The following is a 115,343-nucleotide window of genomic DNA, read 5'->3' as shown; positions in this document are numbered from 1 at the left end:
CTACTATGAAGACTTTAAGCAATATATCGCTCCGTAACTCACTCTTCTTAAAGCACATACAGCAGATTTCAATGCCGATTTATCAATTATAGTCAGTGCACAGATTTCTCACCTTCTTCATGACGCCATGTCGATTCCCTGCTAATTTCAAATTCTAATTTCAGACTATTGAAAGGATGCTCATGTTTGAACAAGTGATTCGGATACTTTTCCCAGTGATGGCTCTGGTTGTTGTGGGATATTTTATCGGGCGTTGGCTAAAACCGGATTTTCAACCGATTAACCGAATCAACATGGAAGCGTTCGTTCCTGCCCTTGTTTTTTCATCCCTTTCTACAATGCCATTAAGTGCAAACGAGTTACCTCTGATCAGTGCATCACTGGTATCTGTGCTTGTTCCTGGCTTATTAATGATCCCAATCTGTAAGATCGGTGGTTGGAATTACAAAGCTTGGGCTCCACTTCATATGTTCAGAAACAGTGGGAATTTAGCTATCCCACTATTTACTTATACCTTCGGTGAGGCTGCTCTCTCGTCTGCAGTATTGCTCTTTGTGGTTTCTGCTTGCCTACACATCAGTATCGGACTTGCTGTGTTAAGTAAAGGCGGCTCATTGAAACAGATCTTCACGGCGCCTGTCTTTATCGCTGCTGCTGTAGCTATGTGTCTTAACTTATCGGGCACTTCGGTTTGGGGACCACTGTATGAAGCAACGAAACTACTAGGGCAAGCCGCGGTGCCAGTTATGTTGCTGTCCCTAGGCTCACAAATGACTAATATGAAAATGGCGGGGTTAAAAGTAGGGTTAATCTCTACTGCGCAATCACTCCTAACTGGAGCTATCGCATTTAGTTGTATTTACTACTTCATCCCGCTCCCACCCATGCAGTTAAAGATGATGGTGTTGTTTACTATGCTGCCTCCTGCGGTGATGAATTATCTCTTCGCTGAACGCTATAAGATAGAATCGACTAACGTGGCGTCTATGGTGCTGTTTGGCAATTTCTTAGGTATTTTTACGCTTCCTTTACTGCTTGTTTTCGCATTTTCGCTTTAGGGAATGCAATACGTAAACCAAAGTCAATAAGAGTAAAACAACATAAAGTCGATTTCTTAGCCAAGACGGCAGACTTACAATTAAGCCATAGGAAACCTGTGGAATAATTGTCATGAAAAGAATCACCTCCCTCATCATATTAATGTGGCTGCCAAGTGTGCTGCTTACATGGTCATCTGACGCCAACTATTTTTACTGGCGTCACCAGCTCACGATTCTCACAGGTGCTCTTGGTTTTGCATACATGGCCGTCGCTATGCTGCTCGCCATGCGTATTCCTAGAGTTGAAGAATATGTCCACGGTTTAGACAAAGGCTATGCCATCCATAAACAGATGGGCATTGGTGCACTCGTTACAATGGTGATGCACTGGGTGTTAATCGAATCACCAAAATGGCTAGTGAGCCTAGGATTAATGGAAGGCCAACAAAGACGCCAACGCTTAGGCGCTGTGGTAGAAGGGATTAACTGGACTCATTGGGCAAAAGCGGTTGGGGAATACACTTTCTATATCTTCATTGCGTTTGTCGCGATTAGCCTAATTCAAGCGATTAGTTATCGAAAATTCCGTCTAACACACAAAATCGCTGGCGCAATATTCCTTGCAGGTTCATTCCACGGATTATTACTGCTGGATTATCAATGGAGTGCAATTGGTTTGAACTCTGTTATCTGGATTGCCGCAATTGTTGGTTCAATCAGTGCTGTGATCTCGTTGACAGGTTTGATTGGCAGAGCTCGAATTGTGAATGGTGAAGTTACTGATATTGAACGCGTTCATGACGACGTCAGTCAATCTCGCGTGCTGCACGTAAAAATGAAACTGGAAGGTTCAATGAAATACACTGCAGGCCAATTTGCCTATGTGAATTTCCTTGATGGCGAAGCCCCTCACCCTTTTTCAGTATTGAGCTACGACACTCATAATCAACAGTTAGAATTCGCCATTAAAGATCTAGGTGACTATACCCATGAACTCTACGACAACCTTTCAGTTGGTAGAAAAGTCGCTGTGGAAGGTGGTTATGGTCGATTCCATATACCAAAAGCGTCAAACCAAGTTTGGATTGGTGCAGGTATCGGTATTGTTCCGTTCATTGCATGGCTAAATCAACTGGTTCGCTTGCCTCACTCTACCAGTAGACGCATTGAACTCTTCTATTGCAGAGACAACGATGATCAAACCTACTTTGTAAAAATGCTGGAAAAGTTAGTCAGTAAACTGCCGTTTGTTAACTTGCATATTTATACCGCTAGCCACAATGAGTTCTTGTGTGCAGACAGAGTGGCTCAAACTGTCGACCTTTCCGATGCGAGTGTCAGTTTCTGCGGTCCAATTAATTTCGGCAACATATTGAAAGATAAGCTTTTAGGATTAGGATTAAACAAACAAAACTTCCACTCTGAACGCTTTGTAATGCGATAAAACCAAAGACAGAGAAGACTTGCGCAAACGATTGCTTTTCTAAGATATTCCAGTATCATGGCGGCAGTTTTTAGCTACTACCACATAATTAAAAAAGGAATATCTATGTTTGGGACTGCTACACGTGAGAACGCGACCCGTGTGCTTTTACTTGGCTCTGGAGAACTTGGCAAAGAAGTGGCGATTGAGTGTCAACGTCTGGGTCTTGAAGTTATCGCTTGTGACCGCTATGCAGATGCACCAGCGATGCAAGTAGCTCACCGCAGCCATGTTCTCAATATGTTAGATGGTGAAGCACTTCAGAAGATTATCGAACTAGAAAAACCTGATTACGTCGTTCCAGAAATTGAAGCTATCGCTACACAAAAGTTAGTAGAACTCGAAGCACAAGGGCTGAACGTCGTTCCAACGGCAAGAGCAGCGCGTTTAACGATGAACCGCGAAGGTATTCGTCGTTTAGCAGCGGAAGAACTCTCTCTGCCTACGTCACCGTTTAAGTTTGCAGATAGCTATGACGATTTCGTTGCTGCGGTAGAGCACGTTGGTATCCCATGTGTTTGTAAGCCAGTAATGAGCTCTTCTGGTAAAGGTCAAAGCGTCATCAAAACTGAAGCGGACATCGAGAAAGCGTGGAAATACGCGCAAGAAGGTGGTCGCACTGGTGCCGGTCGTGTGATTGTTGAAGGCTTCATCGACTTCGACTACGAAATTACTCTATTGACCGTACGCGCGGTTGACGGTGTGCACTTCTGTGCGCCAATTGGGCATCGTCAAGAAGACGGTGACTATCGTGAATCATGGCAGCCACAAGTAATGTCTGAAAATGCGCTAAAGGCGGCAGAATACGTTGCAGAGCAAATCGTTAATGCACTTGGTGGATATGGCATCTTCGGTGTTGAACTGTTTGTTAAAGGTGACCACGTGATCTTTAACGAAGTCTCTCCTCGCCCACATGATACCGGTCTGGTGACTTTGGTATCCCAAGACGTCTCTGAGTTCGCATTGCATGTGCGCGCGTTTACAGGCATGCCTATTGGTCAAATTACTCAATATGGACCTTCAGCATCCGTTGCAATTCTAGGCCAAGGCACTTCAACCAACATTCGTTTTGACGGCATTGGTGAAGCATTATCTATTCCTCAATCTCAAATTCGTCTGTTTGCGAAACCAGAGATCGACGGTCGCCGCCGTTTAGGCGTGGCTCTTGCTCGTGGTAAAGATACCACTGAAGCCGTAGATAAAGCGCTGGACTGTGCGCAAGCAGTGAAGATTATTTACTAAGCTCAATACTTAAAAAAGAACCCAGCAAATGCTGGGTTCTTTGTTTTCTAGAGCTAGCTTTTAATCAGCCAGACCTCTTCTGAAAATCTTGATAGACCTTTTTTCGCTCTCTTAGGATGCTGAGCATTTGCCGTATCTTGATAAAGTCTTTCTACACGAAACTCAGCAAACAGCTCTTCAACTTCAACTTGAGGAACACTAAATGGAGGGCCTGCCATTTCATGCTGCTCATAGTCTAATGTCACCAGCAAAATTCGCCCGCCCGGATTCAATAGCGATTTAAGGCGTTCGACATACTCTTTACGCATATCTTCAGGCAGCGCTATAAGTGCCGCTCTGTCATAAACAATGTCGTAAGTACCGACAGGAGCAGTAAAATAATCGCCAGTGTAAATGGAAAGCTCGTCAAACTGATATAGCTCGTGATGACCATTTACCTGAATCACTAACGGAGTATAAAAATGCTCAGCGAAGAATGAACGAACCGCAATAGTACTGAGTTCAACGCCGTGCACTTCATCATGCTTCGTCGCGAGCCAAATTAGATCTTCGCTCTTGCCACACAAAGGAACAAACACCTTTTCTTCTCTTTTAGGCTCTGTTTTGTGCCAGTGGTCCATTAACAGCGGATTAACATCATCTAAGTGGAAACCAATCTGGTTGGATGCCCATTTGCTATGCCAGAATTCGGGATCTTTCATCAATACTCTCAAATTGTGTCTACGATTATTGGCTCGTAAGAGTACCCATTTCTTATTCGCAGAGATAGTCAAATCTCATTCCACATAATGCGTTACATTCTTTTACAACATCTATGGGAACTCTAACTCCCTGTTAAAGCTCTTATTTACACAAGCGAAAAGTGTGAGCCTTTAGACAATAACAATATTGAACTCGGAAAAGAGATTGAATTGGGCTGTTGTAGCTCCATATCACTAGTACGGCTTCTTAGCTTTGTAATCTGAAAAATGCGCCTTTAAATGCCACTTTTGATTTTTCAGCACAAACCAAGGAGAGTGAATGAGCCAGTTCCTACGTACCACGGCCCTAATGCTTCTAGTATTGAGCCGAGCACCGGCGTTCGCAGCTGTACCACCGACAATGCCATCAAAAGCACAAGGTGGAGAATTTGAAAATCAACTTACATCCCAGCGCTTCAAACATAGCTTAAGCGGTTTGTATGCCATCTCAACGACCGAAGAAACCGTATATCAACCATACGATGACTTCGATGTTCTATATAGCAAATCACACTATGCCCAAGCAGAGCTGGAAACGCTATGCAAAAGCACTGCTCTACTAACATCAACCGAAGCGTATTTTGCAGGTGTTAAATCTGCTCACAGAGCAAAGGAAAAAGTGAACACTGAGCTGGATGGAGATACTGCACGTATCACAGACTTAGCTCGAGCAACAATCGTAGCAAATGATATTTCTAGTCTGATGGATGCCTATGAAACCCTCAGTAAAGAAGCAACGATTGTAAAAGTGAAGAATCGATTCAAAACCCCTGCTGCGTCAGGGTATCGGGACTTAAACATTCTGGTTGAGTTACCTAAAACTGGCATCATCGCGGAAGTGCAGTTTCACTTAAAAGCAATTGCAGACGTGAAAAATGGTGCTGAACATAAACTTTATGAACAAATCCAGCACATTGAACGACTTGCAAAACGAGAGCAACGGTCTTACACGTCACTAGAAACAGCTAAGATTAACCGCATTCGTAGCGAATCAAAAAACCTTTACCAACAGGCTTGGCAGCCATACATCACCACGCATATCCAAGCCGCTTAAAACAATTCAACCACCTGTTACTAGATAAGTAACGGGTGGTTGATTCATTTTTCAGGACTGATAACAAAAGACCACGCAACTTGGCGTGGTCTAATACTGGCTACTATTTCGCGACTTTAATGTTCTCTACGCGGGCTTTTAATTTCTGCCCCGGACGGAACGTAACAACTCGTCGAGCGGTAATCGGAATGTCTTCACCCGTTTTTGGATTTCGACCAGGACGTTCATTCTTGTCACGTAAATCAAAATTACCAAAACCGGAGAGTTTTACCTGTTCGCCACCTTCTAGTGCTTTACGAATTTCTTCGAAAAACACTTCAACCGTTTCCTTGGCATCCCGTTTACTAAACCCTAGTTTTTCGAACAGGTTTTCAGCCAATTCGGCCTTTGTGAGCGCCATAAAACTTCCCTCAAAGCTATGTTTAACCTTGCTGTCCAACGACAGCGCCAGAGCAATTTTGTTTAGCCAATCAACGACATATCAGCTTTACGAGAAAAGTGTATGCCAAGCTTATGATTTTCGCCAACTTTTTTATTTGGCCCAAGCCTCAACCTCTGTTAAATCAAACGCATATAATATCGATAAAAAGCACATTAAAAACTAATAACACAGTAAATTATCACCAACGCTCAACCAATAACTTCAATAAACATACAATATTTAGATTTTTATTCTTATTGATAGGCAATGAAAATTCTCTGTTATTTTTATCAATAATTTGGCTATTTATCAATAAATTAGCGTATTTCCTAATTTGAAGACAATTTCTTTAATTCTTTTTCTTTTCTTCACTTCACATTTAACAGACAAAAAAAGAGCAGGTTTTACAACCTGCTCTTTTGCTCATTAATAGTCTTATCACTTTAAGACTAAATTAGTCTCGTAGGCTAGCGCCAAACTGTTCAGATACTGCTTTAACAATCGCTTCTACTGCCGCTGCAATATCAGCTTCTTCTAGCGTACGCTCAACTGATTGTAGAGTCAGTGCGATAGCAAGGCTCTTCTTACCTTCTTCAACACCTTTGCCTACATATACGTCGAATAGATTTGCATCTTTAAGTAGTTCGCCACCAGACGCATAACATGCTGCTACGATATCGCCAGAAGCAATGTTTTCGTCAACAACAACAGCAATGTCACGACGGTTTGAAGGGAACTTCGATACCGAAGCCGCTTCAGGGATAACACGTGAGTTAATTGCATTCCACTCGATTTCAAACACAACTGTGCGACCGTTCAGGCCAAACTTACGCTCTAGTTCTGGGTGAACAGTACCAATCACACCAACTTGCTTGCCATCTACGATAATTGCAGCAGATTGACCTGGGTGTAGAGCAGGATGACGAGTTGCAACGAAGCTGTACGCTTTCTCATTCGCGGATAGCTCAAGAATAGCTTCTAGATCGCCTTTCAAATCGAAGAAATCTACCGTTGCTGTTTCCATCCCCCAGTGTTCTTCACCGCGAGTACCTGCAATAACACCTGCAAGCATCGGCTCTTGACGCATACCGTTTTCAGCCGTTTCACAAGGGATGAAACGTAGACCGTATTCAAACAGACGAACACGTGGCTGCTGACGTTTTTGGTTATGAACAACGGTGTTTAGCAGACCTTGAATTAAACCTAAACGCATTGCTGACATGTCCGCAGAAATTGGGAATGGCAGAATCAATGGTTCAACATCGTTAACGATCAGTTTTTGTTGCTCAGGCTCAACGAAGCTGTATGTAATTGCTTCATGGTAACCACGGTCAACAAGAAGGTCACGAACACGCTTAAGCGGCAAATTCGCTTCGTTTTGAGCGTTCATGTTTAGTGCTGCAATCGGTGCTTGATTTGGGATCTTGTTGTAACCGTAGATACGACCAACTTCTTCAATCAAATCTTGCTCAACAGCAATATCAAAACGCCATGTTGGTGCTGTCGCAGTCCAACCTGCATCTGTTGTTTCAACAGACATACCAAGGCGTTCAAGGATCTCAACCACTTCTGCATCAGCAATGTGGTGGCCCAATAGGCTATCAAGTTTAGTACGACGCAGTGATACTGTATTTGGCTTAGGTAAGTCAGCTTCTGACTCAACCGCTACTACAGGTGCTACTTCGCCACCACAGATTTCAACAAGAAGCTGTGTTGCGCGTTCCATTGCATTCACTTGCAGTGCGAAATCCACACCACGCTCAAAACGCATTGAAGAATCAGTGTGTAGACCGTAGCTACGAGCACGACCACGGATATGATCAGGTGCAAAGAATGCACACTCTAGTAGTACGTCTTTCGTTTCAGTACTAACGCCTGAGCTTTCACCACCGAAGATACCCGCAATAGCTAGGGCTTGTTTGTGGTCAGCAACAACAAGTGTGTTAGCGTTCAGTTCAGCTTCAGTACCGTCTAGCAGAGTTAGTTTCTCGCCTTGTTCAGCAAGACGAACAACGATACCACCTTCAATTTTCGCTAGGTCAAATGCGTGCATTGGCTGACCTTGCTCCAAAAGAATGAAGTTTGTGATATCAACGACTGGATCGATCGAACGAATACCACAACGACGTAGTTTCTCTTGCATCCAAAGTGGCGTTTCAGCTTGTACATTTACGTTCTTGATAATACGACCAAGGTAACGTGGACATGCTGCTGGTGCTTTCACTTCGATTGAAACCACATCATCAATTGAAGGAGCAACTGGAGCAACTGAAGGCTCAGTCACGTCTGCACGGTTTAAAACACCCACTTCACGAGCCATACCACGAATGCTGAAACAGTCTGCACGGTTTGCAGTCAGGTCAACATCAACAGTCACGTCGTCTAGACTTAGGAACTGACGGAAATCAGTACCGATAACCGCATCTTCTGCCAATTCCATGATGCCTTCTGCATCGATATCAATACCTAGCTCAGAGAATGAACAAAGCATACCGTGTGAAGGTTGGCCACGCAGTTTCGCTTTCTTAATAGTGAAGTCGCCTGGAAGGACTGCGCCCACAGTTGCAACAGCAACTTTTAGACCTTGACGGCAGTTTGGTGCACCACAAACGATGTCCAATAGCTCTGCCTCACCCACGTCCACTTTCGTTACACGTAGTTTGTCTGCGTCTGGGTGCTGACCACATTCAACAACGTGACCCACTTTTACGCCAGTGAATTTGCCAGCAACTGGAAGTACGTCATCGACTTCTAGACCAGCCATAGTGATTTGGTGCGTTAGTTCGTCAGTAGTAACCGCTGGGTTTACCCACTCACGAAGCCATGATTCGCTGAATTTCATTGTGTCTCTACCCTTGAATTACTTGAACTGTTTAAGGAAACGAAGATCGTTTTCGAAGAACGCTCGTAGGTCGTTTACGCCGTAACGAAGCATAGTTAAACGCTCTACGCCCATACCGAATGCGAAACCAGAGTATTTTTCAGGGTCGATACCAACACTGCGCAGTACGTTCGGGTGAACCATGCCACAACCTAGTACTTCTAGCCATTTGCCGTTTTTACCTTTCACGTCAACTTCCGCTGAAGGTTCAGTGAATGGGAAGTAAGAAGGACGGAAACGTACTTCAACTTCTTCTTCGAAGAAGTTGCAAAGGAAATCATTCAAGATACCTTTTAACTGTGCAAAGTTTACGTTCTCATCCACTAACATACCCTCTACTTGGTGGAACATTGGGGTATGTGTTTGGTCGTAGTCATTACGGTATACGCGGCCTGGTGCGATGAAACGGAATGGTGGCTTACCATTTTCCATCGTACGAATTTGTACACCTGAAGTGTGAGTACGCAACATCAAATCTGGGTTGAAGAAGAATGTATCGTGGTCAGTACGAGCTGGGTGATCTTCCGCAATGTTTAGCGCATCGAAGTTGTGGAATGCGTCTTCGATTTCAGGACCAGACTCAGTGCTAAAGCCTAGTTCACCAAAGAACTTCTCGATACGCTCGACAGTGCGAGTCACTGGGTGAAGACCACCATTTTCAATGCGACGACCAGGTAGTGTCACATCAATGGTTTCTGCCGCTAGCTTAACTTCAAGCTCTGCACTTTGCAGAGCGTCTTTACGCAGTGCAATCACTTTTTGAACTTCAGCTTTAGCCACGTTGATTTCTTGGCCAGCTGTACGACGTTCTTCCGGTGGTAGCTTACCTAGGCTTTGAAGTTGAACAGTTAGTTCGCCTTTCTTACCCAGATACTGAACACGCACTTCATCAAGTGCAACTAACGACGACGCAGCTTCAACCGCCGCTGTCGCATTAGCAATAATCTCTTGTAGATGTTGCATCGTTTCCTCGTCTGCTGATTAGCAGTTTCCATAAGGAGCCCAAAAGGGTTCCTTCGACTCTAAAAAAGGGAGTCATAAAGAGTGACCGTATGGGTTTCTTGGGATATCTCAAATAGCTGTACATAGTAACGAAAGCTGGCGTCAAAGCCAAATTGAAATACGCTTCACGCGCACTTTCGTTTAAATAATAAGCAAGAAATTTGAGGAGAAGATAGTCAGAAAAGCGGAATGCTCAAATCATTAGATATGAAGTAGTTTTAAACCCAAAAAATTGGGGCTTTTGCCCCTCTTTAAACACCTTAGAATTTCGCCGAACGCACCTGATTACGTCCAAGCTGCTTGGCTTTATACAGAGCTTTATCCGCAAGACTCATCAGTGCAGTGTACTCTTTCATCTCAGGATGAAACTGAGCCACACCGACGCTCATGCTACCAGACCAAACGTCATCGCCAAATTCCACATTCAACTGGTTAATTTCTTTGAGAACTTGCTCCGCGATATGGACGCCCCCTTCTAAATCGGTGTTTGGGCAGATAACAAAGAACTCGTCACCGCCTAAACGGCATACGATGTCATCGTTGCGAAACCTCTGTTTGAGACAGCGTGAGAACTCTATCAGCACAGCATCTCCAGCCTCATGTCCACAAGTATCGTTCACTTGTTTAAAATGGTCTGCATCTATCATCATGCAAGTAAGATCCGAACCTAACTCGACAGAACGATGCCAATAATCATGTAACTGTTGCATCGCTTGACGTCGATTAGGTAGTGAGGTCAGGCTGTCTGTCAATGACAACTTTTCTAATTGCTTGTTAGCTCGATGTAGCTGGCGGGTACGTTCTTCTACTTTGTCTTCTAATGATTGGTTCAAACGCACCAGTTCTTTGTTACGAGCAGAAACTTGCTGGAACAGGCCATTTAATGCGTTAAGTAGCGGCTCGATAGCGGCATCTCTCTCTCGTTGCTCACGCTTATAAGCTTCGAAAGGATCTTCTCCCGCTTCTATCGCTCTAACCTGTCTCGCCATACTCTGATCGATACCCAAAATATGATAAGCCAGCCAATGAATGAGAAACTCAAGCAGAAGTACCGCAGGTCGATGATCGTCGTCGGCAATAAAAGCCTGCATACTATTAATCTCGAGCATAAAGGAACGATGTACTTGGATATGTTCACTGAGATGCTCATCAGCAATACCGACATCGCGCATTAACTGTTCTTCTTCTTTGAAATGAAACTCAGCATAGCGTGCTAACTCAAACAGCGCCTTACGCACGTCTTCAGTAGACACATTATTCTCTGATAACAGTCCTCCGTACTGATTAACGAACCCCACCAAATACAGGTGCTGTTCATCGACCTCGTTAAGACCTGTTTCAAAATGCTTATCCCATTCAAACGATTTCATCTAGCTCTTTGTTCTCCAATTCAGTGCGAATAATTCACACTTAGATACCCATAAATTTTGTAATGTTAACACTTAATATTTAAGCACTATACGTTATAGCTTGTAGGAAAATTTGTATTTGAAGCACAATTTGATTCAATTTCATTTGCTTATTGAAATACTTGTTCACAAATCACCCTCCTGCTTTTCAAGCATTACTGAGTGTTCCTAGCTATGCTTCCTGTAGTAATTATCAAAGCTAAGTATGCACAATGAAGAAAACGTTACTGTTTATATGTCTATCCTTGCTATCTATTCCTACGCTTGCTCAATATCGAGCAGAAAAAGTGATGGAGGGTTTACTGGTTCCTTGGAGTATGAGTTTTATCAATGAAACCCAAGCACTAGTCACCGAACGTAATGGCAAAATTCTAATTGTCGACTTAAAAGCGAATACAAAGAAGCAGTTACTTGAAGTTACCGATGTTGCTGCACAAGGACAAGGTGGCTTACTCGATATCGCCATTTCCCCTTATGACAACCAAACGTTTTATTTCACCTACAGTAAGAAAACCAGCTCTGGTGCTGATACTACATTAGCAATAGCGAAATTTAGTGGAAGTAAGGTGACACAATGGAATGACCTACTGATCACCACTTCAAATTCTGACACTTCTCGCCACTTTGGCAGCAGAATAGTTTTCATCAATGAACATGTTCTTTTCACTGTAGGAGACCGAGGAATAAGACCTAATGGACAAGATCTCTCAACACATGCAGGCAGTATTCTCAGACTCAACCTTGATGGTAGTGTTCCAAAAGATAATCCGTTTGTAGCAGTTAAAAACGCTCGCCCAGAGATTTGGAGTTTTGGACACCGAAATCCCCAAGGCTTGTATTTTGATCAGCAGAGCCAAGATTTATGGGAAATTGAGCATGGTCCGAGAGGCGGAGACGAGATTAATCTCATTAAGAAAGGCGCAAATTATGGTTGGGCGAAAACTTCGTATGGCAAAGAATATTGGGGTCCACTAGATGTGGGTGAAAGCAAGGAAGCAAAAGGTATTGAATCACCTTCGAAAGTTTACATTCCGTCTATCGCTCCAAGCGGTTTATTGCTTTATAGAGGCAACCGTTATCCCAACCTCAATGGCAAACTGCTAACTGGCGCTTTGAAACTCACACATATCAATGTGATTACTATGGATGACAATCACTCAGCGGTTAAAGAAGATAGATTATTGGAAGATCTACAAGAGAGAATACGCGATATAAAACTCTCTCCTAGCGGGTGGATCTATTTCACCACTGACAGCGGCAACATATATCGCTTACTATCTGAAAGCTAAATTTCAGATATAAAAAACCTCGACATAATCGAGGCTTCTTTATTTGGAGCGACACGCGAGGTTCCCATTCTTTTGAACGAAAAGGCGTGACCTCAACCTTGGCAAAGTATGCGCTCTAACAGATGAGATTGTGTGCTCTGAATTTCAGAGCATAAAAAAACCTCGAATTAATCGAGGCTTCTTTATTTTGGAGCGACACACGAGGTTCGAACTCGTGACCTCAACCTTGGCAAGGTTGCGCTCTACCAACTGAGCTAGTGTCGCAATTTGTATGGTGCCCCGGGCCGGACTTGAACCGGCACGACTCGAAAGTCGAGGGATTTTAAATCCCTTGTGTCTACCAATTTCACCACCAGGGCACACAATTCTTTTTGATGACTTTTTGTCATCTTGATACCGCATTACGCCATATCAATTTAATTTGGAGCGACACACGAGGTTCGAACTCGTGACCTCAACCTTGGCAAGGTTGCGCTCTACCAACTGAGCTAGTGTCGCAATGGAGGCGCGTACCGGAATCGAACCGATGTACACGGATTTGCAATCCGGTGCATAACCACTCTGCTAACGCGCCTTCGACTTCAAGAAACTCGCTTTGTCGCGTTCCTCTTGAGTACGGGATGCATTCTACGGATTCGAAAGAATGAGTCAACACAATTTTTTTGATTTTAAATCGTTTGTCTATTTTGCATTCAAAAAGCACCAAATTGGTCATTTTGTTAGCAAAAAAGCTTATGTTTTCCATGAGATAACTGAAACTGAGAACCACTAAACTAGCGTTTACATCTTCTGATATAACGAAATCGAAAACACTAAGCATAAAAAAACGGGCTTACGCCCGTTTCTATCGATTTAGTGGTTTTCTTCATTGAGAAGGTCATCTTTGGCAGCCATCAAATATTGCGCCATCGACCAGTAAGTTAGGAATGTTGCGATGTATAGTGCGCCATAACCTAACCAGATCATCCAATCGTCATAGCGCCAAATAAGAACCCAAAGTGCAAACATCTGAGTTAATGTTTTTACTTTGCCAATCCAAGAAACCGCAACACTTGCACGCTTGCCAATTTCCGCCATCCATTCGCGCAGAGCTGAAATAATGATTTCACGAGCAATCATGGTAACAGCAGGAATAGTAATCCAGATGTTGTGGTAGTACTCGGTGATTAGAATTAGTGCGGTAGCAACTAGAACTTTATCAGCCACTGGGTCGATAAACGCGCCAAAGCGGGAAGTTTGACCAAGTTTACGTGCCAACATCCCATCTAACCAGTCGGTGAAACCCGCGACCCAGAACACCATTGCAGCAGCAAAAGGAGCCCATTGATAGGGAAGATAGAACACGACAATAAATACTGGAATCAGAAAAAGTCGTAGTAAAGACAGAATGTTGGGAATGTTAAAACGCATATTATTAGGCTCTTATCAACTGCAGTTTAATGGTGATGTATTTTTGTTATTGTTTCAATGCCTGATAAATATTTTCTGCTAAAGAATTACTGATTCCCGGCACTTTGGCAATTTCTTCGACAGTCGCCCTCTTCAACTCCTGTAGACCACCCATATATTTGAGCAGCGCTTGACGACGTTTTGGTCCTACTCCTTCAATACCCTCTAATGCACTCGTGCGTCGAGTTTTACCTCGTTTAGCTCGATGCCCAGCAATTGCGTGGTTATGGCTTTCGTCGCGAATATGTTGAATTAAATGCAACGCAGGCGCGTCGCTTGGCATGTTAAACTCATCGCCATCAACGGTAATTAATGTCTCTAAACCCGGTTTACGAGTCACACCTTTCGCAATACCAATCAGTCTTGGGCGCTTTGGCCAATCTTCCCAACATTTAGCGATCACTTCATGGGCGCGATTAAGCTGCCCTTTACCACCATCAATGAAGATAATGTCAGGGATTTTTTCTACGTCTAATTGCTTAGAATAACGACGCTCTAACACCTGCCCCATCGCAGCATAATCGTCACCACCAGTAATACCAGTAATGTTATAACGACGATATTCTTGTTTAACTGGACCTTCCTGATTAAACACAACACACGACGCAATGGTACTCTCGCCCATGGTGTGAGAAATATCGAAACACTCCATGCGACTGATGTTATCCATGTCTAACTCATCTTGTAGCGCTTTAAAACGCTGATTAATGGTCATTTTGTGGTTAATCTTGGTTGTAATCGCCGTTAACGCGTTGGTATTCGACAGCTTCAAGTAACGAGCTCGCGTTCCTGTAGGATTAACATGGAACGTAATCTTCCTACCCGCAACTTGTTGTAATGCTTCGCGCAGAGGAACAGAGTCTTCAAGCAAACCTTCGTTAAGAATGATTCGAGTCGGTATTGTCCGCGCTTCGTTGTGATTCAAGTAGTACTGACTGAGAAAACTCTCAAACACTTCCTCTTGAGAAGTATTGTTTGGAATTTTGGGGAAATGACTACGACTACCAAGGATTTTACCCTGACGGATCATCAAAATATGAATACAAGCAATGCCGTTTTCCTGCGCAAAGCCAAGCACATCCATATCATCCATACTGTCTTCAGAAACAAATTGTTGTTCTTGAACACGACGGATAGCCTGAATCTGATCGCGATATTTTGCTGCGTGTTCAAATCTTAACTGCTGACTGGCGTTTTCCATCTTTTCAATAAGAATTTCGAGTACTTGCTTATCCTTCCCTTGCAGGAAGAAGCGCACATAGTCCACCAGCTCAGCGTACTCTTCATCGGAAATAATGCTCTTTACGCAAGGCCCTGCACAGCGGCCAATTTGATACATCAAGCACGGACGCGTCCGGTTACTGTAAACCGTATCTTCACACTGGCGTACTGGGAAAATTTTCTGAATCAGGTGCAATGTTTCACGAACCGCACCAGCATCGGGATAAGGACCGAAGTACTCACCTTTGCGCTTTTTAGCACCACGATGTAATGATAATCGTGGATGTTTGTGCCCACTAATGAAGATAAAAGGATATGACTTATCATCACGCAGCAACACGTTGTATTTAGGCAAATACTGCTTGATGTAGTTATGTTCGAGGATCAACGCTTCCGTTTCGGTATGGGTTACCGTCACATCGATTTTGGCGATATTACCTACCAATGCACGCGTTTTTTCACTGTCGATTTTTTTACGAAAATAACTCGAAAGGCGTTTTTTAAGGTCTTTAGCTTTGCCGACGTAAATGACATCAGCATCGGCGTTATACATACGATAAACGCCGGGCTGATCTGTCACAGTCTTTAGAAATGAGACCGAGTCGAACACTTCAGACACTAGAGTTTCTCTGTGTCTAGCATTCCATGTCGAATAGCTAAGTGCGTTAACTCAACATCACCACCAATATCTAGCTTGGCAAACAAGCGGTAGCGATAACTGTTAACGGTTTTAGGACTCAGATTCAACTGCTCAGAAATATCGGTAACTTTTTGTCCTTTAGTAATCATCATCATGATTTGAAGTTCACGTTCAGACAAATCGGCAAATGGGTTTTCAGAAGCAGGTGAAAATTGACTTAAAGCCATTTGCTGCGCTATTTCTGGAGAGATATAACGTTGGCCACTGTTCACAACACGAATGGCATTAACCATTTCGTCAGGAGCGGCACCTTTTGTTAAATAGCCCGCAGCCCCAGCCTGCATGACTTTAGTTGGGAACGGGTTTTCGGTATGTACTGTTAATACGATGATTTTTACGTCTGGATTCACGCGTAAAATTTTCTTGGTAGCCTCTAACCCACCAATGCCAGGCATGTTCATATCCATTAACACGACATCTGCATGGTTGTTACGACACCATTTTACCGCTTCTTCACCGCTATCAGCTTCCCCTGCTATGTTCATTCCACGGACGTCTTCAATAATACGTCGTATCCCTGTGCGAACCAGCTCGTGATCATCTACAAGGAAAACACTAATCACTCTTGTATCTCCACACTTATCTATTTGGCTCTGCACCCACCGCAGTAGTGGATAACAGCTTGGCTGCCTAGTCTAACTTAAAATCGGATTTTTTTCTCGCACTGAATATGTGCTCAAACCCAAACTTTAGCAAGCACTTATTTCTAGGCATTGCCACAAATTGAGAATCTATAAAAATATCAATTTGTTGAGCAACCAGACAAACATATCAGGGTATTCTTACATTAAAAGTGACTTTTTTAGGAACTTTGAACAAGCTCTTGTTCTGCTACAGATATCGTTACCTAATTGCATACGCTTTAAGCGAAAAACATAGATTCTGATATTTAATCAAGATTTTGTTATTATCGCCGCCAAGATAAATCGCATGCTTACTCTTTCGTTCGGAATCACTTTTTGACTATTCAGCAAGGCTTTCTGCTCACCAGACAATCACGAGACGTTCAAGGTCAAACGCATATTGAGCTTTGGCTTGCGACTGAGTCGGGTCCAACACAATTAATCATCAAAGAAGAAAAACCAGTATTTTTCCTTGAACAATCAGCGGTAGCCCAAGCAAACGAACTATTAACGTCAAACCAATTGACTGCAAGTATCCGTACTCTCGAAATGATGTCTTTTGATCAGCAACCTCTAGCGGCTTGCTACTGCGACACCATACAACAAGCTAACGCCCTAAAATCGCTCTTTGAACAAGCTGACATTCTGATTCTGGAATCTGACATTAAGCTGGCAGATCGTTTTCTTATGGAGCGATTTATCCAAGGTGGGATCACCTTTACTGGCGATTTCACACGTTATTCGAGCTATCAAAAAGTTCTAAATGCGAAGTGTAAAAGTGGTGACTACACGCCTAAGTTAAAAGTGGTTTCACTAGATTTGGAGTGCTCGGAGAAAGGCATTTTATATTCGATCGGTCTCGATAGCCCGATGGATAGCCGTGTCATCATGATTGGTGAACCTGAAGACGCCGAAACCAACATTCAATGGGTTTCCAATGAGTATGATTTGTTACAAGCATTGTGTGCTTGGTTTGAACAGTTCGACCCAGATGTAATTGTTGGTTGGAACGTGATCGATTTTGACTTCCGACTACTACATAAACGTGCAGAGTGGCACAAAATTAAGTTGATGCTCGGCAGAGGCAATCAGCCAAGCTTTTTCCGTAGTGCCAGTCAAACTCAGCAAGGTTTCATCACTATACCCGGACGAGTGGTTTTAGATGGTATCGATACACTAAAAACTGCCACCTATCAGTTCCGTTCTTGGTCACTTGAATCGGTTTCACAAGAATTGCTCGGTGAAGGTAAAGATATCCACAATGTGCATGATCGTATGGATGAAATTAACCGTATGTATCGCCAAGACAAGCCATCATTAGCAAAATACAACTTACAAGACTGTGTGTTGGTGAATAAGATTTTCCAGCACACCCACCTACTCGATTTCGCCATTGAACGTTCTAAACTGACTGGGGTGGAACTTGACCGCGTTGGCGGTTCGGTTGCGGCTTTTACCAACCTATATTTGCCTCAGCTACACCGTGCAGGCTATGTTGCACCGAATCTACATTCGGAAAACTGGCTAGCCAGCCCCGGCGGGTATGTTATGGACTCTATTCCGGGATTGTATGACTCAGTATTGGTGCTGGATTTTAAGAGCCTATACCCATCGATTATTCGCTCATTCCTAATCGACCCTTTAGGTTTAATCGAAGGTTTAAAATTAGAAATAGGTAATGGCGATAACCAAGCTGTACCCGGCTTTCGTGGTGGTCAATTCCACCGCAGCAAACATTTTCTTCCACAGATGATTGAAAACCTGTGGGCTGCCAGAGATATAGCCAAGAAAAACAACGACAAAGCTTTCTCTCAAGCGATTAAGATCATCATGAACTCTTTCTATGGTGTATTGGGTTCTTCTGGCTGCCGTTTCTTCGATACTCGACTTGCTTCCAGTATTACCATGCGCGGTCATGAAATCATGAAACAGACCAAAGTTCTGGTAGAAGAACAAGGTTACCAAGTGATTTATGGCGATACGGACTCTACCTTCGTTTCGCTTGGCCATGAGCACAGTCAATCAGAGGCAGATGCCATAGGCAAAAAGTTGGTCGCGCATATCAACCAATGGTGGACGTCACATTTAGCACAGACGTATGCGCTAACTTCGAATTTAGAAATTGAATACGAAACTCATTATCGTAAGTTCTTAATGCCAACGATTCGTGGTTCTGAAACGGGCTCTAAGAAGCGTTATGCAGGACTTATCGGTGAAGGGCAGCAGGAAAGAATGGTGTTTAAAGGACTTGAAAGCGCCAGAACCGACTGGACTCCACTGGCTCAACGTTTTCAACACACTTTATATTCGATGGTTTTCCATGGAGAAAGCCCTGATAACTATGTTCGCCAAGTCGTTGAAGATACCCTAGCGGGTAAATTTGATGATGAACTGGTTTATCAGAAACGTTTAAGAAGAAAATTGCACGAATATCAGAAGAACGTCCCGCCTCAAGTACGCGCAGCTCGTATGGCTGATGAGGTCAACGCGCAGTTAGGCAGACCGTTGCAGTATCAAAATCGTGGACGTATTGAATATCTGATGACACTGAATGGTCCTGAACCCAAAGAGTATCTGAAAAGTCGCATCGATTATCAGCACTATATTGATAAGCAGCTAAAGCCTGTTGCCGACGCAATTTTGCCGTTCGTTGGCTTGCAGTTTGAAACTATCAGCTTGCCACAACTCGGGCTTTTCTAGCCCGCAGCTTGCGTCTCAATTACTGGCGGAGCACTTTGCACATAGTTAATAAATCCTTCGATATTTAATGATTTGCTAAAAAGCCAACCTTGTATCGATAAATTGGGGTGATCGACGATGGCATCAAGTTGCTGCTCTGTCTCAACACCTTCAACGACCACTGCAAGATCAAGCTCCGCCGCTACCGATTGTAAACTGGCAAAAACCTTGCGACCTTTCTGCGTGTTTAATGCCAGCACAAATGAACGGTCTATTTTTATCGCATCAATATCAAAGCGATTCAGATAGCTAAGCGACGAGTAACCCGTACCGAAATCATCGATGTAGACTTTGACGTTCATATCATGCAGGCGCTCCAACGCACGTTGCAAAGCCTTTTCTTCCACCAGCATGGTCTCTTCCGTTATCTCAACATGTATCTGCCCACTGATCGGTTTTATCACTTCGATAATTCTATCCAGATATTCTTCATCAACCAGTGTATGAGGAGTGATATTGATACTTACAGGAACATTGATACCCAATAAATTCCAGTACTTGATGTCTTTGGCTACTCTTTTGAATACCCACAAGTCCATATCCTTCATCAGTCCAGCTGTCTCTAACCAGGGAAGAAAGGTACTAGGTGGTAGCACATTCCCTTGATCATCCACTGTTCTCACTAATGCTTCACAACCTAGCACCGCTCCATTTCGCTTTGCCACCTGTGGCTGATACTCCATGCAAAACTCTTTCTGACTCATGCGCTGCAGTTGTTTCTCAACTTTCACCTGATGACTTTCTTTTTTCTGTGCCAGCACTATCGGATCATCGGACAATGTTTCAGCTTCTTCCTGACGACGTAGATAAGTAGTGTCCAGAGAAGTAATACGAATTTCTCGCTCACCAAACACATGGTTTGTTGCTTTTACCGCAGGTAGATATATCAATACACCCACCACAACGTTGATGATTTGTAACGCAACTGAGTGCCAATCACCCTGCGTTGCTATTAGAGCATTGACTATGATCGGCGCATTAAAAGGCACTGATACTGAAGGGATAGGAACCCAACCAAGATGAACCGCGGTCAAACTGATAAGGACATTAGCTAATGGAGCTAAGAGAAAAGGCAAAAACAGACGAGGGTTAAAAATAATAGGTAAGCCAAACAACAGAATTTCGTTCACGTTGATCAAACCAATTGGAATACTGGCAATCGCTATTAAACGCAGCGTTTTTTGCTTTGAGAACAACAGCAAGGCGAGCACTAAAGATAGAGTCGAACCACTGCCGCCGATAAACACAAATGTCCCCATAAATGACAGGTTCATAACGTAAGGCGCACTGCCACCCGCGGCTACCGTAGCATAGGTTAGGTCGCTTGCTTGTTGAAGCAATTCAACCATAGGCAGTAAAGCGTAATAACCATGAATACCTAAGAACCACAGTGTCGAGTTCAACACCGCAAACACAGAACCAAATATGTAGGGATCGTTGGCATAATCAAATATCAGGAAACTATCCAACGAGAACCAGGCAAGAACTTCAAGAATGAAAAAGTTCACCACTAGCACAATCGCTAAGGTGATAATCGCAGGTAAAACAAGGTTGAGAGACTCTTTCACCATCGCACCCGCACTCTCTGAAGAAGTCACTTGCAGAGATTTTTTGGAAAACAAATAGGCAATCAGCGGAATGGCATAGAGCGGAGTTACAATCGCCATTACAATGTAAATCATCTCAAGGGTATTCTGAGTTTTAATCAGCGAAGCGCAGATGACTAAATAAAGAATACTCAGCAATGCCATGGGCGGTCTGGGAACTCGCCACTGCATCGCAAGCAAATAAGATATTGTTGCTGTCATGAGGAATGGAAACGCATCACCAACAGCACCGTTCATGTCGTAAAACGTTTGTACCCAAGGTGGACGACTACCAATAAAGAATTCAGCAATACAAGCGACGAAAAGCGCAAAAGAAGAGAGCATCAAACAAGGAATTAACCAAATCATCCCCTGACGTATAGCGTGCATAGATGAATGCGCATGTTTCAGCACAGTACCAAGTACATATCTACGCTTTTTTATGAGACTAACTGGCATTTTACTGCTCCACTAACCCCTATTATCTAAAGTTAGCACAGAGGAAAATTAACCAACGAATTAGTTTGTTATATTGAGGGATTTATTTTTAACACGCTTTCAACCGATACGGAATGAATAACCCATGCGGAATTATTAACCTATGCGGAATTCAGTTTTTTGGTATTGCTGAACTAACCAAGGTCCGAAACTATCGAGTAAACCAATTACAGAACGTTTAGGAATGACTTTATCTTTCAGCAGCAACCCTAAACGATCAACTTCGAGTTGCATTTCAGGATGGTAGCGCAGGAAATTACGCCCGCACTCAACAGGGTCATCAAACCACTTTTTATCTTTGTACATGACAAGAGAGTAGCTGGCTCTCAGCAGCTTTTTCGCCATCTGCTTTTGTGCTTTTAACTGCTCTTGAGGTGTATTGGCTTTGACAATACGGTCACGCAGAACTGGAACCCAATCAGAGATATCCATGTTCCAGTGTTTAGCTATTTCCCAGCTCGGTTCAAAATCACCAAAACACTCAGCCAAGTTATTGCCATAAACACAGACACAGCAATGCCTAAGCATAAAACCCCAAGTAAAAATGCTGTCTAAAGTGGCAATCTCGTCGACAAGAGCTGTTTTAATGCTTACATCGGTAATAAAAGGAAAACTCTTCTGGAAACGCCAACGAATCGTATTGAGTAACGTTACTTTTCGCTCATCAAAAGGGCGTTTCGTCACAATAATAACGTCCATATTCGATTGACCAGCCACCGCTGTCTTCCTAGCCACACTACCGTAGAGATAAATACTGTGCAGTGCATCCCCCACTCCGGCACGTAGAAAACGCACCAAGTCATTAACGGCTGGCTGGAATTGGGGTTGAAAAGGCTGTTTAGGGTCAATAACCAAAAGCGTCATGAACGAGTGTTAGCTCCAAAGAGTAAAGTGACCATTTATGTTCCCCTAAGCAGAAGCATGAATCAATAGCTTAGATGTTTGTGAATCGTGAAACACAAATTTAATGCATTATTCTTATCTCAACTTGCAGTCAGATATTCCTTTTCGGGTATGGCTATATGTATAATGCGCCGAAACGAAAAACGAAGGATAAGACTCCATGCCAAAGGCAAGTGAACTTAAAAAAGGTTTTGCGATCGTATCAAACGGCAAAACACTACTAATCAAAGATATCGAAGTAACAACACCAGGTGGTCGTGGTGGTTCTAAGATCTACAAACTACGTTGTACAGATCTAAACACTGGCGCACGTGTTGATGAGCGTTACAAGTCAGACGACTTCCTAGATACCGTTGACATGAACAAACGTAACATTTCATTTTCTTACGTTGATGGCGATGAGTATATCTTCATGGATAATGCAGATTACTCTCAATTTAACTTCAAGAAAGCAGACATCGAAGAAGAATGCTTGTTCATCACTGAAGAAATTCAGGGTATGCAAGTTGTGCTTGTAGATGGCAAACCTGTAGCTATCGAACTGCCTTCTTCTGTTGAAATGGTTATCGAAGAAACTGACCCTTCAATCAAAGGTGCATCAGCTTCAGCTCGTTCTAAGCCAGCACGTTTTGCTACTGGTTTAACGATTCAAGTTCCAGAATACATCGCTAACGGCGAGCGCGTTGTTATCAACACGACTGAACGTAAGTTCATGAGCCGAGCGTAATATGTCTGAATTGATCTCATTAGACGACGCAATCGAAGCGGCATACGACATTTTCCTTGAGATGGCTCCAGACAATCTGGAACCTGTTGATGTGATTTTGTTTACTGCACAATTCGATGACCGCGGTGCTGCAGAAGTCGTAGAAATTGGCGACGACTGGGTAGAACAAGTAGGTTTTGAATTTGATAAAGAAACTTACGCTGAAGTCCGCATTGGTCTCGTCAATGAAGACAATGATGAACTGGATGACGTGTTCGCTCGAATGCTCATCAGTCTCGATCCAGACCATAAAGCTTGTCATATGATGTGGAAACGCGATTAATCGCATTCCTCATATCAACAAGAGTCAAACGCCAACCTTAGGGTTGGCGTTTTTTATTTCTTATAAACAACAAGCAATTGTCGAAAAAAAGAATGCTTAGTCTGCTAGCTCATATTGGATCACGTACAGCGATTCGATACCGGGATAAATGTCATTAATCACTTGTTTTAATTGCGGTAAGGTCATGTTTTCCTGCTCGGCATGAAACTCGCTAAGTTCAGAAAACAACACAGGTTGAACCGATTTTATCTTTAAACGGCAGAACCAACGCCCTTCTTCCAAAGTGCTAACATCAACCACAGAACCTACCTGATAGTCTTTCTCGCTTTCATCACGAATAGTAATCACTTTTTTGCCAGATAGAATATCGGCTTCAAATCGGGCAAAGAAGGTCATCGTTGTCGGAAATTGCATAACTTATCTCTAAAGTAACTTTCTAAAATAAAAAACAGTTTTGCCTGTTAGATACCTATGACTTACACAGAACAGACACAAAAACAAAGATTTGAATGAGTATACAATTAGGCGATACTTTGTGCCTTATCACATAAATAAAAATTTATTTACTTCAATTGCATAAAGAGAAATTATGCGATTGCAATTTTCTTCTAAGTCGTAAAGTATTTGTATATTCAATTAAACTTTGAGCGCAGCATGTCTTCATCACCACTTTATACACAGATCAAACACTATATTCTCGACAAAATCGATTCGGGTCATTGGCCTGTGGGTCACCGCATCAGCACCGAACTGGAATTGACTGAGCAATTTAATGTCAGCCGTATGACGGTGAATAAAGCGATCCGAGATTTGGTGTCAGAAGGCAAGCTGCAACGTCGACCACGATTAGGCACGTTCGTCTGTGTACCTGAAGAAAAAGCAGAGTCTCCGCTGCTTGATATTCGTAACATAGCCGATGAAGTATTGAGTCGTGGCAAGCAATACCATAGTAAGGTATTACAGCAGCGTGCGATTGTTGCCGACGATACTGTGGCGATTAAGCTCGGTATTATGGTAGGCAGCAATGTGTTTTACAGTGAGATATTACATTACGCCAATGACACCCCACTCCAGCTGGAAATTCGTTGGGTAAACAGTCGCTATGCACCTAATTATCTTGAGCAAGACTTCTCGACGATAACCCCTAACCAATACTTGTCTGCAAACTGCCCGCTCAGTGCTATCGAACATACGGTTGAGGCGATTGTCCCTGACAGCCACATCAAAACCGCATTGGAACTGACGAGCAATGAGCCATGTTTACTGCTTAATCGTCGTACATGGAGCGAAGATAAGCTGGTTAGTTCTGCTCTACTCTATCATCCGGGTTCGAAATACAAACTGACTTCAAAAGTCACACTAGCCAACTAACCTCAAAGTGCGCCATTTAGGTCTTCCTCAATGTTCTCTGTCTAAGCTCAATAACCGTAGTAAAAGCATTCGCCTTCACGGTTATTGAACGAAACAGTCACCAAAGCTAAGTCGTAATCGCATTTTGGCGGCTTTACCAATTCCTCACATCTAACCACTCTGTTTTTGTTCCGCTTTTTGAATAACAGTTAATCGATTCAAGCCCTATCAAGCTCTCAAGATGAGTAGTTAATCCAGAACGAGAAATAAAATTCTCACATTTTCACAACATTCCACTTGATAAAAACATTTAATTGAATTATTAATTGTATATACATTTAAACATACAAATAAAATTGCAACACGTTACGACCATCTCGATAACGATCGTCTAAAGAAGTAGGAATGTTATGGAACTCGTTTTAACTAACGCTCGCATTGTTAGCATGGAAGCTGGAAACGAAGGCTATCAGCCAAGCCAGCCAAAAACGATCGTCATTAAGAATGGACGCATTGATGCAATTACTGATCAAACCGTCGACACCAGCGACAGCTTTGTTGTGGATTGTACGGGGAAATTGGTCACTCCTGGCTTAATTGATGCGCACACTCACCTAGTGTTTGAAGGCAACCGCGCCAATGAATTCGAAATGCGTCTGCAAGGTGTGCCTTACCAAACTATCGCAGCACAAGGCGGCGGCATTCTTTCTACCGTTAACGCAACACGTAAAGCATCAATCGACCAGTTGGTTGAGACAGCGCTACCTCGACTAGATGGACTGCTACAAAGTGGCGTGACATCCATTGAAGTGAAGTCTGGTTATGGCCTGACTCTAGAAGATGAAATCAAGATGCTTAAAGCCGCCAAAGAGCTCGAACAGCATCGCCGAGTAAAAATCACAACAACGTTATTAGCCGCTCACGCCCTACCACCTGAGTATAAAAATCGCCCAGACGATTACATCGAGCACATCTGCCAAGAGATCATTCCTCTAGTGGCAGAGCAAGAACTCGCAACCAGTGTGGATGTGTTCTGTGAATCCATTGGTTTTAATCTAGAACAGACTGAAAAAGTATTCCGCTGCGCTATTGAGCATGGCTTAAAAGTGAAAGGTCACACCGAGCAACTTTCTAACCTCGGCGGAACAGAGTTGACTGCCCGCTACAATGGTTTGTCGGCAGATCATATTGAATATCTTGATGAACAGGGTGTTAAGGCACTGGCACTGTCGGGGACGGTTGCAATGCTTCTTCCTGGCGCATTTTATTTCCTACGTGAAACGCAAAAGCCACCGGTTGATTTACTTCGTCAACACAAAATCCCAATGGCGTTGGCTACCGATATCAACCCTGGAACTTCGCCATTTGCAGACTTAACGCTGATGATGAACATGGGCTGTACTCTGTTTGGATTAACGCCTGAAGAAAGTTTACGCGGCGTAACTTGCCATGCAGCTAAAGCGTTAGGCTACGGTGATTCCCGCGGTCAAATAGCTACAGGGTTTGATGCTGATATCGCTATTTGGAACATCGACCATCCAGCAGATCTTAGCTACCAAGTGGGTGTGCCGCGTTTGTACGCTCGCATTGTCGATGGCGCTATTTGCAACGACTAAGCCTAAACCAATTTGCGCGTAGTGGCTTAACCCTCACCGCTACGCAGTTAAATCTCTGCTCTCGCAGAGAAACGATTTACTCAAGCTCCACGGAAACCGAGCTTAAACCAAATGATGTTTGGTACTACATAGGCCAAACCAATTAATGATGAAAAAGGAGTCTCACATGACGCAGCACCAAAACCAAGGTTCACGTCTTGATACTAGCCGCACTATTCGTGCACCACACGGAACCACGCTTCGTGCAAAATCTTGGTTAACAGAAGCACCGCTTCGTATGTTGATGAACAACTTAGACCCAGATGTTGCTGAACACCCACATGCACTTGTGGTTTATGGTGGTATCGGTCGCGCTGCGCGTAACTGGGAATGTTACGACAAAATCGTCGAAGTTCTAGAGCGTCTAGAAGAAGACCAGACTCTGGTTGTTCAATCAGGTAAACCTGTTGGTGTATTCCCTACGCACAAAAATGCGCCACGTGTACTGATTGCAAACTCAAACCTTGTCCCTCACTGGGCAAACTGGGAGCACTTCAACAAGCTAGATAAAGAAGGCTTGATGATGTACGGACAAATGACTGCGGGTTCTTGGATCTACATCGGTTCACAAGGTATCGTTCAAGGTACTTACGAGACTTTCGTTGCTGTAGCTAAGAAGCACTTCAACGGTGAAGCAAAAGGTCGTTGGGTTCTGACTGGCGGTCTTGGTGGCATGGGTGGCGCTCAGCCTCTAGCTGCAACAATGGCGGGTTTCTCTATGATCGCTGTTGAATGTGACGAATCACGTATCGATTACCGTCTACGCACTCGTTATGTTGATAAGAAAGCAACAAGCCTAGATGAAGCTCTCGCTATCATCAACGAATCTGATGAGCCAGTATCTGTAGGTCTACTAGGTAACGCTGCGGATATTTTCCAACAGCTTGTTGATCGCAACATCACTCCAGACGTAGTAACAGACCAAACTTCTGCTCACGACCCACTAAACGGCTACCTACCACAAGGTTGGAGCATGGAATTCGCTGCTGAAATGCGTAACAGCGATGAAGCAAAAGTAGTGAAAGCAGCTAAAGAATCAATGGCTGTACAAGTTCGTGCAATGCTTGAGCTACAAGCTCGCGGCGCTGCGACTCTCGACTACGGCAATAACATCCGTCAAATGGCACTAGAAGAAGGCGTAGAAAACGCATTCGACTTCCCAGGTTTCGTTCCAGCTTATATCCGTCCACTATTCTGTGAAGGTATTGGTCCATTCCGTTGGGCAGCGCTGTCTGGTGACCCAGAAGATATCTACAAAACAGACCAAAAAGTTAAAGAACTGATCCCAGATAATCCACACCTACATAACTGGCTAGACATGGCTCGCGAACGCATCAGTTTCCAAGGCCTACCAGCGCGTATCTGTTGGGTTGGTCTGAAAGATCGTGAACGTCTAGGTCAAGCATTTAACGAAATGGTTAAAAATGGCGAGCTAAAAGCCCCTATCGTAATCGGTCGTGACCATTTAGACTCTGGTTCAGTAGCAAGTCCAAACCGTGAAACTGAAGGTATGATGGATGGTTCAGACGCTGTTTCTGACTGGCCATTACTGAATGCTCTACTCAACACAGCGGGTGGCGCGACTTGGGTTTCTCTACACCACGGTGGTGGCGTAGGTATGGGCTTCTCACAACACTCTGGCATGGTGATTTGTTGTGACGGTACTCAAGACGCATCTGAGCGTATCGCTCGCGTTCTGCATAACGACCCAGCAACGGGTGTAATGCGTCACGCAGATGCTGGTTACGACATCGCAAAACGCTGTGCAAAAGAGCAAAAACTAGACCTACCAATGCTCAACGAAGAGCTGGCTAAACTGAAGTAAGGACATCATAAATGTTAAATTTAGTCATTAAACCGGGCACACTAACGCTAAACCAACTGCGTCAAGTTAGCCGTTCACCTGTGATTCTATCTCTAGACCCAGAAGCAATCCCAGGCATCGAGCGCAGCACAAAAGTGGTTGAGCAAGTGATTGCGGAAGGTCGTACAGTTTACGGTATCAACACAGGTTTTGGCTTATTAGCCAACACCAAGATTGCCCCTGAAGATCTAGAAACACTGCAAAGAAGTATCGTGCTTTCTCATGCGGCAGGTATCGGTAAATTCATGTCAGACGAAACTGTTCGCCTGATGATGGTTCTAAAAATCAACAGCTTAGCTCGCGGCTTCTCTGGCATTCGTTTAGAAGTTCTGGAAGCTCTGATGTCATTGGTTAACCACCAAGTTTACCCATGTGTCCCTCAAAAAGGTTCTGTAGGTGCATCAGGTGACCTAGCACCGCTTGCTCATATGAGCACGGTTCTTCTAGGTGAAGGCCAAGCACGCCACAACGGCGAAATTATCTCTGGTCTGGACGCATTGAAGATTGCAGGTCTATCTCCAATCACGCTTGCGCCAAAAGAAGGCCTTGCTCTGCTAAACGGTACGCAAGCTTCTACCGCATTTGCGCTAGAAGGCCTATTTATGGCTGAAGACCTATTCGCATCCGCAACAGTATGTGGTGCGATGTCGGTAGAAGCTGCGCTAGGCAGCCGTCGTCCATTTGACCACCGTATCCATGAAGTGCGTGGTCACAAAGGTCAAATCGATGCAGCAGCGGCTTACCGCCACCTATTGGACGAAACCAGTGATATCGGTCATTCACACACCTCATGTGAAAAAGTACAAGACCCATACTCATTGCGTTGTCAGCCACAGGTTATGGGTGCATGTTTGACTCAAATTCGTAATGCGGCAGATATTCTGGAAACTGAGGCAAACTCAGTGTCGGATAACCCACTAGTATTTGCTGAAGATGGCGACATCATCTCTGGTGGTAACTTCCACGCAGAACCAGTGGCTATGGCGGCTGACAACCTAGCACTTGCTATTGCGGAAATTGGTAGCTTATCTGAGCGTCGTATGGCTCTGCTTATCGACAGCGCATTGAGCAAACTGCCACCATTCCTAGTCGATAACGGCGGTGTAAACTCTGGCTTTATGATTGCTCAGGTAACTGCAGCAGCACTAGCAAGTGAGAACAAAACTCTGGCTCACCCAGCATCTGTAGACAGTTTACCAACATCGGCAAACCAAGAAGACCACGTATCAATGGCAACCTTCGCAGGTCGTCGTCTACGTGATATGAGTGAAAACACACGCGGTATCTTGGCAGTGGAATACTTATCATCTGCACAAGGTTTGGATTTCCGTGCTCCGAATAAATCTTCAGCTCGTGTTGAAGAAGCGAAGCAAATCCTACGTGAAAAAGTACCGTTCTATGATAAAGACCGTTACTTCGCTCCAGACATTGAGCAAGCGAACACACTACTTAAACTAGCGGTTCACAACCACCTAATGCCAGCGAACATTTTGCCAAGTGTTCAATAAGCAAAATCTGTGATGAGAGCCCTTCGGGGCTCTTTTTTATTGCCTTTGTGCACCTTATTTGACTGATTGGACCATTAAAAAAACTTTAGCAGTTATAATCCACGCAGTTTTTATGAATAGCGTAAATTATGTATCTAACTCCATACTTCTCAAGCCAAGATAAAAAATTCCAATTCACTCGCGAGCAAGCTAGCCATTTCGCGAAAAAAGTAGCGGGCGATTACAACCCAATTCACGACGAAGACAGCAAGCGCTTCTGCGTGCCGGGTGACCTACTGTTCGCAGTATTGCTACAGCAAGAAGGCATCAGCAAAAAAATGCGCTTCAAGTTTTCTGGCATGGTGAACGACGGGGTATCTCTGCACATTGAAAATAAATGTGACAAAGAGAGCGCGGTAGTTGATGAAGCAGGCAAAGAATATCTGCATATGAGCCGTGAAGGTGAAGTTAGCCACGACAGCGCATTCATCGAACACGTAGTCACAAACTATGTGCAGTTTTCTGGCATGAATTTCCCTCACATCATGGTTCCGCTGATGGAAGAGCAACAGATGATGATTAACCCTCAGCGTCCATTGGTGATCTATGAGAGTATGGAAGTCGAGTTTGATCGTCTAGACATGACGCATCCAGAAGTTGAATACACAGGTGCAACCTTCGACGTGGACGGCAAACGTGGTGTAGTCACTATGACTTTTGCATTCAAAGAAGAAGGCGTAGTCGTAGGTCACGGTGTGAAACGTATGGTGGCAAGTGGTCTTAAACCTTACGAGCAAAGCGAAATTGATGACTTGGTGAACCGCTTTAATGAACGTAAAGAAACGTTCCTAGCGCAAATAGCGGCATAATCTTTTCGCACAACAAGCCCTCAGAATAACGAAGCCCTACTCTATTGAGTGGGGCTTTTTCTTTTCTAAGTTTTATAACGGCAGCGGTCATTACTAGTGTGTAGTTTCTATAACCAACGCCTAACCCGAGCTTTGTAATCAACATACGATTGACCAAATATCTGCGCTAAGGTTCTTTCTTCAGGCTGTATCTGAAAGCGATTCATATACCATACAAATACAAAGCAGGTCAGCAGGCTCAAAACGTTCTGCTGCCAGTAGGCGAAGCCAATCAATAGCAGCAGCAATCCTAAATACATAGGATTGCGTGAATAGTGGAAAATACCGCTCTCAACGATGGTAGACGCTTCATGTGGTTTGGTCGGATTCACCGTTGTTTTAGCCTTACGAAATTCATAGATTCCAGCAATGCCGATAAAACCTGAAAGCACGAAACATACGCTCCACACGAACCCGACATAAGGGAGTGGCACATGTGCAAAGCTAAAGATATGCGCAAAGCGATTAATCAGAACCATAGCGATGACAAACACCGCTACTGGTGGGATTTTCAACTCCAATCGATGCATTGGCTTTCTCCGTTATCGTACATTCAATCAATTAACCTACTTTTCTAATCATGATAGATAAAGTTAAGCCCGACAATGCCGGGCTTAACTATTAAGGGTGTTGCTCAAGGTATTTAGATTAACTGCAATAGCGCTTGTAATGGATGCTTAGGCTTCACATGCTCAAAACGTTTTACCTGACTGCGACAAGAGTAACCGGTAATCAAACAGCGCTCTTTGGGCAATTTTTCTAAGCTTGGCTTCCAGCTAAGTCCATAAATATCTTTCGACATCTGTAGCTTATCAAGCTCGTGTCCAAATGTACCCGCCATACCACAACAGCCAACAGGTACTGTTTTTAACAGTCCGCCAAAGTGAGCAAAAATTTCGCCCCACTCTTTTTCAGCATTGGGTAATTTGGTCTTTTCAGTACAGTGAGCCAGTAGATACCAAGCTTCACCATTTGTGTTATCTGAAGTAGCAAACTCTGACAAACGCGGTTTCATCCATTCATGAACCGTTAACACAGAGAAATCGCCACGCTTGTCGCCAAGCACTTCTGCGTATTCATCGCGATAGCAAAGTACCAATGCTGGATCAACGCCAACCATAGGTATTTCCAGATCAGCGACTTTCGCAAGGAAAGCGGAGGTGCTTTCAGCGGTGGCTTTAAACTGCTTTAAGAATCCTTTGATATGTTGTGCTTTACCATTAGGTTTGAACGGCAACAACACTGGCTTTTTACCTAGTTTGATAGCTAAAGCGATAAAATCTTCCACCACATCAGCATCGTAGTAACTTGTAAACGGATCTTGAACAATAATGACATGCTGTTCACGCTCTTCTTTCGATATGCCAGCCAAATACTGCATATCAAAAGTAGCAACAGGATGACGACGTGTGCGCTGAGCAAGCGTAGGCACTGTCAGCAAAGGCGCATCAACATAGCCAACCGTTTTGGCGGTTAAACTCTGAACCCATTTCTGTTCCAGCATACCGTTAACTAACTTCGGCGCTTTACCCATCAATGGCAACATGGTTTCAATGTTCGCGACTAAATAATCTTTCACAGGGCGCTGATAGCGTGAGTGATAGATATTTAAGAAACGAGAGCGGAAACTTGGAACGTCAACTTTGATTGGACACTGACTCGCACACGCTTTGCACGCTAAACAACCGTTCATCGCTTCATAGACTTCGTGTGAGAAATCATACTCGTGGCGTTGGTTAATGCGGTTACGCACTCGGTCAATCATGGTTTTGATCGTCGGTGCTTTAGTCAGCGTTTGTTGTTCCAAATCGAGAATATCAATGCCCTGCTCTGTCAGTTGACGCAACCATTCTCGCACTAGCCCAGCACGACCTTTTGGCGAGTGACGACGGTCAGCGGTCACTTTCATCGATGGGCACATTGGAGAACTGGTTTCGTAGTTGAAACACAAGCCATTGCCGTTACATTCCATCGCTTGTTTAAAGCTGTCACGAACTTGCACATCGATTTGACGATCGTAATAACCGCGCTTTCTGTCTGACACTTTAACCAGTTCAAAATTGGTATTTAGCGGCGTACAGATTTTACCTGGGTTCATCTTGTTGTGTGGGTCAAAAGCTTCTTTCACACGGCGCAGTTCAGTAAACAGTTCTTCACCAAAGAATGCCGGACCGTACTCAGAGCGGAAACCTTTACCGTGCTCACCCCACATCAAACCGCCGTATTTTGCCACCAGTTTGACCACTTCATCCGATATTTCGTGCATCATCAGCTCTTGCTTAGGATCGCACATATCTAAAGCTGGACGAACGTGCAGCACACCCGCATCCACGTGACCAAACATGCCATAAGCAAGTTGTTTCGAATCGAGTAGTTCGCGGAATTCAGCAATAAAGTCAGCTAAGTTTTCTGGCGGTACACAAGTATCTTCAGTAAATGGTACAGGTTTAGCTCGCCCTTTAGCTGCACCCAACAGACCAACAGCTTTCTTACGCATGTTGTAAATACGGTTGATGCTGGCTAAATCGGTACAAACTTGATAGCCGATAATGCCGCTTTGTTGGTTTGCTAAAGCCACATCTAAACTGGCTGTCAGCTTAGCAACTAACTCTTCAACTGTTTTTTCATCCTGATCGGCGTATTCAACGATGTTGATACCTTGCATCTCTTTGCCAGGGACATCGGTAATCAGGTCACTAACGCTGTGCCAAACAATATCTTCTTTAGCAAGGTTAAGAACTTTAGAGTCAACGGTTTCAACAGAGAGCGCATTGGCTTCAACCATCAGTGGCGCATTACGCAATGCTGAATCAAAGCTGTCGTATTTTACGTTCACTAAGGTACGCGCTTTAGGAATACGAGTCAGATTAAGCTTTGCTTCAGTGATAAACGCCAATGAACCTTCAGCACCACACAACACACGTGTAATGTTGAACTCTCCGGTTTCATCGCTGATGGCATTTTTCAGGTCATAGCCAGTAAGGAAACGGTTGAGTGGGGGAAACTTATCAATAATCTGCTGACGTTTATCACGGCAAACGGCTTCAGTTACCTGCATCGCTTTGAAAGCATAATTGCCTTCATCTGGCGTACCGTGAGACATGTCTGTCTCGAGAATAGAACCATCAGCGAAAACCGCTTGCAGAGACAAAACATGATCAGACGTTTTACCGTATTTCAATGAACCCTGACCAGAAGCGTCAGTGTTTACCATACCGCCGATAGTCGCACGGTTACTGGTTGAAAGATCGGGAGAGAAGAAATAGCCATATGGTCGAACTGCGTCATTGAGTTGATCTTTGATCACTCCACTTTGCACACGAACCCAGCCCTCTTCGGCATTAATTTCAATAATTTGGTTCATGTAACGCGAAAGGTCTACCACGACACCTTTCGTTAACGCTTGTCCGTTTGTACCAGTACCACCACCGCGCGGAGAAAAAGTCACTCGCTCAAATTCTGGCTTGGAGCTCATTTTGCCGATGAGCGCTACATCTTCAGTGGATTTCGGCAAAATCACGGCTTGTGGGAGTTGTTGGTATACACTGTTATCAGTGGCTACCGCTAAACGGCTTGAATATTGGGTTTCGATATCGCCAGTAAAACCGGCAGCTTCTAGTTCATGTAAAAACGTTAAAACAACCGGATCGACATCAGATTGAAGGTGAAGTCTTGGTAACATTTGCTTCCTGCCCGTAAGTCGCTGATCCAATCAGCTATGGGTTATAGGTTAATTATATGAATTCGGTCACTTTACAACATTTGAAAAGGTGATCAAATCAGAATCTCGTTGACAGAGCGAATCAAATCCATTTTTCTAACTGTTCTATTTCGTTTCGCTTGAAAACTATTTCGTTTCGCTTGTAAACATAGAGTTACAGCTGTGCAAACGTTTGCCTAAAAAGCTGAATTTACAGTCGTTATGCATTACCTAGGTCATTTGACCTTTACGGAAATAACTAAAATTACGGTAACACCATGAGAAAAAACAAAATCGTAACCACGGAAGATATCCTGCTTAAGCTGTGTCAATCCGTTTCTTCAGTGCTCACTTCAGCAACCAATTCCAACATCAGCTATTCAGCGATGGTTCAAAAAATCAATAAAACCTCTCTTAAACCTGATTTTGGCTGTTTCGTGCTTTTTGATGGTGGGTTTTCTGGGTTAGTCGTGATCAACTTTACCGCCAAGGCAGCACTGGAGGTTTATACCAACTACATGCGCAGCATGGGTATGCCAGAAGAAGAATTGGCGATTTTGCATACCTCTGATGAGGTGGGCGATGTTCTAGGTGAACTCATGAACCAGTTGGTGGGTGATTTCACCAATAAAATCCGTAAAGAACTTCAAACCAACATTACCCAAAACCAACCAAAAATGTTGTCTCTCAACAAGCAGGTAATTCTTTCGGTTGATACCAATCTAGACCGCCCTCAAGTACGACGTGTGACTTTCTCTACCGAGAAAAACAACATTTTCTACTTGGAGCTTGCGATGGACAAAACTGAATTTATCCAACTTGAAGATTTCGAAGTAAGTGAAGATGAAAGTCCGGATGCTATTTTAGAAAATGCTCAAAAAGGAATGGCAACACCAAAAGATGTTAAGCAAGACGATGACTTAGCGTCAGACCTACTGGACGAGTTAGGTTTATAAGCCCTCATATCTCAGTTCAAAGTTGCAGCTACCTAGCTGCAACTCTCATATCTACCCTTCCCCTAATGCTGCAAAAACGTTAAAATGTCGGACTTTTCTAATCTCGGTAACTGGTTTTTGGCCTAAAGTTTTTTGAATGTCGATTGATAAAAAGAAAGCCCTGAAAAAAATCGCCAAGTGTTTGGAGCTTGGTAACTCAGCAAACGTAAACGAAGCCGCGAACGCCATTAAAATGGCTCACCGTTTAATGCTGAAATATGGTCTCGATAAAGACGATATTGAGTTCATCAAACTGGGTAAAACACAATCGAGCCACTTACTACCAGCTTCTATCAGTTCAGGTATTTTACGCATCATTCGAGGTATCAATACTAAGTTTGGCGTTGAAGCTGTTCTAATCAATCACAAAGGCTTAAAGCGTGTAGAGTTCATCGGTGAAGCGGATCGCGCCATCTTCGCCGCATTTGCTTTTGATATTGTCTACAGAGAAATGAACGAGCATACCGGTCAGTTCCGCAACAGCTTTGCAGGCAGTGGCACATCCACTCCAGAAGTTAACCGTAGAGTCAGTTCGTTTGTTTCTGGATGGATTGAAGGCGCGTTAGAAAAACTTCCTGTTATCTCTCCTGATGAAGATTCTGCGAACAAAATTAACGATTACATCGATAAAGAGTTCAAGAACATCGATCGTGAGACCTTTAAACAGCAACTTCGAGAAGCAATGAAGAACCTCACAGCTGACTACGAAGTGGGCTTAAAGAAAGGTCGCAGAGTATCGGTCAATCGTCCCATTAATGGTGCTCAAGCTCCTAAACTATTGAAGTAATGCTTTGGAGTGATGTTTTTCGTCAGTCCTACGTCAAATCAGACTTTTCCTAGTTGATCTTCTCCCTCGAATTTCGTCTTATGCATGCGGCAACAAAAAATAAGACATGGAGTAGATACTTTGAAAAAAATTACATTAGCCCTAGCAGTGGCAATTGCATTATCTGGCTGTCAGGCAACTCAACGCCAAAATGCTACGACTGGTGAAACAGAAACAAACTCTGCAACTAAAGGCGCTTTACTTGGTGCTCTAGCTGGTGCAGCTGCCGGCTTAGCAACTGGCGATGATGCAAAAGAGCGTCGTAAATATGCGTTGATTGGTGCCGCTGGCGGTGCTGCGGTTGGTGGTGGCGTAGGTTACTACTTTGACCAACAAGAAGCCGCTTTACGCAAAGAACTTTTAAACTCAGGCGTTCAAGTAGAGCGCGTGGGTGAAAACCAACTACTTCTTCGTCTAGAAAATGGTATCGGTTTCTCTAGTAACTCATACCAACTGGATTCAAGCATCCACAATACACTGCGTGGTGTGGCTCGTATTCTTGTTGAATACCCAGATACTAGCCTTGTGATTGATGGTCACACAGATAGCACAGGCAGCGACAATACCAACCAAATCCTATCTGAGCGTCGTGCTGAATCTGTTCGCTCATTCTTAATTTCTCAAGGTGTTGCAACTGGTCGAGCAATTGCTCGTGGTAACGGTGAACGCTACCCACTGTGCTCAAACAGCACTGTTGAAGGTCGTGCATGTAACCGTCGTGTAGAGATCCAAATCCTGCCACTGAAATAAGTTACTCAGCGATATGCTAATAAGAGATAAGCGGAGTTTGATTCACTTCAAAAGATATCTCCGTTTATCTCGCAACACACTAGCGTTAAGATAGACTTACTTTAAATCCCAGCGTGAAGGCTGGGATTATTCTCTGAAGTAGAACACGGAAGGTTATCTTGATTCGACTGCTAATAGGGCTTTTCTCTCTCCTTTGCATTTTCTCCTCCTATGCTGACTCATCGGCCGATCGTCAAATAGCCGAACTGCAACAAAAAGCGGCTCAAAATGACGCTGTCTCTCAATATCAGTTAGGCCTCACTTATCTCAACGGAAAAAGCAATCCAGCAGGGGAAAGTACTCTCCCAAACCAAAACGAAGCACTTTATTGGTTTGAACAAGCGGCAAACAACCATCAACCTCAGGCCATGCTCCAACTGGCAAAAATGTACTTGAATGGCCAAGGCACTGAAGTAAAAACCACTGAAGGCATTTACTGGCTAACAAAACTGTCAACGCAAGGCGATGCACAGGCACAATTTGAGCTCGGCAAGTTGTATCAAAGTTTGAAGAGTTCGCCAGTACCTTCTCAAATGGCTGAAATTTGGCTACGTAGCGCTTCAGAAGCATATCCCGAAGCTGAGCAAGCTTACGCTCAATTATTGGAAGAAAAATTCAATCAACAAAGAGCTAAGCAGGTATCTGCTATTGAAGTACTCGATGAAGAAGCCAAAGCCGAGGAACAATCATTCACTCTTCCTTCTAATCTAGATTTCGAGAAGCTGAATTGGGCTTACGTGGTCATCTTAGCTTCGATTGCCCTTCTGCTCCTTGTCGCCTCAATCTACCAGCGTCAGAAAAAGCAGAGATTAAATGAGGACGCCTTAGATCAGTTAGCAGAACAGCAACAAATTCAACAAAAGCTGGCTGAGAGCAGCGCTGTAATTAAAAAGCAAAAAAGACAACTTGAGACGATCTACCATGAGCTCAAAAAGTCGCAGAAAAACCAAATGACTAGCGCTCAAGATCAGAAATATCAACTGGCTTGCGCGATATTTGGTTACCAACCTAGTCAAGTTCCTGATGAGAAAGCAATAAAGATCCGCTACAAACAATTATCTAAAATCTATCATCCAGACATGAAAGGCAGTGATGAAGAAATGAAGCGCTTAAATGGTGCGCTCAAAATCATCCTTAACACTGTTAACAATTAGTTACACTTAGCCAAACAAAGAACCTCAATCCTTTTAAACACTTAGATTTCGCAATCGATAACATTCTCAATATCACAACATTTCATTAACTTTCTTTATTTTTGTGTGGCATAATCCGCGCGAAATTAGCGCCTAGCAACAAAAAGGCTTCCCGCTTTACCACTGAATTAATTCAAGAGTAAAAGCTAGGAGCCTTGAAATACCAGTAAGGAGAAGAGATGTTTACTATTGAAGGCGTGTGTGACTGGTGCAAAAGACCAAGTTTACTACTAACAAAACACGAATATGTGGATGGCAAAGCCCATCACTCATGTGAACGTTGCAATGATTTTGCACGTATGGACGTAAGACAATTCAATATCGCCGAACAAGCGATGAGAGAGCGACAACAACTTCACTCCCTGTGATTCAACAATCTACTGTCGTCTATCTCCATGCCTAAACCTGTGTTTAGATTGATACATAGACTGATCAGCAATATTTAGTACATCATCGAGGGGAAGGTTTTTCTCGAAATCAAAAGCCATCCCCGTTGAAACACTCACCAACAAGTTAGTCTCACTGTTCGCTTCATAGAACCCAAACTCTTTAATATTCTCAAGCATTCGTTCTGTTTCTTGGACATCACAACCGGTGACTAACACAAATTCATCACCACCGATTCGGTAAGCGTCTCCTCGCCAAAAACGACTAATATTGTGACCAAGTTGCTTCAATACTTTGTCTCCAACTCGATGCCCATAGCTATCATTGATGTCTTTAAATTTATTGATATCGAGGTAGACAAGAACTTTGCTCTTAGGAAACAGGCTCCCATATTTCTTATACAGTGCTAACCGGTTTCTCAATCGTGTCAGTTCGTCAGTAATAGAACGACGATGGAAAACAAAGACGACTGAAATCAGAATGGCAATAATAAATAAAAATCGAACGATACTGTTTCTGCTTATCTTCTTTTGGACTTGAATCGTTGTGTACCAGTCTGGTGGATAGTCGTATTTTTTAACGATGTTCTTTTCATTAATTAAATTCAACGCTTTTGAAAAGAGTTCGGACAGCATTCTGCCCTTCTCATCATTTTGAAATCCAAATCCTAAGTCATACGAGTAAAACACTCCAACGTCAGTATCTTCTGTTATCGGTAAGACGTTTTTTGAGCGTCGCAGCTTGTCATGAAATGCAGCTCGAGTTAAGGCGATATAGTCCACTTCGCCATTAAGCAGTCCCGTCAACAGATCTTTCTGGCTTGGATAAAAGTGAAATTCTTTCTCAGGCAACATGGTTTGCAACAATGAATCAAAGAAGTTGCCCTTAACCACACCAATTTTCTCGATAAACATTTCCGAAATTGAACGATATACGCCATCTTTATAATGTTTTCTTTTAACCAGAATCGCCTCAGGGCTGTAATACCCATCACTGAAGTTGAACATTTCCTTGCGCTGTTCTGTGATAGCAAGGGGTGACAACACATCTATTTCTTTTGCCAGCATGCTTTCATACATGCTGCCCCACGGTTCCTGCTCGTCACTAACCAACTGACAATCAATCTGTAATAGGTCACACACTTCATAAAGAATGTCTGCGGTTATTCCATCAACGTGACCATCCGGATAATAGTTCACGAACAGCTTTATGTTTTCTAACTTAACCTTTAGGGGGTTTCTCACATCAATGCCACTTGCGATGACTTGCTTTCGCAGAGCCTCTTTTCTTATCAATAGTTGGTACTGTTCAATGGATTCTCGAAAGCGACGCTGGAATTCCGCGGTATGTGCATGTGCTTCTATGAGTTTTAGAAGATTTTGGTTCTTACCTTTGGGGGTCACTATAGACACGGGATGCAGCGATAGATGGTCATTAAAAAGATACGCATTGAAGCCTGATAGAACCATATTGTCCAAATGGCTTAATCCATCAACAACGCCATCAATTTGCTGTGCGTTAAGCATTTCAACAGCATCATCAATGTTTTGATACTCGACAAATTCAATATCGGGAAACTCTTCAGCGATCGTTTTTCTTATCGTCGTATTCATCGGTACGGCGAGCTTCGATATCTCATCAAGTTCCGGTTTACCGACGGTGAACAGATACACATATTCAATACTGACTGGCAAAGAAAAATCTAATGTGGTTGTTCGCTCTTCAATGAAAGTGACATTAGAGAGGAAATCAACATAGCCTCGGCTTACAGCATTTAGCGCGTCGGAGAAGCTATCAAAATTTATGTATTCAAACTTCACATCACTCTCGGCAGACACAGAGTCAAACAGAAGCTTGGTGGTGAAATCATCGGATTCAGTACCCACAAGGTAGGTGGTTTTATGCTTTGCCATCGAACCGGGACTGAATAGGCAAACAATTAACAAAAAAACGGTTTGAAACTTAAACATCGGCTACCTTCAATACTTCAGAATTAAGCCATTTTGGCTTTGTACATTTGAGTGTCGGCAAGATGAATACAGTCATCGAGCGACAAAACACTACCGTCGGAAAGATAGTAACCATAGGAAATACTGACGTTGAACTTGTTGTTAACATCGCTGCTGAATTCGAATGACCCTATGCTTAACATCATGCTTTCAATGTCTTGTTCTCGGATTTTTCCAATTAAAATGAACTCGTCTCCACCAATGCGGTAACTATCACAGTTCCAGTAGCGACGGATATTTTCAGCAATTCTTTTTAATACTTCATCGCCAACAGCGTGCCCATAGGTGTCATTAACAGTTTTAAATTTGTTCACATCGAAGTAGACCAAGACTTGGTTTGAATACAAACCGTCTTTATATTTTTTATAAAGCGCTAAACGGTTTTTTAGCTTGGTTAAGCTGTCTGTGATCGACTGTTTATGCCAAATATAAGAAAGGACAATTAAAGTAATGGTTATAGCCAAAAACAGTTGCTGACTTTGCTTGGTGAACCTCTTCTGGCTAAACAACGTTGTCTGCCAATCTGGCTGATAATCGTATTTTTTTATAATGGCATTCATATCAATCAAGCGAATTGCCTCGCTGAATAGCTCTGAAAGCACTTTCCCTTCTTCATTTTTCTGAAAAGCGATACCTATGCCGTAGTTAAAGAAGGTACCAATCATGTCGTCTTCAATGATGGGAAGTATGGTGCGGGTATCCCTAACCAGTTCGTTATAGGTCAAGCGAGACATGGCAATGTAGTCAACTTCATTTGCGAGTAGCGCTTTAAGCTGATCTTTTGCAGTTGTAAAAATGCTGAATGATTTATGTGGGAGCCTGCGACTTATAATCGCTTCTGACATTCCTCCTTTGATAACACCGACGCGTTCAGATATCAGCTCAGATACAGAGCGGTAGACACCTTCTTTGTAACCGTTGCGTTTAACCACTATCAGCTCAGTGTTATAAAAACTTTCACTTAAATGAACATGCGCTTCTCGACCTTTGACTAACGCAATAGGAGACAAAATATCAATCTCTTTACTCAGCAAGCTTTCATACATAGTTTGCCAATCGCTTTCCGCTGCAGTTTCAACTCTGCATTCTAGGCGCATCAACTGACACGCTTCATGAATCACATCAGCTGCAATGCCAATCACCTTGCCATTATCGTTCTGTACACCATAACGACGATAATCTTCCACAGTCACAGTAAATGTTCGGCTTACATCAAACCCACTAAGTAAAACACGTTTTCTCAACGCTTGTCTTTGTACATCAAACTGATACGTTTCTGCTTTCTCTCGCATCAGTTTCTGTATCTCTGGCTTATGAAGATACTCAACAATGTGTTTAAGTGTTGTGGCATTTTCACGTTTCCCAGTCACTATCGAAACTGGCTTTAAAGGAAACTGATAGTTGAGAATGTGAGCACGCATACCTGCCAATGCCATAAATCTCAGTTGGGCAGCTGAATCAACAATACCGTCGACCTTGCCATCTAACAGTAAGTCTTTTGCTTCCGAGATAGATTGGAACTCAACTACCTCAAGCTTTGGATTTAATGCCAACATTAGATCTGCGAATACTGTCCCATACGGAACGCCAATAGAAGAAACCTCCTTTAAACTCACTTTGCCTAGAGTAAAGAGGTATGTGTATTCCACATTTGTCGGTGCAGAGAAAATCAGCCTTTTGGCACGCTCTTCGGTGTATGTAATTCCCGTTGCGAAATCCACTGCACCCGAAGCAGTTGCTTCTATTTTTTCTGCGTGCCCTGCAAGATAAACAAGTTCAAAATTAAGAGACAAATCCTGAGCAGTTTTCTTCAGGATAGATTCCACAACAGCATCTTCAGCTACAATCCCAACACTATAAGTTTGCTGATTTGCAGCCAAAACATTCCCCGCCAGACAAACCAGCAGATAAAAAAAATGTTTTATAGAAAAAGGACGTTGGAAATTGATCATTCGCTACTTTGAAATAATTGGTAACAGCAACGATTTTAAATTAAACGGGCTAAAGCAGCCTATAGAGGCTCTCGTAGGAATATTCTTTAAATTTTGATGAATCTGAGTAATGCAATTGTACGGAATATAGAACAAATGAATGTTGTCTATATGAAGTGATTGATTAGATTGAGCAACCCGATAGCACTACTGTATATCCACCTAAGATCCCAACGCCTTTTATCTACCACTGTACAACCATAAGATATTTCTCACTTAAACCCATCTCAGCAATAATTATAAAAAATCATTTAATTACAGTTAGTTATAGATAATCGCGTGACTATTAGCTCAAATTTCCCACAAAAATCGTAATTATTTCTTGATCAGTATTTGGTTTGATACTACTGTATACACATACAGCATGTATAAAAGGACAGTGTTATGCTAAATCATGAATTGCTAGTGAACAAATCATTCGGTGTTGAAACCAACGTAACTCGTTTTGGAAATCCAGCGTTTAACCATTCATATTCGGCAGCGAAAAGCGCAGATATGCTTACTCGCCTTTCAAGTCTTTCTCAGTATAAACAATGGATATTGTTTACGGGTGAATGCCCTCGCCCTCAATACAATGAATTGGCAGCACATCAAATACATTGCAGTAGAATTATTCATATGAAACCGTCGCAATCACAATCAGAAATCACCATCGTGATGAAAGCGCTCCAATCGGGCAACGCAAGCGCAGTTGTCGCTTCTGGCAATATCGATTTTGTTAGCCAAAAACTATTGAAACAACTGGCAACTGAACATAACTGCGAAGTGTTTTTCCTAGAACCAGCAGCACCACAATTTCACTGATTTCTATCACTGTCTTTTGCCCTCTACTATAGAGGGCTTTTCTACCCTTGGTATAACCACGTCATCTCTGCTGACTCTCAAGCCGACTTTTATTTTGCCTACGTTTCCTGCAAGCTGTTTTTTGCTCCATCTCAACCCACAAAAAGATAATTAGCAAACGTTTGCTTTTTATCTGGCGACATAAAATAGTTCTGGTATGATGCGCGCAGTAATTGATATCTCACTGTGCTTAGATATCTTCTTTCTATACCCAAACAATTTGCACAACCGTGTTTAAGAGGAAGGGTATATGACGTTTGAAATAAGATAGGAATGTCTCCATGAGCCTTGCTGACCAAGTTCTTGCCGTCAACGACGATCTCCCAATTCGTACCCACCAGCCTGTTCATAGCGGAAAAGTCCGTTCTGTATACTGGCTAACTGAAGAAGACAGCCGTCGCCTTATTCAAGAAAAAGGTTATGACGTTGCTGAAGATGCCCCACTTGCCATTATGGTAATCAGCGATCGAATCTCTGCATTCGATTGTATTTGGCACGCAGAAGGTGGTATTGCGGGCGTTCCGGGTAAAGGTGCAGCACTTAATGCTATCTCTAACCATTGGTTCAAACTGTTTAAAGACAACGGGCTTGCTGATAGCCACATTCTAGATATCCCTCACCCGTTTGTTTGGATTGTTCAAAAAGCCAAACCAATTAAGATCGAAGCTATTTGTCGTAAGTACATCACAGGTTCAATGTGGCGTGCGTATGCAAAAGGCGAACGCGAGTTCTGCGGTATTGAGCTACCTGAAGGTCTGCAAAAAGACAAAGCACTTCCAGAACTACTCATGACACCATCAACTAAAGGTATTCTGAAAGGTATTCCAGGTGTTCCTGAAGCTGATGATGTGAACATTACCCGCAAGAATATTGAAGATAACTTCGCGGCATTCAACTTCAGCAAAGCTGAAGATATTGCTCTGTACGAAAAGCTGCTGAAAGACGGCTTTGGCGTTATCAGCCAAGCACTGAAAGAAATCGGTCAAATTTTCGTGGATACCAAGTTTGAATTTGGCTACGTGACTGATGCGAGCGGTGCAGAAAAACTGATTTACATGGATGAAGTGGGTACTCCGGACTCATCTCGTATCTGGGATGAAGAGCAGTATTTGCAAGGCAACATCGTAGAAAACTCGAAAGAAGGTTTCCGTCAGTTCCTATTAAACTACTTCCCAGATCCAGACATTCTTTTGAACAAAGATCGTATGCCTGAGCGTGAAGCACTGGCTCGCGACAACGCTCTGCCGCTAGAAGCACTGATGGATATTTCTCGCACTTACTTAGGTATTGCAGAAAAGATTGTTGGTCACAAAATAGAGCTCAGTGACAATCCAAAACAAGAAATCATCCAAATTCTTGATGAACACTACGGCTTGATTGATTAATCAATTCGAACAATAAAAAATGGCGCTTAACTATCTGTTTCCGAGAGACAGTTTCCAAGAAACTGTTTTCAAGAAAAACTTATTAGCTAAGCGCCATTTTTATTTCGAGCGACTAGGTTTTATTAACCTCTAAGGTCTGCAACCCCTGTTCACAACGTAATAATAAATTCGTCTTGTTTACCCGCTTTAATATGAGCATCGCAGCCAGCCTGAATAGACTCTATCTGCTGTTCATCTAATGCATAAGGCATCACAAGCTTAATTTCTTCTATACCTTCACGTTTAGCCAGTTTGACCAGTTCAATAAGATTGGACTCATCACTGTGATTACTCGATAAACGCTTAAGAGCAGTTTCCCAAAGTCTCTCTTCGGGACTCTTACTATCTTTAACAGACTCATTCCAAACGACACCAAAAACCGGAGCAAACGACTTAAGCGCTTCAGAGAAAGTCCATTTTTTAGAACTTGAAGTTCCTAAAAAGGCGGTGTAGTCAAACACTGCGCAAATTCGTTGTCTATCCATTCTGTTCCCCGACTTAATTGGCAACACAGTGTACTCAATATTAGACAACACTAACTTTATAGCAATACGATATAAAAAAACGTTCTTTTATGCCCTTAATTCCAATTACTGCGATATATAAAAACCAAACTAGTAACAAAAAGTAGCTATAGCGATCAACAACCTATGTCTTAATGATTAATATTTCAGGATTCAAACATAATTATCGAATATCAACGACTCTGCTCGCTTTACGATATTGCACCCTATAACCAGACCAGCGAGGCAACTCCCATCGTTTTGGGTCACCCTTGCGTAATCCGCTGCGATACACCACACAGACAAGTTTTCGTTTTACGTAATACTCAACTTGAAGTTGTATATCACTCAAGATGATCTCCAGCGGATAGGAGTCAGCAAACTCTTGTTTTTGCCAATACGGAATTCCATCAAATGGAAAATCTTCTCCGCTGAACATCTCTAACTCTTCGAGCGAGCTAATACCTAACTCGCACAGTTGCTGCTCAAACCAACGATCAAAAGTTAGATCCTTATGCTCGTTAGTGCATTCATCTAAACCCAGATCGACGTAAACCTTCCACAGTTCAATATCTTCGGTACGCTGCTTCGCAAATTCAGGGAAGCACTCCCCTTTCTTAACCGCTTCGATCATTGATTTCAGCGCATACTCACCTTTAGCTTCAACGCTTTGAGATTTGATCACACGCCCAGCGTAGACAAGTTGTTGCTCAGACATCAACAAACCACCATCAACGTTAGCTTCCACCTGCTTCCACTGACCAAGCTCCAACGATTCAATGACATCAAATGAAATGGGCATCATCACTGTCGCTAGAGTCAGTGTCTGCTTCACTCCTCGTCCTGGCAGACTATGCTGGTCTAGAACTAAAGCGGCCTCTGCTTTGTCCGAAAATCGACTATTGCGCCCAATAAGTACTTCCATTTGACCATTAGCTAACGCTTCTTTGCGCCTCTCTCTTCGAACAAAGACCAACTCTGGGTGAAGAGTTGCAATCGCGGCAGTGAGCGCTTGATGCTGATAACGAGAAGCCACTTCTAATTGGGGAAGACCATAAATCACTCGCATTTGTTCTGATAGTCCTTGCGCTTCTTTCAACGCTTCGGGCTCCACATTCACTGCGGAAAATTCGCTTCCTCGAACCAGTTGAATCATCAACTGACCATCACAGCAATACGGCTCTTCCTGATTTAGCTTTTCTATCACCTCTTCATTCGATGACACTTTATAAATAGATGCAGGAACGGATAGTGCTGCAGCAAGGTCAATCATGGCTTCCTTTAAAGCTTTGCTCTCAATACTCGCAACGAGATCCGCATACAAAGCATCGACCGGCAATGGCGCAATTTGCACTCCATGCTCAGTGATTTCACCCAACTCATTGATAGCATTCATTCCAGTAAGAATATCTGTTGCTTGCTGCAAGGTTTTATCAGGTAAGGCTTCGAGGAAATGCAAATAAGACAAGCGTTCTCCACAACTTGCAGCGGCTAGCATGGCTTCCACCAGCTCCTCACGTTGCAAAGCTGGAGGTGTCACACTTTCCAACGCAGCATGTTGCCCATAAAGACGAATAGCTATGCCATCCATAACGCGCCCAGCACGGCCACTTCTTTGTTTTGCACTCGCTTGTGATATAGGTTTCAAGATAAGCGTCGTTCGCCCGTTTCGCTGCTCATTTCTGCGCTCTAAACCGCTGTCGATGACCACAGCAATATTTGGGATGGTAAGAGAGGTTTCAGCCACATTAGTAGCAAGCACTACTTTCTGCTTCGACTGTTGATTGAGCGCTACCGATCGCTCTGCATCAGAAACAGAGGCATGAAGTGGCACAACAACGGTATTTTCTAAACTATTCAGTGCTTGTTGACACTGCTGAATCTCTTTACGTCCGGGCAAGAACACCAAAATGTCTGCATCAGTACGAGCCAAGGCATCGCCTACTGCATGCTTAACCCTTTTCTCAAGATGACGAGCATCTGGCAATTGGCGAGTATCGGAAGCTCGATGTTCGACGCTGACATCATATACGCGACCTTCGGCTTTTAATCTCACCGCATTCAAATACTGGGCAAGACGTTCACCTTCAATGGTTGCCGAAGTAACAATTAGTCGTAATCTTTGTTGCTGCTTAAGTAGCGCGACCAACAAATCTGTATCCCAGCGTCTTTCATGAAATTCGTCCACCATAACGATGTCAAAGCTCGCCAGCTTATCTTCTGCAAACCAACGTAATGCGACACCCGGCGTAACAAACACGACACTTGAGGATTCTCTGAAGCGATTCTCTAACTTAATCGCATAGCCAATGCTTTCACCCACATTCTCTTGTCGCTGTTCCGCCAAGTATTCAGCAAGAGAAGTGCACGCGATTCGACGCGGCTCTATCACCAGTACTCTGCCCAGCTCAGCAGACCAGATAGGTAAACATGTAGACTTACCTGAACCGGTTTCAGCTTCAACAATGACGGGAGATTGACCAAGCGTCGTTAAGAAGGTGTTTTTTAGAGACTGAATAGGAAGTAACGACATAATAATTAACGAAATATCAACAAAGAGAGATTGGTAAGACAACATCAACATAGGTACTGAGTTGTGCGAAACAGTGATACCTAAACTGCGATTGGCTTCAGGCTAGCCAGAATAAAGCAGCATAATGTTCTGAACTCTACTGGTTGTCTATTTACAAGACAGTCACCAAGCCGTTATCATTTTTATGTCAACCTTCTCACACAAAATCCATAGGCTAAAAATGAATAACGACAAACGCCCTCTGTATATTTCCTATGCTGGGCCAGCTCTTTTGAGCACACCTCTACTGAATAAAGGTAGCGGTTTCTCAGCGGAAGAACGTGCACAGTTCAATTTAGAAGGGCTGTTGCCTGAAACAACCGAAACAATACAGGAACAAGTGGTTCGTGCCTACCAACAATATTGTAGCTTCGTTAATGATATGGATAAGCACATCTACTTGCGTAACATCCAAGATACCAACGAAACTCTATTCTACCGATTAGTGCAAAACCACATTTCTGAGATGATGCCAATCATCTACACGCCAACCGTTGGCGCTGCATGTGAAAACTTCTCGAATATTTACCGTCGTGGCCGTGGTCTTTTCATCTCTTACTCTAACCGTGACCGTATCGACGACTTGCTAAACAACGCAGCAAACCACAACGTTAAAGTTATTGTAGTTACTGATGGCGAACGTATCTTGGGCTTGGGTGACCAAGGTATCGGTGGTATGGGCATTCCAATTGGTAAGCTGTCTCTCTATACCGCATGTGGTGGTATCAGTCCTGCTTACACGCTGCCGATCGTGCTCGATGTGGGTACCAACAACCCGCAACGTCTAGCTGACCCAATGTACATGGGCTGGCGTCATCCTCGTATCACAGGCCCAGATTACGATAATTTCGTCGACGAATTCATCCAAGCAGTACAACACCGCTGGCCAGATGCTCTAATTCAGTTTGAAGACTTCGCACAGAAAAATGCAATGCCTCTATTAGAGCGCTACAAAGACCGCATTTGCTGCTTCAACGATGACATTCAAGGTACTGCCGCGATTACTGTTGGCTCGCTATTAGCCGCTTGTAAAGCCGCTGGTACACAGCTATGTGAACAGCGTGTAACCTTCCTTGGTGCAGGCTCTGCGGGTTGTGGTATTGCTGAAGCGATCATTGCTCAAATGGTGTCGGAAGGTATTTCAGATCAACAAGCTCGTTCACAAGTTTACATGGTTGACCGTTGGGGCCTATTAGAAGAAGGCATGCCTAACCTTTTAGATTTCCAACAAAAACTGGTGCAGAAGAAATCCAACACTAAAGATTGGGTTTCTGAGAATAACGGCTATTCGTTGTTAGAAGTGGTTCGTAATGCGAAACCAACGGTGCTTGTTGGTGTTTCTGGCGCTCCGGGTCTATTCAGTGAAGAAGTTATCAAAGAGATGCATCTACACTGCCCTCGCCCTATTGTGTTCCCACTATCGAACCCAACCAGCCGCGTTGAAGCAACACCAAATGACATCATCCGTTGGACAAACGGTGAAGCATTAGTTGCAACAGGCAGCCCATTTGATCCTGTGGTACATGAAGGTAAAACTTACCCAATCGCGCAATGTAACAACAGCTATATCTTCCCAGGTATTGGTCTAGGCGTTCTCGCTGTAGGTGCAAAACGTGTAACTGATGCGATGTTGATGGAATCAAGCCGCGCACTCGCAACTTGTTCACCACTAGCAATAAATGGCCATGGCCCATTGCTACCACCATTGGAAGCTATTCACTCAGTTTCTAAGAAAATTGCATTTGCAGTTGCTAAAAAAGCGATTGAAGAAGGTGTCGCTCTAGAAATTACGGATGAAGCGTTAGAGCTGGCTATCGAAAACCACTTCTGGCAACCAACCTATCGCAGATACAAACGCACAGCGTTCTAATTCGATAAGCTTAAGCCCCCACAGTGACTACATGCGGGGGCTTTTTGTATCTTACAAGCATTCATCTGATAAACAGCTTTCACTAAAAAATAGTTTTCACCAATAAATCATTTTCGTCTTGGTAAATAAATATGTTGAGTTTTGTTGCTCCCGCTGGTCACTATATTGCACCGTATCTTAGTGACATTTCTGTTGCTTTAGTCGCTTGTCTACTGGTTATGTTAGGCGGTGAAATTAATGCTTTATTACGCCGTATCATGGGCAATCAGCACTTTATTTTTAGAACAATCGCCTTTATCTTAGTTAATGCGTTTGGTTACGGATTAATCATCATCAAAGCTAGCCCTTACTTGGCTCGGACACTCGCTAACTTAGAACAGGGCATGATGTTTTGCTTAGTCACAGGCAGTTTCGTTGTAATTGGATTATGGGCTCAAAAACATCGTCATATCTAAAATTGAATACCTTAAGTATGCGCATGCGTAAGTTAGTGAACTGTAGGTTCAAAAGCATGTATTGGCTTAAGCGTGGGCTTCAATTTATTTCTCTTCTGCTGATCTTCAGTGCGTTGTCCATTTATGGCATTGACCGCTGGGTAAGCTTGAAAAGTGAAGACCACATCATCAGCGATATCACACAGGTTCCTGAGTTTCAGGTAGCTGTTGTTTTGGGTACCAGTAAGTATTTGGGCAAGACGCTGAACGAGTATTACTCCCACCGTATAAATGCGGCTATTTCACTTTACGAACTCGGTAAAGTGAGTCGATTTTTGCTTAGTGGCGACAATGCTCATCGCTCTTACAATGAACCATGGACGATGAAACGTGATTTACTGAAAGCTGGCATACCTGACGGCAGTATTTTCCTTGATTACGCAGGGTTCAGAACCTTAGATTCCATCGTTCGTGCCAAAAGAATCTTCGATACCGATAACTTCCTAATCATCACACAACGTTTTCACTGTGAACGTGCACTGTTTATCGCCCAATATCATGACATCAATGCCACTTGCTTGGCCGTCTCCGATCCGATTAATCATTCCGGTATTAAGACTCGCACACGTGAAGTATTTGCGCGTACTAAAGCTTTTTTCGATCTCTATATCTTCAACACTCAGCCGAAGTTCTTAGGTCCTAAAGAACCGATCATTATCGAGCCGATAGATCCCACTCCTGTCGACGAAATAACAGAAGAACAGACAGAAGCGTCAGGTAACAACGATTCTCAATAGGTTTTTCCTTTCAATTATTCGTTTTTTGTCGCCAACTTTTTTGTTAAAGTTGGCACAAACTAATAGAAAATGAGTAATGTCATGTCTGTCATCGCATCCGGCGTATTAAACAAAATGCGCGGTAAACTGGGCGAAACTGTCCACTATCAATTGCCTGTGGGAGAAGGTCTTGTCGACCTGAATCCTTTTATCAATAAGCCAATCACGCTCAAACACACAGGTAATATCTTCTGTTGTTCATGTGGCAAAAAGACCAAAAAAAGTTACTCGCAAGGCCACTGTTTTGTGTGCATGACAAAGCTAGCTAGCTGTGACATATGCATCATGAAACCAGAGACTTGTCACTTTGAACAAGGTACATGCCGTGAACCTGATTGGGCACAAGACCACTGCATGGTTGACCATTACGTCTATTTGTCGAATACATCAAGCCTGAAAGTCGGCATTACTCGCCACACACAGATTCCTACTCGTTGGATTGACCAAGGCGCGACACAAGGTTTACCTATCTATAAGGTAAAAACTCGACATATTTCAGGTTTGATTGAAGTTGAACTGGCTAAACACATTGCCGACAAAACAAACTGGCGTACGCTGCTCAAAGGCAACGGTGAACCTCTGCCCTTAGAGGAACAATTTACTAAACTTCGCCCACTGCTAGAAGAAAAAATCGCTGAGCTAAAACAACGATTTGGTAAGGATGCTGTTGAAGAAATCGGCGCTCAAATTACCGATATTCAATACCCTGTTGAGGTGTTTCCAACCAAAATCGCTTCGCACAACTTTGACAAAGAGCCTGTAGTTAGCGGTATCTTGCAAGGTATTAAAGGTCAGTACCTTATCCTTGATACGGGTGTTATTAACATTCGCAAGTTCACTTCTTACGAAGTCGAAGTGAGTGCTGAATAAAGTGTGTTTATGAATAGACTCTATTTATAAAAGACAAGAGGCTCGGTGAACTACCGAGCCTCTTTTTTCACTATGAGGTACTGAAATTGATCTACTGAGGTACTCTGCTTCTATAAAGTAGAGAGAACCTTAAACAGCTCATCGATTTCATTTTTGTTGTTGTAATGCATAAATCCTATGCGAATCACACCACCACTTTGTTCCAACCCAAGCTGACGAATGAGACCTAAAGCGTAGAAGTGCCCGTTCCAGACACAGATATTATGCTCACCCAAGGTTTTTGCCACAAACTCTGGGGGAAAACTGTTCAAACGAATGGCGAAGGTTGGCGTACGCTTCTCACTATCGGCTTCCGGTAAACCATATAGCGTAACGCCTTTCAGCTGACTTAATTTTTCAAGAAAATACGCACTAAGCTGCTGCTCATGGTGATTGTATTGCTCAAAACTGGTAACAAGACGTTGACGTAAATTGTCTTCAGGATTTCCCCATTGAGCGAGATACTCAATCGCCGCAATAACACCAGCTAAGCCTTCAAAACTTTGAGTTCCCGTCTCATAACGTCCCGGACCAATATTGGTTGCAGGTTCTACTTTATAAGGCTTCAATGCATGCAGCCAATGTGGCGCAACGTAGGCTATACCCACATGCGGGCCAAAAAACTTATAGGCGGAACAGGCTAAGAAGTCACATCCTAGTTCTTGCACATCAATCAAGTGATGAGGCGCGTAGTGAACCGCATCCACATAGACAATCGCCCCAAAGCGATGAGCTTCTTCGACGATACGTTTTACATCGACTATCGAGCCTGTTGTATTAGAAGCATAAGTCACCGCCACCAGCTTAGTGTTTGCATTGATGAGGGAAAGCAGATGTTCTGTATCCAACGTGCAATCTTTGGCATCCACTTGCGCCTGATGAACAATAACTCCTTTATCCTGCGCCGCTTGCTGCCAGCTGGATACGTTCGAATAGTGATCCAGTGCGGTTACGATAATTTCATCGCCTTCGTTCCACTCTCGGCTGATAGCTCGGCTTAACTGGAAAGTCAGAGATGTCATGTTGGCACCAAACACGATATTTCCGGAGGATTCAGCATTCAAAAGTGCTTGAACATGCTGTCGGGCATCTTGCATCAAATCCGTCGTAATTCGGCTAGAAAAATAATGACCGCCTAGATTGGAGTTGTAATGGCCAAGGTAGTGGGCCATCTTTTCGACAACAGAATGAGGAACTTGCGATCCACCTGGTCCATCAAAAAAGACTACAGGCTTATCGTTATGCATCTGCGAGAGCGCTGAGAATTGGTCTCTGACCTCATCAAGATTGAAGAGCATTTTTTACTCCTTTCGCAGTGAGTACAAATACATCCATATGCCCTTCTTCACCATGCTCGATTGAGCGTATAGGACGAGCGTTATGCCAAAGCTTGTTGTCAGCTAGCATAGCCACTTCCCCATTATCCAAAACCTTACGGAAGAACGGCGCGTCATGACAATCTTGATAAAGCATGATCTCACCACCCACAATGTTGTGTCTGTCTATACCGATAATAGCGATATGATCAAAGCCATCTTGATGAACACCTTCAGGCGCGACCTGAGTTTCGTCGTAGATAGCCGCAATACGCATCTGGTGAATTTCTATTTCCTGTCCATCTGGTAGCTCATTGCTAGCAACGAACAGTTCGCACATTTCTTTCATTCCTTCACTTTTTAAAGTGGTAGATAAAATTGGCTCAAAATGGCGAACCACATTACCTTGGAAATGGTTGATATCATCAGATTGCATGAAATCGTGTTTATCAGTCGAAACAACTTCTCCGGCGATAAATCTCACCACTGAGTAGCGACGTAATCGGTACTGACCATCTGCATGTTCAGTATGCGGCAGCGAGACAAAAGATGGTGCGAGCTGAGACAAGGCGTTTTTGCTCAGCTGAGTGATATGTAGGGTATTTAAGTGTGAGTGCAACATCATCAACTCCTTAATGAATACACATTTGTTATTATTATATTTAACAATTAATTTACATTTATAGTACGCAATAATTTGGTTAATTCCAGTTTTTATGGCAATAAAAACCACAAAAATAAACAAAACGACACATAACACCAACAAACTAATCAATTGAAGTGAATTGGTTCAATTTTCCACGGCACTGTATTTGAAATTTGGATGCTTTAACTCAAAAGTGGTTAACAACCTGATTTAAAGCCAATAATTATCTAAACCTAGATTTACCCTGAGAAGACAAAGGTCAAACAGTGATAAAGAATTTTGCGCTGTGAAAATGACGATACGAAGAGAGGTAAGCCTAGATTAAAAGCACTAAGCTGAAGTCAACTTGAGATGAATAGAAAGCAAAAATCGCGATGGGAATGAGAGAAACATGCACAAGCTTGTTACTTCACTTTACCAACTCTCAAGAAGCTTCAATGCCTTATCAGCATGACGAGACTGCACAAAAATATGATCGTGATAAAACGCGGCAATCACCTTTGCACTAATACCATGATCAGCCAATTTTGTTGAAACAGTAGCCGTTAAACCGACAGCATCAAGGCTAGAATGTACAGTGAGTGTGATTTGTTTGTAGGTGTTATCAAACTCGACGCAATTCTCTTGCGCTGTTTGCTTCGTAACCACGAGACTTAGACCTTCTTGTTCGCAAAATATGGCTAAAGGCTTCCATGAAAGGTAGTCTTCTGCGATTCCAGTCACGCTACAAAATACAAATTCATCCTCAACCAAATGTGGCTGCGTTGAACTAAGTAGTTGTTGTAAGTCTGTTATTCCTGCCATTTTCTTCTCCAATTTGAAAACCAATCGATAAATCCCTTTTAAAAACAAGGAATTCAACGCTATTTATAATTCTAAACTATAACCATTTATTCGGCTGTTTATCCTTTTATTCCTAGCAAATTATCCCTACAATCGAGTTAACTTTTCGATCATTGAACGATTGGAGCAATAATGAGCGACGTTAAACATTGCAAACTTCTTATTTTAGGTTCGGGCCCAGCGGGATACACCGCAGCGGTATACGCAGCACGCGCGAACTTGAACCCTGTATTAGTGACTGGCATGCAACAAGGCGGTCAGTTAACGACAACAACTGAAGTAGAAAACTGGCCAGGTGATGCAGAAGGTCTTACAGGTCCTGCACTCATGGAGAGAATGAAAGAGCACGCAGAGCGATTTGAAACAGAGATCGTGTTTGATCACATCAACGAAGTAGATTTCAGTCAGCGTCCTTTCCGTCTAAAAGGTGATTCAAGCGAATACACCTGTGATGCGTTGATCATTTCAACAGGCGCGTCGGCGAAATATCTAGGTTTAGACTCGGAAGAAGCGTTCAAAGGTCGTGGCGTATCTGCATGTGCGACATGTGATGGTTTCTTCTACCGCAACCAAAAAGTTGCTGTTGTCGGTGGTGGTAATACTGCCGTTGAAGAAGCGTTGTACCTTTCAAACATCGCATCTGAAGTTCACCTAATTCACCGTCGTGATAGCTTCCGTGCGGAGAAAATCCTAATCAACCGTCTGATGGACAAAGTTGAAAACGGCAATATCGTTCTACACACCGATCGTACTCTTGATGAAGTTCTTGGTGATGATATGGGCGTGACAGGCGTACGTCTTAAAGACACCCAATCTGGCCAAACTGAAGATTTGGAAGTGATGGGCGCATTCATTGCAATCGGTCACCAACCAAATACAGCGATCTTCCAAGACAAACTTGAAATGAAAGACGGCTACATTGTTGTTAAGTCAGGTCTTGAAGGTAATGCAACTCAAACAAGTATCGAAGGTATCTTCGCCGCTGGTGATGTTATGGACCATAACTATCGCCAAGCAATTACTTCAGCGGGTACAGGCTGTATGGCTGCACTAGACGCAGAGCGTTACCTAGATAGCCTTAATGACAAATAAGCACACAATTAATTTGCTTCAATTGTCATAAAGTTATGCACAAACTAGTTGGGATTGCAGGTAGGCAACAAGTGATTGAGTCCCCATGAGCATAGATAACTATGTGATTGGGGCGAAAGAACGCGGTTAACACCCCTGCAATTTCAAATAGGATGGGAATATCATAAACCCAGCGGTATATCCGCTGGGTTTTCTTTTGTATACTACACAGCCTCAACAAAGCCCCAACTCATTGGCGTAATAGCTCGGCGGCATGTGAATGAGCTTCCATGAACTCAGTGATACACGGCGATTGGAACACCTTAACGCAGTCTGAGCCGCGGCAACTCCAATTAGGAAGGGGATTACATAATAATTATGATTAAGCCTTTACATAATGGATAAGAAAAAACAACGTAGCTTGAATGCATGGCTCAAGCAGCAAAGTAAATTAGCTAAACGCTGGCTTATGATTGCTGTTGGGCTTGGAGTACTTTCAAGTGTATTTCTGCTTGGTCAAGCAGCACTTCTCGCCACCATTCTGCATCAGTTGATTATTGAACACGCAGATAAGTACTCGCTAATCCCCTACTTCCTAGGGTTAATCGCAACTGTAGCCGCGCGCGCTGCATGTACTTGGGGCCGAGAGATTGCTGGCTTTAAAGCCGGTAAAGAGATCCGTATTTATATCCGCCAGTTAATCTTCGACAAACTGCGTGAATTAGGTCCTGCTTATATCAAAGGCAAGCCTGCGGGCGCATGGGCAACCCTGACTCTGGAACAGGTGGAAAACATGCACGACTTCTTTGCGCGTTATCTGCCGCAAATGTCGCTTTCTGTATTAATCCCGTTTGTCATTCTTATTGTTGTTTTCCCTGTAAACTGGGCTGCGGGCCTAATTTTCCTTATTACCGCCCCTCTTGTACCGCTGTTTATGGCACTTGTTGGCATCAAAGCAGCAGACGCAGGTAGAAAGAACTTCAAAGCACTGCAACGCCTCTCTGGTCACTTTTACGATCGTCTTCAATCTATGACGACCATTCGCCTATTTGACCGCACTGCAGCCGAAACTGAGCATATGCGTGGAGCATCTGAGGTGTTCCGAAAGCGCACTATGGACGTTTTACGTATAGCATTCTTATCTTCCGCAGTGCTTGAGTTTTTCACTTCAATCTCAATTGCGATTACTGCTGTTTATTTTGGTTTTAGTTTTATTGGCGAACTAGAGTTTGGCTACTACGGCGCAGGAGTCACGTTATTCTCAGGGCTGTTCATTCTTATTCTAGCCCCCGAGTTCTACCAACCTCTGCGTGAGCTTGGTACCTATTACCATGCAAAACAACAAGCCGTTGGTGCCACTGAAAGCATTGTAGAATTCCTTCAGACAGACGTAAGTAAAGTAGCCTCAGGTACTACAGCGCTTCCTGTTGATGAAGATTCGAATCACGATTCGATTGAAATTGTTGCCCGTGATTTGGAAGTTCTTAGCCCTGAAGGAAAACGGTTAGTTGGGCCAATTTCCTTCACATTAAATAACAGTGAAACGACAGCGCTTGTTGGTCCTAGTGGTGCAGGTAAAACAAGCCTAATCAATGCGATTCTCGGATTTATGCCATACCAAGGCTGCTTGACCATTAACGGCGTAGAACTTAGCCAACTGGATCATGCAAGCTGGCGTAAAGCGATCAGTTGGGTCGGACAAAACCCGTTGCTCGTACACGGCACTATACGTGACAATGTAACCTTAGGTAAAAGCAATATTGCAGATAGCACAGTTCAAGAAGTATTGGATAATGCCTATGCCTCTGAGTTTGTGAACAAGCATGGCTTGGATTACATGATCAGTGACCGTTCCGGCGGTTTATCAGTTGGTCAGGCACAGCGTTTGGCATTGGCTCGCGCTATGCTACAGAAAGGTCGATTCTGGCTGCTCGATGAACCAACCGCGAGTTTGGATGCTCGCAGTGAGCAGTTAGTCATGCAAGGTCTAACTACTCAAATCGCTGACAAAACAGCACTATTGGTTACGCACCAATTGTTACCGTTGAAATCGGTACATCAAATTCTCGTCATGCGCGATGGTAAGCTTGAACAATCAGGAGACTTCAATACGTTAAGCCAACAAGAAGGTCTGTTTGCCTCAATGTTAGCGTCGAATCAAGCCGTAGAAGAAGCTGATAAGGGGAATTTAGATGCGTGATTTAGTGCCATATCTAAAACTGTATAAGAAACATTGGTTTGGTCTATCGTTGGGCATGTTATTGGCATTTCTGACGTTATTAGCATCAATAGGTCTGCTGACTCTTTCAGGTTGGTTCTTGTCTGCAGCTGCGGTCGCTGGCTTAACGATTGCTCGTGAAACCTTTAACTATATGTTGCCGGGTGCGTTTGTTCGCGGCTTTGCTATGGGACGTACCGCTGGCCGTTGGGGTGAACGTGTAGTCAGTCATAATGCTACATTTAAGCTGCTTACTGACCTGCGTATTTTCTTCTTTGAAAAGCTCGCACCTATGATCCCAGGTCGCATTTCAAATCTTCGAGATGCCGATCTGCTGAACCGCCTTGTTGCTGACATTGACGCGATGGACCATGTCTACTTGCGTCTTATCAGCCCAGTAACCGTTGGCGTATTGGGTATTGCCTCAATTACCGCCCTACTTTGCTGGTTCGATTCAAGTCTTGGCTTAGTGTTGGGTTCAGTACTCTTTGTGTTACTTCTGCTTTGGCCTGTGTTGTTCTACAAGTTAGGTAAGCGTAACGGTGCTGAACTTACCCAAAACAAAGCGGACATGCGTATCGCCACCATGGATTGGCTGCAAGGATATAGTGAACTCACCATTTTTGGTGCTGAATCACGCTACCGTGAAGCCATTTATGCCGCTCAGGAAAAACTGCTTACCAACCAAAAGGTCAATGCAAGTTTTACTGGTCTTGCTCAAGCATTGCTGCTGTTAGCTAACGGTTGGACACTGGTTCTGATGCTTTGGCTGGCAGCTGATGGTGTGAATGGTCAAACGCCTGACCCTATGATTGCACTGATGATCTTTGCAACCATGGCAAGTTTTGAATTGCTGATGCCGATTGCAGGCGCTTTCCAACATTTGGGTCAAACACTAACTTCTGCACGCCGCTTAAATGAAGTCATTCTAAGCGAGCCAGATGTTGTATTCCCTAAGCAAAACGCACCACATACAGGTGAGTTTTCTGTCGAGTTTGACAACGTTGCTTTCCAATATCCAGATAGCGTTCAACAAGTCCTAAACAACGTGAGTGTTTCGGTTCCAGCAGGACATAAGCTGGCGATTGTTGGGCAAACTGGTTCAGGTAAGTCAACGCTAATTCAACTGCTATGTCGTTACTGGGATACCAATCTAGGTGAGATTCGTATCGCTGGTACACCGCTAAAGAAATGGAGCGAAAGCGACTTACGTTCTTCAATTAGCGTAGTGAGTCAACGGGTTGATATTCTAAATGGCAGCCTACGCGATAACTTGTTGATGGCAAAACCCGATGCCAGTGACAAAGAGCTTTGCGAAATACTCGAACGTGTGGGCTTAGAGAAGCTACTTGAAGCTCCGGGGTTAGATGCTTGGCTTGGTGACGGTGGACGTCAGTTGTCCGGCGGAGAAAAACGCCGTATCGGCATCTCTCGTGCTATTTTGCATAACGCACCTATTTTGCTGTTGGATGAACCTACGGAAGGTTTGGACAAACAAACTGAGCAACAGATTATGGCTCTGTTTAAATCTCACTTCTCTGGGAAAACAGTGCTGTTCATTACTCACCGTCTGATCAATTTGGACGAGATGGATGGTATTTGCTTGATTGAACAAGGTGAAGTGGTAGAGCATGGCAGCCATGAAGAGCTCATAGCGAAGCAAGGTCGTTATTATCAACTCAACCAGACGCTATAAAGTTCAAAGCCCTTTAGTACTCTAAAGGGCTTTTTATTATCGGCTTTATACCTGCTATTTCAGCCAACAGTTGAACTGCAATATCTACCAATAAATCAAGGTTGTATGTCTTCTCTGCTTTCGCCACGAACGACATTACGATAATAAACGACCTGAGTTGGCATAACTTCAGTGTTATACGCCTGCTTGTATCTCGATAGATATGAGCGATAAACACCGTACTTAAAATACACCTGATCTTTTTCTATCGTTTGACCATTAAACGCAGCTTTCTGCACGCCATCTACCCAGACATCAAAAAAGCCATCGCTATGTTTTGACCACTTTGCATGCACTTCAATACGATGCCATTTACCTCGAAGTTCCTCTTCACTAATCAGTTGCCAAAAGCCTTTACTCTTTTGATTGGAATGCCGATCTAAATGATAACCGCCTGAATAGACCTCTTTGCTTCCTTTGACGCTGTGAGTCTGGTTTTGAAACATAAACATCGGCTTCCCATTCGCTTGATGAAACTGTCCCAACGCCGTTTTTGCCGGATAGACACTGGGATAATCGATTGGAAAATAGATATCCCATGCATACCAATACGTTTCACCAACCTTCTGACGATTGGTTTGCTGTGAAAGCTCGCTTCGCTCTCTGTCTGTTTCACAATCATTCCATCCCGTCTGGAAACCGCAATCACCGTTGCGAATTTCAAAGCGCTCCACCCACTTTAAATTGTTGGCATCAATAGGATCACTGACTTTCTGATAGCCATATGGCTTATCATTAAGCGAACGTTTAAATGCTCCAAAGTTATCTGACGCCGCCAAAGAACTTGCCCAAAGAGTACAAGCTAACCAAACGCCTACCCGCTTAAGTGTCATAGAGATACCCTGAAAATGAGATAAAGGATTTTACGCACGTTAGAAACAAAAAATCCCAAGCTAAGCTCGGGATTTTTTAAATTTGAGAATAGGGCTATCTCATAAAGAGATAAGAACTATATGCGGGTACGAGGTGTACTTTTTGGCGCTGGCTTTCCACCAGTTCTGCCTTTACCACCTGCTTGACCTCTGCCAGATGTCGGTCCTTTACCAGCAGTTGAACCCTTGCCAGTAGTGCCAGCTTTTGCACGAGAACCATGCTCACCAGAAGATGACTTATTCGTAGCCGTTGTTGGCTTACGACGACCTTTCGGTGCTGGTGCTGTTACGCGCTCTTCATGGCGGCGAACTGCACGACGAATTTTCTGGCTACGAGAACGCTCACGCTTGCGTGAGGTATTGTCTTTCGACTCGTCTAGCATTGTTTCGTCTTCAGGACGTAGGTCAACCAGTTCACGCAAGTAGTTAACTTGCTTAAGCTCGAGTTCCATCCAACCGCCGCGCGGCAATTTCTTATCAAGGAAGATATCACCGTAACGAACACGTTTAAGACGGCTTACTGTCGTTTCTTGAGATTCCCAAAGACGACGAACTTCACGGTTACGACCTTCGTTGATTACAACGTAGAACGTGTGGTTCATACCTTCACCACCCGCATAAACCACATCTTCAAAACGTGCTAAACCGTCATCCAGTTGAACACCACGAACAAGATTACGTACTTTGTCTTCAGTTACTTCACCGAAAACACGCACTAGATATTCACGTTCAACTTGACGACTTGGGTGCATCAAACGGTTAGCTAACTCACCATCTGTCGTAAACAGAAGCAGACCTGAAGTGTTTGCATCCAGACGACCTACTGAAATCCAACGCGAACCGCGAATTTTCGGTAGACGATCAAAAACCGTACGACGACCATCAGGGTCATGGCGAGTACATAACTCACCTTCTGGTTTGTAATACGCAAGAACGCGACATACAACTTCTTCTTGTGCTTTTGCAGATACGGTATGCCCGTCAATACGTACAACAGCGCTTTCATCTTCTAAGCGCTCACCCAACGCAGCTACCTTGCCATTAACACTAACACGTCCAGCTCTAATCAGAGCTTCTAACTCACGACGAGAACCATGACCGGCGCGTGCTAAAACCTTTTGTAACTTTTCGCTCATTTATCTACCTTTGTGTCGTCTTCTCAGACGTCGAAATATTAGTATGCGATCTGACTTCAGTACCAGTTTTTCTGGCGAAAATCGCGGTCGCGTATTATTACAGATTACACTGACAAAAGCATCCAGTTTATCCCCAAACCGAGTGGAGTTTTTACTCGCTACAAGTCACTGCACTCCGTGACTAACAAAACCGCATGCTGTCTAAAATTTCGGTTATTCAAAAGGAACCGGGTCACCCGCACCAACACGAACAACTTGTGGTTCTTCTTCACTAAAATCAATCACAGTGGTTGGCTGCTCACCTAAATATCCGCCATTTAGGATCACATCTACTGCGTGTTCTAGGCGATCACGAATTTCTTCTGGATCTGATTCAGTCGTCTCTTTGCCCGGAAGAATAAGCGATGTCGACATTAAAGGTTCGCCCAGAGCTTCTAAAAGATCCAATGCAATTTTATTGTTCGGGACACGGATACCTATCGTTTTACGCTTAGGATTCATTAAGCGACGAGGTACTTCTTTCGTTCCTTTGAAAATAAAAGTGTATGGTCCCGGAGTGTTATTTTTCAATAAACGAAATGCTGTGTTATCAACACGAGCATAAAGAGAAATCTCAGATAAATCGCGACACAAAAGCGTGAAATTATGCTTGTCATCTAAGCGACGAATCTGACAAATACGTTCAAGCGCCTGTTTATTTTCTAACTGGCAGCCTAACGCATAACCGGAGTCGGTTGGATAAACCACTACGCCACCGTTGCGAATAATTGCAACTGCTTGATTGATTAAACGCGCTTGTGGGTTTTCTGGATGAACATAAAAAAACTGGCTCATTATAGGTCCTCGTTATTGAGTCTCTCGACTCTATCTTGGGAAGAGATTCCCCAGTCTTTCCAGACTGGTTCCACGCCAGAAGGCAGCCACAAATTACGACCTAACTCCATCCACGGAGACGGATAATGAAAGTCACTGCCTTGAGAAGCTAATAGATTGTATTGTATAGCATAATCAGCCAAAGTGCGCCTTTCTTGTGGCGCTTGTTGTGGTTGAGCAACTTCCATTGCGTCACCACCAGCTTCGGCAAACGCTGTAATTAAGCGCTTAAGCCACTTTGCCGTCAAGTCATATCGCCCCGGATGCGCAAGCACCGCCTGGCCTCCAGCGGCATGGATCGCATTGACCGCGTCCGCCATTGAGCACCAATTAGGTGGCACATATCCCGGATTATCGCGCGTTAAAAATTTCTTAAACACTTGCTGAAGATTTTTCGCGTAACCTGCATCCACCAGCCATTTTGCAAAATGAGCACGAGTGATTGGTGCATCACCAGCGATGGTTTTCACCTCTTCCAAAACCCCTTCCCGAGTCGATTTTTGCAAACGATGCGCAATCAACTCCGCACGCTCAACACGATGTTGCTTCTGTTGTTCAATCAGAGATTCAAGTTGTGGATTCGTTGGGTCAATGTTCAAGCCCACAATGTGGATGTCTTTGTTTTGCCAAACTGTCGAAATTTCGATGCCATTGATAAGCGTGATCGGATGCTGCTTCTCTTCTATATAAGCTCGCGCAGGAGCAAGAGCTTCAATCGTGTCATGGTCAGTAATCGCCAAAACATCCACATTAAAACCGATAGCACGTTCAATAAGTTGTTCGTGAGACATGCGACCATCAGACGCTGTCGTGTGACTATGTAAGTCTATTTTCATATTTTTTTATTTTGCCTGTTTTTAAGGCTTGACTTTTACCTCTCGCACTAGTTTACTAGTACACAAATACGAGAGCACAAATTAAGGCTTGCTATGTTACAAGAAATCAACACAAACCCATATTCTAATTTAAGCACAGCTTCTGCTGAGCTTAATGTTAATTGGTGGCGCGTGTGGTCAGATTCATGGCGGGCAGACGTGCACTTCTAATCTAAAGAAAAGCATTCATAAAGCCCGCATCAAGCGGGCTTTTATTTTATCGGTTGGTTTCTCAGACTGTTGTTATCTCAAACGGTTGGCATTTCAAAAAAAGCATTAATTAACACCAACTATCAAAGAATTCATAAAGTTAATAAGGAGGTCTTGTGAACAAGGCCATTGAAATTAAAAAACTTGCACAGCTGGAAGTGATTAAAACTTCTATCCCTTATACGCAAGATCCCACAGCTCTGTTTCATGCATTGTGTGAAGGGAAAACAGACTGTTTATTACTTGAATCTGCCGAAATCGATTCAAAGCAGAACTTGAAGAGTTTGTTGTTAATTGATGCCGCTGTACGTATCACCTGTTTGGGCCATACAGTAACTTTCCAAGCCTTAACCGATAACGGCTTAGAACTGATTAACACACTAAAACAAAACATTGTTGATGCCATTCCGGCAACACTCGAAGGCTCTCTTTTAACGCTCAACTTTGAAGCACCTTGCGACACCCTTGATGAAGACTCTCGTTTAAGAGAGGCCTCTTCATTTGATGCCCTACGCCTAGTACAACACAGCTATGACTTAACCAACCAAGATAAGCACGCGATTTTCATTGGTGGATTGTTCGCGTACGACTTGGTCGCAAACTTCGAACCATTAGGTGATGCAGAGCAAACCAATCAGTGTCCTGACTACGTTTTCTATGTTGCAGAAACCTTGATGGTTGTCGATCACCAGACTGAAACTTGCCAACTTCAAGCCACGGCGTTTTCTCGTACTACACAAACTCACACGGCTCTAATCAATCGCCTTGCTGTGATCACTGAACAAGCGGCTATCCCTCAGTTACAGCCAGAAGCAACCAAAATTGCAAACGTAGCGGTGAACACGAACATCAGTGATGAAGATTTCTGCGATATCGTTAGAGACTTAAAAGACTACGTAGTTAAAGGCGACATTTTCCAAGTTGTACCGTCACGTCGTTTTACTCTGCCTTGCCCTTCACCACTTGCGGCTTATGAGCAACTTAAGAAGAGCAACCCTAGCCCATACATGTTCTACATGCAGGATGAACGATTCACGCTGTTTGGCGCGTCTCCGGAAAGTGCACTGAAGTACGAAAAAGAAACCAACCAGATTGAAATTTACCCGATAGCTGGAACTCGTCGCCGTGGCAAACGTGCAGATGGCAGCATCGATTTTGACCTAGACAGCCGTATTGAACTTGAACTGCGTCTGGATAAAAAAGAAAACGCGGAACATATGATGTTGGTGGATTTAGCGCGTAACGACGTTGCTCGTATTGCTCAAGCGGGTACTCGCCATGTCGCAGACCTACTTAAAGTAGATCGTTATAGCCACGTCATGCATTTGGTTTCGCGCGTTGTTGGACAGCTTCGTCAGGACTTAGATGCTCTGCACGCTTACCAAGCTTGTATGAACATGGGCACACTGACTGGCGCACCGAAAATTCGCGCGATGCAGCTGATTCGTACGGTGGAGAAAGAGCGTCGTGGCAGCTACGGTGGTGCAGTTGGTTATTTGACTGGTGAGGGTGATTTAGACACCTGTATCGTGATTCGTTCTGCTTATGTTGAGAATGGTATTGCTCAGGTTCAGGCAGGTGCGGGTGTTGTTTTCGATTCTGATCCACAAGCTGAAGCAGACGAAACTCGCGGTAAAGCTCAAGCCGTTATTTCAGCTATTCAACACGCTCACCAAGCGCAAAAAAATAAGTAGGAGGAACACTCATGGCGAATATCGTATTCATCGACAACTTTGATTCTTTCACCTACAACCTAGTTGATCAGTTCCGTTCATTGGGTCACAAGGTCACTATCTATCGCAACCATATTGCAGCAGACACCATTCAAAATGCAGTGGAAGCCTTAGAACAGCCAGTAATTGTTCTTTCTCCGGGTCCGGGGGCTCCCTCTGAAGCAGGCGTAATGCCAGAAATTCTAAAACGCCTGAAAGGTAAAGTACCAATGATTGGAATTTGCCTTGGTCATCAAGCCATCGTGGAAGCTTACGGCGGCACTGTTGCCGGTGCAGGTGAAATTGTCCACGGTAAAGTGTCTATGATGGAGCACCAAAATCACGCGCTTTACCAAGGTTTACCATCTCCACTTGCTATTGCTCGTTACCACTCATTGGTTGCGACTCATGTGACTGATGACTTAACCGTCACAGCTGAAGTCGATGGTTTAGTGATGTCTGTTGTACATGAACAAGACAAGGTCTGCGGATTCCAATTTCATCCTGAATCCATCATGACCACACAAGGAGCAACACTGTTAGAAAACGCTATTGATTGGGCTCTTAGTTAATCATCTCAAGCGCATTCAACGAAACAACTAGAGCCTCAAAGAGAGTGGCGATAAAGGAAAGGAACAGAATCATGCAAAACATCATCAACAAACTTTACGAACAGCAGTCATTAACCCAAAGCGAAAGCCAAGAGCTATTCGACCATATCATTCGTGGTGAAATGGACCCTATTCTTATGTCTGCGGTGTTAACTGCTTTAAAAATTAAAGGCGAAACACCCGATGAAATTGCAGGCGCTGCGAAAGCTTTACTGGCAAACGCCAATCCTTTCCCTCGCCCAGATTATGATTTCGCAGACATCGTAGGAACTGGTGGTGATGGTTCAAACACCATCAATATTTCAACCACTTCTGCATTTGTTGCAGCCGCATGTGGTGTGAAAGTAGCGAAGCATGGCAACCGAGGTGTTTCAAGCAAGTCTGGCTCTTCTGATCTTTTGGACTCATTCGGTATCAACCTAGCAATGAGTGCAGATGATACTCGTAAAGCACTGGATGATTTAGGCGTAGCCTTCCTGTTTGCACCTCAATATCACGGAGGTGTTCGACACGCTATGCCAGTCCGCCAAACCATGAAAACTCGCACAATTTTCAACATTTTAGGTCCTCTTATTAACCCTGCTCGACCTAACATAGAATTAATGGGCGTATATAGCTTAGATTTGGTTCGTCCTATTGCTGAAACCATGTTACAAATGGGTCTCAAAAGAGCCGCTGTAGTTCATGGCTCAGGATTAGATGAAGTGGCAGTACATGGTGAAACTCATGTCGCAGAAATCAAAGACGGAAAGATTGTGGAATACACGCTTACACCACAAGATTTCGGCTTAGAGACTTACCCACTTGACGCGATCAAAGGCGGAGAGCCTGAAGAAAACCGCGCCATCATCACTGATATCCTCAATGGCAAAGGAACGCCTGCACAACTTGCTGCGGTTGCTGTCAACGTCGCGCTTCTTCTTCGCCTGTTTGGTAAAGAAGATTTAAAAGCGAACGCGGCTCAAGCCATTGACGTTATGAACTCAGGTAAAGCTTACGAATTAGTTCAACAATTAGCGAAGCGAGGTTAAGGTCAGCATGTCTAATGCCACTCAAGTGAATAGCGAAAAGGCACAGCAACTCTCTGAACACATTACCGTTGAAAACACCAAAATGGCGGAAGTGTTAGCGAAGATTGTCAAAGACAAAGCCGTTTGGGTTGAAGAGCGCCAAAAAGAGCAACCTCTTGAAAGCTTTAAAAACTTGCTGACTGCTTCAGACCGAGATTTCTACAGCGCTTTAGGTTACGAAAATTCGGATAACGGCAAAACAGCATTCATTCTGGAATGCAAAAAAGCATCGCCTTCAAAAGGTTTGATTCGCCAGCACTTTGATTTGGACTACATCGCTTCTGTTTACAATCAATACGCGAATGCAATTTCAGTTCTGACCGACGAAAAGTACTTTCAGGGCAACTTTGAGTTTCTGCCACGTATTCGCTCACAGGTAGCACAGCCTGTTTTGTGTAAAGACTTCATGATCAGCACCTATCAGGTTTATTTGGCACGTCATTACGGCGCTGATGCCATTCTGCTGATGCTTTCTGTTCTAACTGACGAAGAATACAAAGAGCTCGCTGCGGTTGCTCATGAACTTGGTATGGGTATTCTTACGGAAACGAGTAATGAAGAAGAGATACACCGCGCGGTTGCACTAAAAGCAAAAGTGATTGGGATTAATAATCGCAACTTACGCGACCTATCCACCGATTTAAACCGCACGAAAGAACTCGCTCCGCTGTTACCAGAAGGCACGATCGTCATTTCTGAGTCAGGTATTTATACCCATCAACAAGTGCGTGACTTAACCCCCTACGCAAATGGTTTTCTCATCGGTAGCGCGCTAATGGCACAGGAAAATCTTGAGCTTGCAGTCCGTAAAGTGGTTTTGGGTGAAAACAAAGTGTGTGGGCTGACTCATCCTGATGATGCCGTAAAAGCATACCAAGCAGGGGCTGTTTTCGGTGGTCTGATTTTTGTTTCTAAGTCAAAGCGTTATGTTGATATCGAAGCGGCACGTTTAACCATGGCTGGTGCACCTTTGCAATATGTGGGTGTTTTCCAAAACCACTCAGTAAGTGAAGTGGCTGATACTGCAAATGAACTCGGCTTGTACGCAGTTCAACTGCATGGTGAAGAGTCACAAACGTATATCGATGAACTCCGAGCTGCGCTACCAAAACAGGTAGAGATTTGGAAAGCGTACGGGGTTACTGACACACTGCCAACGTTCATAGAGAACAATGTTGAACGTCATTTGCTTGATGCCAAAGTGGGTACACAAAGTGGCGGTACAGGAACCTCCTTTGACTGGTCTTTGTTGAAAGGTGCGACTATTACAAACCTTATGTTGGCGGGCGGACTATCCGCTGAAAATGCACAACATGCGGCATCATTGGGGTGTATGGGGTTAGACCTCAACTCTGGTGTTGAAATAGAACCCGGTAAAAAAGACGCCGCCAAATTACAACAAGCGTTCAGCGCTATCAGAAACTACTAATTTTCATGGTTCGTTTTTAACAATAAAACGAGCCTATTTGACAGACTATTATCGTTACTCCGAATACCAATCGGAGTTCGCAATGAAGGGATAACTAACATGGCAAAACTTAACGCCTATTTTGGAGAGTACGGTGGTCAATTCGTACCACAAATTCTGGTACCGGCTCTCGACCAGCTTGAACAAGCTTTTATTGATGCACAAGAAGACCCAAGCTTCCGCTCAGAATTTATGACTCTGCTTCAGGAATACGCTGGTCGCCCTACAGCTCTAACACTGACGCGCAACATAACCAAAGGAACAAAAACCAAGTTGTACCTTAAGCGTGAAGACCTGTTACACGGTGGCGCGCATAAAACCAACCAAGTTCTTGGTCAGGCGCTTTTAGCCAAACGCATGGGCAAAACTGAAATCATCGCAGAGACTGGCGCAGGCCAACATGGTGTGGCTACAGCTCTGGCTTGTGCATTATTAGGTTTAAAATGTCGCGTTTATATGGGTGCAAAAGACGTAGAACGCCAAAGCCCGAACGTATTTCGCATGCGTTTAATGGGCGCAGAAGTGATTCCTGTGCATTCTGGTTCATCTACATTGAAAGATGCCTGTAATGAAGCAATGCGTGACTGGTCTGCAAGCTATGAAACGACCCACTACTTGTTGGGTACTGCTGCTGGTCCTCACCCGTTCCCAACCATTGTGCGTGAATTCCAACACATCATCGGCGAAGAAACGAAGAATCAGATCCTAGCACGCGAAGGTCGTTTACCTGACGCTGTAATTGCATGCGTTGGCGGTGGCTCTAACGCAATTGGTATGTTTGCTGACTTTATCGAAGAAGAATCAGTTCGTCTGATCGGCATCGAGCCAGCAGGTAAAGGTATTGATACCGACCAGCACGGAGCACCGCTTAAACATGGCAAAACAGGTATCTATTTAGGTATGAAAGCGCCATTGATGCAAGATGAGTACGGTCAGGTGGAAGAGTCTTATTCTGTATCTGCGGGCTTAGATTTCCCTTCTGTTGGTCCGCAACACGCGTACCTGAACTCGATTGGTCGCGCGGAATACGACAGCATTACCGATGACGAAGCACTGGACGCATTCCAGTTGCTCGCTCGCAAAGAAGGCATCATTCCGGCTCTTGAATCTTCGCATGCTCTAGCACATGCAGTGAAAATGGCTTTTGCTGACCCAGATAAAGAACAATTACTGGTAGTTAACCTGTCTGGTCGTGGAGATAAAGATATCTTCACCGTTGATAAAATCTTACAAGAGAAAGGAGTGCTGTAATGGATCGTTATCAATCTCTTTTTCAGCGCTTAGCTGATAAAAACCAAGGTGCGTTTGTTCCGTTTGTGACGATTGGCGATCCTTCACCAGAGCTTTCTCTGCAAATCATGCAGACGTTGATTGACGCTGGCGCTGACGCCCTTGAGCTTGGATTCCCATTTTCCGACCCGCTGGCGGATGGACCAACGATTCAAGGTGCTAACAACCGAGCGCTGCTTGCAGGTACAACACCTGATATCTGTTTTGACCTCATCAAACAGATTCGAGTAAAGAACCCAGACATTCCGATTGGTTTATTGATGTATGCAAACCTAGTCTTCGCCCGCGGCATTGAAAACTTCTATCAACGTTGTCAGGAAGCAGGTATTGATTCTGTGCTTGTGGCGGATGTACCAACCACTGAAAGCGCTGATTTCGTTGCTGCGGCGGAAAAATTTGGCATCAAGCCTATCTTTATCGCACCACCAACAGCGAGTGACGAAACGTTGAAATCCGTAGCGTCATTAAGCCAAGGTTATACTTACCTACTTTCGCGAGCAGGTGTGACAGGTGCTGAAACCAAAGCCAATATGCCAGTTCATGAGCTGCTAGACCGTTTAAACCAGTTTGATGCTCCACCAGCACTACTTGGCTTCGGTATTTCGCAACCAGAACAAGTAAAACAGGCAATCTCAGCAGGTGCAGCGGGCGCAATTTCTGGTTCTGCTGTGGTGAAAATCATTGAAACCCATCGAGACAATCCAGAAGCATTATTGAAAGCTCTGGCCGATTTCATTACACCGATGAAACAAGCCACGATTAAGTAGCTTCAAGAATCAAGTAACAAACAATCCAGTCATAAAATTTTAGGGTCTCTTGACCCTATAATTCATTTAAATTGGTCGATTATTCGTCGCCTTTGTTAAATTCAAGCACAAGCCACTAGCAAAGAAATCGATCATTTTCTTTAACATCTCTCCTCTGACCATTTCTAAATCATCTAACGTTGTTTCTCTCCAAACCAAAAGCAAACGTTTTCTTTGGCTCAAAAATCACCATTTCATCAACAAAAATGTGCGAATACGTGAAATCCGACCAAGATGCATATTGCCAATTGTGAAATATAAGTGTAAAAACGCGAGCAACATAAATTTCCATTAATCGAGGATTGGTTAGTGGTTATGTCTAGAAATTTACAAATTGTTAGCACAGGGGTTAAGGAAGTGTTAAAAGAAAAGAATTTACTACAGAACATCGGTGTTCAAGTTGTGATCGCCATGGTACTAGGTACCCTAATCGGTGCTGCTATGGGCCACGATGCGACGATGTTTTCTCCGTTGGGTGCCATCTTTATTAACTTAATCAAGATGTTAGTTATTCCTTTGGTTGCTGTTGCTCTGATTTCAGGTGCAGCTGGCCTAGGTAATAGCCACTCTGCAGGGAAAGTTGGTTTCGTTACTCTAGGTTTCTTTGCTGTGACTTCTGCTTTGGCAGTTGTTCTTGCACTGTTTATGGGTGAAGTATTCCAACCGGGTATGGGTATTGATGTTTCTGGTGTTGAAGGCATGTTCTCAGCAGAATACGCATCAAAAGGCGAACTACCTACGTTTTGGGCAACAGTTATCGGTATGATTCCGACTAACGTTTTCCAATCTTTGAACGAAGCAAACATTTTACAAATCCTTGTTTTCTGCTTGTTCCTAGGTATTGCTATCTCTAAACAGAGCCCAGAAAAACGCGATCCAGTGATCAACGGTGTAAACACTATCGTTGATTCAATGGTGTGGATGATCAACAAAGTTATGGTTATCGCTCCAATCGGCGTATTCGGTCTGATGGCAGAAGCAGTTGGTACATTCGGTTTTGGTGCCCTAATGGTGGTATTCAAGCTGTTTGTTGTTTACACAGCCGCTATCCTGATTTTCGGTTTCATTGTTTACCCAGCGATGATTCATTTCTTCAGCAAAACTTCAGCTAAGAAATTCATTAGCGCAATGAAGAAACCACAAGCCGTTGCTCTATCAACAGCGTCTTCTATGGCAACACTTCCTGTAACAATGGATACAGTTGAAAAAGACCTAGGTGTTCGTAACTCGACAGCATCTTTCGTTCTACCTCTTGGTGCAACGATCAACATGTCTGGTAACGCAATTTACTACGGTTTAGTCGCTATCTTCTTTGCTCAGCTATTCCACATTGATTTGTCTATCGGTGCTTACATTGCAATCATCGTAACAGCAACTTTAGGTGCGGTTGGTCAAGCAGGTGTTCCTGGTCCATCATTCCTAGTTGTAGCGGTTCTTCTAGCAGCAGGTATTCCAATCGAAGGTCTACCACTATTGTTCGCTCTAGACCGTATCTTCGACATGATCCGTACTGCGCTAAACATCACTGGTGATGCTGCATGTGCTGTGATCGTAGACTCTTTAATTGAAGAATCTGCAGAAGAGAAAGTTTACCAAGATCAACAAGCTTAATTGCTGAATCTCAAGCAAAAGCCGCTCCGATGAGCGGCTTTTTACTTTGTACAAGAAGATCGTCAATTTGTAACTAAATCGCTAATAGCTATTCAGATGACAGTGCAAATTGAGTAGACTGTCGGCAACGAAAAGTTTGGATGTACCCATATAATGAAACAACTGATTGAGTTTATTCCTCTAATTATCTTCTTTGCTCTTTTTAAGCTTTACGACATCTATGTCGCTACCGCAGCTTTGATTGCAGCAACCGCTATTCAAGTCGCGATTTCCTACTTTGTGTATAAGAAAGTTGAAAAAATGCAGCTGATTACCTTCGTGGTGGTTGCTGTGTTTGGTGGCATGACCATTTTCCTGCACGATGACAATTTCATTAAATGGAAAGTGACCATTGTTTACACTGTATTCGCTTTGGGTCTCACCATCAGCCATTTGATTGGTAAGTCAGCAATTAAAGGTATGTTAGGCAAAGAAATCACCCTACCTGATAGTGTTTGGGCAAAAGTGAACTGGGCATGGGTAGCATTTTTTGCCGTGTGTGCCGTTGTTAACATCTATATAGCCTACCAACTGCCTTTAGATGTTTGGGTAAACTTTAAAGTTTTTGGTCTGCTTGTAGCGACATTTATCTACACTCTGTTGACAGGTGTCTATATCTACAAGCATCTGCCTAAAGAGCAGAAGAATTCTAACCAATAGACGGTTCTGCTCTACGTTTAGGGGTTAAATCAAAGCAGTATTTACTGCTATAATGCCCTCCTTTTTAACAGCGACTTGCTTAGCACAGTCGCTGTTTTGTTTACTACGGAAATTGAAATGAGTCAGGAAGTCAGTTCCCCTAGAGGTCAACTATTACTTAGAACCCTTGCTATGCCAGCAGACACCAATGCCAATGGTGATATTTTTGGTGGCTGGATTATGTCGCAACTCGATTTAGCTGGTGGCATTCTCGCCAAAGAGATTTCTTCTGGCCGTATTGTGACTGTATCGGTTTCTAGTATCGCATTTAAAAAACCAGTGAAAGTTGGCGACGTAGTTTGCTGCTATGGCGAATGCACGAAAATTGGTCGCACTTCGATGTCGATTAATTTGGAAGTGTGGGTAAAACCAATCCGAGTTGATGGCATCGGCGACCGTTTCCAAGTTTGTGAAGCAACCTTTAACTACGTTGCGATTGATTCTGATGGGCGCCCTCGCCCGATTAACGCTAGAAACTGATCACAGAAATATCAATGCCAAGGTTTAATCATTGCAAAGTTTCAGTACATTAACCTCTGTTAACATTCAATCAGGTTAATCTAAGCAACTGTTAGCTTGCTGTTTCAGTCATCAATAAGGATATGGATTATGTGGTATGTCATTTTTTCTCAAGACGTTGAGAACTCTCTAGAAAAACGCATGGGCGTTCGCGCTGCGCATTTAGAACGATTACAAGCACTTCAAGATGAAGGTCGTCTGCTGACTGCTGGTCCTATGCCTGCCATCGATTCAGAAAATCCAGGTGAAGCAGGTTTTACTGGCTCTACTGTGATTGCAGATTTTAATTCTCTAGAAGAAGCCAAAGCTTGGGCAGATGCAGACCCTTACGTAGCTGCTGGCGTTTATGCTAATGTCACCATCAAACCGTTCAAGAAAGTATTTTAATATGAAGAAAAGTATCGCTAGTTTTATTGCTTTCGGCTTAGTTCTGCTATCCGGTTGTAGTTCTAATTCTGACAACCAAAGAAACCTTGAGCTGCTTGCTGATAATAGAGCTAGCCTGCTTAGTGCTGAGTTGCCATTGGAATATGGCCCACTCAACATCATGCGTGCAAATGCGAAAGGTACCACCATTGAAATGATGATGGTGTATAACGCTGACGACAAAAATGCCAAACCTGTTACGCAGATTTTGCAAACCAGCATTAAAACCTTTTGTTCAGATAAAAATATTAAAGCCAATTTGGAAGTGGGTTTAAGCTATCGCATAAAAGTGCGTAACACCCGCGGACAGCTAATGGTTGATGAGCTGATTACCAATCAAACCTGTACCACTCAATAGCTATGTTTGTGCATCAATAGAGAGTTTTGTACATCAATAAGGGGCTCAAATGAGCCCCTTATGCTTTTCTACCTTTTGTAACCGAAGTGTAGCTGATATTTAAGCCGCGTTACTTTGTGCTTCTTCTCGTAAGGTTTTCGCAGCTAACACCATATTGATGAGCGAAGCTTCAACCTCTTTCCAGTTACGTGTTTTCAATCCACAGTCTGGGTTGACCCATAAACGTTCTGCCGGAATTTTCGTAGCTGCTTTACGTAACAGGCCTTCAATCCATTCCTGAGTCGGAATGTTTGGTGAATGTATATCGTAAACACCTGGGCCAATTTCATTTGGATAGTTAAAGTCTTCAAACGCCTTCAGCAGTTCCATATTCGAACGGGAAGTCTCAATGGTAATCACATCGGCATCCAGTGCAGCAACCGAATCGATGATTTCATTGAACTCGCTGTAACACATGTGAGTATGGATCTGCGTTTCTGCTGCTGCACTTGCCGCAGAGATTTTGAATGATTCAACTGCCCAATCTAAATACGTTTTGTGGTCACGCTTCTTCAGTGGCAAACCTTCACGAATGGCTGGTTCATCAATCTGAATGATATTAATGCCCGCATTTTGAAGATCAGACACTTCATCACGCAGTGCCAGAGCCAATTGCTGCGCAATCTCTTTGCGGCTGATGTCTTCACGTGGGAATGTCCAGCATAAGATGGTAACAGGACCAGTCAGCATGCCTTTCATCTTCTTTTTGGTCAGGGACTGTGCGTAGCTAGACCATTCCACCGTCATTGGCTTTTCACGTTCAATATCTGCGACGACAATCGCTGGCTTCACGCAGCGTGAACCATAACTTTGCACCCAACCAAATTGCGTGGTTTGAAAACCAGCGAGGTTTTCTGCAAAGTACTCAACCATATCGTTACGCTCTGCTTCACCATGTACTAACACATCTAACCCTAGAGCCTCTTGACGCTTTACAGCATCAGCAATGTGCCCTTTCAGCGCAGTAATATACTCAGCCTCTGGCAATACTCCTGTTCGGAATGCGCTGCGTTGAGTACGAATCTCGCCGGTTTGAGGAAACGAACCAATAGTTGTGGTTGGGAACAATGGCAAACCAAGCTGCTTCGCTTGTTTCGCCGCTCTTTGCTTATACGGCTCACTTCTTTCCGCCAACGAAGCTGTAATAGCATTTACTCGAGCTTGTACCTGTGGCTTGTTGACGTGGGTTGCTGTCTTTCGCTTTACTATTGGCTGACTATAAGTATCACAAGCCAGAATGGCATCTTGTTCGCCATCCAATGCTCGTCCAAGTACAGCAACTTCCGTCACTTTCTGTTTGGCAAACGCAAACCAGCTACGCACCTCTGCCGAAAGATTCTGCTCAAGCTCTAAATCAACTGGGCTATGTAGAAGTGAACATGAACTTGCGACCCAAAGGCGATCACCTAATTTGTCTTTCACCGGTTGTAGCTGATTACGAAGACGACCCAAATCTGCTCGCCATACGTTTCTGCCGTTGATAGCGCCTACTGACAGCACCCAATGCTCAGGCAGTTTGTTTAGTACGCTATCTAGCTGTTGTGGCGCAGCGGAAATGTCGATATGAAGTCCATTCACTGGCAGTGCAACTATCTTGTCGAGAGTATCAATCACTGAGTCAAAGTATGTGGTAAGCAGTACTTTAACGTCTCCTTGCAGCACCTGATACGCCAATTTAAATGCGTCCTGCCATTGGCTTTCAAGCTCAAGTGCTAGAACGGGCTCATCAATTTGCACCCACTCAACCCCTTGTTTGGCCAACTTCGACAAAATGTTTTGGTATGCCGTCAGTAAACGAGGTAGTAAAGTCAAACGGTCAAAATCCTCTTCGACTTCTTTTCCGAGATACAGGTAGCTCACAGGCCCTAATAGAACCGGTTTTACATTCGCTCCCGTTTTAATGGCTTCGTTCACCTCTTCAAACAGTTGTGGCCAGCTGACTTCAAATTTATCGTCTGAGCTGAATTCAGGAACGATGTAGTGGTAGTTGGTGTTGAACCACTTAGTCATATCTGATGCGGCACTGCCATTACAGCCACATGTACTTTGCGATTGACCACGACCAACACGGAACAGTGTATCAAGGTCAGGAAAGCTATCTTTGTTATGAGATGGATTATGACGAGCAGGCACGTGTCCAAGCAGTAATGTGGTGGTGAGTACATGATCGTACCATGCGAAATCGCCCGCAGTCGCGAAGCTTAAACCTGCTGATTTTTGTAACGCCCAGTTGTTGTGTCGAATTTCACTACCAACCGCTTTTAGTTCTTGTTGAGTGATGTCACCACGCCAGTATTTTTCTAGTGCAAATTTAAGTTCGCGTTTTTCGCCAATACGTGGATAGCCCAAAATATGTGTAATAGTCGCCATGTGATCGTTCCTTTTGTTAAGCTGAGGCCAAACACAAAAGATGTCTGGATGGCTAAACTATCACCCCAACGGCTTCATGAAACAATCAACTAATATTCAACTTGTTTATTAAAAATATTCATGTGGATAATTTAAGCGATACTGTGACACTCAAACATTTGTGAAATACAGACTCGATTTGACGTTGAAGCTCACCCTGTAAACAGCCTTTACGTTAAGACAAACAGACTAATCCTACATACAGCAAAAATGGCTCAGACCTAAAATAGTGAGTTTAGTTTTAACCCCTATTTTGAGTTTGAGTGATGAAAAAAATCCTGCTGACCATCTTGGTAAGCCTATGTTTAGGTACTTTATTAAGTGCCATTCATATTAGCTTTGCCACTAAGCATATAATTAACGACAAAAAATACAGTTTTGAAAATTTCATTTCTGTTTTTGATTCAGCAAGAGACCGTCTGAACATCGTGTCCAAAAGCGTAATGGCGAGCCTAGCGGTAAAACACGACACAGACACAATAAAAACCAAAGACATTTTAGACCTATACAACAATGAGAGAATTAGCATTGTCGATGCTACTGTTCTTCAAACTTTAACGAACATCGTCGAAGAGAGTCCTTACCTGATTAAGGACGAATATGTTAATGATTTAAGCTACTTATCGCTTAACAACAACACACTGTTTTACAGAATAAAGCCTGTTAATCGTTCAAGCTTTAAAAATGCCATTGCCTGTCAAACTTCTGATTATTGTGCGCTGCTTTACTACAACGCAAAGCTGCCAAACATCAACTACACCTACGATATTCTTCAGGATCCGTCAGGTAATGTTGCGATGACGTTGACTCGTCCACTGACCAAAGATGAGACAAACATAGGTAGTTTGATTCTCGATATTCCTGTAGCAAACATTTTTAATGCCCATACCTATATCAACAAAGAGTATTACAACGGCAAGAACGTCTACAGTTTCTCCGATTCAGATATCCCAGTACTACAATTTCATCAGGACTACCCTGTAGATGCTAAAACGATCGTCAGACTAAAGGTGTCATACCTGAACGTTTGGTTTAGTAAATCCTACTTAATCATTCAGTACTCTTCGCTGATCTTCTTCATCCTGTTCCTAATTCTGAAAAAGAGAGAGCTGGATAGGCTGACACGTAACATTGTCGAAGGAAAAGAGAGCTTCTATGATGTTCAGTTCAACAAGCTGGTTGATGACATTGCAGTGTATAACTACGACATCACTGAGTCTCGCCATCTGGAAGAGGTGGTAAAAACTAACGCTGAGAATTCTCTGATTCTGGTTAAATACAATCTTGATGAAGCCAAAACGTTGAATGTGGTTCCTCAAGCACATAGCCATATCATTGAAGTGATTGGATCATTTATTCGAGGCAGCGACTACATCATCAAAAACACCAAATTTGAAGATGAGCTCATTATCTTATTACCCAAGTGTTCAACAGAAAACGCGACACGAGTACTCAATAAAATACTCTACAAGCTCAGCGAAGAAGCGTATTCAGGCCATGAGCTAAAACTGAAAGCAACCCGACTGATTTCGAACATTCAGGACACTGTCAGCATCGATAGTGTTGTTGCCATTGCTCAAGATGAGATCTTCAAAATCGGTGGCGAGCGCTAAGTTCTAGACCTTTCTTTTCCATCACTCTCGTTACAAAAAAGCTCTGCATATGCAGAGCTTTTTGTTTGGACGTCAATAAACCAAAACTTAACAACTCGTAATAAATATCTACTATTCTTGAATATTTAAGAACTCGTTTAATTCCTGTTTTAGTTGTGTTGTTGATATGTTTTTTGTTCTAGGAATATAAATCACTTTACAATAATCTTTTAGAAAGTCGAATTTACCTTCCCAGTCATTACCTATTGCAAAAACATCAATATCGTATTCTTTAATATCTGATATTTTTTGCTCCCAACTATGTTCAGCTATAGCTAAATCAACACACTTAATATTATTTACTATTTCCAGCCTCTGGGAAAATGGAATAAGCGTTCGCTTGCCTTTCAACTCATTGAATTCATCAGTAGAAACAGCAACGATCAGCTCATCACCTAACGATTTCAAGTTATTAAGTAGATTTAAGTGACCAATATGGAACATATCAAATGTCCCATAGGTTAATACTCTTATAGACATAATTACTGTTCTTTTATTTTGTATACTTCATCTAATGTAAAAATATTTCCGTAGTCACTCTGGTCCCATTTTTTTGGTGGTTCAAACCAGTTTTTTCCATATAACAATGACAAATAGTCTTCTGCAAAGAATGGGATTCTAAGCTTTGAATCTTTGTAATCTATCAGTCTTTCACCTGCGCACATATGCTTAGGAACATATATATACTTATCACCGTGCATAACATAATAATTATCTTTATAGTCACTTGCTATAGATATATCTACAATTGCTGGCTCTTCAGTTTCCTTACTTACTTTAGACTTAACAATTACTCTTAAAACACTACCTGACGCTTCAAAAGGTGTATCTAATAAATGTTTATTAATTTGAATATCGTAGCGTTCATTAAACTTAATGGTAGAAAAGTAATCCAACATTGCTTGAGCATCATTTTGTGATGTCAAAAAGACGTCAACATCAGCTACTGTAGATAGTTTCTTAGATCTAAATAAGGTAGCTAACGATGAACCTATGACATAATAATTTAGCTTCAAAACATCGAATACATCCGCTAGTTCACTCATTAGCAGGTCTGTATTAAAATCTCGCTCTTCTGATGAAAACTCAACATCGCAATCAGAAATTTTCAGGATTTTTTCATTAGGAATATTTAATGATTCAAGTTGATCCAGCATGCTATCAATCCACACACCGCTCACAGCAATTTTATCAAAGGATATAGAATTCAACTCCTTGAACGAATAGATTGGCTTATTATCGTAATGCTTACCGGACAACGATAAATTATTATCCACAAAACCTACTACGCATTCGCCTTTTAAACTCCTATAAATCGCGCGTCCTGCACATCCTACTCCAAATATAATGATTTTATCTTTCATGGGGCGTACCTTATTAATAATTAAATAATTCATTACCTTTCAATTAGTAAAGAAAAAAGACAACACAATTACGCAGACTAAAAAGAAGCTAGCAGCTAAAGGAATAGATAAATAACGGTGACTTTTCAGAGCAAGTGTTCGTTTGGGAATAGTTACAACGAATCTAACTAATAAATAGTTGTAAGCTAATAAAATGACTAAAAGAATGAACTCCCAATTCGAATTCATTCTTTTAGCGACCAAGTAAGTCAATGTGACTAAATAATTAATTAAAGTCAGCCATGCTACCCAACGTCGTATTTGACGAAGAGATGCATTGCTAACCTTATGTATGCTTCTAAACAAGTATCAGAGCCTAATAGGAAGTTGGTAGCTGATTATCTCGAGCGGCTTTCGCTGCCTCTCTTTCCTGACGCCCAATGGTATCCATTACTTTTTCATCTGCTTCTTTACCCGCAGATTCAATCTTTGGCAGGTTCTTATACACTTCGCTCAGTTGTTTCTGAGCGCTGGTAGTCAGAACAAACACTTCAATACGTCTGTTATCTGAACTCTTAGGATCATCAGGATTGATTGGCGCAGTGTCTGCCATGCCTGAAACTTGGAATATCTGTTCATTCGATACGCCGCCTTGAGTCAAGAAGTAACGAGCTTGGTTTGCACGGTTAGCCGACAATTCCCAGTTTGTGGTTTTTGAGCCGACATAACGACTTGCATCCGTATGACCGGTAATCACCATGGCGTTCGATACACGCTTAAATACTGGCGCTAAATGAAGAAGTAGATCCTGATAATACGGCGTCATATTCGCACCACCGCGATAGAACATCTGACCTTGTTCAGAGTCACTGATCATAATTTTCAGCCCCTGGGGCGTTACTGTCACCTGAACACTGCCCATACCTTGAATCTCTTCAATCTGCTCTTCAATTAGGCGTGCGAAGACTTCAAGCTCTTGCTGACTATCCACCTCTCCTTCTATCAAAGATGTATCTTCAACACGGTGCATGTCAGATTCATAGCTAGATGTCGCGACATTATCTAGAGGCATTGGACTAATCGAGTTAGCCATACCATCGGCTTCTATTCGACCAGTTTGGAAATACTCAACCAGATCCTGACTGTCTTCAGAGTCCATCACCGAGAGCAGCCAAAGAATAAGAAACAGACACATCATAGAGATCATCAAATCCGCCATCGCAACTTTCCAGCCGCCATGGGTCAGTGAAGAACCTTTGTTCTTCTTTTTTTTGATGATTGTTACACCTGCATTGCTCATAACGAATTACCTTAGGCTTTCTAATGTTTGCTCAAGGTCTGTAAAGCTTGGCTTAATGTGACTTTCAATATGCTTACGGCCAGCATTCACACACATGTGTGGAGAAAGATTCTGCAAATAGCCGGTAATGATTGAACGAATACAATGAAGTGGCGCAACCTGCTCTTCGGCGATGTCATGCATAGAGGCAGACAATGGGCCAAACATACAGTAACAACCAAAAATACCGGTAAATGTACCAACCAGTGCGCCAGCGATACTTTGACCAATCACGGTCACATCAGCATCTAGGTTTTGCATGGTTAAGATGATACCCATTACTGCTGCAAGAATACCGATACCAGGCATTGCTTCTGCGGTTGCATGGAGCTTGTTTCCTGGTTTCTCATACTCTTCCATTAATACTTCGATTTCTTCTTCCAGAGCCGCTTCGAGTTCGTGTGCGGATATCTTAGAACTGATCACTTGGCGGAAAGAGTCGATAATGAAATTCAACGTAATAGTATCTTTCATAATCGCTGGATATTTGGTGAAGATGCTGCTTGCTTCTGGGTTTTCAACATGAGTGTCCAATGCTTTTAGGTTTTGCATTTTCACGACGTTGATCAACTCAAACATAAGTGACAACAGTTCTTGATAGTAAGCCTTGGTATAAATACTTTTGCCAATCGATTGTTTAATTTGAGACATCATTAACTTCAACGTTGATGATGAACACGAAATAATAAGGCCACCAAAAGATGCCCCAAAAATTACGATTATTTCTGATACTTTAACTAGCGCGCCTAATCTGCCGCCCCACACGACAAAGGAAACACCAATAACTGCCAAAATCCCTACGAAGGCCAATATTTGCTTCATTCTAAATTCTCTCCGCTCGAGATTTTATTACCTCGACACCTTTATGTTTTAGTCTGTGAACTTTAACTTCACTTATTTCCAGAGCGAGTGCAGTTTCCTGAGTGCTTAACCCCATCACATACATTAAATACATGACACGCTGAACTTCTTCAGGCAATTTTTCCAACTCTTGTTGAATAAATAATGCAAGCTCTTCTTTATTATCTTCTTCTGAATTATCAACGCTTTCATACAGTTCAATATCATCACTTAATACAAGATCAGACATCGCATCCAAATATTCCTGTGCTGTAATATTAAGTGCGCTGCAAATCTCAGATTGCCTAGGAGCGCGACCTAATTTCCCCATCAGCAGCGATTCAGCTTTCTTAATATTGTTCGCTAGCGTTCTATTATCACGGCTTAAATAGTCGCGAGAACGCAGTTCATCAATGATGGCACCACGCATTCTCACCGTTACCGATTTTATGAAGTCTTCGTTGACGATATGGTCAAATTTACGGAGCTCAGTAACAAACGTTATCAAAGCTGTCTGACGAAGATCTTCTAACGTATCTTCATCTACTGCTCCTTTATATCGTTTTAAAGAACGATTAATCAAAGGCAGATTGGACTGAATCGCAGCAGATTCAGCGGCATGTCTGTGTGCCGCTGGCTGCATTTCTGTCTTTTGGTACGCTTGTTTACCTAGCAACATTTATTGATATACCGCTTTAGTAACTAATACTTCCTTAACATTCCACTGTTTTTCCTTTTTAAACATGTAGTCCAAATCATCTTGAAGATTCAAAATAAACATCTCATCGCGGTAATATTCCGCTGGTTTTAAACTAAATACTTTCAATATTTGATTCTTGATCTTTGGAATATGAAGTTTTAATTCTTCTTCATTACCTTCAGGCGTATATAGATAAAGATCTAAAAGCAATAAACTCTGACGTTTTGAAAAATTAATAGGAATTAACAGACCGTGCATCGGAACTTCAGCAGTAGGTGTACTTAATTCAACCAATTTTTGAGCATCTTTCATTACTTCAATTTTTGGTTGGTCTGTATTGTTCCCACCTAAGATATTGCCAATATTAATTCCAGCGAAACTCAAACCAATAATTGCACCAACGGTTAATAATACGGACGCTAATACCGCAATTACAATTTTCATAATATTACGCTCTTGCTAATTCACTTTTGTCGATTTCTTGTTCTTCATGCAAATCCACACTTGCAGCATTGCCTGCAATAATGAGATCGTCACCAGATGCGAAGAAATCCTGCTCTGTGTTTTGCTGATGTTCACTCGTAACAGAGACATCGACATTTAAGAAATTCTGCTCAACCAACTCCGCTCTTAAGCGATCAGAAGTCATCTGAATAGACTCTCGTGTTGTGCTGGATGATGCATTAATTTGAACATGTAGTTTGTCGTGGTCGAGTTTCACAACCAGTTCGATTTTACCCAAGTCAGGTGGATCTAAACGAATCGTCGCGGTTGGTGTTTTCGCATTCACCTGAACGCTAACTTTGTCAGCAATTGTCGCGCTCAAACGCTCGCCTAGCTCTTGAGTAGAGAGTGATTTGTCCATCACCGCTTTAAATTGCAAGTTTGTGGCAACCTCATTTCGTGCAGTCTGCGAATTGTTGTTCAGTAGCGCATCTGCTGCCACAGTAGGCTCTTTTACTGCAGTGGCGTCGATCAATTTTCCATCGAGAACGCTATTAGTCGCCAATTGACTTGTTACCACCTGAGCAGTCGCTAGTGAAGCACTTGTGCTCATTACATTTGAAACTGCCGTTACGATAGAGTCTGAAACCATTGAGCTAGCAGCCGTTACTGCAGAATCTTTTACCGCATTATTCACCGTTGCAACGGACACAGACACAAGATTGAAATCGTCACTGATTTCGGCAGTAACATCGGTCAACTCATCTGTTCCAGTAGTGACTAAATCAAGCGATTCATCACCCTCAGATTCACTTAATCCAAGATCTGTAACAACATTTTCCGCCTCAGTGTCCAGAAGCATCGCCGCAAAACTCATCGGCGCAGTTCCCGTAGAGTCTCGGTCCCCAAAACCTTGTTTTGCGTTCAGTACAGCACCTTCAGAAAATGAAGCGGTATCTGTCGAAGTATGGTTTAAACCATTAATCATAATTATTGACTTAACTGGGTTCTTTGATAGGCAAAATCTCTTGCCTTATTAGTATTAAAGCTGTCCATTTCCGCTTTAACGAGATCCCTTTCATTCTGAATAAACAACATCGCCTGATGGTGAACTTGCTTTAGTTTTGCAAGCACTTCCAAATTTTCTGCTGCCAGTTGATCCACATTAGGTAGATGTTTTTGCAGTAGATTGACCGCGCGTTCGATGTTTTCAACACTGCGTTCTTCTAGCGCTCGTTGATAAAAAGCCGACAGTTTATTGAGTTCGAGCTGATTCATAATCAAGTTAGCTTAGAAGCTTCATCGCCCCTTCCCAGCCTTCGCGTAAATCTGCGAGTGGCTGTTTCAGGTCTTTGATAACTTGTGTATCCAAATCTTTTGAGCCTTTAAACACAGTGGCAATACTGTGCTCATAAAGATTATGAATGTTTTCAATCAGTTCATTAGGATTATCCAAATCTAAAGAAGCGTCTAAAGCCATCAAAATATCGATAGCTTTTTGTGCTGACTTTGATTTTTTTAGGAAATCCTTCTCCTCGATAGCAAACACAATCGTGTCTAGTTCGATAGCTAAGCGGTCATGCAGCATGCAGATCAGTTCAAATGTATTTGAAACTGACGCATTCGCTTGAATCTGCACATTGGCATAAGCCGCTTGTTGTTGATTACCTAGTAACATTGTTTACCTTTAAGCAAATAGTGTTGAAATTGAACTCATCGAGTACATCAAGTTGTTTAAGTTCGTAAACTGAGAAAGATAACGCTTGTAGTACATCTCGTACTTAGTATCTAAGTCGTCTAACTTGTCGTTTACGCGAGTCTGTTCAGTCGCATTACGATCTTTCTTAGTTTTTAGTGAACCCGTGTTGTAATCCGCGTACTTTTCAATACTGGACTCCATCGTTTTAAACAGACCAGCTTCGCCAAGGAAAATCTCTTCTAAATCGTAGGTTTCTGAGGCTTCTTTGAATTTGTCTTCATCTAACTCAAGTTCACCATCTTTGTTTAGAGACAAACCAATTTCGAATAAACTCACGCCGTTATATGAAGTGCGAATTAGGTTTTTCAGTTCGTTAGAAATGCCACGGATTTGACCATCCGAAGCCAATACACCACGCTCTTCACTTTCACTGCCAGAACGTGTTGCTTCATTAAGAATACTTAACGCACTGTTGAATGAAGTAATGACTTCGTTTAACAGCTCCATCGTTGCACTACTATCAGGCCCAATAGAAAAGTTCGTTGTATCGTCGCCAGTTTTATTGGCTTTTGTAACGGTAATATCGACACCATTGACAATATTGGTGAAGGTATTACTGCTATTGGTTAACTTGACGCCGTCAATTTGGTCACCCAAGTAGATAATGGCATCTCGGCCTTCTTTCACTACAGTTGCAGCATCAAAAGCTGATTTCATATCCGCATTTGAGCTATTTGCAGCTAAAGTAAATTGGTTTTCTTCGCCAGTTTCTTCAGAGCTAAACATCAGCTTCATTGAGCCGCCTGAACGAACTAGAGACGCGTTTACCTTACCATCTGCTTTTTCATTAAAGAGGTTTACAACCTCTTGATATGTAATAGCATCACCAGAGCTTTTGCTCGGAAAATCACTATTCACATCAATCGTAAAATCTTCACCACCAATAGTAATGGTAAATGTGGTGTCGTCCCCCACGGTTGCAAAAGTATCCGTAGTTTCTGAACCACTCGTTTCTACAATCATCTGGTGCGAAGCAGCTGTCTGCTCCACAAAAATATCCATACTGATATTTTTTGCATAGCCAGCAGCACTAACACTGAAATAGTCTTCACTTGTTTGCGTAACTGCACTTTGTGAAAACGACCCCGTAGGTTTTGTAAATTTGTACAACAAGTTATCAAGTGCATCCAAAGCGTTATCGATTTTGCTTATCATGCTGCTTTGGCTTTGTAGCGTGCTTAATTTTGTTGAATAACGATTTTGAGCCGAATAAACCTCGTAATAGGCGAGTTGGTCAGCATACGATGACGCATCAATTTGCATAATTGTCTCCAAAAACGGCTCAACCGTTATGACAGATCTTTCTATTTATATGATAAGGCGTTAGCCAAAGTGGGAACATCTACCCCTGCTGATTCCTATGTAGGATTTAGCTTAGGATCGAAACTGCTACATCTGGCGTTGTTTGTGTACCCGCGAGTTGTTTTGCACCACTAGGCTCTAACATTGAGCTTTTAGAAGCCTCGCTTGTTTGTTGTACTGCTTGACCATCAACGCTCGAATGAATGGCATAGGCACCTTGCAATTGAGCATCGAGTTCAGAGCGCGTTTTTGCCAGTTGACTCAATAGCCCTGCTTCACCAGACAATTGCTGTTTAGCAACAGCTTTTGAATCGTCGGTTAATTCAATTTTGCTCAACGTTTCTGCGATAGAAGAAATCTCGCTACTATTGAATTTAACTTTCACTTCTTGCTCTTCACCAGAAACACCAGTTTCTGATGTAGCAGTATTGGTTTCTTGAACGCCTTTTAACTGCTTATTCAGGTCGTTAAGTTGCGAGCGTAATTGAGCTACTTTTTCACCATTTTCTGATTCATCTTGATCAATAGCTTTGTTTAACTGAGTCGCTACCGTTTCTATCTCAGCCAAAACGCTTTTAGTGTTTTGCAAATGAGCTAGTGAGTCTTGCGCTTCTTTTTGGTAATACGCTGATAAATTGGAGCGTTCAGCTAAACGATCAGCTACTTTGATGCTTGTTTGCTCGTTGTCATCGACAACCGCATTTACACGTTCATCAATATTATTGACCACTGTGCTTGGCTTATTCACATCCGCAGTTACCGTATTCTGAGTCGTGAGATAAGCTTGATTACCAGTGGGAACAGAAATAATCATGATAATTTCCTTTTAAATGGTTAAATCAGCTTTTCTACACTTATATATAACGACTTATTGAATGTGTTTATTTCTTCTAAATCATCCCAAATAGCTATTAGAGAATTTTCCTACTTAAACTCGTAAATAGTCTTATTTCCGGAAACGCAATTAAAAAAGCCAGCGACTTGCGCTGGCTTATAAATTCAAAACTAATTCACTATTAACCTAGCATTGACATCGCTAGTTGTGGAATTGTCTTAGTTGCACTTAGCATTTGTGCACCAGATTGCATTAGCATTTGGTTCTTAGACATGTTGCCTGACTCAGATGCGAAGTCTGTATCCATGATACGACCTTTAGACGCTTCTAGGTTCTCTGTCATGTTTGCTAGGTTGTTGATGTTGTGCTCTAGGTTATTGATTTGAGCACCGAACGCAGCACGTGATTCACCAACTACGTTAATGAAGCTTGACAGTGCGTCCATCGCTGCTGATGCGCCTGATGCTGTAGCAATTGCTACGCCTGATGCAGCAAATGCCGCTACTGCGCTGTTTAGTGCTGACAAACCACTTGATACGTTTACTGTCGTGATTTCTGATGTTGTTGAACCAGTTTGGAACGTTACACCTGCTGCTTGTGCAAATACACCGCCAGATGCTGCTAGTAGTTTTTGACCACCAAAGTTAGTGTTCTTTGTCATGTCTGCTAGTTGGTTAGCAAGCGCATTGAATTCTGCGTCTAGTGCTGCACGGTCTTCTGCTGTGTTTGAACCGTTCGCTGATTGTGTTGCTAGGTCGTTCATACGGTATGCGATGTTGGTCATCTCATCCATTGAAGATTCTGCTGTTTGCATCATTGAGATTGCATCTTGAGAGTTACGTGATGCTACTGACATACCACGTGACTGAAGCTCTAGACGGTTTGCAATTTGAAGACCCGCTGCGTCGTCTGCTGCTGAGTTTACACGGTAACCAGTTGATAGACGCTCCATTGAAGTTGATAGTGCGTTGTTTGTGCTGTTTAGCGTGTTTTGAGTAACTAGGTTTGCGTAGTTAGTATGTAGTGAAATAGCCATAACATTTACCTCTTAGAAAATTCGGTTAGATACTTTCCGTATCCTTTACACTTTTTAATTACGGCGACTTCATTTCATTTATTTCAAAAAAATATTAAATCAAATCACTAACAGAATATTCCTACGCGAAAAATAATTATTCTTACAAAAGCCGATTTTGATTTTAGAATTAAGTCTTAGAATATCTACACAATCAGATCTAGTTTAATTTCGCACTCCAATTTCAACGTCATTCCTGCGAAGGCAGGAATCTAATAGCAACGCTCGTTGAGACTAGATTCCAGATATTTCGTTCCGAAATTCTGGAATCACATTATTGGGTTTGTCATCAGTCTGACGTTTTTCTTAGCCAATAAAAAAAGCCAGCGATAGTCGCTGGCCTCTCTCTATACATAAACTAATTCACAATTAGCCTAGCATTGACATCGCTAGTTGTGGAATTGTCTTAGTTGCACTTAGCATTTGTGCACCAGATTGCATTAGCATTTGGTTCTTAGACATGTTGCCTGATTCAGATGCGAAGTCTGTATCCATGATACGACCTTTAGACGCTTCTAGGTTCTCTGTCATGTTTGCTAGGTTGTTGATGTTGTGCTCTAGGTTGTTGATTTGAGCACCGAACGCTGCACGTGATTCACCTACTACGTTAATGAAACTTGACAGTGCTGACATCGCTGCTGTTGCGCCTGTCGCTGTAGCAATTGATTCAGTGCTTGCAAAAGTACCTACTGCAGTGTTTAGTGCAGCTAAACCACTTGATACGTTTACTGTCGTGATTTCTGATGTTGTTGAACCAGTTTGGAACGTTACACCTGCTGTTTGTGCAAATACACCACCAGATGCTGCTAGTAGTTTTTGACCACCAAAGTTAGTGTTCTTTGTCATGTCTGCTAGTTGGCTAGCAAGCGCATTGAACTCAGCGTCTAGTGCGGCACGGTCTTCTGCTGTGTTTGAACCGTTCGCTGATTGCGTTGCTAGGTCGTTCATACGGTATGCGATGTTGGTCATCTCATCCATTGAAGATTCTGCTGTTTGCATCATTGAGATTGCATCTTGAGAGTTACGTGATGCTACTGACATACCACGTGACTGAAGCTCTAGACGGTTAGCAATTTGAAGACCCGCTGCATCGTCTGCTGCTGAGTTTACACGGTAACCAGTTGATAGACGCTCCATTGAAGTTGATAGCGCGTTGTTTGTGCTGTTTAGCGTATTTTGAGTAACTAGGTTAGCGTAGTTAGTATGTAGTGAAATAGCCATAACATTTACCTCTTAGAAAATTCGGTTAGATACTTTTCGTATCCTTTACACTTTTTAATTACGGCGACTTCATTTCATTTATTTCAGAAAAATATCAAATATAACCACTAACAGAATATTCCTACACAAAAAATAATTATTCTTACAATTTGATGTTATCTGTATATAAATGCCAGCATTTTAGCTGGTATTTATAAAGTAGGAATAACCAAATTTCTAACTAATACATATCGAATGAAACTGGCTCACCGAACTTACAATCATATTTTGCAACTTTACCTAAAATGTCATCTAAATATTTAGGAGCGATACCGTTACCAGGTCGAACAGAACGAACATGTTCACTTGCAAACACTTCACCCTTTTTGATATCTCTGACTATATAAAGAGAACGCCTGTGACATTTCGTTTGAAATTCAGCTTCCGTACTAACAAAATTTGGTTTACCAATAGCTTCATAAGCCATATTGCAGTTAGTCACTAGCGCTTTGAGTTCTTCTTTCTCTAATGAAAATGCACAATCTGGCCCACCATCCGCGCGTGCTAAGGTGAAGTGTTTTTCAATCACCGAAGCACCCAATGCAACAGCAGCCACAGAAACTCCTATATCCATAGTGTGATCTGAGAGCCCAACTTCCACATCAAAAGCATCACGCATTACAGCCATAGTGGATATATTTGCTTGCGATGCAGGTGTTGGGTAACCGCTGGTGCAATGCAACAAAATTATATCTTTCGCTCCTGCACTTCTAGCCGCTGATACCGCCTCTTCTATCTCTCCTAAGTTCGCATTACCAGTAGACATAATAAGTGGCTTGCCAGTACCCGCCACTTTACGAATTAAAGGTAAATCAATCAGCTCAAAAGAAGCAATTTTGTATGCTGGTGCATGAAGGCTTTCTAAAAAATCAACAGCGGTATGATCAAAAGGCGAGCTAAAGATAGTAATTCCAAGCCTTTTAGCTTCGTCAAAAAGTTCCTTATGCCACTCCCACGGTGTGTACGCTTCCTTATATAAGTCATACAATCTATAGCCGTCCCACAATCCGCCACGAATCATAAACTCTTCACTATCATGGTCGAGCGTGATGGTATCAGCGGTATAAGTTTGTAACTTAACGGCATCTGCACCCGCACTTTTCGCTGCACGAATTAACTCTATAGCACGACTAATGTCACCATTATGGTTGCCAGACATCTCCGCAATAATATATGGCTTGCATCCTTGGCCAATTTCTCTGTTATCAATTTTCATTTAGCTATTTCTCTATCAACCAAGTACATACGCATTTTTTCTAAACTATTAAGCTCACCTATAGCTGTTGCCGGAATACTAACTTCGAATACCTTTTCAATTTCCATAACAAACAGTAAGTGTTTTAACGAATCCCACTCACTACAATTTTGCATACTGATTTGGTCGAACTTCAATGTTCTGGCGTTGCCATCAACGACCGAACAATAAATTCCAAGCAATTCTTGTATTTCCGTACTGGCTTCATGCTCAATAGGTTTACGTTGTTTTCCATTATCAGCGCATAAGTTAAGTGGAAGAGCTTCTAATAACTTGAATATACCGTGCTCAGAATGTTTCAAAAAAACCGTTCTACGACCTTCAAAAACCGCATCATCACTAGGAACCTGCAACTGTGTTGCTCCATAGTGTTTCTCCGCAGTCGTAACAGCAAAATCTAAGTCTTCAACCCTGAAGCATAAATACGAAGCTCCGACACTGTTTACATGTTCAAAAATTGGTGAACTTTCATCTAGTGGGGATAACACTTCAACAACCCCCATTCCATCGAGCTCCACAAATGCATAGCGAACATGTTGTAAAAGACTTTCGCCAGGGCCTCGAATGAGTTTCGAATTAGGAACAGATAAGTAATCTTTTAGTGTAGTAATGAAATTTTTCGTTGTTACCGTATGATGCTCAACACTCAAGACACCTAACGCTGAAAACATACCATTCATAGTCAACTCCTTATGCTCGCCAAGTTATCTTCATGATGTCTGATTCCGCATGAACAGATGGCGACGTCAACTCAAATGTCCATTCATCAGTGCTTGTTTTTGAAAATCCACTATTTAGATAAAGTTTATCAACAGGAGCGTTTCTATGGCTTTTAACATATAGACCAGACACACTTTGTGCACTTTCACTTCGAGCAACTAACATTAGTTTCTCAATAATCGCATATTCAACATCTCGCCCCATCACTCGACAAGACATCACAAAGTTTTCAATCGTCCATTTAGGTCCCTGTACCGAAATCACTAATGCTCCGACACCTTCAAACCCTGATGAATATTTGTCTTTTAAGCGAACATGAAGAACTTTTTTACTTTGTGATAACTGCCATTCAGAAAGTTGCTCACGGCTATAGCGATTCGTAGTCGTATTGAACTGATTAGTCTTAGTAAACAACTGAAATGTTCTTTCAAAATTAGTGCTGTCCAATTTGTCGATAGAAACTTCCATCTCTAAACTTTTGATGAACGCTTTGCGATCAGAGAAAGAGGCTTGTGCTTGCTGGACATTTAAACGCGTTTGATATAATTCAGCTCGTCGCTTATCTGATTCACTGACTTTCGCAACATATAACTCTGGTAACTGGCAAATAAACTGATACCACTGTGTAGGGTCATCAGGTAATTCAGGCACAAATACACCAGGAACGTTTAGCCTAACTTCTGCGCGCTCTGCAGGATTATCATCAATAAAACACAGTGACTGAACACCTAAATTTAACTCTTCAGCGAGTTGCATGATGTTCTGAGATTTAGGATTCCAGTTAATACGATGCCCAGTAAAGTCTTTAATTCGTAGACGCATCTCTGGATGGTTTTCTATGGCATCAATCGCTATCGCTTCAGTATTTTTACTGCAAATTGTCAGTAGTATTCCTCTTTCTTTTAGCGCTAAGAATAAGGACTGAAGCTCTTTATAAATATTACCTGGATAATCCCCACCAAGAGCGATCCCTTCTTTACCATCATCCCCTATGACGCCTTGCCAGAGAGTGTTGTCCAAATCCAGAACTAAAGCCCTAGCAGACAAAGCGTTGGTGGCGAATATCACGCCAATGATCATTCGGCTGTATGCCTCTAAACATTGAATAGAAAAAGGAGCACGAGCGATATACCAAAACTTATTAGAAAATGACTGTCCAACGCTTTGTAGTAAATGATGATATGGCAAAACCTCAATAAGATTCTCAGCGGCTAGTGCATAAACTGACGCATTTAACCGATTAACGATCTGATTTAGTTTTGAATGAGTGAGTCTTTCTTCTATAGAATTGGGGAAATTCTTTTGAATCGAGAAATCTGCTACATAAACACGTTGCCCGCGTGTAGCAATCTGACGAATAAATGATAAGTATTCACTAATTCGAGACTCCAATGCGATAAGAACGTCTTCTATTGGTAAACAATCAACCGATGGGAAAAAATCCTCAATCCGCTCAATAAATAGATAACAAGCATCTCTGCTATTCATCTGGCGATTTGTAGCATCTAGTAAATCAAATCGATAACGACCAAATTCGGCATGTTCCACTTTATAAGGAAACTGAGAATAGAGCTCTGATTCCTTCTTTAATGTTTCAGCTAGAAAGTCCGTATTGTGAGACGCAAACAAAAATAAACTTGGTCTACCGTCAGGTTTGTTATCACTAAATTGATACTTCATATACCTAACGTTCTTTGTTGTTTTAACCGCAGAAGCTGGAGCCTCACACTCAACAAACCCGAAGCGTTGATGCAAAGACCATACGGCTTGATTTTCTTCTACGACATCACCATACAACTCAAATAATTTGAGTTCATTACCGGCGTAATCGATAACTATTTGCTCTATTTCTAACCACGCTTCCATTTTTTGAGCTTGATTCAAGCTATCATTATCAAGATAGAACCCCCACCACGCGGTTCTACTCACATGATCAATTCGATTAAATAAAATAACTCCAAGCGGCATCTGATCTTTTTGAACAATCAAGACACATCTGTCATCTAACTCCAAATTCATCCACCATTGACTGTGTTCTTCTGGAGTAATCAAGCGATCACTCAACATGACATTTCTGACTTCAGGATGATTTCGCCATTCCAAAATCATCCATTTATCAGCATAACTAACAGAGCGAATATTATACTTGGTCATGGTTTGACATCTCTTCCATCCGATTCACAACGGTCTGTGCACCGTCCCCATCGACTAATTGTTCACATATCTTTGACTGGTTTTTAAGAAGTTCAGCATCGGCGATTAATTGGCTATATGCCCGAGCGTAATCTATTTCATTAAGCTTAGAGTTTAGCCCTAAATAAATATGAGCATTCGCTTCATCGATCTCTAAAGCCAATTGAGTTTGATTTTCAGCTACCGAACAAACTAAGCCTGGCAATGCCATGACGCAACGTTCCCAAGTGGTTGCTCCCACTGCGCCAACATACAAATATGAAGATGCGAAAAAATCGGTCATGTTATTAACTTGAACATGCAGCGATACTCGATCTGAATATTTATTACATAAAGTAATAACCTGATCTTTATGAGGATTATTAATACCAATAATCACATGAAAGTGATCTTGGCTATCAACAGTTAACAGACCCTTTAAGGCTTTTGATGTTTCGTTCGCAAGGTCGATTCCACCAAAAAACAGTACAATTTGATGTTTCGAAAACCGCTCTTCATAAGGTTCTAACTGCTTTCGGCATAAACTAAAATCATCTCTTAGTAGGGCAAAACTCGGTCCACAAAGACGCAGAGTTTCTTGAGGAAGCAAGCCATCATAGCGAGTTGAACCTTGCTGGTAATAATTTTGGTCAAGTAGAATATCAACATGATGAGCTCTATCTGCCAAGTCATCCACCTGCAAACAACGAGCTGCTAATGATTGCATTGCCAATTGGTATTCTTTTTCCAAGGCGTAATGATCGATAACTAACCAATCTAACTTTTGTTGCCCTGACTGTTCCAAATGCGCTTTGATGGCGTTGTAAGATTGATTGATTTCCTTAGAGTAATCGACCTCTAACCACTTTGCATGTGAGCAATGGGTATTGTTACATTCGTTGGTTTTAGGTTCAGGAAGTTCCAATAACTCAAAAGAATTTCGTACAAAGTCAATTAAGTTACCTTTCAACTTCCTACTAACAAAAAAGACTTTATGCCCTTTACTCTTAAGCTTATGGGCTAACGTTAGCATTCGATAAGTATGGCCTGTACCCATTTTCAAGGACGCATCGACACGAATACCGATTAGCATTGAGTAGTACCACTTAGCGCTTTAGCGAGTAGTAAGGCAAACTCCCAATCTTCGAGTGTATCTAAATCAACAACTCTCTTTCTCGAAATAGGATAAGCAATTGCCTGCTTAGAAAACATCGGTACATGCTGACGATAGGCTTCAGTTTTTCCCCAATAAAATTGACCGACGTCTTGATAGGCATGCTCCAAGTCTTGTGAACGAGTATTAAAGTGTTGCGGCTGAAACATCTCCACACGCTTACTATCGGTTAACTTCACACCACGTTGAATTGGAAAAGGAAACTCACAGACAGGAAAGCAATACGAGGCGGTTGGATCATTAATAAGTAGCTGATAAGTGTTTTTGATATCTTCAACATCAATAAACGGGGCGGTTGCATAAATACAGCACAGATACTCAATCTTCTGCCCCTGTTGTTCAAACCAGTTCACAGCATGTACAATCACATCACCGGTAGTGGCGTAATCATCGGCAATTTCAAGGGGGCGAAAAAATGGCGCTTCAGCACCGTATTGCTTCGCAACTTCAGCGATTTCCTGGTCATCTGTTGAAACAATAACTTTGTCAAAACAGCCAGATTCGATCGCAGCTTCAATTGAATAAGCAATGATAGGTTTACCATTGAAATCTTTAATGTTCTTACGTGGTATGCGCTTACTGCCACCACGCGCAGGAATAATCGCTAGTCTCATTGCTTTATCCCTTTAATATTTGTGTCAACACTCGCACAACTTCATCTTGTTGGCATTCAGTCATAGCATGAAACAGCGGTAGAGAAATCACTTCTCTGTAATATCGTTCAGATTCAGGAAAGTCGCCCTCACAAAATCCCATGTTTTTGTAATAAGGCTGGGTATGCACCGGAATATAGTGCAAGTTCACACCAATACCATTTTCTCTAAGTGCATCGAATACTTGCTTATGCGTCAGCGAGATTTCGTCAAGTTTTAAACGCACTACATATAGGTGTAATCCTGAATATGTTCCTTCTAACTGATGCGGAAGGACTACAGGTAAAGAAGTTAATAACTGGTTATAACGCTTTGCTAAAATATGGCGCGCTGAGACAAATTGATTTACACGCTGCATTTGAGTTACACCTAATGCAGCCTGCAATTCAGTCATTCGATAGTTATAACCCAAATCAATTTGTTGATAATACCAACCACCATGGCTTTCTCCCTGCATAAGATCTGTATCACGAGTAATACCATGACTTCGCAGAAGCGCCATTTTTTCAGCTAGTTGTTTGCTGTTAGTCACTACTGCCCCACCTTCTGCGGTAGTGACTATCTTAACCGGGTGGAAACTAAACACCGTAATGTCCGAATATTCGCAGTTTCCAATCGGCTGATCATAGTAACGACCGCCAATAGCGTGCGATGCATCTTCAATAACTTTAAAGCCGTATTCTTTTGCGAGTTTACTAATCGCGCGCATATCGCAGGACTGACCACATAAATGGACAGCAACGACTACTTTGGGTAAGCGGTTATTAGCTTTTGCGACAACAAGTTTCTGCTCAAGCTTTTTAGGACAAAGATTATAGGTACTAGGGTCAATATCAACGAAATCGACTTGCGCCCCACAATACAACCCACAGTTAGCAGAGGCCACAAAGGTAATGGGTGATGTCCAAAGCCAATCACCGTCTCCCAAGCCAAGAGCTAAACAAGCTATATGCAGCGCGGAGGTGGCACTGTTTACAGCGAGCGCATACTCACAACCAGTATGTTGAGTAAGTGTAAATTCAAACTCAGGAACTTTAGGTCCCTGAGTCAAAAAATCAGATTTCAAAACATCCACGACACCGTCGATGTCTTGCTGGGTTATCTCTTGCTTGCCGTATGGAATCACTCTTTTACTCACACCATGAAATAAGGATCGACATGTTCTTTGACAAGCTCTCGTAAGCTTTCAACGGATTCCCACTCTGTGTTGCTACAAGAGTTGTATTTGAAACCAAATTCGACTTTCTCAGCGTTGTGGTGATCTAAATATTTTTGTTCTGATCGCACAAATGATACCGATGGCAAAATTGCATAATATTTGCCTAAGTCAATCGTATTGAGCGAATCTGTATCAGTGATCATTTCTTCATGTACTTTTTCACCTGGTCGAATACCGACGATGCGAATTTCACATTCAGGTGCGACCGCCTTAGCCACATCCATAATTTTGTAAGACGGAATTTTAGGGATGAAAATTTCTCCTCCTAAGTGGTGTTCCAGTGCATACATCACCATATTTACACCGTCTTGAAGAGAAATATTAAAACGTGTCATTTCTTCATGAGTAATTGGAATTACACCTTCCTCTCGCTTTTTCAAGAAGAATGGAATCACTGAACCACGAGAGCCCATGACATTGCCATATCGTACAACACTGAAACGAATGTCTTTAGAGCCCCTAATATTGTTGGCTGCTGTGAATAATTTGTCAGAAGCTAACTTTGTTGCGCCGTATAAATTGATTGGTGCACAAGCTTTGTCTGTTGACAGTGCAACAACGTCTTTAACACCACATTGCAATGCTGCTTGAATGACATTTTCAGCACCATTGATGTTAGTGCGAATACACTCAGTAGGATTGTATTCCGCTGTATCAACTTGCTTAATAGCAGCAGCGTGAATAATTACATCTACACCTTCACAAGCTTGGATGAGTCGGTTTACATCGCGAACATCACCGATAAAAAATCTCAACTGACGATAGTCTTGTAACGGATATTTTTGACGTAACTCAAATTGTTTCAGCTCATCACGAGAAAATATGATTATTTTTTTTACTTGTGGGTATTGGTCAAGAATAGTTTTAATAAACTGCTTACCAAAAGAACCCGTGCCACCAGTGATTAATACGGTTTTATTATTTAACATTTCAATCTCATTTCAACTTTAGCTTCAGTATGCTCAATTAGCGCTGAAACTGTCATTTCTCGCATTGAAGATATTTGCTATAACACTTCCGTATAATCTCAAGCAGTATCCCAACAACATGTCATTTTGACTGAGCGGTAATCGCTCTTAACTCAAGTTAATTATCTCGCAAACTTTATGCAGAAACCCTATCACTTAGGTAGAATCATCCAATTCTTACAGTGCATTAATAAAATAGCCACATTAACTTCAATATCAATGAGTTATAAAAAACCATAAGCACTAACAACCACTGTCGATAATGTCAATATGTACATCTGCATAGCCTTGCGATGCTGGTGCAGTAAAATAATAAACAACAGAGCAATTAGTTCTCAGCGTATGCCCTTTCGCTACAAAAGCTAATGCATATGCAGTTGTGCTATAGCCTAGCTGGCTAAGCTTAATTTGGTCTACAACACAAACAGCATCACTACAAGTCTCATCAAAAAGAATGTTGTTTTTATACGCGTTACCTAAATAAGTAAAACTATGATCCATAAGGTATTCTAATTTGTTGTCCCAAATCTCTTGAGGATAGCCATAATAGGTCTGAATCTGAATACCATTAACATCAGTCTGTACTTCACGCTGTCCATCAGTACCTTGAATAACAGATTTAAAATAGACGCCATCAACAACTAACTGCAAAGAGGCTTTCACACCTTTCATCACTGCCGCTTTAGCGTCTTGTTGCAAATTTAAAAAACGAGGAGCCGCAGTCACGCTAAGAATACCTAAGATAACGATAACAATAATCAACTCAATTAATGTAAAACCTTTAGCCGCTTTCATTCACTCGAACTCAATAAACTACCTAAAAAAATTGATCGCGTTTTACTCTAAGTAAATGAAAAAATCTTGCTGCTATTTCAAAGTCATCCGATACCTACTTTTTTTTAAGTCTTATCTATCAACTTACAATCTATGAATCTTACTTATAATTGCGTGACGGATATGGAAAGGAAGTTGTATGGAACTTTTGTCACTCAATTTAAAAACATCTTCTATATACGAATACATAATCAGAATTTTCTGATGGCGTTCCATCCCTACGCCAATAAAATAACTGGATAGCTCCTTATCCCTATTGAGTATCTAAGCATGCAAAGGCTATTTTGGCTAAGGGATATATAACAAAATATAAAAGCATTCGAAGGTTTTATGAGTACAGAGTTTTACCAAAGCAATATAGCAATACTAAAAAATCGTTGTCCTGAACTAGCTGAAGCTATTGAAGCACATGATATTAACCACCTTACTTTTGAAGTCATTGAACGCAAACTGGCTACGTTATCCATTAATGGTATTCAATTAAGCAGTGCTTATGATCCTGTTGAAGAAGCATTAGCTTACCGAGCTACTACATCTGGCAATGTTTATCATATGTGGGGTTTTGGAATAGGCTCAGTAGCAGAAGTGTTGCTTAATGACCAAAATTTGAAAAAAATTCATTTATACATCTACAATTTAGATGTTATTAAATTAGTTCTAACTTTAATTCCTAAAATTTGGTTAGCTGATGAGAGAGTAGAATTACACTACGTTCATGAAAATATGGATGCAAAAGTTGATGCTTTAAGTAACTTGTTTGCTGTAGATACCTTTGTAATTAATGCTGATTTTCAACTAATAAAATATTGCCAATATGACTTAAACTGGTTGATGCACAGAATTGAGAATCGATTAATTACAAACTCAGTTAACCGTTCGCATACTAATCCTCAATACTTGGAAAAACTTAATAATATAGATAAAGATAATTATCCAGTATTAAAGAATATGCATAAACTGGATGTGTTGGTTGAAAGTAATCAAGTTAAAGAAATTTTATGCATTGGGTCTGGACCATCATTAGATGCATATATAGAAGATGTAAAAAAACTGTATAACAGAAAAAATAGACCATTGTTTATAGCTCCTTCTACAGCGTTAAATGCATTACTTAAACATAATATCACTCCTGACATTCTCGCTATCATTGATGTTGGTGTTAAAGAAGAAACTATACCATTTGACAGATTTAAACAATCAAGCATTTTAATTGGCTCTAGTCGAATTCAAAAAGATATATTCGAAAAATGGCCAGGGAAAAAATACTACTGCCATATGGTTGATGAAACCTTTAATAACGTTAATGATAAATTGCCAACAAAATATCGCTTAAATATTTTTGGTTCTGTCATTCATCCTATAACACATATAGCCATATTATTTGGAGCAAAAACCATCCGATTTATTGGTTGTGATTTTGGATTCCCGGGAGATATCGAAAGAGCTTCAACTAAAAACTATAACAATATTAAAATGACTGTTAGTGTTGAGAACGGAAATGGTCAGTTAATCAAATCTTCTCCAACTTATCGCATGTTTTGTTCCGGAATCGAAAGTATTATTGCAAAGAGGCAAGATATTGATTTCATAAACATGAGTAGATTGGGCGCAAAAATCGTCGGTACACGCTATGAAGATGAGGACAAGTAAATGGATAACTTTGATATTAAATTAAGTCTAAAACAAGCTGCAATTGCCTATTTTGGTAATGACCATAGTTTGGGTGGATATTTGCTCAAAGGTTGTGTACGCCGTTTGAGTTTACTTCCCCTCAACAAAGAGCAAGTAACATACTTAAATCAAGCTATTTCTACACTCAATGAGATGGCCAATAACGGTGACTTCATTGGACTCGCTGACGTTATCCACTTTGAACTGATGCAAAACTTCCCGGATTTTGATTCTTTGTTAGCCCAAGAAGCTCAAGATTCAGCTCAAAGCTAAGCTCGACCGTAACACATATGGATTAGGTTGTTAGATTCCCCATCGACAACCTAATTCAAGTTCTAACGAACCTTCTTTATCTACCCAACACAACCCTCTGCGGACAAATTCTCGTCGCCCCCTACAGCCATTATCGGAAATGTCTGATAGTTTGCGTTGACCATTAAAAATAAAATATCTGTCCTTATTTTCTTAACTTTCATGCTGTTTTGTGATGAAAGTAAACACTAACTAGTGAACCTAAGACATGTTAAAAGGCTTACAGATATTTAATTCTAAACTCGCGATACCACTCGTGCTGTTGATGATACTGGCGATGGTTATCTTACCGTTGCCAGCATTGCTGCTCGATGGTTTCTTCACTTTTAACATTATGCTGGCCATCGTGGTCTTGCTGGTAAGTAGTACCGTTAAGCGAATTCTCGACTTCTCCGTCTTCCCTTCGTTGCTCTTAATTGCAACCTTACTTCGTCTAACACTGAACGTTGCTTCTACACGTATCGTACTTCTTGAAGGTCATAATGGTGGTGATGCCGCCGGTAAGGTAATTCAATCGTTCGGTGAAGTGGTTATCGGTGGTAGCTACGTCGTTGGTATCGTTGTATTCGTTATCTTGATGATCATTAACTTTGTGGTTATCACCAAAGGTGGCGAACGTATTTCAGAAGTATCTGCTCGATTTACCCTCGATGCATTACCGGGTAAACAGATGGCGATCGACGCCGACTTAAACTCAGGCAACATCGACCAAGAACAAGCGCGGGCTCGCCGTAAAGAGGTGGGCGATGAAGCTGAATTCTACGGTGCTATGGATGGTGCGAGTAAGTTCGTTCGTGGTGACGCCGTCGCAGGTTTGATGATCCTGTTCATCAACTTAATTGGTGGCGTACTGATTGGTATGTTCGAGCACGGTCTAACCGTTGGTGAAGCATTCCAAACCTATGCTCTACTTACCATCGGTGACGGCCTTGTAGCTCAGATCCCATCGCTATTACTTGCAGTTTCAGCAGCAATCATCGTAACTCGTATCAGTGATAACGAGAACGATATGGCTGAGGTGATTAACAAGCAGATCCTTGCTTCGCCTTCAGTGCTATACATGACTTCTGGTGTCATGTTCATTATCGGTAGCGTACCGAACATGCCACACCTCGCCTTCTATAGCTTTAGTGTTACCGTTGGTTTCGTAGCGTGGAGGCAAAGCAAGAAAGAAGAAGGCGTCGACATTTCCAAAGCGGAAGTCGAAGCTCCTATAGAAAGAACATCGCTAAAAGACCAACCTCTCGATTGGGGGATTATTCCTTCTGTTGATGCGATTGCTTTGCGCCTTGGATTTAAACTTGTTCCATTAGTTACCAACAAAGAACAAAACTCGCTGCTGAAAAGTATTCGCGGTTGTCGCAAAACGCTGAGCGAACAAATCGGTTTCGTCATTCCAGAAGTCGTGATTCGCGATGACTTGGCTCTCAAACCTGCCGAATACGTTATTTTGGTTGATGGTGACGAAATTGAACGTGGTGAAGTTTATCCAGATATGTTGATGGCTGTAGGTCCTGGAGTCACATCTGCCAATATCGATGGTACGCTTGGCGTTGATCCTGCGTATCGATTACCAGCGCTTTGGGTTGCCAAAGAAGATAAAACTAAAGCGATAAATTTGGGCTTTCAGGTTATCGATATACACGATGTCATTGCGACTCACGTGAGTAAAGTGTGCACCGAGCATCTTGATGGCATCTTTAACTATGATGACGTTAAGGCACTCAACAAGCGTCTTGCTTACGAACATCCTGAGTTGGCAGAAAGCTTATCAACCACGCTAACGCCTAACTTGCAGATGATGGTGATTCGTCAATTGCTTGCGGAACAAGTACCTATTATTAACATCCGTACGATTGCCAACACCTTGATTGAAAGCGGCGATAAGATTAAAGACCCAATCCTGCTTTCATCTAATATTCGTGTTGCGCTAAAACGTACCATTCTGAACTTAGTGTCTCCGTATTCTAAGTCGTTGAATGTGTTTACGCTTGGTGGACAAGTGGAAATGGACATCAAAGCGGGTATCACACTGGCTCAGCAAAACGACCCTAACACACCGCTCGATGGTGTGCCTCTGGCACCAGAACTGCTGCAGAAGTTCCAAAACCGTATGCCTTCCATTGTACAAACTATGCAAGCGCAGGGGATGACGCCTGTGCTTCTGGTAACGCCAATGGCTCGCCCAATTATCAGCAAATTAGCTCGAGCGTTCGCAAAAGGTTTGATTATTTTATCGTTCAACGAAATACCAAACGAATATCAAATCAACCCATTAGGTCAAATCGACTAAGTGCGATGTTCCAACATGCAAAAGGCTTCTCTGTTGAGAAGCCTTTTTTATATCTATGAATATGAACTAGTAACTAGTTTTGCTCGACTCGGTTTTCGCCCGTAACGGTAACGCTCAGTTCTCGACCTGATTCTGAATTCACAACACGAATACGGTCTCCGACCATACCGTCTTCTAGCGCCACACCTTCAGTTTCTAACGAGAAGCTGCTTGAGTGAAAAGTAATAGTGACATGGTGACCTTTGGTCGCAGCATATTCCAGTTCAACATATCGTCGAGTAAGAACCTGATTGGCTTTCACTGAACGTCTTAACTTTGTCCCAACGACATCTTCAATGTGCTGATAAACCGTCCCTTTGAGATTTAAGGTCTCAACATCCAGTTTTACATCACCAGTTTCAATTCGATGTCCTTTACGCAGAGCTCCTTTAGTGGTGACCACAGGAGTATCAACACTGACATTCGTTACCGCTTTGATTCGCCAGTTGTTACCACACTCTACCCACCAAGTTTCTGAACCAAGGTAACTTCCCATTGCTTTGTCAGCAAATAGCGATTGCTCACATGCAGGAATATTATTGACGGCACTAGCTAGGCGGAAATTAATTTGCAGGTTTTGAAAAGCAGGAAACTGCCCAGTAACGGCAGCTTCAATTCGTTGAGATAGATAAGATTCTATTTGGAGTTGCGCAGAGTCTGCCCATGCGGGAGCACAGGCAAACAGAAAAGATAGGGAGAGTAAGGAACTACGCATTCACCTCGACTCGCAGAGATTCAACTGCATCTTGTATAACTTGCTGTTGTTGTATCACTAGTCGAGTATGTAACTCAGTTTTGTTTTGGCACTCTAAGACCAGCTCGTGAAGTTCATCCGTCGCTTTTTTTATGGTCTCTTGGGCTTTGCCACTCATTCGTTGAACAAGTTCAGCCGCATATCGGTTGTGAGTACAACCTAATTTTGCTGCTAGTTCTTTACGTTCAAAGTGCAACTTACGCAGTGATTCGCTAAGGTCCGTTGCTTTCTGGTTGAATTCAGTCACTTTCTCATGATCAAATTTCAAACTGAACTGACGGATATCATCCAGCGTTACTGATAATGTTTTGGCGACTTTTGCGCTTTCAACGGTTGCTTGAAAGTATGACTTTAGCAGTTCTTTTTTATCCATTATCGTAAGTTAGCTAACACCTGAGCCAACTCTCCCATATCAAATTTGATGCTACCATCGGCGATTTTTGATTTGATATCAGCCACACGAGCTAAATCAACGTCATCCATTGCCTTTAATGATGCACTACCTTCCGCAATGATATTTTGTTCGTGCATATTGATGTCTACTTGCTGTTTAGCTGGAGCCACCGTTTCAGCTTTATTCAGGTCAGCCGTACGAGTAACATTCTGTACGTCTTGAACACTATATAACGCGCTGTTATTTTCAATTTTCATGGTTGACTCCTACCTATCTGTAATCTCTTCAATAATACATTACGGCAATGTTTTAAGATTTATTTCACTTTTTTATTAAAGAAACGACATTTTCTCTGTTCGGACCAACATAGTGCTTTTGAATGGCCTTTAATGCGGAAGTGCCATTGTTTGCAAATAAGGTTTTTATGTTTTGCCCGATGTCATCAGCGGCTTTGTGACAATAACCAATCAACTTGTCTGCGAGATGACTTTGTGAATTGAGTAATTCCAGAGCATAGCCATGCATCTCGTTAACGCGTTCTATCACACGTTCAATCGCTTCTAATGCATCCTTTGCTCTGATATCAAGCATAGTGATCATCTCTACCGTTGCATAACGAGTTAGTGCGCTAACTGTGATCGGGTTACCTTCTGGGTAACGCCCACCCTGCCCTGAAATAAAGATTTTAAGATCCCATTTGCGCCACATATAGTCTGGCATAGCAATCACTAGTCCATTGTCATCGTCGCGGCGAAGGCGCATTTGTCCTAGTGAGAACATCACGGAAAACTGCTCAAACAACCCTTGGTCAGATTCAACACGGTCAAATGCTAGAGGGATCATTTTGTTATTGATGTACAACGTAACCAACTCATTAGTTAGTCGTTCACGTGACAAATCCAATCCCGGAACATAGAAATCGATCTCCGCAATATTAGTCGTCACAGGTGCAAATGAAGAATCAATAATGTGGCGTCCAAAATGCTGACTGTTCACCGCATTCATAATCTCACGCTTGTGAATATCAATACTGTTCAGATCAGCCGCTGTTTCAGCCCCCATCGATACCAAACGTTTAATTTCTACCGCCGAACGAGCGATTTTTTTCAGTTGCTCAACAGCCAACATCAAACCGTTTACAGAACGGTGAGTGTCCGCTAATTCAGCTATCAACCTAGGACGTTCTTTTAAGCGACTCAAAGCATGTTGCGACAACATATTTGCCGAACTTACTTTATTTACTGAGCTTGCTCTTTCCGTTTTTGATAAACGTCCTGCTCCTACGCTGGCAGCTGTTTGCCCGCGTAGAGGAGATGTCGATGTGGAGTTAGATATAGTCTGTGAGCGCACTGAACCCTAGCCTTATGACAAACGAACTTCGTTAGAAATGCTGAGCTGAATCACACCTTCGCCTTGCAGACGACGTACGATGTCCAGAATTTCCTTACGGGCTCCTTCCACTTGGCTAACAGGTACCGCTCCGATACGCTGGATGTTTTCTTTTAGCTGAGTTGCCAGACGATTAGGCATAGTGTTGAAGATAAACGCACGGTTCTCTTCTGGCATACCTTTCATTGCGAATGCCCATTGTTCAATGGTCACTTCATTGTTAATTGCATCGATAGTTTCTTGGCTCTGAGTAAATAGCGAGTAGAAATCGAACATCGCTTCTTGGATCTCTTCAGCCATTTTCTCATCACGCTGAGTAAGGAACTCAAAGATCGCGCCTTTGTCACCTTGTAGACGGTTGATAATATCTGCCACTACTTTGGTGCCTTTGATGGTTTGAGGTGCGCCTTCGTTGTAGTTTTCTTTACAGCGAGCAATCAAATCTTTCAATGTCTCGGTGATACCTGAAGTCAGTACCTGAGTTTGAGAAATCTGGTAGATGAGCTCATTACACTCTTCAACGGTGTATTGTTCTAGCACTTTAGACGCGAAGTCCAAAGGTAAGTGAGCAATCAGCAACGCTTGCATCGTAATGTGTTCGTGACGTAAATCTTCCACCAAAATATCAGCAGGGATCCACGCTAATTGCTCTGCGTGGGTACGAATTTCATCACCGTAAATTTCAGATACTAAGTCTTTCGCTAAGTTACCGTTTAATGTTTTATCAAGCACATTGGTTAGATACTGGCGAGTACCACCGATGATGCCTGAGTGCGAACGGAAGTCTTCAAAGAAACCCACAATAGAACGCAGTGCATCATTGGCTTTAATGTCTTTCATCTTACTCATTGAGTGAGCCAACCGCTTGATTTCATCATGCGTAAAGCCTTTCAACACTTCAGAGCTGATATCTTCGCCCATAGTTAAGATTAGCAGTGCTACACCTTCAACAGTTTGATGGGCATTTCTTGGATTTTCTATTTGTTCACTCATGCATGCATCCACGTTCTCAGGATTTCAGTGACTCGTTTCGGATCGTTCTCAGCAATCATCTTCAGATGCTGGATCTGAACTTCTAACGGGCTGTCTGACTCTGGTAAGTTGTCATCCATGGCTTTAATACCTGCAGCATCAAGCGCAAGTGAATCCAGTTTGTTTTCTAATCCTGCTGCTACAGCCGCTGCGCTGCTATTTGCCAGCGCGGTCATCTCGCCAGAACTACCGGCTTCTAGACCATCTGCCAGTTCTTCAAGATCCGAGCCTTCAGTCTTAGTGAGATACTGAGCTAGAGGGCGCAGAACCAATACAATCAATAGTGCTGCCACCAGCGCACCAAGCAGGTACTTAATTGGCTGAAGAATATCCTGATCTTTATACCAAACCATGCTCTCTGCATCTGGCATGTTTGACGCAACAAATGGGAAGCTAGTGACATAGATAACGTCACCACGCTCTTCTTCATAACCAACAGCGCTACGCACCACATTTTGCATACGCTCTAATGTGGCTTCTGACCAACCAGCCTGACCTGCCATGCTTTCATTAACGATCACAGAGATAGTCAGTTTTTCAACAATACCTTGCTGATGCTGAACATGGGTGACTTTGCCACTCACCGCGTATTCACGCTTAGATTCGTTACGGCTCGCTTTTGCTTTGTTGCTTTGGCCCTGTTGATTCTTCACATCTTCGTCAGTCACTGGCGGTGTATTGCTCAATGCCCCAGGGACACCTAAAGCTAAGCTGCCGTTGTTTTCATCGCTCATCATAGTTTCAGCGCGAACAACTGGTGTTCCGTAAGTCTCTTCCGTTTCCTGACGTTTTGAGAAATCAACCTTTGCCGATACCTGAACACGGAAATTCGATGCACCTAGAATCGGCGTAAGCATGTCAGATGCTTGTGACACTAAATGCTTCTCGATGTTGCGACGATAATCCGTTTGACGGTTGGTCGATACCGCTAGGTCATCGAGCGAAGTATCTTTCGATAACAGACGGCCATATTGGTCAACCACACGCACATTTTCGGCCTTCAGACCAATGACAGCGCCTGAAACCAAGTTAACGATCGAATCAACCTGACCCGGTTTAAGATCCATGCCTTCAATTAGCTGAACCATCACCGAAGCGCGGGCTTGTTCTTGGTCTTTGCGCTTAAATAGCGACGCTTTCGGAATGGCTAAGTGCACACGTGCAACAGCAATTGATTCCATGGTTACGATACTACGAGCCAATTCGCCTTCTAATGCATGGCGATAGCGTGCGGTTTCCATGAACTGGCTTTCGCCCAGTGAATCTGTGCTGGCTAATGTGTCAAAGCCACTTGGTAATTGTTGTTTGAGACCTTTTGCAGCCAGAATCATTCTTGTTTTTGCGACTTCATTACTCGGAACCATGATTTGGCCGCTGTCGCTATTTAGCTCATATTTGAGCCCTGATTGATCTAAGAGTTGCAGTACCTGACTTGAATCGTAGTTTGATGAAGTACTGTAAAGCGGACGATACTCTTCAGCAGACGCCCATAGCATGACGACAATGATCGCAGCTGAAATCATTGAGAATATTGTGATTATGACAACATTACGTTGCGAGCTGCTCCAGAACGACTTTACTCTCTCCACGGCAGATTGTAATTTGTCCGATGCATTAGAAGCTACGATCGTAACCCCTTTCTCATTTGCCATATATTAACGCCTATCGCCACTAAACCGACATCTTGATGATGTCATTGAAATTCGTAACCATCTTGTTTCGAACTTGCATTAATGCTGAAAAAGAAAGCTGCGCTTTCTGCGCAGCCACTGTCGCGCCAATAAGATCATCACTTTGACCCAGTTCAACTGCGGTGATTTTTGCATCAGCAGTCTTTTGGCGGGCGTCAACAGTATCAAAAATTCCTTTTAATGTGCTGCCAAACTCTAGGCTTGAGGACATTCCTACGCGACTATCAGATATTTCGACAAGTTTAGTTAATGGGTTCTGAGTAATAGCCTGATTTTCGTTCAGGCGATTGATCATTGATTGTTCAATCCCAGTGATAGCATTAATTTCCAAAACTCTTCTCCTTACGCCTTACTGTTTGAAAAGCGTACAAAAATTTATTTTCTAACCAGTTCTACTTCAACGCGGCGGTTTTGGTCACGCCCTTCTGCAGTACTGTTGGTTGCAATTGGGTAACGAGAACCGTGCCCTCTCAGTTCCATTTTTTCTTCTGGTATTCCGGCTAGCATCATCCAATACGCAACATCATCGGCGCGTCTTCTTGAAACACTTAAATTCACTACCGTATCGCCATGGCTGTCCGAGTGACCGCTGATCATGACCTTCTTAATGCGCTTATCGAAAAGTACCAATTCACTGATTTCCGATAGCTGTTCACGCTGCTCTTCAGTCAACGCAAGAGCGCCAGATTTGAAGTTAAATACAGTTTTGCGCGCTTCTTGATAGCTGACAGGCGGCAGAGCCGTTGTACAACTTTGAAAAGTTTCAATCGCACTGTGCATGTTCGCGGTTGGGAACGTCACACTATGGAAGTCATCACGAATGGTCAGCCAAGCACCACTCATTACATCTCGATACACAAAGTCCGCCCCTTGCATAACTTCAGCGGATTTTTTCTTACGAATGAACTCATTCACCATCGTCGATTCGTACAGATCTTTACCCCACACGGGTGGCTCAGTTTCAATCACCATACTGTCGTTAAACGAGTTAACGCTACGTCCTGAAATCACCAGAGATATTGGCTTACCTGCAACCACATCAAACTTGGCGTTAATGCCCGAATGAGCGTCCTCAACTGCGAGATAACAGGTGTCACCGTCATTCACGGATTTCCATTGCACCTCATCAAAAGGCACAACATAGTCGGCTGCAACAGAGACAAAAGCAGCGCTTGAAAGCGCTGCCGTAATTAAGGCTTGGAATTTCATATAAAATTACATTAAGTCAAACAGTGATGAGCTGGTCATTACTTTGGCAAACACTGACTGTGATGCTTGTAATGTGTTCATACTTTCAGTCAAACGAACTGATGCTTCTGCATAATCTAATGCGTTGATATCTGTCTTAACCGTTTCTGCATACAGAGCAGCATCGGCGTTGTTCACCGCCATACGATCAAGAGAGTTGTAGTTTGCACCAAGAATTGTCACGGTATTCAGCACGCTTTTCTGGGTCGCGTCACTACTATCAATAGCTGCGCCCAAAATGGCATTCTTATCCGTGGTTGGATTTTTAAGCTCTGCGATTGCAGCATCCAACGTTGTAAAGAAGTCTAGGCTACCTTGCAGTACTTCTTGTGCCGTGAAGTTGCTGTTCATTGAACCGTCTTCACTGATTTTGGTATTACGGTGATCTGCATTACCGCCAAATGAGTAGCTGATTGGGTCTGTTGTGTCATCAACGATGATCGACTCAGAGTAAACCTCTGTGCCAGAGAAGATGTAGATACCGTCAGACTTTTTGTTAAAAGTATCCAGAGCTTGCTGTCTTAGCGACTCCAACTCAGCGATGATACCGCCACTCGACTCTTCGCCCACTGTTGCGTTGTTCGCTTGAAGCAGCAGGTCGTGCACATCTAACGTCAAATCATTAAATGACATCAGATACGTTTCGTACTGGCTGTATTTCGATTGAACATTTGAAATGTTGCTCGAGTATTGCTCAGCACTAGAAATGGTTTTATCTAGGCTTAACAGCTTCATTGCGCCTGACGGGTCATCCGACAAACTGTTGATTTTGTTGCCTGTAGCAATCTGTTCTGCAACACGGTTGATCTCAACGTTTGAGCTCATCATTGCTCGAGTCATCATTGCTGTAAATTGTGAATCTGTTACACGCATAGCGGTCTCCGATTAGAATGAGTTGAGGACAGTGTCGAACATTTGGCTAGCCGTAGAGATAACCTTCATGTTTGCCTGATAAGCGTTCATGTACATCATCAGGTTTGCAGCTTCTTCATCCGAACTCACCGCACTGATACTATCGCGCGCGGTTTGCGCTTCACTGATACTGATAGACGCGGTACTAAAGTTGTTTTGAGCTTGCTGCGTCGCGACACCGACATAACCGTTAATCTTTGCATATGCGTCATATACGTTGATGCTTGAGCCACCAATAGTGATTGGCTGGTTTGCTAAATCAGCAAGGGCAGTTGCAAAAGACCCGTCACCAACGCTACCAGTACCCGACAGCGCTAACTCTTCTGCCGTGAGACCCGTAAGGCTTAACGAACTTGCCGGATTGTCAGGGTCATAAGTGAACAATGCTTGCCCAGCATTACCGTTAAGATCAGTTGCGCCTGCAGACGTAAGGATACCGTTCACCGCATCAGCAAATCCTGCTGCGATGTTGTTGAGGTCTTCCATTATTGGGAAGTACTGATCGTTCTTCAGATCAGAAATTGCACCGAGCTCGCCACCTTTAGGGTCATTTAACGTCACCGTTTGGTTGTTAAACGTCAGTACAAGATCGGTGTTGTAAGCTCCGCCCGAAGCTTCGTTTAAACTGATTTGAGCAACACTCTGGCCTGAAACCAACGGCTGGCCAGACTTAGTTGAGAGCTCAACGGTGCCATCTTCTTTGGTTAGAACATTGACGCCAATCGATTTAGAAATCTCGTTTAACTGCAGATCCAATGCGTCTTGGAGGCTCGCAATATCCTGACCTGAACCAGACGCTTTACGAATTTGTTCATTGAGTTTTGCGATGTTATCGAGCTGACTGTTCAAACTTTCGATGGTTTGGTTTTGAGTGCGCATCAATGTGCTAAGCTCGTTTTCAATTTGGCTCATCGTGCCGTTGAAACGCGAGGCTAAGCTGCCAGCCGTTGCGAGAATTTGGTTACGGTAAACCAGAGATTCAGGGCTTAACGTTGCTTCATCCAGTGCGGCAAAAAACTCATCAAAGCCAGTACTGATGTTCAAACCTTCCATACCTAGAACGTTCTCAATACCTTGCATACCCACCATATAAGTCTGGTTGTATTGCAGTTCCTGACCTGCCGTACGTAAACGTTCAATTGCTGCTTGATCAGAAACACGACGAATACTCGCGACAGTTACACCATCACCTGCGCCATAGTTGCCAGAGCCGCCGTATACTACCGTTGCTTGCTCAACCACTTTGCGTGTGTAACCCGTTACGGTCATGTTAGCCGTGTTTTGTGCAGTCACGTTCATGGCAACTTGGTTTGCCATTAAACCTGATAAGCCAATGTTATACATACTCATGTGTTATACACTCCCCACCGTTTGGCCAGACAACTGTTGATACAACAACTCTGCAAGTCCAAATGAGCTTTTCTTAGTCACGGAAATGGCCAATTGATTATCTAATAGGTCTTGAAACATTCCGTTTGAGTTATTTGATAATGGGTTCTCTTCGTCACCCAAAGCTTCAGTCGCCGTTCTCATTCTCTTGAGCATTTCTTGCACGAAAATCGCTTCAAACTGTTTTGAAACTTCACGCAATGCTGCATCTTCATCTTCGTGGTACTTCAACGAATTGAGCGAGGTTGGGTCAAACTGAAGCGCAGTGTTGTCATCAAAATTCAGGGATGAAAAATCACCTGCTGACACCAATGCTCCGTCATAAATCGACGCCATATTCTGATTTAAAGATGACGTCATAATTTGCTGTGCTGTACGAGTATCATGGCTGGCAGAGCTTGAAAATGGCTGAACCATTGGAACAGAATTAAGCTCAGAATAATCAGCAATACCTGACACTTGGTTTGGATTTACACTGATACTTTCTACATTGCCGACAGCATTCGCCGCCTTTGCGCTTTCAATCGCTGTGATTGGATTCGTCATCAGATAACCACCAATTCGCCGTTAATAGCGCCTACTTCATCCAACGCTTGCAGGATCTGCATTAACACCGTTGGAGATGCGCCGATACGGTTAACCGCATCAACAATCTCTTGAAGTTGTGTGCCTTCAGGCCAAACCATAGCGCCGTTATCCACTTCGCTAATCGTGATGTTTGAATCGTTGACCACGGTCGTTTGACCTGGTGCATTAAAGCTGCCCGCTGAGTTCGGTTGAGAAACAAGTTGGTCTTCACGGATCGAAACCGTTAAGCCACCTTGAGAGACAATCGCCTCACCCACAGTTACGCCTTTGCTAATTACAACCGTACCAGTACGTGAGTTGAAAACGATTTTAGGTAAGGCTTCGCCTTCGTTAACATCAAGCTGCTCAATCATCGACAAAAACATGATGCGATCTTCGCTATCGCTTGGTGCTGCGACTTCAACCAAACCTTTGTTCACGGCTTTTGCAACACCACGACCAAAGGTTTTATTGATCACTTTAGAAATATTTAAAGCTGTTTGGTAATGCGGCTTTTTCAATTGCAGGTGCAGTGTAGGATCTTCATCTTCTGCGCCAATCGCTGCGCGCTCTAACGTTGCACCATTGGGGATGCGAGCCGCCGTTGGCGTGTTGTTAGTCACGCTAGAACCATCGTTTGCGGTAACTTTATAACCACCTACAATCAAATGACCTTGAGCGACTGCATAGACGTTTCCGTCCACACCTTTTAGCTCTGTCATCAGTAGTGTGCCGCCTTGAAGGCTTTTTGCATCACCAATAGAAGCGACCGTTACATCCAGCGTTTGACCCGGACCTTTGTGAGAGCTCACTACTGCTGTCACGCTTACTGCAGCAACGTTTTTAGTTTTTGGCTTCGAGCCGTCTTCAAGTTGAACACCAAACTGCTGAACCATATTGACGATAGATTGTTGAGTGAATTTCACCTGTGATTTATCACCAGTGCCATCCAAACCTACAACCACACCGTAACCAATTAACTGGTTCGTTCGGTCACCGTATACATCCGTGATATGGCTAATCGGTACTGCTGCTGCATTACCGAAAAACAAACAACCAAACACCGCCAAAATGCAGTGTTTGAAATTAAGTCTTTGTTTCATTAAAACGGTACCCACGGAGAATTGAAGAACTGTGTTAACCAACCTGCGGTATTAGTATCAGCAAACGTGCCTCGACCTGCGTAAGTAATACGGGCATCTGCTATACGTTGTGAAGACAAGGTATTCCCAGAGCCAATATCGCTCGCGCGCACATTGCCAGACAGACGAATAAACTCATCGCCTTGGTTTAGCTTGAGCCACTTTTCGCCGCGAACACGAAGTACGCCATTTGGCAAAACTTGATAAACGGTTACAGTGATAGAACCGCTCAGACTGTTACCTTGCTTAGACGCTGCACTACCGCTGAAATCACGGTCGCCGTCAGCACTAGCTGATAACCTGTCATAAGATTTACCACCAATGATAGGAGCTGTCAGAGACAGACCTGAGCTCTTACCATATTTTGTTGTCGCGCTCTTGCCTGATTCTGTTTTTTCATCCAACAACACGGTCAGAATGTCACCTACGCGGTATGCTCGACGGTCTTGAAACAGGGTCATAGATGCATTACCAGCGTATAGACTGCCTTTACTCACACGCTCAACTTCATAGTTAAGTTCAGGTGGCGCATAGGCTTCATCGTCCGGCTTTGGTGGTACAAATTCCTGACCACGACCAGCACAACCTGCCAATAGCAAAATTGTACCGATTACCGTTGCCCGCTTAGCGATACTTACAAGGTTTGTTAAACACATAAAACTAACCATTAAATTAGGTATGGTTCGCTAGGTACTGCAACATGTTGTCTGCCGCACTTACCATTTTCGCGCTCATTTCGTAGGCACGTTGAGTTGAGATCATGTCAACCATCTCTTCAACCACTTGTACGTTTGACGTTTCTAGAGCACCTTGCTTGATGTAACCAGCGCCTTCAGTGCCTGCCGCCAGTTCCATCGCTTCGCCAGAAGCTTCGGTTTCACCTAATAGGTTGCCGCCCAGAGCCGTTAAGCCTTGAGGGTTCATAAATTTAACCAGTGTGATTTCACCTAGGTTTTGCGGCTCAGTTTCACCTGTAATTGTCGCTGAAACCGTACCGTCTTCGGCGATAGACACCAATACCGCATCATCAGGTACTGTGATTTCAGGCTGAAGTAGATAACCTTGAGTGTTGACCACCGAACCATCAGCGTTCACATGGAACTGACCATTACGTGTGTAAAGCATTTCGCCATCAGGACCTTCAATCTGGAAGAAACCATCGCCCATGATTGCTAAGTCAAACTGTTGTGATGTGTTGTTGATGTTGCCTTGAGTAAATACTTTTTCAGTACCTGCAACACGAACACCGTTACCTAACTGGATGCCGGTTGGGTGAACGTTTAGATCATCAGTACCTGTACCCGCTTGTTTCTCAACGGCGTAGAACAAGTCTTCGAATACCACGCGGTCACGTTTGAAACCAACGGTGTTAACGTTCGCCAGGTTGTTCGAAATAGCAGTCATTTTCGCATCTTGAGCTGCCATACCGGTTTTAGAAATCATTAATGCGCTATGCATAACTTACCTACTAATTCTTATTACGCTTTCAGCAGCTGGTTACCAAGCTTGTCAATTTCTGACGCTGTAGCCATTGCTTTTACTTGCATTTCGTACTGACGAGAAAGCGACATCATGCCAACTAATTCATCAATACTTGAAACGTTACTCGATTCCAGATAACCAGAACGAACAGAGACATCTTGGTCAGCCATCAGTGTGTTGCCGTCTTTAGCTACAAACAAACCTGAACGATCTAGCGTCATATCGAAGTAATCTGGATTAACAAGCTTCAAAGCCGCCACTTCCATTTCTGCGCCGCCACCCGGAGGTGTGATGCTAATAACACCGTCAGATGAGATGTTGATTGCTTGATACTCAGGAACAACGATTGCGCCACCATCACCCAGAACCTGACGGTCGCCTACCATCAAGTTACCTTCGGCTGTCACATTGAAGTTACCAGCTCGGGTATAAAGCTCTTCCGGTTCGCCTTGCTTGCCTTCTAGAGCAAAGAAACCTGAACCGTTGATCTTCACGTCAAGCGCGCGATCAGTACGAACTTCCGTACCCTGAGCAAAGTTGTTCGATGCTGAGTTGGTACGTGTGGTTGTTGAAGATTCAAAGCCAGAACCATCAATCTTCATTGGAGTTGAGTGTTCCATAATGGCTTTAAAACCAACGGTGTTAACTTGCGCTAAGTTGTTGGCTCGAACTTCTTGAGCCAACATCACACGCTCTGCACCTTTAGCTGCGGTGAACAGAATTGGATTCATAATTAAACTGCGTTAAATAGCGACTGC

The 115,343-nt window shown here is 42.9% G+C and carries 105 protein-coding genes and 4 tRNA genes (1 of these 109 cut by a window edge); 43 read left to right on the top strand and 66 right to left on the bottom strand.

Annotation, left to right across the window (positions count from 1 at the left end):
- Positions 1–182: 182 nt before the first annotated feature.
- The 3 genes from ACOSVQ_RS02910 to purT all read left to right on the top strand — a co-directional run bounded on the left by ACOSVQ_RS02910 (position 183) and on the right by purT (position 3,765).
- Positions 183–1,058, top strand: coding sequence for an AEC family transporter (locus ACOSVQ_RS02910; RefSeq protein WP_491981087.1), 876 nt, complete (start codon positions 183–185; stop codon positions 1,056–1,058).
- 112 nt (positions 1,059–1,170) lie between these two features.
- Positions 1,171–2,484 (top strand): ferredoxin reductase family protein, encoded by a 1,314-nt coding sequence (locus ACOSVQ_RS02905; RefSeq protein ID WP_491981086.1) that lies wholly within the window; start codon positions 1,171–1,173, stop codon positions 2,482–2,484.
- A gap of 105 nt (positions 2,485–2,589) precedes the next feature.
- Complete coding sequence (purT, locus tag ACOSVQ_RS02900; RefSeq protein ID WP_491981085.1) at positions 2,590–3,765, top strand: formate-dependent phosphoribosylglycinamide formyltransferase; 1,176 nt, start codon at positions 2,590–2,592, stop codon at positions 3,763–3,765.
- 53 nt (positions 3,766–3,818) lie between these two features.
- Here the strand turns inward: purT and ACOSVQ_RS02895 are convergent, their stop codons facing one another.
- On the bottom strand, positions 3,819–4,466 hold the full coding sequence (locus ACOSVQ_RS02895) for a thiopurine S-methyltransferase (protein ID WP_491981084.1): 648 nt from the start codon (positions 4,464–4,466) through the stop codon (positions 3,819–3,821).
- 319 nt (positions 4,467–4,785) lie between these two features.
- Between ACOSVQ_RS02895 and ACOSVQ_RS02890 the strand changes: the two genes are divergently transcribed.
- Positions 4,786–5,559 (top strand): nucleotidyltransferase family protein, encoded by a 774-nt coding sequence (locus ACOSVQ_RS02890; RefSeq protein WP_491981083.1) that lies wholly within the window; start codon positions 4,786–4,788, stop codon positions 5,557–5,559.
- Positions 5,560–5,662: 103 nt separating this feature from the next.
- Here ACOSVQ_RS02890 and ihfA read toward each other — a convergent pair whose 3' ends face one another.
- From ihfA to ACOSVQ_RS02870, 4 genes are all read right to left on the bottom strand, one after another.
- Positions 5,663–5,959 (bottom strand): integration host factor subunit alpha, encoded by a 297-nt coding sequence (ihfA, locus tag ACOSVQ_RS02885; RefSeq protein ID WP_165311154.1) that lies wholly within the window; start codon positions 5,957–5,959, stop codon positions 5,663–5,665.
- 475 nt (positions 5,960–6,434) lie between these two features.
- The gene (pheT, locus tag ACOSVQ_RS02880) at positions 6,435–8,822 is read right to left on the bottom strand and encodes a phenylalanine--tRNA ligase subunit beta (RefSeq protein WP_491981082.1); all 2,388 of its coding nucleotides are present in this window, start codon (positions 8,820–8,822) and stop codon (positions 6,435–6,437) included.
- A gap of 18 nt (positions 8,823–8,840) precedes the next feature.
- Positions 8,841–9,824: a phenylalanine--tRNA ligase subunit alpha gene (gene pheS / locus ACOSVQ_RS02875; RefSeq protein ID WP_491981081.1), complete on the bottom strand. Its 984-nt coding sequence runs from the start codon at positions 9,822–9,824 to the stop codon at positions 8,841–8,843.
- Between the two features lie 299 nt (positions 9,825–10,123).
- On the bottom strand, positions 10,124–11,233 hold the full coding sequence (locus ACOSVQ_RS02870) for a GGDEF domain-containing protein (protein WP_491981080.1): 1,110 nt from the start codon (positions 11,231–11,233) through the stop codon (positions 10,124–10,126).
- Between the two features lie 251 nt (positions 11,234–11,484).
- Here ACOSVQ_RS02870 and ACOSVQ_RS02865 point away from each other — a divergent pair, with 251 nt between their 5' ends.
- Entirely contained in the window at positions 11,485–12,561 is a 1,077-nt protein-coding gene (locus ACOSVQ_RS02865; RefSeq protein ID WP_491981079.1) for a PQQ-dependent sugar dehydrogenase, read from the top strand.
- Positions 12,562–12,749: 188 nt separating this feature from the next.
- On the opposite strand, the gene ACOSVQ_RS02860 is transcribed toward ACOSVQ_RS02865, so the two are convergent.
- From ACOSVQ_RS02860 to uvrY, 7 genes are all read right to left on the bottom strand, one after another.
- A tRNA-Gly gene (locus tag ACOSVQ_RS02860) sits at positions 12,750–12,825 on the bottom strand.
- A gap of 8 nt (positions 12,826–12,833) precedes the next feature.
- Positions 12,834–12,920: transfer RNA gene (locus ACOSVQ_RS02855), tRNA-Leu, on the bottom strand.
- Positions 12,921–12,983: 63 nt separating this feature from the next.
- Positions 12,984–13,059: transfer RNA gene (locus ACOSVQ_RS02850), tRNA-Gly, on the bottom strand.
- A gap of 2 nt (positions 13,060–13,061) precedes the next feature.
- A tRNA-Cys gene (locus ACOSVQ_RS02845) sits at positions 13,062–13,135 on the bottom strand.
- A 278-nt stretch (positions 13,136–13,413) separates the two neighbouring features.
- Positions 13,414–13,971, bottom strand: a complete 558-nt coding sequence (pgsA, locus tag ACOSVQ_RS02840; RefSeq protein WP_491981078.1) for a CDP-diacylglycerol--glycerol-3-phosphate 3-phosphatidyltransferase — start codon at positions 13,969–13,971, stop codon at positions 13,414–13,416.
- Between the two features lie 46 nt (positions 13,972–14,017).
- Positions 14,018–15,850: an excinuclease ABC subunit UvrC gene (gene uvrC / locus ACOSVQ_RS02835; protein ID WP_491981077.1), complete on the bottom strand. Its 1,833-nt coding sequence runs from the start codon at positions 15,848–15,850 to the stop codon at positions 14,018–14,020.
- Complete coding sequence (gene uvrY, locus ACOSVQ_RS02830) at positions 15,850–16,494, bottom strand: UvrY/SirA/GacA family response regulator transcription factor (RefSeq protein WP_042488427.1); 645 nt, start codon at positions 16,492–16,494, stop codon at positions 15,850–15,852. The genes uvrC and uvrY overlap by 1 nt, the downstream gene beginning before the upstream one ends.
- Before the next feature lie 396 nt (positions 16,495–16,890).
- On the opposite strand from uvrY, the gene ACOSVQ_RS02825 reads away from it, so the two are divergent.
- A complete protein-coding gene (locus tag ACOSVQ_RS02825; RefSeq protein ID WP_491981076.1) occupies positions 16,891–19,254 on the top strand; it encodes a DNA polymerase II in 2,364 nt (787 codons plus the stop codon).
- Here ACOSVQ_RS02825 and ACOSVQ_RS02820 read toward each other — a convergent pair.
- The gene (locus tag ACOSVQ_RS02820) at positions 19,251–21,338 is read right to left on the bottom strand and encodes an EAL domain-containing protein (protein WP_491981075.1); all 2,088 of its coding nucleotides are present in this window, start codon (positions 21,336–21,338) and stop codon (positions 19,251–19,253) included. The two genes, ACOSVQ_RS02825 and ACOSVQ_RS02820, sit on opposite strands and share 4 nt — an antisense overlap.
- 135 nt (positions 21,339–21,473) lie before the next feature.
- Positions 21,474–22,241, bottom strand: a complete 768-nt coding sequence (locus ACOSVQ_RS02815; protein WP_491981074.1) for a nucleotidyltransferase domain-containing protein — start codon at positions 22,239–22,241, stop codon at positions 21,474–21,476.
- 199 nt (positions 22,242–22,440) lie between these two features.
- Here ACOSVQ_RS02815 and yeiP point away from each other — a divergent pair, with 199 nt between their 5' ends.
- Positions 22,441–23,007, top strand: coding sequence for an elongation factor P-like protein YeiP (yeiP, locus tag ACOSVQ_RS02810; RefSeq protein ID WP_165311145.1), 567 nt, complete (start codon positions 22,441–22,443; stop codon positions 23,005–23,007).
- A gap of 1 nt (position 23,008) precedes the next feature.
- Entirely contained in the window at positions 23,009–23,329 is a 321-nt protein-coding gene (locus ACOSVQ_RS02805) for an HI1450 family dsDNA-mimic protein (RefSeq protein ID WP_042488411.1), read from the top strand.
- 96 nt (positions 23,330–23,425) lie between these two features.
- On the opposite strand, the gene yqfB is transcribed toward ACOSVQ_RS02805, so the two are convergent.
- Positions 23,426–23,743 (bottom strand): N(4)-acetylcytidine aminohydrolase, encoded by a 318-nt coding sequence (yqfB, locus tag ACOSVQ_RS02800; protein WP_491981073.1) that lies wholly within the window; start codon positions 23,741–23,743, stop codon positions 23,426–23,428.
- 240 nt (positions 23,744–23,983) lie between these two features.
- On the opposite strand from yqfB, the gene hutC reads away from it, so the two are divergent.
- From hutC to ACOSVQ_RS02775, 5 genes are all read left to right on the top strand, one after another.
- Positions 23,984–24,700 (top strand): histidine utilization transcriptional repressor HutC, encoded by a 717-nt coding sequence (gene hutC, locus ACOSVQ_RS02795; RefSeq protein WP_491981072.1) that lies wholly within the window; start codon positions 23,984–23,986, stop codon positions 24,698–24,700.
- A 389-nt stretch (positions 24,701–25,089) separates the two neighbouring features.
- Positions 25,090–26,295: an imidazolonepropionase gene (gene hutI, locus ACOSVQ_RS02790; protein WP_491981071.1), complete on the top strand. Its 1,206-nt coding sequence runs from the start codon at positions 25,090–25,092 to the stop codon at positions 26,293–26,295.
- Positions 26,296–26,461: 166 nt separating this feature from the next.
- Entirely contained in the window at positions 26,462–28,159 is a 1,698-nt protein-coding gene (gene hutU / locus ACOSVQ_RS02785) for a urocanate hydratase (protein ID WP_491981070.1), read from the top strand.
- An 11-nt stretch (positions 28,160–28,170) separates the two neighbouring features.
- On the top strand, positions 28,171–29,706 hold the full coding sequence (hutH, locus tag ACOSVQ_RS02780; protein WP_491981069.1) for a histidine ammonia-lyase: 1,536 nt from the start codon (positions 28,171–28,173) through the stop codon (positions 29,704–29,706).
- A 128-nt stretch (positions 29,707–29,834) separates the two neighbouring features.
- Positions 29,835–30,554, top strand: a complete 720-nt coding sequence (locus ACOSVQ_RS02775) for a DUF3581 domain-containing protein (RefSeq protein WP_491981068.1) — start codon at positions 29,835–29,837, stop codon at positions 30,552–30,554.
- A gap of 107 nt (positions 30,555–30,661) precedes the next feature.
- On the opposite strand, the gene ACOSVQ_RS02770 is transcribed toward ACOSVQ_RS02775, so the two are convergent.
- Complete coding sequence (locus ACOSVQ_RS02770; protein WP_491981067.1) at positions 30,662–31,123, bottom strand: methyltransferase family protein; 462 nt, start codon at positions 31,121–31,123, stop codon at positions 30,662–30,664.
- A gap of 113 nt (positions 31,124–31,236) precedes the next feature.
- Positions 31,237–34,275: a D-2-hydroxyglutarate dehydrogenase YdiJ gene (gene ydiJ, locus ACOSVQ_RS02765; RefSeq protein WP_491981066.1), complete on the bottom strand. Its 3,039-nt coding sequence runs from the start codon at positions 34,273–34,275 to the stop codon at positions 31,237–31,239.
- Between the two features lie 296 nt (positions 34,276–34,571).
- Here ydiJ and ACOSVQ_RS02760 point away from each other — a divergent pair, with 296 nt between their 5' ends.
- The 5 genes from ACOSVQ_RS02760 (at position 34,572) to ACOSVQ_RS02740 (ending at position 38,464) form a co-directional block, all read left to right on the top strand.
- Positions 34,572–35,249, top strand: coding sequence for a DUF3334 family protein (locus ACOSVQ_RS02760; RefSeq protein ID WP_491981065.1), 678 nt, complete (start codon positions 34,572–34,574; stop codon positions 35,247–35,249).
- 142 nt (positions 35,250–35,391) lie between these two features.
- Complete coding sequence (locus ACOSVQ_RS02755; protein WP_165312724.1) at positions 35,392–36,075, top strand: DUF2786 domain-containing protein; 684 nt, start codon at positions 35,392–35,394, stop codon at positions 36,073–36,075.
- Positions 36,076–36,195: 120 nt separating this feature from the next.
- Entirely contained in the window at positions 36,196–36,864 is a 669-nt protein-coding gene (locus ACOSVQ_RS02750; RefSeq protein ID WP_102940571.1) for a YiaD family glycine zipper/OmpA-like lipoprotein, read from the top strand.
- A gap of 158 nt (positions 36,865–37,022) precedes the next feature.
- A complete protein-coding gene (locus ACOSVQ_RS02745; protein WP_491981064.1) occupies positions 37,023–38,057 on the top strand; it encodes a tetratricopeptide repeat protein in 1,035 nt (344 codons plus the stop codon).
- A 218-nt stretch (positions 38,058–38,275) separates the two neighbouring features.
- A complete protein-coding gene (locus tag ACOSVQ_RS02740) occupies positions 38,276–38,464 on the top strand; it encodes a hypothetical protein (protein WP_491981063.1) in 189 nt (62 codons plus the stop codon).
- A 9-nt stretch (positions 38,465–38,473) separates the two neighbouring features.
- Here ACOSVQ_RS02740 and ACOSVQ_RS02735 read toward each other — a convergent pair whose 3' ends face one another.
- Both ACOSVQ_RS02735 and ACOSVQ_RS02730 read right to left on the bottom strand, forming a co-directional pair.
- The gene (locus tag ACOSVQ_RS02735) at positions 38,474–40,453 is read right to left on the bottom strand and encodes a GGDEF domain-containing protein (RefSeq protein WP_491981062.1); all 1,980 of its coding nucleotides are present in this window, start codon (positions 40,451–40,453) and stop codon (positions 38,474–38,476) included.
- A gap of 23 nt (positions 40,454–40,476) precedes the next feature.
- Complete coding sequence (locus ACOSVQ_RS02730; protein WP_491981061.1) at positions 40,477–42,372, bottom strand: GGDEF domain-containing protein; 1,896 nt, start codon at positions 42,370–42,372, stop codon at positions 40,477–40,479.
- Between the two features lie 606 nt (positions 42,373–42,978).
- On the opposite strand from ACOSVQ_RS02730, the gene ACOSVQ_RS02725 reads away from it, so the two are divergent.
- The gene (locus ACOSVQ_RS02725; RefSeq protein WP_491981116.1) at positions 42,979–43,287 is read left to right on the top strand and encodes a hypothetical protein; all 309 of its coding nucleotides are present in this window, start codon (positions 42,979–42,981) and stop codon (positions 43,285–43,287) included.
- Between the two features lie 320 nt (positions 43,288–43,607).
- Positions 43,608–44,711 carry a phosphoribosylaminoimidazolesuccinocarboxamide synthase gene (locus ACOSVQ_RS02720; RefSeq protein WP_491981060.1) on the top strand — a complete coding sequence of 368 codons (1,104 nt, stop codon included), beginning with the start codon at positions 43,608–43,610 and terminating at the stop codon, positions 44,709–44,711.
- Positions 44,712–44,860: 149 nt separating this feature from the next.
- Here the strand turns inward: ACOSVQ_RS02720 and ACOSVQ_RS02715 are convergent, their stop codons facing one another.
- Together ACOSVQ_RS02715 and ACOSVQ_RS02710 are read right to left on the bottom strand one after the other, a co-directional pair.
- Complete coding sequence (locus ACOSVQ_RS02715) at positions 44,861–45,235, bottom strand: transporter (protein WP_491981059.1); 375 nt, start codon at positions 45,233–45,235, stop codon at positions 44,861–44,863.
- 202 nt (positions 45,236–45,437) lie between these two features.
- Positions 45,438–47,786 (bottom strand): helicase-related protein, encoded by a 2,349-nt coding sequence (locus tag ACOSVQ_RS02710; RefSeq protein WP_491981058.1) that lies wholly within the window; start codon positions 47,784–47,786, stop codon positions 45,438–45,440.
- 220 nt (positions 47,787–48,006) lie between these two features.
- On the opposite strand from ACOSVQ_RS02710, the gene ACOSVQ_RS02705 reads away from it, so the two are divergent.
- From ACOSVQ_RS02705 to ACOSVQ_RS02690, 4 genes are all read left to right on the top strand, one after another.
- A complete protein-coding gene (locus ACOSVQ_RS02705) occupies positions 48,007–49,695 on the top strand; it encodes an NAD-dependent malic enzyme (protein WP_491981057.1) in 1,689 nt (562 codons plus the stop codon).
- Positions 49,696–49,826: 131 nt separating this feature from the next.
- The gene (locus ACOSVQ_RS02700; RefSeq protein WP_491981056.1) at positions 49,827–50,150 is read left to right on the top strand and encodes a DUF3392 domain-containing protein; all 324 of its coding nucleotides are present in this window, start codon (positions 49,827–49,829) and stop codon (positions 50,148–50,150) included.
- Positions 50,123–50,926: a SanA/YdcF family protein gene (locus ACOSVQ_RS02695; protein ID WP_491981055.1), complete on the top strand. Its 804-nt coding sequence runs from the start codon at positions 50,123–50,125 to the stop codon at positions 50,924–50,926. Before ACOSVQ_RS02700 ends, ACOSVQ_RS02695 begins: the two co-directional genes overlap by 28 nt.
- An 81-nt stretch (positions 50,927–51,007) precedes the next feature.
- Complete coding sequence (locus tag ACOSVQ_RS02690) at positions 51,008–51,835, top strand: DUF2797 domain-containing protein (RefSeq protein WP_491981054.1); 828 nt, start codon at positions 51,008–51,010, stop codon at positions 51,833–51,835.
- 110 nt (positions 51,836–51,945) lie between these two features.
- Here ACOSVQ_RS02690 and ACOSVQ_RS02685 read toward each other — a convergent pair whose 3' ends face one another.
- The 3 genes from ACOSVQ_RS02685 to ACOSVQ_RS02675 form a co-directional block, all read right to left on the bottom strand.
- Entirely contained in the window at positions 51,946–53,172 is a 1,227-nt protein-coding gene (locus tag ACOSVQ_RS02685; protein ID WP_491981053.1) for a cysteine desulfurase-like protein, read from the bottom strand.
- Positions 53,156–53,812: a 2OG-Fe dioxygenase family protein gene (locus ACOSVQ_RS02680; RefSeq protein WP_491981052.1), complete on the bottom strand. Its 657-nt coding sequence runs from the start codon at positions 53,810–53,812 to the stop codon at positions 53,156–53,158. Before ACOSVQ_RS02680 ends, ACOSVQ_RS02685 begins: the two co-directional genes overlap by 17 nt.
- 438 nt (positions 53,813–54,250) lie before the next feature.
- Positions 54,251–54,640, bottom strand: a complete 390-nt coding sequence (locus ACOSVQ_RS02675; RefSeq protein ID WP_491981051.1) for an ACT domain-containing protein — start codon at positions 54,638–54,640, stop codon at positions 54,251–54,253.
- Between the two features lie 171 nt (positions 54,641–54,811).
- Here ACOSVQ_RS02675 and trxB point away from each other — a divergent pair, with 171 nt between their 5' ends.
- The 3 genes from trxB to cydC all read left to right on the top strand — a co-directional run bounded on the left by trxB (position 54,812) and on the right by cydC (position 59,664).
- Positions 54,812–55,771, top strand: a complete 960-nt coding sequence (gene trxB, locus ACOSVQ_RS02670) for a thioredoxin-disulfide reductase (protein WP_491981050.1) — start codon at positions 54,812–54,814, stop codon at positions 55,769–55,771.
- Positions 55,772–56,147: 376 nt separating this feature from the next.
- On the top strand, positions 56,148–57,950 hold the full coding sequence (gene cydD / locus ACOSVQ_RS02665) for a heme ABC transporter permease/ATP-binding protein CydD (RefSeq protein ID WP_491981049.1): 1,803 nt from the start codon (positions 56,148–56,150) through the stop codon (positions 57,948–57,950).
- Positions 57,943–59,664, top strand: coding sequence for a heme ABC transporter ATP-binding protein/permease CydC (gene cydC / locus ACOSVQ_RS02660; protein WP_491981048.1), 1,722 nt, complete (start codon positions 57,943–57,945; stop codon positions 59,662–59,664). The genes cydD and cydC overlap by 8 nt, the downstream gene beginning before the upstream one ends.
- A 95-nt stretch (positions 59,665–59,759) precedes the next feature.
- Here the strand turns inward: cydC and ACOSVQ_RS02655 are convergent, their stop codons facing one another.
- From ACOSVQ_RS02655 to rnm, 4 genes are all read right to left on the bottom strand, one after another.
- Positions 59,760–60,536, bottom strand: coding sequence for a heparin lyase I family protein (locus ACOSVQ_RS02655; protein ID WP_491981047.1), 777 nt, complete (start codon positions 60,534–60,536; stop codon positions 59,760–59,762).
- A 116-nt stretch (positions 60,537–60,652) separates the two neighbouring features.
- Positions 60,653–61,711 (bottom strand): 23S rRNA pseudouridine(2605) synthase RluB, encoded by a 1,059-nt coding sequence (gene rluB / locus ACOSVQ_RS02650; RefSeq protein WP_491981046.1) that lies wholly within the window; start codon positions 61,709–61,711, stop codon positions 60,653–60,655.
- Between the two features lie 213 nt (positions 61,712–61,924).
- Positions 61,925–62,545: an L-threonylcarbamoyladenylate synthase gene (locus ACOSVQ_RS02645; protein ID WP_165311112.1), complete on the bottom strand. Its 621-nt coding sequence runs from the start codon at positions 62,543–62,545 to the stop codon at positions 61,925–61,927.
- Positions 62,545–63,420, bottom strand: a complete 876-nt coding sequence (gene rnm / locus ACOSVQ_RS02640; protein ID WP_491981045.1) for an RNase RNM — start codon at positions 63,418–63,420, stop codon at positions 62,545–62,547. The genes ACOSVQ_RS02645 and rnm overlap by 1 nt, the downstream gene beginning before the upstream one ends.
- Before the next feature lie 93 nt (positions 63,421–63,513).
- Between rnm and trpL2 the strand changes: the two genes are divergently transcribed.
- The 12 genes from trpL2 to ACOSVQ_RS02580 all read left to right on the top strand — a co-directional run bounded on the left by trpL2 (position 63,514) and on the right by ACOSVQ_RS02580 (position 74,278).
- On the top strand, positions 63,514–63,630 hold the full coding sequence (gene trpL2, locus ACOSVQ_RS02635; protein WP_484606989.1) for a tryptophan operon leader peptide: 117 nt from the start codon (positions 63,514–63,516) through the stop codon (positions 63,628–63,630).
- Between the two features lie 155 nt (positions 63,631–63,785).
- Positions 63,786–65,363, top strand: coding sequence for an anthranilate synthase component 1 (locus ACOSVQ_RS02630; RefSeq protein ID WP_491981044.1), 1,578 nt, complete (start codon positions 63,786–63,788; stop codon positions 65,361–65,363).
- Between the two features lie 11 nt (positions 65,364–65,374).
- Positions 65,375–65,953, top strand: a complete 579-nt coding sequence (locus ACOSVQ_RS02625) for an aminodeoxychorismate/anthranilate synthase component II (RefSeq protein ID WP_165311109.1) — start codon at positions 65,375–65,377, stop codon at positions 65,951–65,953.
- 71 nt (positions 65,954–66,024) lie between these two features.
- Entirely contained in the window at positions 66,025–67,023 is a 999-nt protein-coding gene (trpD, locus tag ACOSVQ_RS02620) for an anthranilate phosphoribosyltransferase (protein WP_491981043.1), read from the top strand.
- Positions 67,024–67,105: 82 nt separating this feature from the next.
- The gene (gene trpCF / locus ACOSVQ_RS02615) at positions 67,106–68,491 is read left to right on the top strand and encodes a bifunctional indole-3-glycerol-phosphate synthase TrpC/phosphoribosylanthranilate isomerase TrpF (protein ID WP_491981115.1); all 1,386 of its coding nucleotides are present in this window, start codon (positions 67,106–67,108) and stop codon (positions 68,489–68,491) included.
- A gap of 99 nt (positions 68,492–68,590) precedes the next feature.
- Positions 68,591–69,781 carry a tryptophan synthase subunit beta gene (gene trpB, locus ACOSVQ_RS02610; RefSeq protein ID WP_165311107.1) on the top strand — a complete coding sequence of 397 codons (1,191 nt, stop codon included), beginning with the start codon at positions 68,591–68,593 and terminating at the stop codon, positions 69,779–69,781.
- Positions 69,781–70,587, top strand: a complete 807-nt coding sequence (trpA, locus tag ACOSVQ_RS02605; RefSeq protein ID WP_491981042.1) for a tryptophan synthase subunit alpha — start codon at positions 69,781–69,783, stop codon at positions 70,585–70,587. Before trpB ends, trpA begins: the two co-directional genes overlap by 1 nt.
- 354 nt (positions 70,588–70,941) lie before the next feature.
- A complete protein-coding gene (locus ACOSVQ_RS02600) occupies positions 70,942–72,237 on the top strand; it encodes a dicarboxylate/amino acid:cation symporter (RefSeq protein ID WP_491981041.1) in 1,296 nt (431 codons plus the stop codon).
- 153 nt (positions 72,238–72,390) lie between these two features.
- Entirely contained in the window at positions 72,391–72,936 is a 546-nt protein-coding gene (locus ACOSVQ_RS02595; protein ID WP_491981040.1) for a septation protein A, read from the top strand.
- Between the two features lie 117 nt (positions 72,937–73,053).
- Positions 73,054–73,455: an acyl-CoA thioester hydrolase YciA gene (gene yciA, locus ACOSVQ_RS02590; RefSeq protein WP_491981039.1), complete on the top strand. Its 402-nt coding sequence runs from the start codon at positions 73,054–73,056 to the stop codon at positions 73,453–73,455.
- Between the two features lie 129 nt (positions 73,456–73,584).
- Entirely contained in the window at positions 73,585–73,881 is a 297-nt protein-coding gene (locus tag ACOSVQ_RS02585) for a YciI family protein (protein WP_491981038.1), read from the top strand.
- A gap of 1 nt (position 73,882) precedes the next feature.
- Complete coding sequence (locus tag ACOSVQ_RS02580) at positions 73,883–74,278, top strand: GspS/AspS pilotin family protein (RefSeq protein ID WP_491981037.1); 396 nt, start codon at positions 73,883–73,885, stop codon at positions 74,276–74,278.
- Positions 74,279–74,377: 99 nt separating this feature from the next.
- Here ACOSVQ_RS02580 and metE read toward each other — a convergent pair whose 3' ends face one another.
- Positions 74,378–76,687 (bottom strand): 5-methyltetrahydropteroyltriglutamate--homocysteine S-methyltransferase, encoded by a 2,310-nt coding sequence (gene metE, locus ACOSVQ_RS02575; protein ID WP_491981036.1) that lies wholly within the window; start codon positions 76,685–76,687, stop codon positions 74,378–74,380.
- 305 nt (positions 76,688–76,992) lie between these two features.
- Here metE and ACOSVQ_RS02570 point away from each other — a divergent pair, with 305 nt between their 5' ends.
- A complete protein-coding gene (locus ACOSVQ_RS02570; RefSeq protein ID WP_491981035.1) occupies positions 76,993–78,339 on the top strand; it encodes a hypothetical protein in 1,347 nt (448 codons plus the stop codon).
- A 111-nt stretch (positions 78,340–78,450) separates the two neighbouring features.
- Here ACOSVQ_RS02570 and ACOSVQ_RS02565 read toward each other — a convergent pair whose 3' ends face one another.
- The 21 genes from ACOSVQ_RS02565 to ACOSVQ_RS02465 form a co-directional block, all read right to left on the bottom strand.
- On the bottom strand, positions 78,451–78,858 hold the full coding sequence (locus tag ACOSVQ_RS02565; protein ID WP_491981034.1) for an adenylyltransferase/cytidyltransferase family protein: 408 nt from the start codon (positions 78,856–78,858) through the stop codon (positions 78,451–78,453).
- Positions 78,859–78,860: 2 nt separating this feature from the next.
- On the bottom strand, positions 78,861–79,742 hold the full coding sequence (locus ACOSVQ_RS02560; protein ID WP_491981033.1) for a nucleoside-diphosphate sugar epimerase/dehydratase: 882 nt from the start codon (positions 79,740–79,742) through the stop codon (positions 78,861–78,863).
- Between the two features lie 355 nt (positions 79,743–80,097).
- On the bottom strand, positions 80,098–81,021 hold the full coding sequence (locus tag ACOSVQ_RS02555; protein ID WP_491981031.1) for an OmpA family protein: 924 nt from the start codon (positions 81,019–81,021) through the stop codon (positions 80,098–80,100).
- Positions 81,022–81,027: 6 nt separating this feature from the next.
- Complete coding sequence (gene motA / locus ACOSVQ_RS02550; protein WP_491981030.1) at positions 81,028–81,882, bottom strand: flagellar motor stator protein MotA; 855 nt, start codon at positions 81,880–81,882, stop codon at positions 81,028–81,030.
- A 1-nt stretch (position 81,883) separates the two neighbouring features.
- Positions 81,884–82,579, bottom strand: a complete 696-nt coding sequence (locus tag ACOSVQ_RS02545) for a sigma-70 family RNA polymerase sigma factor (protein WP_491981029.1) — start codon at positions 82,577–82,579, stop codon at positions 81,884–81,886.
- On the bottom strand, positions 82,580–83,044 hold the full coding sequence (locus ACOSVQ_RS02540; protein ID WP_491981028.1) for a flagellar basal body-associated FliL family protein: 465 nt from the start codon (positions 83,042–83,044) through the stop codon (positions 82,580–82,582).
- A 4-nt stretch (positions 83,045–83,048) separates the two neighbouring features.
- Positions 83,049–84,032, bottom strand: coding sequence for a flagellar hook-length control protein FliK (locus ACOSVQ_RS02535; RefSeq protein ID WP_491981027.1), 984 nt, complete (start codon positions 84,030–84,032; stop codon positions 83,049–83,051).
- Between the two features lie 2 nt (positions 84,033–84,034).
- Positions 84,035–84,322 (bottom strand): hypothetical protein, encoded by a 288-nt coding sequence (locus tag ACOSVQ_RS02530; RefSeq protein WP_491981026.1) that lies wholly within the window; start codon positions 84,320–84,322, stop codon positions 84,035–84,037.
- A 7-nt stretch (positions 84,323–84,329) separates the two neighbouring features.
- Complete coding sequence (locus tag ACOSVQ_RS02525; protein WP_491981025.1) at positions 84,330–84,722, bottom strand: flagellar export chaperone FliS; 393 nt, start codon at positions 84,720–84,722, stop codon at positions 84,330–84,332.
- 9 nt (positions 84,723–84,731) lie between these two features.
- Complete coding sequence (gene fliD, locus ACOSVQ_RS02520; protein ID WP_491981024.1) at positions 84,732–86,066, bottom strand: flagellar filament capping protein FliD; 1,335 nt, start codon at positions 86,064–86,066, stop codon at positions 84,732–84,734.
- Positions 86,067–86,172: 106 nt separating this feature from the next.
- A complete protein-coding gene (locus tag ACOSVQ_RS02515; protein WP_491981023.1) occupies positions 86,173–86,919 on the bottom strand; it encodes a hypothetical protein in 747 nt (248 codons plus the stop codon).
- A 202-nt stretch (positions 86,920–87,121) separates the two neighbouring features.
- Positions 87,122–87,976 carry a lateral flagellin LafA gene (lafA, locus tag ACOSVQ_RS02510; RefSeq protein ID WP_491981021.1) on the bottom strand — a complete coding sequence of 285 codons (855 nt, stop codon included), beginning with the start codon at positions 87,974–87,976 and terminating at the stop codon, positions 87,122–87,124.
- 408 nt (positions 87,977–88,384) lie between these two features.
- A complete protein-coding gene (locus ACOSVQ_RS02505; RefSeq protein ID WP_491981020.1) occupies positions 88,385–89,236 on the bottom strand; it encodes a flagellin N-terminal helical domain-containing protein in 852 nt (283 codons plus the stop codon).
- Positions 89,237–89,456: 220 nt separating this feature from the next.
- A complete protein-coding gene (pseI, locus tag ACOSVQ_RS02500) occupies positions 89,457–90,491 on the bottom strand; it encodes a pseudaminic acid synthase (protein WP_491981019.1) in 1,035 nt (344 codons plus the stop codon).
- Positions 90,488–91,210, bottom strand: coding sequence for a hypothetical protein (locus ACOSVQ_RS02495; RefSeq protein ID WP_491981018.1), 723 nt, complete (start codon positions 91,208–91,210; stop codon positions 90,488–90,490). Before ACOSVQ_RS02495 ends, pseI begins: the two co-directional genes overlap by 4 nt.
- A gap of 10 nt (positions 91,211–91,220) precedes the next feature.
- On the bottom strand, positions 91,221–93,404 hold the full coding sequence (pseH, locus tag ACOSVQ_RS02490; protein ID WP_491981017.1) for a UDP-4-amino-4,6-dideoxy-N-acetyl-beta-L-altrosamine N-acetyltransferase: 2,184 nt from the start codon (positions 93,402–93,404) through the stop codon (positions 91,221–91,223).
- The gene (pseG, locus tag ACOSVQ_RS02485) at positions 93,391–94,515 is read right to left on the bottom strand and encodes a UDP-2,4-diacetamido-2,4,6-trideoxy-beta-L-altropyranose hydrolase (protein WP_491981016.1); all 1,125 of its coding nucleotides are present in this window, start codon (positions 94,513–94,515) and stop codon (positions 93,391–93,393) included. Before pseG ends, pseH begins: the two co-directional genes overlap by 14 nt.
- On the bottom strand, positions 94,509–95,210 hold the full coding sequence (gene pseF / locus ACOSVQ_RS02480; RefSeq protein ID WP_491981015.1) for a pseudaminic acid cytidylyltransferase: 702 nt from the start codon (positions 95,208–95,210) through the stop codon (positions 94,509–94,511). Before pseF ends, pseG begins: the two co-directional genes overlap by 7 nt.
- A 4-nt stretch (positions 95,211–95,214) precedes the next feature.
- Positions 95,215–96,387, bottom strand: coding sequence for a UDP-4-amino-4,6-dideoxy-N-acetyl-beta-L-altrosamine transaminase (pseC, locus tag ACOSVQ_RS02475; protein WP_491981014.1), 1,173 nt, complete (start codon positions 96,385–96,387; stop codon positions 95,215–95,217).
- Positions 96,384–97,397: a UDP-N-acetylglucosamine 4,6-dehydratase (inverting) gene (gene pseB, locus ACOSVQ_RS02470; protein ID WP_491981013.1), complete on the bottom strand. Its 1,014-nt coding sequence runs from the start codon at positions 97,395–97,397 to the stop codon at positions 96,384–96,386. The genes pseC and pseB overlap by 4 nt, the downstream gene beginning before the upstream one ends.
- A gap of 282 nt (positions 97,398–97,679) precedes the next feature.
- Positions 97,680–98,231 (bottom strand): prepilin-type N-terminal cleavage/methylation domain-containing protein, encoded by a 552-nt coding sequence (locus ACOSVQ_RS02465; RefSeq protein ID WP_491981012.1) that lies wholly within the window; start codon positions 98,229–98,231, stop codon positions 97,680–97,682.
- Positions 98,232–98,600: 369 nt separating this feature from the next.
- Between ACOSVQ_RS02465 and ACOSVQ_RS02460 the strand changes: the two genes are divergently transcribed.
- The 3 genes from ACOSVQ_RS02460 (at position 98,601) to ACOSVQ_RS02450 (ending at position 102,546) form a co-directional block, all read left to right on the top strand.
- Positions 98,601–99,920: a 6-hydroxymethylpterin diphosphokinase MptE-like protein gene (locus ACOSVQ_RS02460; RefSeq protein WP_491981011.1), complete on the top strand. Its 1,320-nt coding sequence runs from the start codon at positions 98,601–98,603 to the stop codon at positions 99,918–99,920.
- Entirely contained in the window at positions 99,921–100,214 is a 294-nt protein-coding gene (locus tag ACOSVQ_RS02455; RefSeq protein WP_491981009.1) for a hypothetical protein, read from the top strand.
- A 247-nt stretch (positions 100,215–100,461) separates the two neighbouring features.
- The gene (locus tag ACOSVQ_RS02450) at positions 100,462–102,546 is read left to right on the top strand and encodes a flagellar biosynthesis protein FlhA (RefSeq protein ID WP_491981008.1); all 2,085 of its coding nucleotides are present in this window, start codon (positions 100,462–100,464) and stop codon (positions 102,544–102,546) included.
- 73 nt (positions 102,547–102,619) lie between these two features.
- Here the strand turns inward: ACOSVQ_RS02450 and flgA are convergent, their stop codons facing one another.
- From flgA to flgE, 16 genes are all read right to left on the bottom strand, one after another.
- Positions 102,620–103,300 carry a flagellar basal body P-ring formation chaperone FlgA gene (gene flgA / locus ACOSVQ_RS02445; protein WP_491981007.1) on the bottom strand — a complete coding sequence of 227 codons (681 nt, stop codon included), beginning with the start codon at positions 103,298–103,300 and terminating at the stop codon, positions 102,620–102,622.
- A complete protein-coding gene (locus ACOSVQ_RS02440) occupies positions 103,293–103,712 on the bottom strand; it encodes a flagellar export chaperone FlgN (protein ID WP_491981005.1) in 420 nt (139 codons plus the stop codon). The genes flgA and ACOSVQ_RS02440 overlap by 8 nt, the downstream gene beginning before the upstream one ends.
- Complete coding sequence (gene flgM / locus ACOSVQ_RS02435; protein WP_491981004.1) at positions 103,712–103,990, bottom strand: flagellar biosynthesis anti-sigma factor FlgM; 279 nt, start codon at positions 103,988–103,990, stop codon at positions 103,712–103,714. The genes ACOSVQ_RS02440 and flgM overlap by 1 nt, the downstream gene beginning before the upstream one ends.
- 64 nt (positions 103,991–104,054) lie before the next feature.
- On the bottom strand, positions 104,055–105,083 hold the full coding sequence (locus tag ACOSVQ_RS02430; protein ID WP_491981003.1) for a hypothetical protein: 1,029 nt from the start codon (positions 105,081–105,083) through the stop codon (positions 104,055–104,057).
- Between the two features lie 12 nt (positions 105,084–105,095).
- Positions 105,096–106,115 (bottom strand): FliG C-terminal domain-containing protein, encoded by a 1,020-nt coding sequence (locus ACOSVQ_RS02425; protein WP_491981002.1) that lies wholly within the window; start codon positions 106,113–106,115, stop codon positions 105,096–105,098.
- Positions 106,112–107,806 carry a flagellar basal-body MS-ring/collar protein FliF gene (fliF, locus tag ACOSVQ_RS02420; RefSeq protein WP_491981001.1) on the bottom strand — a complete coding sequence of 565 codons (1,695 nt, stop codon included), beginning with the start codon at positions 107,804–107,806 and terminating at the stop codon, positions 106,112–106,114. The genes ACOSVQ_RS02425 and fliF overlap by 4 nt, the downstream gene beginning before the upstream one ends.
- A 19-nt stretch (positions 107,807–107,825) precedes the next feature.
- Positions 107,826–108,176, bottom strand: a complete 351-nt coding sequence (fliE, locus tag ACOSVQ_RS02415) for a flagellar hook-basal body complex protein FliE (protein ID WP_491981000.1) — start codon at positions 108,174–108,176, stop codon at positions 107,826–107,828.
- Between the two features lie 44 nt (positions 108,177–108,220).
- Positions 108,221–109,054, bottom strand: coding sequence for an OmpA family protein (locus ACOSVQ_RS02410; RefSeq protein ID WP_491980999.1), 834 nt, complete (start codon positions 109,052–109,054; stop codon positions 108,221–108,223).
- A gap of 6 nt (positions 109,055–109,060) precedes the next feature.
- A complete protein-coding gene (gene flgL, locus ACOSVQ_RS02405) occupies positions 109,061–109,966 on the bottom strand; it encodes a flagellar hook-associated protein FlgL (protein WP_491980998.1) in 906 nt (301 codons plus the stop codon).
- 12 nt (positions 109,967–109,978) lie between these two features.
- Complete coding sequence (gene flgK / locus ACOSVQ_RS02400) at positions 109,979–111,355, bottom strand: flagellar hook-associated protein FlgK (protein WP_491980996.1); 1,377 nt, start codon at positions 111,353–111,355, stop codon at positions 109,979–109,981.
- Between the two features lie 3 nt (positions 111,356–111,358).
- Positions 111,359–111,940: a rod-binding protein gene (locus ACOSVQ_RS02395; RefSeq protein WP_491980995.1), complete on the bottom strand. Its 582-nt coding sequence runs from the start codon at positions 111,938–111,940 to the stop codon at positions 111,359–111,361.
- Positions 111,940–113,064, bottom strand: coding sequence for a flagellar basal body P-ring protein FlgI (locus ACOSVQ_RS02390; RefSeq protein ID WP_491980994.1), 1,125 nt, complete (start codon positions 113,062–113,064; stop codon positions 111,940–111,942). Before ACOSVQ_RS02390 ends, ACOSVQ_RS02395 begins: the two co-directional genes overlap by 1 nt.
- Positions 113,064–113,759, bottom strand: a complete 696-nt coding sequence (gene flgH, locus ACOSVQ_RS02385) for a flagellar basal body L-ring protein FlgH (RefSeq protein ID WP_491980993.1) — start codon at positions 113,757–113,759, stop codon at positions 113,064–113,066. The genes ACOSVQ_RS02390 and flgH overlap by 1 nt, the downstream gene beginning before the upstream one ends.
- Before the next feature lie 16 nt (positions 113,760–113,775).
- Entirely contained in the window at positions 113,776–114,561 is a 786-nt protein-coding gene (gene flgG, locus ACOSVQ_RS02380) for a flagellar basal-body rod protein FlgG (RefSeq protein ID WP_491980992.1), read from the bottom strand.
- 20 nt (positions 114,562–114,581) lie between these two features.
- Positions 114,582–115,316 (bottom strand): flagellar basal body rod protein FlgF, encoded by a 735-nt coding sequence (locus tag ACOSVQ_RS02375; protein WP_491980991.1) that lies wholly within the window; start codon positions 115,314–115,316, stop codon positions 114,582–114,584.
- A gap of 2 nt (positions 115,317–115,318) precedes the next feature.
- Positions 115,319–115,343, bottom strand: partial view of a flagellar hook protein FlgE gene (gene flgE, locus ACOSVQ_RS02370; RefSeq protein ID WP_491980990.1) — the final stretch only. It continues 1,172 nt past the right edge of the window; the window shows 25 of its 1,197 coding nt (coding positions 1,173–1,197); its start codon lies beyond the right edge, outside the window; it ends in the stop codon at positions 115,319–115,321.

The organism is Vibrio sp. HM8-C (assembly GCF_058630515.1).
Note: the sequence above shows the minus strand (reverse complement) of the source record. Positions and strands in the feature narration are given on the sequence as shown.

Coding starts and splice junctions, on each gene's coding strand:
- ACOSVQ_RS02910 (WP_491981087.1), top strand. CDS start 183: ATGTTTGAACAAGTGATTCGGATACTTTTCCCAGTGATGGCTCTGGTT.
- ACOSVQ_RS02905 (WP_491981086.1), top strand. CDS start 1,171: ATGAAAAGAATCACCTCCCTCATCATATTAATGTGGCTGCCAAGTGTG.
- purT (WP_491981085.1), top strand. CDS start 2,590: ATGTTTGGGACTGCTACACGTGAGAACGCGACCCGTGTGCTTTTACTT.
- ACOSVQ_RS02895 (WP_491981084.1), bottom strand. CDS start 4,466: ATGAAAGATCCCGAATTCTGGCATAGCAAATGGGCATCCAACCAGATT.
- ACOSVQ_RS02890 (WP_491981083.1), top strand. CDS start 4,786: ATGAGCCAGTTCCTACGTACCACGGCCCTAATGCTTCTAGTATTGAGC.
- ihfA (WP_165311154.1), bottom strand. CDS start 5,959: ATGGCGCTCACAAAGGCCGAATTGGCTGAAAACCTGTTCGAAAAACTA.
- pheT (WP_491981082.1), bottom strand. CDS start 8,822: ATGAAATTCAGCGAATCATGGCTTCGTGAGTGGGTAAACCCAGCGGTT.
- pheS (WP_491981081.1), bottom strand. CDS start 9,824: ATGCAACATCTACAAGAGATTATTGCTAATGCGACAGCGGCGGTTGAA.
- ACOSVQ_RS02870 (WP_491981080.1), bottom strand. CDS start 11,233: ATGAAATCGTTTGAATGGGATAAGCATTTTGAAACAGGTCTTAACGAG.
- ACOSVQ_RS02865 (WP_491981079.1), top strand. CDS start 11,485: ATGAAGAAAACGTTACTGTTTATATGTCTATCCTTGCTATCTATTCCT.
- pgsA (WP_491981078.1), bottom strand. CDS start 13,971: ATGCGTTTTAACATTCCCAACATTCTGTCTTTACTACGACTTTTTCTG.
- ACOSVQ_RS02820 (WP_491981075.1), bottom strand. CDS start 21,338: ATGCCAGTTAGTCTCATAAAAAAGCGTAGATATGTACTTGGTACTGTG.
- ACOSVQ_RS02815 (WP_491981074.1), bottom strand. CDS start 22,241: ATGACGCTTTTGGTTATTGACCCTAAACAGCCTTTTCAACCCCAATTC.
- yeiP (WP_165311145.1), top strand. CDS start 22,441: ATGCCAAAGGCAAGTGAACTTAAAAAAGGTTTTGCGATCGTATCAAAC.
- ACOSVQ_RS02805 (WP_042488411.1), top strand. CDS start 23,009: ATGTCTGAATTGATCTCATTAGACGACGCAATCGAAGCGGCATACGAC.
- yqfB (WP_491981073.1), bottom strand. CDS start 23,743: ATGCAATTTCCGACAACGATGACCTTCTTTGCCCGATTTGAAGCCGAT.
- hutC (WP_491981072.1), top strand. CDS start 23,984: ATGTCTTCATCACCACTTTATACACAGATCAAACACTATATTCTCGAC.
- hutI (WP_491981071.1), top strand. CDS start 25,090: ATGGAACTCGTTTTAACTAACGCTCGCATTGTTAGCATGGAAGCTGGA.
- hutU (WP_491981070.1), top strand. CDS start 26,462: ATGACGCAGCACCAAAACCAAGGTTCACGTCTTGATACTAGCCGCACT.
- hutH (WP_491981069.1), top strand. CDS start 28,171: ATGTTAAATTTAGTCATTAAACCGGGCACACTAACGCTAAACCAACTG.
- ACOSVQ_RS02775 (WP_491981068.1), top strand. CDS start 29,835: ATGTATCTAACTCCATACTTCTCAAGCCAAGATAAAAAATTCCAATTC.
- ACOSVQ_RS02770 (WP_491981067.1), bottom strand. CDS start 31,123: ATGCATCGATTGGAGTTGAAAATCCCACCAGTAGCGGTGTTTGTCATC.
- ydiJ (WP_491981066.1), bottom strand. CDS start 34,275: ATGTTACCAAGACTTCACCTTCAATCTGATGTCGATCCGGTTGTTTTA.
- ACOSVQ_RS02760 (WP_491981065.1), top strand. CDS start 34,572: ATGAGAAAAAACAAAATCGTAACCACGGAAGATATCCTGCTTAAGCTG.
- ACOSVQ_RS02740 (WP_491981063.1), top strand. CDS start 38,276: ATGTTTACTATTGAAGGCGTGTGTGACTGGTGCAAAAGACCAAGTTTA.
- ACOSVQ_RS02735 (WP_491981062.1), bottom strand. CDS start 40,453: ATGTTTAAGTTTCAAACCGTTTTTTTGTTAATTGTTTGCCTATTCAGT.
- ACOSVQ_RS02725 (WP_491981116.1), top strand. CDS start 42,979: ATGCTTACTCGCCTTTCAAGTCTTTCTCAGTATAAACAATGGATATTG.
- ACOSVQ_RS02720 (WP_491981060.1), top strand. CDS start 43,608: ATGAGCCTTGCTGACCAAGTTCTTGCCGTCAACGACGATCTCCCAATT.
- ACOSVQ_RS02715 (WP_491981059.1), bottom strand. CDS start 45,235: ATGGATAGACAACGAATTTGCGCAGTGTTTGACTACACCGCCTTTTTA.
- ACOSVQ_RS02710 (WP_491981058.1), bottom strand. CDS start 47,786: ATGTCGTTACTTCCTATTCAGTCTCTAAAAAACACCTTCTTAACGACG.
- ACOSVQ_RS02705 (WP_491981057.1), top strand. CDS start 48,007: ATGAATAACGACAAACGCCCTCTGTATATTTCCTATGCTGGGCCAGCT.
- ACOSVQ_RS02700 (WP_491981056.1), top strand. CDS start 49,827: ATGTTGAGTTTTGTTGCTCCCGCTGGTCACTATATTGCACCGTATCTT.
- ACOSVQ_RS02695 (WP_491981055.1), top strand. CDS start 50,123: ATGGGCTCAAAAACATCGTCATATCTAAAATTGAATACCTTAAGTATG.
- ACOSVQ_RS02690 (WP_491981054.1), top strand. CDS start 51,008: ATGTCTGTCATCGCATCCGGCGTATTAAACAAAATGCGCGGTAAACTG.
- ACOSVQ_RS02685 (WP_491981053.1), bottom strand. CDS start 53,172: ATGCTCTTCAATCTTGATGAGGTCAGAGACCAATTCTCAGCGCTCTCG.
- ACOSVQ_RS02680 (WP_491981052.1), bottom strand. CDS start 53,812: ATGTTGCACTCACACTTAAATACCCTACATATCACTCAGCTGAGCAAA.
- ACOSVQ_RS02675 (WP_491981051.1), bottom strand. CDS start 54,640: ATGGCAGGAATAACAGACTTACAACAACTACTTAGTTCAACGCAGCCA.
- trxB (WP_491981050.1), top strand. CDS start 54,812: ATGAGCGACGTTAAACATTGCAAACTTCTTATTTTAGGTTCGGGCCCA.
- cydD (WP_491981049.1), top strand. CDS start 56,148: ATGGATAAGAAAAAACAACGTAGCTTGAATGCATGGCTCAAGCAGCAA.
- cydC (WP_491981048.1), top strand. CDS start 57,943: ATGCGTGATTTAGTGCCATATCTAAAACTGTATAAGAAACATTGGTTT.
- ACOSVQ_RS02655 (WP_491981047.1), bottom strand. CDS start 60,536: ATGACACTTAAGCGGGTAGGCGTTTGGTTAGCTTGTACTCTTTGGGCA.
- rluB (WP_491981046.1), bottom strand. CDS start 61,711: ATGAGCGAAAAGTTACAAAAGGTTTTAGCACGCGCCGGTCATGGTTCT.
- ACOSVQ_RS02645 (WP_165311112.1), bottom strand. CDS start 62,545: ATGAGCCAGTTTTTTTATGTTCATCCAGAAAACCCACAAGCGCGTTTA.
- rnm (WP_491981045.1), bottom strand. CDS start 63,420: ATGAAAATAGACTTACATAGTCACACGACAGCGTCTGATGGTCGCATG.
- trpL2 (WP_484606989.1), top strand. CDS start 63,514: ATGTTACAAGAAATCAACACAAACCCATATTCTAATTTAAGCACAGCT.
- ACOSVQ_RS02625 (WP_165311109.1), top strand. CDS start 65,375: ATGGCGAATATCGTATTCATCGACAACTTTGATTCTTTCACCTACAAC.
- trpD (WP_491981043.1), top strand. CDS start 66,025: ATGCAAAACATCATCAACAAACTTTACGAACAGCAGTCATTAACCCAA.
- trpCF (WP_491981115.1), top strand. CDS start 67,106: ATGGCGGAAGTGTTAGCGAAGATTGTCAAAGACAAAGCCGTTTGGGTT.
- trpB (WP_165311107.1), top strand. CDS start 68,591: ATGGCAAAACTTAACGCCTATTTTGGAGAGTACGGTGGTCAATTCGTA.
- trpA (WP_491981042.1), top strand. CDS start 69,781: ATGGATCGTTATCAATCTCTTTTTCAGCGCTTAGCTGATAAAAACCAA.
- ACOSVQ_RS02600 (WP_491981041.1), top strand. CDS start 70,942: ATGTCTAGAAATTTACAAATTGTTAGCACAGGGGTTAAGGAAGTGTTA.
- ACOSVQ_RS02595 (WP_491981040.1), top strand. CDS start 72,391: ATGAAACAACTGATTGAGTTTATTCCTCTAATTATCTTCTTTGCTCTT.
- yciA (WP_491981039.1), top strand. CDS start 73,054: ATGAGTCAGGAAGTCAGTTCCCCTAGAGGTCAACTATTACTTAGAACC.
- ACOSVQ_RS02585 (WP_491981038.1), top strand. CDS start 73,585: ATGTGGTATGTCATTTTTTCTCAAGACGTTGAGAACTCTCTAGAAAAA.
- ACOSVQ_RS02580 (WP_491981037.1), top strand. CDS start 73,883: ATGAAGAAAAGTATCGCTAGTTTTATTGCTTTCGGCTTAGTTCTGCTA.
- metE (WP_491981036.1), bottom strand. CDS start 76,687: ATGGCGACTATTACACATATTTTGGGCTATCCACGTATTGGCGAAAAA.
- ACOSVQ_RS02570 (WP_491981035.1), top strand. CDS start 76,993: ATGAAAAAAATCCTGCTGACCATCTTGGTAAGCCTATGTTTAGGTACT.
- ACOSVQ_RS02565 (WP_491981034.1), bottom strand. CDS start 78,858: ATGTCTATAAGAGTATTAACCTATGGGACATTTGATATGTTCCATATT.
- ACOSVQ_RS02560 (WP_491981033.1), bottom strand. CDS start 79,742: ATGAAAGATAAAATCATTATATTTGGAGTAGGATGTGCAGGACGCGCG.
- ACOSVQ_RS02555 (WP_491981031.1), bottom strand. CDS start 81,021: ATGAGCAATGCAGGTGTAACAATCATCAAAAAAAAGAAGAACAAAGGT.
- motA (WP_491981030.1), bottom strand. CDS start 81,882: ATGAAGCAAATATTGGCCTTCGTAGGGATTTTGGCAGTTATTGGTGTT.
- ACOSVQ_RS02545 (WP_491981029.1), bottom strand. CDS start 82,579: ATGTTGCTAGGTAAACAAGCGTACCAAAAGACAGAAATGCAGCCAGCG.
- ACOSVQ_RS02540 (WP_491981028.1), bottom strand. CDS start 83,044: ATGAAAATTGTAATTGCGGTATTAGCGTCCGTATTATTAACCGTTGGT.
- ACOSVQ_RS02535 (WP_491981027.1), bottom strand. CDS start 84,032: ATGATTAATGGTTTAAACCATACTTCGACAGATACCGCTTCATTTTCT.
- ACOSVQ_RS02530 (WP_491981026.1), bottom strand. CDS start 84,322: ATGAATCAGCTCGAACTCAATAAACTGTCGGCTTTTTATCAACGAGCG.
- ACOSVQ_RS02525 (WP_491981025.1), bottom strand. CDS start 84,722: ATGTTACTAGGTAATCAACAACAAGCGGCTTATGCCAATGTGCAGATT.
- fliD (WP_491981024.1), bottom strand. CDS start 86,066: ATGCAAATTGATGCGTCATCGTATGCTGACCAACTCGCCTATTACGAG.
- ACOSVQ_RS02515 (WP_491981023.1), bottom strand. CDS start 86,919: ATGATTATTTCTGTTCCCACTGGTAATCAAGCTTATCTCACGACTCAG.
- lafA (WP_491981021.1), bottom strand. CDS start 87,976: ATGGCTATTTCACTACATACTAACTACGCAAACCTAGTTACTCAAAAC.
- ACOSVQ_RS02505 (WP_491981020.1), bottom strand. CDS start 89,236: ATGGCTATTTCACTACATACTAACTACGCTAACCTAGTTACTCAAAAT.
- pseI (WP_491981019.1), bottom strand. CDS start 90,491: ATGAAAATTGATAACAGAGAAATTGGCCAAGGATGCAAGCCATATATT.
- ACOSVQ_RS02495 (WP_491981018.1), bottom strand. CDS start 91,210: ATGAATGGTATGTTTTCAGCGTTAGGTGTCTTGAGTGTTGAGCATCAT.
- pseH (WP_491981017.1), bottom strand. CDS start 93,404: ATGACCAAGTATAATATTCGCTCTGTTAGTTATGCTGATAAATGGATG.
- pseG (WP_491981016.1), bottom strand. CDS start 94,515: ATGCTAATCGGTATTCGTGTCGATGCGTCCTTGAAAATGGGTACAGGC.
- pseF (WP_491981015.1), bottom strand. CDS start 95,210: ATGAGACTAGCGATTATTCCTGCGCGTGGTGGCAGTAAGCGCATACCA.
- pseB (WP_491981013.1), bottom strand. CDS start 97,397: ATGTTAAATAATAAAACCGTATTAATCACTGGTGGCACGGGTTCTTTT.
- ACOSVQ_RS02465 (WP_491981012.1), bottom strand. CDS start 98,231: ATGAAAGCGGCTAAAGGTTTTACATTAATTGAGTTGATTATTGTTATC.
- ACOSVQ_RS02460 (WP_491981011.1), top strand. CDS start 98,601: ATGAGTACAGAGTTTTACCAAAGCAATATAGCAATACTAAAAAATCGT.
- ACOSVQ_RS02455 (WP_491981009.1), top strand. CDS start 99,921: ATGGATAACTTTGATATTAAATTAAGTCTAAAACAAGCTGCAATTGCC.
- ACOSVQ_RS02450 (WP_491981008.1), top strand. CDS start 100,462: ATGTTAAAAGGCTTACAGATATTTAATTCTAAACTCGCGATACCACTC.
- flgA (WP_491981007.1), bottom strand. CDS start 103,300: ATGCGTAGTTCCTTACTCTCCCTATCTTTTCTGTTTGCCTGTGCTCCC.
- ACOSVQ_RS02440 (WP_491981005.1), bottom strand. CDS start 103,712: ATGGATAAAAAAGAACTGCTAAAGTCATACTTTCAAGCAACCGTTGAA.
- flgM (WP_491981004.1), bottom strand. CDS start 103,990: ATGAAAATTGAAAATAACAGCGCGTTATATAGTGTTCAAGACGTACAG.
- ACOSVQ_RS02425 (WP_491981002.1), bottom strand. CDS start 106,115: ATGAGTGAACAAATAGAAAATCCAAGAAATGCCCATCAAACTGTTGAA.
- fliF (WP_491981001.1), bottom strand. CDS start 107,806: ATGGCAAATGAGAAAGGGGTTACGATCGTAGCTTCTAATGCATCGGAC.
- ACOSVQ_RS02410 (WP_491980999.1), bottom strand. CDS start 109,054: ATGAAATTCCAAGCCTTAATTACGGCAGCGCTTTCAAGCGCTGCTTTT.
- flgL (WP_491980998.1), bottom strand. CDS start 109,966: ATGCGTGTAACAGATTCACAATTTACAGCAATGATGACTCGAGCAATG.
- flgK (WP_491980996.1), bottom strand. CDS start 111,355: ATGAGTATGTATAACATTGGCTTATCAGGTTTAATGGCAAACCAAGTT.
- ACOSVQ_RS02395 (WP_491980995.1), bottom strand. CDS start 111,940: ATGACGAATCCAATCACAGCGATTGAAAGCGCAAAGGCGGCGAATGCT.
- ACOSVQ_RS02390 (WP_491980994.1), bottom strand. CDS start 113,064: ATGAAACAAAGACTTAATTTCAAACACTGCATTTTGGCGGTGTTTGGT.
- flgH (WP_491980993.1), bottom strand. CDS start 113,759: ATGTGTTTAACAAACCTTGTAAGTATCGCTAAGCGGGCAACGGTAATC.
- flgG (WP_491980992.1), bottom strand. CDS start 114,561: ATGCATAGCGCATTAATGATTTCTAAAACCGGTATGGCAGCTCAAGAT.
- ACOSVQ_RS02375 (WP_491980991.1), bottom strand. CDS start 115,316: ATGAATCCAATTCTGTTCACCGCAGCTAAAGGTGCAGAGCGTGTGATG.